At 60.9% G+C, this 115,343-nt stretch carries 83 protein-coding genes, 22 pseudogenes and 1 other annotated feature; of the genes and pseudogenes, 65 read left to right on the top strand and 40 right to left on the bottom strand.

Features of this window, described 5'->3' with window-relative positions:
* Positions 1-132: 132 nt before the first annotated feature.
* Together ACKWRH_RS46370 and ACKWRH_RS46375 are read right to left on the bottom strand one after the other, a co-directional pair.
* Positions 133-309: a hypothetical protein gene (locus tag ACKWRH_RS46370; RefSeq protein ID WP_247973613.1), complete on the bottom strand. Its 177-nt coding sequence runs from the start codon at positions 307-309 to the stop codon at positions 133-135.
* A gap of 656 nt (positions 310-965) precedes the next feature.
* On the bottom strand, positions 966-1,697 hold the full coding sequence (locus tag ACKWRH_RS46375; RefSeq protein ID WP_445222686.1) for an autoinducer binding domain-containing protein: 732 nt from the start codon (positions 1,695-1,697) through the stop codon (positions 966-968).
* A gap of 203 nt (positions 1,698-1,900) precedes the next feature.
* Between ACKWRH_RS46375 and ACKWRH_RS46380 the strand changes: the two genes are divergently transcribed.
* The 15 genes from ACKWRH_RS46380 to ACKWRH_RS46450 all read left to right on the top strand — a co-directional run bounded on the left by ACKWRH_RS46380 (position 1,901) and on the right by ACKWRH_RS46450 (position 15,702).
* Positions 1,901-2,536: an acyl-homoserine-lactone synthase gene (locus ACKWRH_RS46380; RefSeq protein ID WP_445222687.1), complete on the top strand. Its 636-nt coding sequence runs from the start codon at positions 1,901-1,903 to the stop codon at positions 2,534-2,536.
* Complete coding sequence (locus tag ACKWRH_RS46385; RefSeq protein ID WP_445222688.1) at positions 2,505-3,158, top strand: type IV secretion protein; 654 nt, start codon at positions 2,505-2,507, stop codon at positions 3,156-3,158. The genes ACKWRH_RS46380 and ACKWRH_RS46385 overlap by 32 nt, the downstream gene beginning before the upstream one ends.
* 76 nt (positions 3,159-3,234) lie before the next feature.
* Positions 3,235-3,531, top strand: coding sequence for a TrbC/VirB2 family protein (locus tag ACKWRH_RS46390; RefSeq protein WP_445222689.1), 297 nt, complete (start codon positions 3,235-3,237; stop codon positions 3,529-3,531).
* Entirely contained in the window at positions 3,531-3,869 is a 339-nt protein-coding gene (locus ACKWRH_RS46395) for a type IV secretion system protein VirB3 (protein ID WP_445222690.1), read from the top strand. Before ACKWRH_RS46390 ends, ACKWRH_RS46395 begins: the two co-directional genes overlap by 1 nt.
* Entirely contained in the window at positions 3,862-6,228 is a 2,367-nt protein-coding gene (locus ACKWRH_RS46400; RefSeq protein ID WP_445222691.1) for a VirB4 family type IV secretion/conjugal transfer ATPase, read from the top strand. Before ACKWRH_RS46395 ends, ACKWRH_RS46400 begins: the two co-directional genes overlap by 8 nt.
* Positions 6,225-6,947 (top strand): type IV secretion system protein, encoded by a 723-nt coding sequence (locus tag ACKWRH_RS46405; RefSeq protein ID WP_445222692.1) that lies wholly within the window; start codon positions 6,225-6,227, stop codon positions 6,945-6,947. The genes ACKWRH_RS46400 and ACKWRH_RS46405 overlap by 4 nt, the downstream gene beginning before the upstream one ends.
* Positions 6,944-7,189, top strand: a complete 246-nt coding sequence (locus tag ACKWRH_RS46410; RefSeq protein WP_445222693.1) for an EexN family lipoprotein — start codon at positions 6,944-6,946, stop codon at positions 7,187-7,189. The genes ACKWRH_RS46405 and ACKWRH_RS46410 overlap by 4 nt, the downstream gene beginning before the upstream one ends.
* An 11-nt stretch (positions 7,190-7,200) precedes the next feature.
* Positions 7,201-8,187, top strand: a complete 987-nt coding sequence (locus ACKWRH_RS46415) for a type IV secretion system protein (protein WP_445222694.1) — start codon at positions 7,201-7,203, stop codon at positions 8,185-8,187.
* 348 nt (positions 8,188-8,535) lie between these two features.
* Positions 8,536-9,207, top strand: coding sequence for a virB8 family protein (locus ACKWRH_RS46420; RefSeq protein WP_445222695.1), 672 nt, complete (start codon positions 8,536-8,538; stop codon positions 9,205-9,207).
* A complete protein-coding gene (virB9, locus tag ACKWRH_RS46425; protein WP_445222696.1) occupies positions 9,204-10,055 on the top strand; it encodes a P-type conjugative transfer protein VirB9 in 852 nt (283 codons plus the stop codon). Before ACKWRH_RS46420 ends, virB9 begins: the two co-directional genes overlap by 4 nt.
* Before the next feature lie 11 nt (positions 10,056-10,066).
* A complete protein-coding gene (virB10, locus tag ACKWRH_RS46430; protein WP_445222697.1) occupies positions 10,067-11,212 on the top strand; it encodes a type IV secretion system protein VirB10 in 1,146 nt (381 codons plus the stop codon).
* Positions 11,209-12,240, top strand: a complete 1,032-nt coding sequence (virB11, locus tag ACKWRH_RS46435; RefSeq protein WP_445222698.1) for a P-type DNA transfer ATPase VirB11 — start codon at positions 11,209-11,211, stop codon at positions 12,238-12,240. The genes virB10 and virB11 overlap by 4 nt, the downstream gene beginning before the upstream one ends.
* Entirely contained in the window at positions 12,206-14,152 is a 1,947-nt protein-coding gene (locus tag ACKWRH_RS46440) for a type IV secretory system conjugative DNA transfer family protein (RefSeq protein ID WP_445222699.1), read from the top strand. Before virB11 ends, ACKWRH_RS46440 begins: the two co-directional genes overlap by 35 nt.
* Positions 14,136-15,302 carry an LPD7 domain-containing protein gene (locus ACKWRH_RS46445; protein ID WP_445222700.1) on the top strand — a complete coding sequence of 389 codons (1,167 nt, stop codon included), beginning with the start codon at positions 14,136-14,138 and terminating at the stop codon, positions 15,300-15,302. The genes ACKWRH_RS46440 and ACKWRH_RS46445 overlap by 17 nt, the downstream gene beginning before the upstream one ends.
* Before the next feature lie 157 nt (positions 15,303-15,459).
* Positions 15,460-15,702: a hypothetical protein gene (locus ACKWRH_RS46450; protein WP_445222701.1), complete on the top strand. Its 243-nt coding sequence runs from the start codon at positions 15,460-15,462 to the stop codon at positions 15,700-15,702.
* Between the two features lie 487 nt (positions 15,703-16,189).
* Here ACKWRH_RS46450 and ACKWRH_RS46455 read toward each other — a convergent pair.
* Positions 16,190-17,432 (bottom strand): annotated as a pseudogene (locus tag ACKWRH_RS46455) (IS5 family transposase).
* A gap of 246 nt (positions 17,433-17,678) precedes the next feature.
* Between ACKWRH_RS46455 and ACKWRH_RS46460 the strand changes: the two are divergent.
* The 4 genes from ACKWRH_RS46460 to ACKWRH_RS46475 all read left to right on the top strand — a co-directional run bounded on the left by ACKWRH_RS46460 (position 17,679) and on the right by ACKWRH_RS46475 (position 23,966).
* Positions 17,679-18,704, top strand: coding sequence for an IS110 family transposase (locus ACKWRH_RS46460; RefSeq protein WP_445222702.1), 1,026 nt, complete (start codon positions 17,679-17,681; stop codon positions 18,702-18,704).
* Positions 18,705-19,488: 784 nt separating this feature from the next.
* The gene (locus ACKWRH_RS46465; RefSeq protein ID WP_445222703.1) at positions 19,489-19,791 is read left to right on the top strand and encodes a hypothetical protein; all 303 of its coding nucleotides are present in this window, start codon (positions 19,489-19,491) and stop codon (positions 19,789-19,791) included.
* An 825-nt stretch (positions 19,792-20,616) separates the two neighbouring features.
* Positions 20,617-21,780 (top strand): HlyD family secretion protein, encoded by a 1,164-nt coding sequence (locus tag ACKWRH_RS46470; protein WP_445222704.1) that lies wholly within the window; start codon positions 20,617-20,619, stop codon positions 21,778-21,780.
* A 29-nt stretch (positions 21,781-21,809) separates the two neighbouring features.
* Positions 21,810-23,966 (top strand): peptidase domain-containing ABC transporter, encoded by a 2,157-nt coding sequence (locus ACKWRH_RS46475; protein ID WP_445222705.1) that lies wholly within the window; start codon positions 21,810-21,812, stop codon positions 23,964-23,966.
* A 295-nt stretch (positions 23,967-24,261) separates the two neighbouring features.
* On the opposite strand, the pseudogene ACKWRH_RS46480 reads toward ACKWRH_RS46475, so the two are convergent.
* The 5 genes and pseudogenes from ACKWRH_RS46480 to ACKWRH_RS46500 all read right to left on the bottom strand — a co-directional run.
* A pseudogene (locus ACKWRH_RS46480) lies at positions 24,262-24,729 on the bottom strand (transposase); the annotation flags it as partial.
* A gap of 64 nt (positions 24,730-24,793) precedes the next feature.
* Positions 24,794-26,323 carry a group II intron reverse transcriptase/maturase gene (gene ltrA, locus ACKWRH_RS46485; protein ID WP_445222706.1) on the bottom strand — a complete coding sequence of 510 codons (1,530 nt, stop codon included), beginning with the start codon at positions 26,321-26,323 and terminating at the stop codon, positions 24,794-24,796.
* A 658-nt stretch (positions 26,324-26,981) separates the two neighbouring features.
* A pseudogene (locus ACKWRH_RS46490) lies at positions 26,982-27,658 on the bottom strand (IS3 family transposase); the annotation flags it as partial.
* 178 nt (positions 27,659-27,836) lie between these two features.
* Complete coding sequence (locus tag ACKWRH_RS46495; protein ID WP_445222707.1) at positions 27,837-28,142, bottom strand: IS3 family transposase; 306 nt, start codon at positions 28,140-28,142, stop codon at positions 27,837-27,839.
* Positions 28,142-28,282, bottom strand: a complete 141-nt coding sequence (locus tag ACKWRH_RS46500) for a hypothetical protein (RefSeq protein ID WP_445222708.1) — start codon at positions 28,280-28,282, stop codon at positions 28,142-28,144. The genes ACKWRH_RS46495 and ACKWRH_RS46500 overlap by 1 nt, the downstream gene beginning before the upstream one ends.
* Before the next feature lie 41 nt (positions 28,283-28,323).
* On the opposite strand from ACKWRH_RS46500, the gene ACKWRH_RS46505 reads away from it, so the two are divergent.
* On the top strand, positions 28,324-28,644 hold the full coding sequence (locus ACKWRH_RS46505) for a hypothetical protein (RefSeq protein WP_445222709.1): 321 nt from the start codon (positions 28,324-28,326) through the stop codon (positions 28,642-28,644).
* Here the strand turns inward: ACKWRH_RS46505 and ACKWRH_RS46510 are convergent.
* Positions 28,628-28,954: pseudogene (locus ACKWRH_RS46510) on the bottom strand (DDE-type integrase/transposase/recombinase); the annotation flags it as partial. The gene ACKWRH_RS46505 and the pseudogene ACKWRH_RS46510 sit on opposite strands and share 17 nt — an antisense overlap.
* Positions 28,955-29,426: 472 nt before the next feature.
* On the opposite strand from ACKWRH_RS46510, the gene ACKWRH_RS46515 reads away from it, so the two are divergent.
* The 3 genes from ACKWRH_RS46515 (at position 29,427) to ACKWRH_RS46525 (ending at position 52,362) form a co-directional block, all read left to right on the top strand.
* Positions 29,427-36,308 carry an amino acid adenylation domain-containing protein gene (locus ACKWRH_RS46515; protein ID WP_445222710.1) on the top strand — a complete coding sequence of 2,294 codons (6,882 nt, stop codon included), beginning with the start codon at positions 29,427-29,429 and terminating at the stop codon, positions 36,306-36,308.
* Between the two features lie 2 nt (positions 36,309-36,310).
* Positions 36,311-50,266: an amino acid adenylation domain-containing protein gene (locus tag ACKWRH_RS46520; protein ID WP_445222711.1), complete on the top strand. Its 13,956-nt coding sequence runs from the start codon at positions 36,311-36,313 to the stop codon at positions 50,264-50,266.
* 293 nt (positions 50,267-50,559) lie between these two features.
* Complete coding sequence (locus ACKWRH_RS46525; RefSeq protein ID WP_445222712.1) at positions 50,560-52,362, top strand: ABC transporter ATP-binding protein; 1,803 nt, start codon at positions 50,560-50,562, stop codon at positions 52,360-52,362.
* Between the two features lie 472 nt (positions 52,363-52,834).
* Here ACKWRH_RS46525 and ACKWRH_RS46530 read toward each other — a convergent pair whose 3' ends face one another.
* The 4 genes from ACKWRH_RS46530 to tnpA (ACKWRH_RS46545) form a co-directional block, all read right to left on the bottom strand.
* Positions 52,835-53,074, bottom strand: a complete 240-nt coding sequence (locus ACKWRH_RS46530; protein WP_445216769.1) for a hypothetical protein — start codon at positions 53,072-53,074, stop codon at positions 52,835-52,837.
* Complete coding sequence (gene tnpC, locus ACKWRH_RS46535) at positions 53,071-54,720, bottom strand: IS66 family transposase (protein ID WP_445216770.1); 1,650 nt, start codon at positions 54,718-54,720, stop codon at positions 53,071-53,073. The genes ACKWRH_RS46530 and tnpC (ACKWRH_RS46535) overlap by 4 nt, the downstream gene beginning before the upstream one ends.
* Before the next feature lie 69 nt (positions 54,721-54,789).
* Complete coding sequence (tnpB, locus tag ACKWRH_RS46540; RefSeq protein ID WP_445216771.1) at positions 54,790-55,137, bottom strand: IS66 family insertion sequence element accessory protein TnpB; 348 nt, start codon at positions 55,135-55,137, stop codon at positions 54,790-54,792.
* Positions 55,134-55,529 carry an IS66-like element accessory protein TnpA gene (tnpA, locus tag ACKWRH_RS46545; RefSeq protein ID WP_445216772.1) on the bottom strand — a complete coding sequence of 132 codons (396 nt, stop codon included), beginning with the start codon at positions 55,527-55,529 and terminating at the stop codon, positions 55,134-55,136. Before tnpA (ACKWRH_RS46545) ends, tnpB (ACKWRH_RS46540) begins: the two co-directional genes overlap by 4 nt.
* Positions 55,530-55,650: 121 nt before the next feature.
* On the opposite strand from tnpA (ACKWRH_RS46545), the gene istA reads away from it, so the two are divergent.
* From istA to ACKWRH_RS46560, 3 genes and pseudogenes are all read left to right on the top strand, one after another.
* Entirely contained in the window at positions 55,651-57,177 is a 1,527-nt protein-coding gene (gene istA, locus ACKWRH_RS46550; RefSeq protein ID WP_445222713.1) for an IS21 family transposase, read from the top strand.
* Between the two features lie 13 nt (positions 57,178-57,190).
* Positions 57,191-57,928 (top strand): IS21-like element helper ATPase IstB, encoded by a 738-nt coding sequence (gene istB, locus ACKWRH_RS46555; protein WP_445222714.1) that lies wholly within the window; start codon positions 57,191-57,193, stop codon positions 57,926-57,928.
* 119 nt (positions 57,929-58,047) lie between these two features.
* Positions 58,048-58,416, top strand: a pseudogene (locus ACKWRH_RS46560) (helix-turn-helix domain-containing protein); the annotation flags it as partial.
* Between the two features lie 149 nt (positions 58,417-58,565).
* Here ACKWRH_RS46560 and ACKWRH_RS46565 read toward each other — a convergent pair.
* The 3 genes from ACKWRH_RS46565 to ACKWRH_RS46575 form a co-directional block, all read right to left on the bottom strand.
* The gene (locus ACKWRH_RS46565; RefSeq protein ID WP_445222715.1) at positions 58,566-60,080 is read right to left on the bottom strand and encodes an ISNCY family transposase; all 1,515 of its coding nucleotides are present in this window, start codon (positions 60,078-60,080) and stop codon (positions 58,566-58,568) included.
* A gap of 424 nt (positions 60,081-60,504) precedes the next feature.
* Entirely contained in the window at positions 60,505-61,248 is a 744-nt protein-coding gene (locus tag ACKWRH_RS46570) for an ISNCY family transposase (protein ID WP_445222716.1), read from the bottom strand.
* Positions 61,249-61,306: 58 nt separating this feature from the next.
* The gene (locus tag ACKWRH_RS46575; RefSeq protein WP_445222717.1) at positions 61,307-62,149 is read right to left on the bottom strand and encodes an IS5 family transposase; all 843 of its coding nucleotides are present in this window, start codon (positions 62,147-62,149) and stop codon (positions 61,307-61,309) included.
* Between the two features lie 350 nt (positions 62,150-62,499).
* Here ACKWRH_RS46575 and ACKWRH_RS46580 point away from each other — a divergent pair, with 350 nt between their 5' ends.
* The 11 genes and pseudogenes from ACKWRH_RS46580 (at position 62,500) to ACKWRH_RS46630 (ending at position 71,934) form a co-directional block, all read left to right on the top strand.
* Positions 62,500-62,856, top strand: a complete 357-nt coding sequence (locus ACKWRH_RS46580; protein WP_445222718.1) for a DUF4238 domain-containing protein — start codon at positions 62,500-62,502, stop codon at positions 62,854-62,856.
* The gene (locus ACKWRH_RS46585; RefSeq protein ID WP_445222719.1) at positions 62,849-63,055 is read left to right on the top strand and encodes a hypothetical protein; all 207 of its coding nucleotides are present in this window, start codon (positions 62,849-62,851) and stop codon (positions 63,053-63,055) included. The genes ACKWRH_RS46580 and ACKWRH_RS46585 overlap by 8 nt, the downstream gene beginning before the upstream one ends.
* Positions 63,056-63,552: 497 nt before the next feature.
* A pseudogene (locus ACKWRH_RS46590) lies at positions 63,553-63,708 on the top strand (molybdopterin cofactor-binding domain-containing protein); the annotation flags it as partial.
* A gap of 169 nt (positions 63,709-63,877) precedes the next feature.
* Positions 63,878-64,669, top strand: a complete 792-nt coding sequence (gene amoC, locus ACKWRH_RS46595) for a bacterial ammonia monooxygenase, subunit AmoC (RefSeq protein WP_445222720.1) — start codon at positions 63,878-63,880, stop codon at positions 64,667-64,669.
* Between the two features lie 125 nt (positions 64,670-64,794).
* Entirely contained in the window at positions 64,795-65,652 is an 858-nt protein-coding gene (gene amoA, locus ACKWRH_RS46600) for a bacterial ammonia monooxygenase, subunit AmoA (RefSeq protein WP_445222721.1), read from the top strand.
* A gap of 27 nt (positions 65,653-65,679) precedes the next feature.
* Complete coding sequence (gene amoB, locus ACKWRH_RS46605) at positions 65,680-67,002, top strand: bacterial ammonia monooxygenase, subunit AmoB (RefSeq protein WP_445222722.1); 1,323 nt, start codon at positions 65,680-65,682, stop codon at positions 67,000-67,002.
* A gap of 95 nt (positions 67,003-67,097) precedes the next feature.
* On the top strand, positions 67,098-67,565 hold the full coding sequence (locus ACKWRH_RS46610) for a hypothetical protein (RefSeq protein ID WP_445222723.1): 468 nt from the start codon (positions 67,098-67,100) through the stop codon (positions 67,563-67,565).
* A gap of 44 nt (positions 67,566-67,609) precedes the next feature.
* Positions 67,610-68,140 (top strand): copper resistance CopC family protein, encoded by a 531-nt coding sequence (locus ACKWRH_RS46615; RefSeq protein WP_445222724.1) that lies wholly within the window; start codon positions 67,610-67,612, stop codon positions 68,138-68,140.
* 9 nt (positions 68,141-68,149) lie between these two features.
* Positions 68,150-70,141 carry a c-type cytochrome gene (locus ACKWRH_RS46620; protein WP_445222725.1) on the top strand — a complete coding sequence of 664 codons (1,992 nt, stop codon included), beginning with the start codon at positions 68,150-68,152 and terminating at the stop codon, positions 70,139-70,141.
* Positions 70,142-70,184: 43 nt separating this feature from the next.
* On the top strand, positions 70,185-70,697 hold the full coding sequence (locus ACKWRH_RS46625) for a hypothetical protein (protein WP_445222726.1): 513 nt from the start codon (positions 70,185-70,187) through the stop codon (positions 70,695-70,697).
* A gap of 137 nt (positions 70,698-70,834) precedes the next feature.
* A protein-coding gene (locus ACKWRH_RS46630; protein ID WP_439372663.1) for an IS3 family transposase occupies positions 70,835-71,934 on the top strand; the annotation gives its coding sequence in 2 pieces (ribosomal slippage) (positions 70,835-71,087 and positions 71,087-71,934; 1,101 coding nt in all).
* 105 nt (positions 71,935-72,039) lie between these two features.
* Here the strand turns inward: ACKWRH_RS46630 and ACKWRH_RS46635 are convergent.
* The 6 genes and pseudogenes from ACKWRH_RS46635 to ACKWRH_RS46660 all read right to left on the bottom strand — a co-directional run.
* Positions 72,040-73,289, bottom strand: a pseudogene (locus ACKWRH_RS46635) (ISL3 family transposase); the annotation flags it as partial.
* Positions 73,290-73,788: 499 nt separating this feature from the next.
* Positions 73,789-74,829, bottom strand: coding sequence for a D-alanine--D-alanine ligase family protein (locus ACKWRH_RS46640; protein WP_445222727.1), 1,041 nt, complete (start codon positions 74,827-74,829; stop codon positions 73,789-73,791).
* A gap of 28 nt (positions 74,830-74,857) precedes the next feature.
* Entirely contained in the window at positions 74,858-75,664 is an 807-nt protein-coding gene (locus tag ACKWRH_RS46645; protein WP_445222728.1) for a 7TM domain-containing protein, read from the bottom strand.
* The gene (locus ACKWRH_RS46650; protein WP_445222729.1) at positions 75,661-77,187 is read right to left on the bottom strand and encodes a gamma-glutamyltransferase family protein; all 1,527 of its coding nucleotides are present in this window, start codon (positions 77,185-77,187) and stop codon (positions 75,661-75,663) included. The genes ACKWRH_RS46645 and ACKWRH_RS46650 overlap by 4 nt, the downstream gene beginning before the upstream one ends.
* Before the next feature lie 90 nt (positions 77,188-77,277).
* Positions 77,278-78,411 carry a KamA family radical SAM protein gene (locus ACKWRH_RS46655; RefSeq protein WP_445222730.1) on the bottom strand — a complete coding sequence of 378 codons (1,134 nt, stop codon included), beginning with the start codon at positions 78,409-78,411 and terminating at the stop codon, positions 77,278-77,280.
* 421 nt (positions 78,412-78,832) lie between these two features.
* A pseudogene (locus ACKWRH_RS46660) lies at positions 78,833-79,075 on the bottom strand (IS256 family transposase); the annotation flags it as partial.
* A 212-nt stretch (positions 79,076-79,287) separates the two neighbouring features.
* Here ACKWRH_RS46660 and ACKWRH_RS46665 point away from each other — a divergent pair.
* Both ACKWRH_RS46665 and ACKWRH_RS46670 read left to right on the top strand, forming a co-directional pair.
* Positions 79,288-79,960 (top strand): annotated as a pseudogene (locus ACKWRH_RS46665) (IS3 family transposase); the annotation flags it as partial.
* Positions 79,572-79,688: a sequence feature (AL1L pseudoknot), on the top strand. It overlaps the preceding pseudogene by 117 nt.
* A 174-nt stretch (positions 79,961-80,134) precedes the next feature.
* A complete protein-coding gene (locus tag ACKWRH_RS46670; protein WP_445222731.1) occupies positions 80,135-80,419 on the top strand; it encodes a DUF3892 domain-containing protein in 285 nt (94 codons plus the stop codon).
* Between the two features lie 29 nt (positions 80,420-80,448).
* Here the strand turns inward: ACKWRH_RS46670 and ACKWRH_RS46675 are convergent.
* Positions 80,449-80,764 (bottom strand): annotated as a pseudogene (locus tag ACKWRH_RS46675) (IS256 family transposase); the annotation flags it as partial.
* A 38-nt stretch (positions 80,765-80,802) separates the two neighbouring features.
* Here ACKWRH_RS46675 and ACKWRH_RS46680 point away from each other — a divergent pair.
* Positions 80,803-81,138: pseudogene (locus ACKWRH_RS46680) on the top strand (molybdopterin cofactor-binding domain-containing protein); the annotation flags it as partial.
* Positions 81,139-81,154: 16 nt separating this feature from the next.
* A pseudogene (locus ACKWRH_RS46685) lies at positions 81,155-81,409 on the top strand (FAD binding domain-containing protein); the annotation flags it as partial.
* A gap of 60 nt (positions 81,410-81,469) precedes the next feature.
* Here ACKWRH_RS46685 and ACKWRH_RS46690 read toward each other — a convergent pair.
* Positions 81,470-82,419, bottom strand: a pseudogene (locus ACKWRH_RS46690) (IS3 family transposase); the annotation flags it as partial.
* 1,654 nt (positions 82,420-84,073) lie between these two features.
* Here ACKWRH_RS46690 and ACKWRH_RS46695 point away from each other — a divergent pair.
* On the top strand, positions 84,074-84,685 hold the full coding sequence (locus ACKWRH_RS46695) for a hypothetical protein (protein ID WP_445222732.1): 612 nt from the start codon (positions 84,074-84,076) through the stop codon (positions 84,683-84,685).
* Between the two features lie 54 nt (positions 84,686-84,739).
* Here ACKWRH_RS46695 and ACKWRH_RS46700 read toward each other — a convergent pair whose 3' ends face one another.
* From ACKWRH_RS46700 to ACKWRH_RS46710, 3 genes and pseudogenes are all read right to left on the bottom strand, one after another.
* Positions 84,740-85,339, bottom strand: coding sequence for a transposase (locus ACKWRH_RS46700; RefSeq protein WP_445222733.1), 600 nt, complete (start codon positions 85,337-85,339; stop codon positions 84,740-84,742).
* Positions 85,340-85,366: 27 nt separating this feature from the next.
* Positions 85,367-85,770, bottom strand: a pseudogene (locus ACKWRH_RS46705) (transposase); the annotation flags it as partial.
* 427 nt (positions 85,771-86,197) lie between these two features.
* A complete protein-coding gene (locus ACKWRH_RS46710; RefSeq protein ID WP_445222892.1) occupies positions 86,198-86,956 on the bottom strand; it encodes a cysteine protease StiP domain-containing protein in 759 nt (252 codons plus the stop codon).
* 593 nt (positions 86,957-87,549) lie between these two features.
* Between ACKWRH_RS46710 and ACKWRH_RS46715 the strand changes: the two are divergent.
* Positions 87,550-87,781: pseudogene (locus tag ACKWRH_RS46715) on the top strand (IS256 family transposase); the annotation flags it as partial.
* 61 nt (positions 87,782-87,842) lie between these two features.
* On the opposite strand, the gene ACKWRH_RS46720 reads toward ACKWRH_RS46715, so the two are convergent.
* Positions 87,843-88,478 carry a NodA family N-acyltransferase gene (locus tag ACKWRH_RS46720; protein WP_445222734.1) on the bottom strand — a complete coding sequence of 212 codons (636 nt, stop codon included), beginning with the start codon at positions 88,476-88,478 and terminating at the stop codon, positions 87,843-87,845.
* A gap of 674 nt (positions 88,479-89,152) precedes the next feature.
* Between ACKWRH_RS46720 and ACKWRH_RS46725 the strand changes: the two genes are divergently transcribed.
* The 6 genes from ACKWRH_RS46725 (at position 89,153) to ACKWRH_RS46750 (ending at position 92,701) form a co-directional block, all read left to right on the top strand.
* On the top strand, positions 89,153-89,461 hold the full coding sequence (locus ACKWRH_RS46725; RefSeq protein ID WP_445222735.1) for a hypothetical protein: 309 nt from the start codon (positions 89,153-89,155) through the stop codon (positions 89,459-89,461).
* 83 nt (positions 89,462-89,544) lie between these two features.
* Positions 89,545-90,321 (top strand): helix-turn-helix domain-containing protein, encoded by a 777-nt coding sequence (locus ACKWRH_RS46730; protein WP_445222736.1) that lies wholly within the window; start codon positions 89,545-89,547, stop codon positions 90,319-90,321.
* The gene (locus ACKWRH_RS46735) at positions 90,305-90,970 is read left to right on the top strand and encodes a nucleotidyl transferase AbiEii/AbiGii toxin family protein (RefSeq protein WP_445222737.1); all 666 of its coding nucleotides are present in this window, start codon (positions 90,305-90,307) and stop codon (positions 90,968-90,970) included. The genes ACKWRH_RS46730 and ACKWRH_RS46735 overlap by 17 nt, the downstream gene beginning before the upstream one ends.
* Before the next feature lie 36 nt (positions 90,971-91,006).
* The gene (locus ACKWRH_RS46740) at positions 91,007-91,186 is read left to right on the top strand and encodes a hypothetical protein (RefSeq protein ID WP_445222738.1); all 180 of its coding nucleotides are present in this window, start codon (positions 91,007-91,009) and stop codon (positions 91,184-91,186) included.
* A 32-nt stretch (positions 91,187-91,218) separates the two neighbouring features.
* Positions 91,219-91,488, top strand: a complete 270-nt coding sequence (locus tag ACKWRH_RS46745) for a hypothetical protein (protein WP_445222739.1) — start codon at positions 91,219-91,221, stop codon at positions 91,486-91,488.
* 103 nt (positions 91,489-91,591) lie between these two features.
* Positions 91,592-92,701: an IS110 family transposase gene (locus ACKWRH_RS46750; RefSeq protein ID WP_445222740.1), complete on the top strand. Its 1,110-nt coding sequence runs from the start codon at positions 91,592-91,594 to the stop codon at positions 92,699-92,701.
* A 288-nt stretch (positions 92,702-92,989) separates the two neighbouring features.
* Here ACKWRH_RS46750 and ACKWRH_RS46755 read toward each other — a convergent pair.
* Positions 92,990-93,148, bottom strand: a pseudogene (locus tag ACKWRH_RS46755) (transposase domain-containing protein); the annotation flags it as partial.
* A gap of 57 nt (positions 93,149-93,205) precedes the next feature.
* Here ACKWRH_RS46755 and ACKWRH_RS46760 point away from each other — a divergent pair.
* Positions 93,206-94,219: an IS110 family transposase gene (locus ACKWRH_RS46760; RefSeq protein WP_445222741.1), complete on the top strand. Its 1,014-nt coding sequence runs from the start codon at positions 93,206-93,208 to the stop codon at positions 94,217-94,219.
* Between the two features lie 271 nt (positions 94,220-94,490).
* Here ACKWRH_RS46760 and tnpC (ACKWRH_RS46765) read toward each other — a convergent pair.
* The 4 genes and pseudogenes from tnpC (ACKWRH_RS46765) to ACKWRH_RS46780 form a co-directional block, all read right to left on the bottom strand.
* Positions 94,491-95,884, bottom strand: a pseudogene (tnpC, locus tag ACKWRH_RS46765) (IS66 family transposase); the annotation flags it as partial.
* 69 nt (positions 95,885-95,953) lie between these two features.
* Positions 95,954-96,310: an IS66 family insertion sequence element accessory protein TnpB gene (tnpB, locus tag ACKWRH_RS46770; RefSeq protein WP_445222742.1), complete on the bottom strand. Its 357-nt coding sequence runs from the start codon at positions 96,308-96,310 to the stop codon at positions 95,954-95,956.
* Entirely contained in the window at positions 96,307-96,753 is a 447-nt protein-coding gene (gene tnpA / locus ACKWRH_RS46775) for an IS66-like element accessory protein TnpA (RefSeq protein WP_445222743.1), read from the bottom strand. The genes tnpB (ACKWRH_RS46770) and tnpA (ACKWRH_RS46775) overlap by 4 nt, the downstream gene beginning before the upstream one ends.
* An 80-nt stretch (positions 96,754-96,833) precedes the next feature.
* A pseudogene (locus ACKWRH_RS46780) lies at positions 96,834-97,085 on the bottom strand (IS110 family transposase); the annotation flags it as partial.
* Between ACKWRH_RS46780 and ACKWRH_RS46785 the strand changes: the two are divergent.
* Positions 97,075-97,293: pseudogene (locus tag ACKWRH_RS46785) on the top strand (IS256 family transposase); the annotation flags it as partial. The pseudogenes ACKWRH_RS46780 and ACKWRH_RS46785 overlap by 11 nt on opposite strands.
* Here the strand turns inward: ACKWRH_RS46785 and ACKWRH_RS46790 are convergent.
* The 5 genes from ACKWRH_RS46790 to ACKWRH_RS46810 are packed head-to-tail and all read right to left on the bottom strand — an operon-like array spanning position 97,269 to position 101,031.
* On the bottom strand, positions 97,269-97,517 hold the full coding sequence (locus tag ACKWRH_RS46790; RefSeq protein WP_445222744.1) for an HpcH/HpaI aldolase/citrate lyase family protein: 249 nt from the start codon (positions 97,515-97,517) through the stop codon (positions 97,269-97,271). The pseudogene ACKWRH_RS46785 and the gene ACKWRH_RS46790 overlap by 25 nt on opposite strands.
* The gene (locus ACKWRH_RS46795; RefSeq protein ID WP_445222745.1) at positions 97,514-98,608 is read right to left on the bottom strand and encodes a cysteine protease StiP domain-containing protein; all 1,095 of its coding nucleotides are present in this window, start codon (positions 98,606-98,608) and stop codon (positions 97,514-97,516) included. The genes ACKWRH_RS46790 and ACKWRH_RS46795 overlap by 4 nt, the downstream gene beginning before the upstream one ends.
* Positions 98,598-99,347, bottom strand: coding sequence for a hypothetical protein (locus ACKWRH_RS46800; protein ID WP_445222746.1), 750 nt, complete (start codon positions 99,345-99,347; stop codon positions 98,598-98,600). Before ACKWRH_RS46800 ends, ACKWRH_RS46795 begins: the two co-directional genes overlap by 11 nt.
* On the bottom strand, positions 99,344-100,402 hold the full coding sequence (locus tag ACKWRH_RS46805) for a phosphoribosyltransferase domain-containing protein (protein ID WP_445222747.1): 1,059 nt from the start codon (positions 100,400-100,402) through the stop codon (positions 99,344-99,346). Before ACKWRH_RS46805 ends, ACKWRH_RS46800 begins: the two co-directional genes overlap by 4 nt.
* Positions 100,291-101,031: a site-specific integrase gene (locus ACKWRH_RS46810; RefSeq protein WP_445222748.1), complete on the bottom strand. Its 741-nt coding sequence runs from the start codon at positions 101,029-101,031 to the stop codon at positions 100,291-100,293. Before ACKWRH_RS46810 ends, ACKWRH_RS46805 begins: the two co-directional genes overlap by 112 nt.
* 123 nt (positions 101,032-101,154) lie before the next feature.
* Between ACKWRH_RS46810 and ACKWRH_RS46815 the strand changes: the two are divergent.
* Both ACKWRH_RS46815 and ACKWRH_RS46820 read left to right on the top strand, forming a co-directional pair.
* Positions 101,155-101,298: pseudogene (locus ACKWRH_RS46815) on the top strand (transposase domain-containing protein); the annotation flags it as partial.
* A 614-nt stretch (positions 101,299-101,912) separates the two neighbouring features.
* Entirely contained in the window at positions 101,913-102,248 is a 336-nt protein-coding gene (locus ACKWRH_RS46820; RefSeq protein WP_445222749.1) for a hypothetical protein, read from the top strand.
* A 171-nt stretch (positions 102,249-102,419) separates the two neighbouring features.
* Here ACKWRH_RS46820 and ACKWRH_RS46825 read toward each other — a convergent pair whose 3' ends face one another.
* Together ACKWRH_RS46825 and ACKWRH_RS46830 are read right to left on the bottom strand one after the other, a co-directional pair.
* Positions 102,420-102,671 (bottom strand): hypothetical protein, encoded by a 252-nt coding sequence (locus ACKWRH_RS46825; RefSeq protein WP_445222750.1) that lies wholly within the window; start codon positions 102,669-102,671, stop codon positions 102,420-102,422.
* A gap of 592 nt (positions 102,672-103,263) precedes the next feature.
* On the bottom strand, positions 103,264-103,755 hold the full coding sequence (locus tag ACKWRH_RS46830; RefSeq protein WP_445222751.1) for a papain-like cysteine protease family protein: 492 nt from the start codon (positions 103,753-103,755) through the stop codon (positions 103,264-103,266).
* Positions 103,756-104,152: 397 nt separating this feature from the next.
* Between ACKWRH_RS46830 and ACKWRH_RS46835 the strand changes: the two genes are divergently transcribed.
* The 12 genes and pseudogenes from ACKWRH_RS46835 (at position 104,153) to tssG (ending at position 115,324) form a co-directional block, all read left to right on the top strand.
* On the top strand, positions 104,153-104,995 hold the full coding sequence (locus ACKWRH_RS46835) for an IS5 family transposase (protein WP_445222752.1): 843 nt from the start codon (positions 104,153-104,155) through the stop codon (positions 104,993-104,995).
* Positions 104,996-105,207: 212 nt separating this feature from the next.
* Positions 105,208-106,036, top strand: a pseudogene (locus tag ACKWRH_RS46840) (outer membrane protein).
* Between the two features lie 417 nt (positions 106,037-106,453).
* Positions 106,454-106,819: a globin domain-containing protein gene (locus ACKWRH_RS46845; protein WP_445222753.1), complete on the top strand. Its 366-nt coding sequence runs from the start codon at positions 106,454-106,456 to the stop codon at positions 106,817-106,819.
* A gap of 193 nt (positions 106,820-107,012) precedes the next feature.
* Positions 107,013-107,102: a hypothetical protein gene (locus ACKWRH_RS46850; RefSeq protein ID WP_445222893.1), complete on the top strand. Its 90-nt coding sequence runs from the start codon at positions 107,013-107,015 to the stop codon at positions 107,100-107,102.
* Positions 107,103-107,314: 212 nt separating this feature from the next.
* Positions 107,315-107,454 (top strand): annotated as a pseudogene (locus ACKWRH_RS46855) (transposase domain-containing protein); the annotation flags it as partial.
* Positions 107,455-107,517: 63 nt separating this feature from the next.
* Entirely contained in the window at positions 107,518-107,703 is a 186-nt protein-coding gene (locus ACKWRH_RS46860) for a hypothetical protein (RefSeq protein WP_445222895.1), read from the top strand.
* 853 nt (positions 107,704-108,556) lie between these two features.
* Positions 108,557-110,158 (top strand): type VI secretion system protein TssA, encoded by a 1,602-nt coding sequence (gene tssA, locus ACKWRH_RS46865; protein WP_445222754.1) that lies wholly within the window; start codon positions 108,557-108,559, stop codon positions 110,156-110,158.
* Positions 110,159-110,192: 34 nt separating this feature from the next.
* Positions 110,193-110,684: a type VI secretion system contractile sheath small subunit gene (tssB, locus tag ACKWRH_RS46870; protein WP_445222755.1), complete on the top strand. Its 492-nt coding sequence runs from the start codon at positions 110,193-110,195 to the stop codon at positions 110,682-110,684.
* A gap of 20 nt (positions 110,685-110,704) precedes the next feature.
* On the top strand, positions 110,705-112,189 hold the full coding sequence (tssC, locus tag ACKWRH_RS46875; protein WP_445222894.1) for a type VI secretion system contractile sheath large subunit: 1,485 nt from the start codon (positions 110,705-110,707) through the stop codon (positions 112,187-112,189).
* 15 nt (positions 112,190-112,204) lie between these two features.
* On the top strand, positions 112,205-112,621 hold the full coding sequence (gene tssE / locus ACKWRH_RS46880) for a type VI secretion system baseplate subunit TssE (RefSeq protein WP_445222756.1): 417 nt from the start codon (positions 112,205-112,207) through the stop codon (positions 112,619-112,621).
* A 4-nt stretch (positions 112,622-112,625) separates the two neighbouring features.
* Positions 112,626-114,377 (top strand): type VI secretion system baseplate subunit TssF, encoded by a 1,752-nt coding sequence (tssF, locus tag ACKWRH_RS46885; RefSeq protein ID WP_445222757.1) that lies wholly within the window; start codon positions 112,626-112,628, stop codon positions 114,375-114,377.
* Entirely contained in the window at positions 114,341-115,324 is a 984-nt protein-coding gene (gene tssG, locus ACKWRH_RS46890) for a type VI secretion system baseplate subunit TssG (RefSeq protein WP_445222758.1), read from the top strand. Before tssF ends, tssG begins: the two co-directional genes overlap by 37 nt.
* The last annotated feature ends 19 nt before the right edge of the window (positions 115,325-115,343 follow it).

Genomic DNA, 115,343 nt, shown 5'->3' on the forward strand with positions numbered 1-115,343 from the left:
GAACATCGACGACCGGCCGCAAAGCCTGCCGAATGCAAGGGCGCGCTGACCAACCGTCAGTCGCCGCGTCATCGGGCGCGGCGAAGCCTCTCTTGCAGCCGGCAAGGCGCCAGCGGCAGCCGGTTACCCGGCTCAATGAGCCGGGCACCAGGGGTCGTATTCATGAACGATGGCGTCTTGATCGCCGTCGTACTCGCTGGAGACCATCACGCCGAATTCGCTATCGGCCTGGAAGAGAATGACCGGCACCATGAGCGTGCGGGCCAGATCGAAGGCGTGGTTCTGAGCGAGAGTAAGATTGTGCGACATTGAAGGCTCCCGTCTTGCGGCGGGACCATCCCCGCTCGACAGGCGCCGACGTGTTCGGGGGCGGCTGCGGTCACCTCGAGAGGCGAAGCCGAAGAGGTCGCACGCTTGCGTAGCGAACCCCTTGCGGGTTGATCGTGGAAGGCCGCACCAGAACCAAGGAAAGCCCATTCGAGAGCGGAGTTGGTGCTTCACCGGAAGCATGGACTGCCAAAACGCACATATCCCGCGCATAACCAAGCTCAGGCTGCTTTGCGAATTGTCCCATTTGATGCACTCAAGGTCGTCGGCATCGCGCATGCATGGATAAAATCCCGGTCCGCGTACGCGTGAAGGTGCTTCCGATCGGATCAGCAGGTGTCGTTCGGGGATCGGGCCGTTTGCGTCAGGGATGGCAGCCCGCAAGGGGGAAGACCCGCTTGCGGGGCTTCAGCGCAGCCAACAGCCCGGCCCGCAGGGCGACCCCAGTTTCCTGCTCGAAGACTCTGCGAAGACATGGGTACGATGAACTGCGAGCAGCGATCCGTTCTTGGCTGAACAACCGCAAATGATGCGCGCCGAACTCATTTGATGAGGCCGCTGTAGCTCCTCGGCATGCTCACATGGGTTGATCGCCGATCTTGAACCATGCTTGCCGGCCCAGATGGCCGTTCCAGGAATTATGGGAGCAATCCCTGCCGAAACGCGAGAGCCACAGCGTGGGGAAGGGTCAGCGCGGCAAGATTTCCCCTGGCATTGTCCAGATGATACTTCACCCCATGAATCGAAACTCCGAGAAGCTCCGCAATATCCTGCATCGTCTTGCCGTCAGAGATCCACGCGAGACACTGCCGCTCGCGCTGGGTCAGGGGACTTTCCTGCTGACGGTCCGGGGGCGTGCGTCCGATCCTAGCGGCGTTCACATGCGCATGATAGGTGAGACCCACCCTTTCCAGCATGTCTTGCGAGGTTTCGACGAACCGATCGAGTCCAAGGCTGCGGTCGTCTGCCGCCAGCGTAAACGCCGCGAATTGGTTTTGGCTCGAGGGAATGCGAACGGTCAGTCCGGTCCTGATCTTGAAGCTGAGAGCATCGTCAAACAGACGGCGTTCTTTCGCCGATTTTGCGCTTCGCGCGTCACGTCCATCCCACAGGAACATCCGGCTTGTGTTTCGCGGTTCCTGAAGAACGGGATCGATGTTGTCGTATCCTTCACGAAAATAGTGGCTGGTCCAACTCTTCGGATAGGATGAGATCAGTTTGGGGCCATTCGCGCGTTGGCCAAAGTAGGCGAACCAGCGGAAACCCAATGCATGCGCGGTTCGTTCCGCGACGCGTCGAAAATCGTCTTCCGTATGAGCAGAGTGAAGACAATCAACAAATTCATTGAACGCTCTTTTAACTTCTTTCATGCGTCACTTCACTACTTCCTAGCCTCCAGATGCGCGAGCACTTCCACGATTCGCGCTCTACGTGCAGGCCGTGTATTGCGACGTTGCGGCAGCTTTGCGGCAAGAACGATTCCAAAACACCCTGCCAGAACTGACAGCGCAACGCCGTGACCGCGCCTGCTTTCTTGATCTCGAAGCTGTGATTCGTAAGCAAGAGGTTAAGAATGAAGGTCATTGTGCGCACGCGTACAGCGCTCCTGCACGACTCTGAACTCACAATGGGAATGCACCGTCTGCGAGGACGCGTGTTCAAGGAGCGGCTCGACTGGGACGTCTCTGTCAAGGGCGGATTGGAGATCGATCAGTACGACGCACTCAAGCCGACTTATCTCTTGGTGATCGAGCGGTGCGAGGTTGTCGGTTGTGTGCGTCTGCTGCCCACCACGGGACGCAACATGCTGGCGGACACGTTTCCAGTGTTGCTGGATGGCCACGCGGGGCCCAGAGCAGCCAGGATCTGGGAGAGCTCGCGGTTTTGCGTTGATACCAAAAACGTCGCGGCAATAGCTGAGAACGGCTTGCGGGAAGCGACGTTCCTCCTTTTTGCGGCCATGATCGAATGGGGCCAGCAATGCGACGTGCAGGCCATCGCAACCGTCACTGATCTGCGCATGGAGCGCATCCTGCGCCGAGCAGGGTGGCATCTCGATCGCCTCGGCACACCCCGTCAAATCGGAGCCACCACGGCCGTCGCGGGGCTGCTGCCAGTCACCGATGACGCCCTCGGAGCGATCCGGGCAGCCGGCAAGATTTCGAAGCCGGCAATTGATGTTCCGTCAAACGCGGCGCTCGCGGCATAGCGCCGAGCGCCTCAAGCTCCCTGACAAAAGCGAAAGGCTTTCTGCAATGGATCCAGCTGCATTCGCAGCTCTGGTCGAACAGTGCGCCCCGACGCCGGACCTGGTGCGGCCGCTGACGGCGATTGTGCGGCAGGCGAGCTCGTTCGAGCCGCTGCTCATCACGGTTCAGGCACGCAAACCGGTTCCGATTCAGGCAAGTGACCGTGACGAAGCGATTCAGCTCGCGACTGAGGCCATCGCCACCGGCCAGCCGGTCCGGACCGGTCTCTCTCAGCTTGACGCCGAGGAAACCAAGCAAGCCGGGTTGACGGCGACCACGACTTTCGACGCTTGCAAGCACATCGCAGGCCTTGGCAGATTGTTCGAGGTCCGATTGCAAGCAGCGAACGCAAACGGCTTGGGCCGCGATCAGGCCATTGCCAGCGTTGTCGCGAGCTTCGCGACCAAACCTCCCGGCGCGACGCCCGAGCCCCGTACCCGGCCGATGGCCCCTCGCGAGGTCGACATTTCCACCGGCAACACGCCGCCAATCAACACGCCAGTTCCATCCGTCAGGGAACGTCCGAACTGGGACGTGTATCGCTCGGGCGTTGGCACGTCAGCCTTTGTCTATGAACGATGAGGACCTCTTTTGTTTTGTCTCAACTCAACACCGCGGTCCGGGCTGGTCCGGCTGCACTGCCCATCGGAGCCGTGTCATGACTTCTCCTCTTAAACACTCCGCTGCCCTTCTTTGCATGGGAGCCGTCCTCAGCATCGCCTTGGTTGAACCCGCTCTGGCGCAGACCGCGAACATCGAGGGCGTGTTGCAGAACATCGTCAACATGTTGACCGGTAACGTCGCCCGCCTGCTAGCGACGCTGGCGGTCATCATCGTCGGCATCGCCTGGATGTTCGGCTATCTCGATCTGCGCAAGGCCGCCTATGTCGTGCTCGGCGTCGCCATCACGTTCGGCGCCTCCGAGGTGGTCTCGACGTTGACCGGAGGTAAGTGATGGTCGAGGCCGGGCGTCTCACGGAGGACACCTTGTTCCTCGCCTGCACGCGTCCGGCCATGATTGCCGGCGTCACCATGGAAGCCATGGCGCTCAACGTGATGTTTTCCTGCATCCTGTTCCTGGTGGCCGGAAGCATCATCTACGGTCTGGTCGCGATTCCGATCCATGGTCTTTGCCGCATCATCTGCCGGCACGACCCCAACATGTTCCGGATTCTGCTCGCCTGGATCGAAACCCGCGGACGCACGCGCAACGCGTCATTCTGGGGCGGATCGTCCTGCACGCCGCTCAAACTCGTTCGGCGATATCGAACACGAGACCTTGGTTATGCGTAACGCAGCGCTGAAAACCCGGGAGATCGCCCCCGATGTCTACCTGCCGTTCGGCCGGCACGTCACCGACACGGTCATCAGTCTTACAACGCGCGCCCTGCTCACCGTAATCCGGCTCGACGGCGCCTCGTTCGAGACCGCCGAGACGACGGATCTGAACGACCTGCACGCCAAGTTGAACCTTACTCTGCGCAATGTTGCGGATCCGCGGCTGGCGCTCTGGACCCATCTGGTGCGACGCCGGACATCGGACTATCCGGACGGTGGGTTCCGATCGACATTTGCCGCGTCCCTCGACGCGCAATATCGCGACCGGCTTCGCAAGGCCGCGCTATTTCGCAACGATCTCTATCTGACGTTGGTTTGGCATCCCGGTCGCGCCCCCGCTGACGCGGCGGCCGCGTTCATCAAACGGCTTGGCCGGAGCGCTGCGGCTGCCCTCGAGGTCGACAGCGACGGCTTGAAGCGGCTCAACGATTCCAGGCGCGATATCGTCGCGGCATTGGAGCGTTACGGCGCCCATGCCCTCGGATTGATTCAGCGCAACGGCATCACCTTCTCAGAGCCGATGGAGTTGCTTCACGGCATCGCCTCGGGCGAGTGGATGCCAATGCCATTGCCGCAAGGGCCGGTCGGCCCCGCACTCTACTCAAACCGCGTCATCTTCGGCCGTGAAGCCATCGAAATCCGCAGCGCGGGTGGATCGCGCTTTGCTGGCATGTTTGGACTCAAGGAATATCCGGCGTCCACCAAGCCTGGCCTGTTGAACGCGCTGCTTTCCGCGCCTTTCGAGGCTGTCCTCACGCAATCCTTCGCGTTTATGTCGAAGGTCGACGCCAAGACGGTCCTGACGCGCAAGCAGAACCAGTTGGTGTCGGCCCAGGATCCGGCCGCCTCGCAGGTCGATGAGCTCTCAGACGCGCTCGACGATCTCGAATCCAACAGGTTCGCGCTTGGAGACCATCATCTGTCGCTGCTGATCTACGCCGAGACGCCGTCGCAGCTGCAGGATCACATGAGCTTGGCGCGGCGAGCACTGGCCGATGCGGGTGCCGTGGTGGCGCGCGAGGATCTCGGCCTAGAGGCGGCCTATTGGGCCCAGCTTCCCGGACTGTTCAAGTACCGAGCACGAACGGGGGCGATCACCTCGCGCAATTTCGCGGCATTCTCCCCGTTCCACACTTATCCCACCGGAAGGCCAGCCGGCAACCATTGGGGACCTGCGGTTGCGATGCTCAAGACCGCATCCGGCTCGCCGTTCTATTTCTCCTTTCATCACGGCGACCTCGGCAACACCTTCATTTGCGGCCCCTCCGGGTCCGGCAAGACCGTCGTGCAGAACTTCCTGCTATCGCAGGCCGAGCGGCTCGGCGCCACTTACGTCTTCTTTGACAAGGACCGCGGCGCGGAGATTTTCGTCCGTGCCGCCGGGGGGACCTATCTGACGCTCCACAATGGACTTGGGACCGGCTGCGCGCCGCTCAAGGCGCTGGAGCTGACACCAGCCAATCTTTCCTTCCTGGGCACTCTTATCCGGAAGCTCGTTACGCCAGAAGACCGCGCGCTGACCGTATCCGAGGAGGAGCGGATTGATTCCGGGTTGCGAGCGCTTGGTCACCTGCGGCAGGCGGAGCGCTCGTTCGGAGCGCTGCGGGCTTTTCTCGGCCAGCAGGATCGCGAAGGAATCGGCGCCCGATTGGAGCGATGGTGCCGGGGGGCTCCTTTCGGCTGGGTGCTGGATGGCGAGCAGGATGCCATTGGGCTGGAGGCCCGATTCATCGGCTTCGACATGACCGATCTGCTGGATCATCCGGCCGTTCGCACGCCGCTCATGATGTATCTGTTCCATCGCGTGGAGCGCCTGATCGACGGCCGGCGCCTGATCATCGACATTGACGAGTTCTGGAAGGCGCTTGGCGATGAGGCATTTCGGGATCTCGCCAACAACAAGCTGAAAACCATCCGCAAGCAGAACGGCGTCATCGTGTTCGGCACGCAGTCGCCACGCGACGCGCTCGCTTCCCCGATCGCCCACACCATTGTCGAGCAATGCCCCACGCAAATCTTCCTGCCAAATGCGCGGGGAACGCGCTCCGACTATGTCGACGGATTCCATCTCACCGACACGGAATTCCGCCTGATCAAGGAGGAGCTCGCGCCCGAAAGCCGACGGTTTCTCGTCAAGCAGGGCCACAACTCGGTGGTGGCGGAGCTTGATCTCAGCGGTTTCGACGATGCGCTCGTTGTGCTGTCCGGACGAACCGAAACGGTCGAACTGCTCGATCGCGTTCGAGCCGAGGTCGGCGATGATCCGGCCCAATGGCTGCCAGTATTTCACGCCGAACGGAGGACAATCCGATGATGGTTCAGCGTATCCCGACGATCCTCACATCCGTCTCAATCTTGACCCTCCTGATGGCATCACCTGCAGGAGCTGAGATTGTGTTCGATCCTAGCGTCTTTGCACGGCAATTCGAGCAACTGACGGAACTGAAGAAGCAGGTCGATACCCTGACGTCCCAGCTCAAGGTGGCGCAGGATCAATTGAACCAAGCCAAGCAGCTCTACGACAGCTTCAACAAGCGAACCAACGCCAACGACATTGGCGCGCTCTTGAACACGCAGCAGTTCCGGAAAGTTCTGCCCCAACAGTTCTCTGACATCGAACGTCTTGTCGCGGGGCAGGGTGGCGGCAACTTCGCCGACGCGATGAACCATTATCTTTCGCAGAACCGCGCCTATGCAGGCAACAGCGGCAATTCGTATTACCAGAACGAGCTCGACCGGATCGCGCGGCAGACCGGCGCCAAGCACTCCATGGGCCAGGCGGTCTACGACACCGCCTCTCAGCGTATCGATGCACTCGAAGAACTGAGAACCCGCATCAGCTCGGCAACCGATGTGAAGGAGACCCTCGACCTGTCGGCGCGGCTGCAAGCCGAACAGGCGTTGCTGCAAAACGACGTGCTTCGGATGCAGGGTCTCGCAATGATCCAGCAGGCCCGCACGGACATGGATGGCCAGCGGGAGCGCGAGAAGCAGCGCCAATTGGTCGATGAAATGAAGGCAGCCCTACAATGACGATGAAGGCATCCATTCTGGTGATCACTGTCGCCATCACCCTAACTGGTTGCAACGAGGCCGACAGGGTCGAGCAGACGAAGACCGTCGGCTGGTTTCTCGATCATCGGGACGATTTGGCGGTGGCCATCAAGGCGTGCCGCGACAATCCCGGAGAATTGGGAATGGCGCCGAACTGCATCAACTCGAATGAGGCTCGCAACAAGATCACCATCCAAGAGATGAAAGACGCCCTGAAGTAAGGATCGCCACGATGGCCGTAAACGTCTTTGATAGTTTTCTAAAGGAATTCGAGCAGCCGATCACGACATTCGTGTCGACTTCGGCATCGAATCTTGCCTCCTACATTGATGGTCCCCTCCGCACCGCCGTGATGCTCTATGTCATCCTCTACGGTTTTGCGGTGATGCGGGGCGCAATCTCCGAGCCAATCATGGAGTTTGCCTGGCGGGCAATGCGGGTCGTGGTCGTGGTGTTGCTCGCGACCAATTCAAGCACGTTCCAACAGTACGTCACCGGGCTGTTCTTTGATTCGTTGCCAAGGGAGATCGGCAATGCCTTGACGGGCTCAGGACTGAACACGAATTCCGGAGCTCCATTCGATCAGCTTCTGTCCAAAGGAATTGACGTCGCCAACCGGATTTACGAACAAGCCGGTCTGACTAACATCGCGCCCGCACTAATTGCGGCCATTCTCCTGGTCTTTGTGGCGGTTGGGTCCTTCTTGCAGTTTGCCATCCTGCTCTATGCCAAAGTTGGTCTGGGCGTCGTCATCGCACTCGGCCCGATCTTCATTGCGCTTGGACTGTTTGAGGCCACGCGGCCGTTTACGGAAGCCTGGCTTCGGCAGGTCGCGAACTTTGTGATCCTCCTGGTCCTGGTGGTCGCTCTGGTCGGATTGATGTTGACCACCGTTACCGGCTTCATCGACAGGTTCGCGGCAAACGCCGGCACCGCTGGCGAGATGGTGGTGGCCGCGGTCGCGATCAGCGCGGTGCTCGGTCTGTCCGGTTACATCGCGCTTCAACTGCCGATCATCGCAGGTGGCCTCGCCGGGGGCGGCGCGTCGCTCGCGAGCCGACTGGTCACAAGCCCCATGATTGCGAACGCCACGGCCGCCGCCGGCGGCGCCTATGCCGGTGCTCGCTGGTCAGCCGGCCGCGGTCTGGCCGCACTAAAAGCGAGCCGGCAGGGCGGCAGTATGCGGCGCCCCCGATCGCAGGGGACCACAGCCGCGTAAGCAGTATTCGTCGGCAAAAGACGAGAAAGACAGATAGGGGCATCAGAACGATGTGGCGTCGACTATTCATCATCTGCGTCATCGCATTTCAGCTTGGCGGCTGCGCGATCTGGTCGAAGGCGCCGCCGTCATGTGACGGTCTGGCTCGCCGACCGCTCAATCGTTCGTTATGGGATTGGGAGACCGGGACGCCGCTGGCCACGCCAGAATCGCCAATTCCGCCATCCGCACCGGCTCCTGTCATCCGCAAAGGCGAGGCCAGCCCGGTAGCACCCTCCACGCAACTCGCTGCATCAGGCCCGGCCAACATTGCAGCCTCTTACCGCTCCTGCGGCAAGGAGGCGTGAGATGGTCCGGCACGATGACCTGAAAACCTATTTCGACAATGCGCGGCGGTGGGAACAGGATCTGTTGCTATCGGCGCATCGCTCGCGGCGAACAGCATGGGTGATTGCCGCGCTTGCCTGCGCGTTGGCCGTCGCCTCGGTTGGCGCGGTCGCAGCACTAGCGCCGCTAAAGACGGTCGAGCCGTTCGTCATCCGGGTCGATAATGCCACCGGCATTGTGGACACCGTCTCCGCCCTCAATTCGTCGCCGGCGCGCTATGATGAAGCCGTCACCAAGTACTTTCTTGGGCGCTACGTTCGCGCGCGCGAAGGTTACAGCTTTCCCGAGGCCGAAACAAACTTTCGGACGATCTCGCTACTCTCGGGGCAGGGCGAACAGGCCCGTTTCGCGGCCTGGTATCGCGGCTCCAATCCCGAAAGCCCGCAAGTCGTTCAAGGCCGTTTCGGGGTCGCCACCGTGCGGATCAAGGCGATCTCGCTCCTGGCCGACAATGTCGCGTCCGTGCGCTTCATGAAAGAGAGCCGCAAGGGAGAGGAGACGCGCGTGACCCATTGGGTCTCCACCCTGACGTTTTCCTATGCCAATGCGCCGATGTCCTCCGCCGACCGTCTGATCAACCCCCTCGGCTTTCTGGTCTCGGAATATCGCGCCGATCCGGAGGTCGTGCCATGAGGTCTTTCGCTCTCTTGATGACCTTCGCGCTGGGGTTTGCGGGGCCGGTTCTGGCGTTGCAACAGCCGTCACCGGGTCAACACGATGCCCGTGTGCGCACGGTGACCTACGATCCCGCCAATGTCGTCCGGGTCAACGGCATGATCCGGGCATCCACCCAGGTGTTGTTTGCCGATGATGAAGAGGTTGCGCATGTCGCGATTGGCGATGCAGTCGCATGGGAGGTTGCACCGGCGGGTTCGATCCTGTTCCTTAAGCCGCGCGAAAAGCATCCGCCAACCAATCTGCAGGTTGTCACCACGCGCCCAGACGGCCGCAAGCGCTCGTATCAGTTCGAGTTGTCGATCGCCGACACGACGCTTGCAGACAGCTACTTCGTCGTCCGCTTCGCCTATCCCGGCGACGAGATCGAACGCCGGCGTGCGGAGGCGGCCGCCCGCGGCGCCGAGCGCGAAGGCGCACTGATCGACCAGACCTTCGACCTGCATCATGCCTATGGCGCGCGTAACTGGCGGTTTTCGGCGCAGGGCTCGATCGACCTCGAGCCGGAAGCCGTTTTTGACGACGGCAAGGAGACCACGTTCCGCTTCGCGGGCAACCGCGAAATCCCCGCGATCTACCTGATCAACTCCGACGGCTCGGAAAGCCTGGTGCCCAAGGACGTCCGCGGCGAGCTCGTGGTCCTTCACGCGACGGCCCGGGAGTTTCGGCTGCGCAAAGGCGACAACGTGCTCTGCATTTTCAACGAAGCGTTCGATGCGGTGGGGATTAACCCGGGTACCAATACCACCAGCCCGTCGATCGAGCGCCGGGCGAAGAGATCATCACCAACCAGAAGGCCACGATAGGCAAGCGCGACATGACCGAACATGACGATGAGACGATCGCCGGCGACCGTGGCATTACGCCTGCGGGCGGAGGGGACAATCATCGCGCGGCGATGCTCAAACGCGGCTTCGGCGCGCTGGCGCTCACCGCATTTGCCGCTCTGATCATTTGGGGCACTTGGAAGGGCGATAAGCCGGTCAGCGATTCCGCCCGCAAGCTGGTGATCCGCCAGGCGGCGGCGTTCGAGCCTATCCCGGAAGCGCCAGCCACACCTGTTACCACGGCCTCGGTTGGAGCCGCCCCGGTCGCAGCCACGCCAGCGGCCCCCGCACCCGCTTCCGACCAGCTTCTGGAGAGCGCCCGGCGCGCACCGGTGCTGGCCTATAACCGACCGAGTTCCGCGGGACGCGCGGCCCACGACAGCGTGACCGGAAGCGTCGTCACCGCCCCCTATGGGTTTGGACGGAGCGAGCTGCGCAACGACCTTGCCGACAAGCTGAAGCCCACGCCGATCGAGGGCGTGCGCGCGGCGCGGCTTCCCAACCGCAATCTGCTGGTCACCCAGGGCACCTCGATCCCCTGCGTCCTGGAGACGGCGATGTCCTCGGACGTGGCCGGGTTCGTCTCCTGCGTCGTCGTGCGCGACGTGATGTCGGACTCCGGCAACGTGGTGCTGATGGAAAAGGGCACGCAAGTGGTCGGCGAATATCGCGGCAACGTACGGCGCGGCTCAAAACGCCTATTCGTACTGTGGACCCGCGCTAAGACGCCGACCGGCGTCATTGCGGCATTGGCCTCGCCGGCCACCGATGCGCTGGGGCGCGCCGGGTTCGACGGCGACATCGACACCCACTTCTTTGAACGGTTCGGCTCGGCGCTGTTGCTGTCGATCGTCAGCGATGCCTCTTCGATCGGACGTCAGCAACTGCAGGACAGCTCCATCCAGATCAACAACACCACCGGCGCGACCAACACCGCCACCGGTATCGCCGTCGAGCAGTCCATTAACATTCCGCCGACCCTCAACAAGAACCAGGGCGAATTGGTCAATATCTTTGTCGCCCGCGACGTCGATTTCTCCTCGGTCTATCAACTGCGGCGGGTCGAGACCCGCACGCAGATCTTGGACCGCACCATCCCCGGGAGCCTCGCAGCCCCGGCCATGGTGACAAAGTGAGCGCCGTACACTCCATCGAACGCGATGGCAGCCGGCTCGTGCTGGCGCGCTATCTAGAGCCGTTGGCTCCATTTCTGGCAGACAAATCCCTGACCGAAATCGTGGTCAACCGTCCCGGCGAGGTTTTCGTGGAAGGTCCCGGCGGCTGGACCCGGCACGAAGCGCCAGCTCTGACGCATGCCTATCTTTCACACCTTGCGACTGCCGCCGCCGGCCACACCCGTCAGGACATCGGTCCGGAGCACCCAGTGGTGTCGACCACTCTGATCGGCGAGGAGCGCTGCCAGATCGTGGTGCCGCCGGCGGTGCCAGCCGGCATGGTCAGTCTTACGATCCGCAAGCCGTCGGCTTTGACGATGACACTGGACGCCTTCGAGCGGGCAAAACTGTTCGATGAGGTCCGTGTCGCCGATGACGAACTCACTGCCGACGAGCATCGGCTTCTGGCCCTGAAAGAAGCCGGCGCCTGGCGCGACTTCCTCGAGCTCGCCGTCTCAACGCGCCGCAATATCATCATTTCCGGGGCGACTGGTTCGGGAAAGACGACGCTATCCAAGGCGTTGATCGCGGCGATCCCGGCACAAGAGCGGCTTATCACCATAGAGGACACGGCTGAGCTTGTCATCCCTCATCAGAATTGCGTGCGGCTGCTCTACGCCAAGGACGGGCAGGGTGTCGCCAAAATTGGACCGCGCGAACTTCTGGAGTCCTGCCTGCGGATGCGGCCGGATCGCATTCTGCTGCAGGAGCTGCGCGACGGGACGGCATTCTTCTATCTGAGGAATGTGAACTCCGGCCATCCAGGATCGATCACGACGGTTCATGCCGACAGCGCCCGGCTCGCTTTCGAGCAGCTGACGTTGTTGGTCAAGGAAAGCGCGGAAGGCCGCGACCTGCATCGCGATGACATCCGCGCGCTGCTGCTGCTTCTCGTCGACGTCGTCATCCAGATGCAGAAGCGGGACGGCCGCTACCGCATTTCGGAGATATATTATGACCCCGTTCGCAAACGCGACCACCTCAGTTAGGGCGGCGCAGGCGATCACGGTCGCGCTCGCGGCTTCCGCGCTGTTCCTATTCATCGCCTCAAACGTGCTGCTGCTCGGGCTCGGGCTTCACGATGGCGGCCTGCACTGGTCGGAGATCGCCACGGGCTGGCCCCGTTACGGCGCCGACCCACGTTTCGACCGCTGGCTCACCCTGTCGACCCTCACCGGCGTGGTTGCGGTCTTTGGCCTGCTCGGCGCCATCTTCCGGCACCGTCCCCTCCCGCTTCACGGCAGCGCGCGTTTCGCGTCCGAGCGCGAAATCAAGGCCGCTGGCCTGCGATCCAAGGAAGGCGTGCTGCTCGGCCGCAAGGACGGCGCGCTGCTCTGTTTCGGCGGAACGGAGCACGTCCTGGTCTACGCTCCGACCCGTGCCGGCAAGGGCGTCGGCTATGTCATTCCAAACCTGCTCAATTGGCCGGATTCGGTCGTCGTTCTGGATGTGAAGAAAGAAAACTGGGATCGTTCGGCGGGATTTCGGGCGACCCACGGGCAGGAGATCTATCTGTTCGACCCACTCGACGAGAATGGTCGCACCGCGCGCTACAATCCCCTGGGCTATGTGCGCAGCGATCCCGCCGACCTCTACGACGATCTGCAGCGCATCTCCGTCATGTTGTTTCCGGCCGAAAGTCGCGGCGATCCCTTCTGGTTCGAGGCCGCACGGTCGGCCTTTGTCGCGATCGGCGGCTATGTCGCGGAAACGCCGGGCTTGCCGTTGACGATCGGTGAGATCCTGCACCAGCTGTCTGCGGCGCCCGACCTCAAGGCACATTTTGAGAAACTCATCGCCGTTCGCAAGTCCGGCCCGTCGCCACTGTCGCGACACTGCATCACGGCGTTGAACGACTTCCTCGCGGCCTCCGAAAACACCATGAACTCGGTGCGCAAGACCGTCACGGCGAGGCTCGGTCTCTGGCTCAACCCTCGCATCGATGCCGCCACCTCGACCAATGATTTCGATCTGCGGCAGCTGCGGCAAAGACCGATGTCGATCTATCTCGGCGTGACCCCTGACAATCTCGACCGCATGGCGCCGCTTCTGAACTTGTTCTTTCAGCAGGTGGTCGATCTCAATACCCGCGAGCTGCCGGAACAAAATCCCAAACTCAATCGCAAGGTGCTGCTGCTGCTCGATGAATTTCCGGCGCTGGGCAATGTCAACGTACTCGCGAAATCGGTGGCGTTCATCGCCGGTTACGGCATCCGCCTGCTCACCGTGGTCCAGAGTCCGGCCCAGCTACGCGGAATCTATGGAATCGACGCGGCCCGCAATTTCATGACCAACCATGCCGTCGAGGTGGTGTTCGCGCCGAAAGAACAGGACGTAGCAAATGAGCTTTCCGAACGCATCGGCTATGACACCGTGAAAGCGCGTAGCCGCAGCGGACCGAAAGGACTCGCGATGCGCTCGACCAGCGAGACGATTTCTGAACATCGCCGCGCCCTGATGCTACCGCAGGAGCTCAAACTGCTCCCAAAATCCAAGGCCTTCATCCTCGGCACCGGCATTCCGCCTGTTATCGCTGACAAGATCCTCTACTACGAAGACAAGGCATTCGTCTCACGTCTGCTACCGGCGCCTGTCCCGAAGCTACCGAGGGGCCGCTCGACCGCGCTGATTGACGCCGAAATCAAGGAGCTTCGCTCCGAGGTCGCCGAGCTTCGCGCGGTTTTCCGGTCTCGCCCGATGACCGACGAGGAGGTGGCCGATCCCTCCACAATTCCCGCCGACGCCTCCTTCGATTTTCGGGATGTAGACGTCGACCTCGAAGGACTCTCTGAGGACGAGATGAAAGCCTGGACCCTGAACTACATCGATGCCCAGGCCATCCCGCCAGCGCGGCGGGCCGGCCGGAAGCAGAAGGGTGAGCAGCATGAACGACGGGCATGACGCGAGCGAGGATTTCAGCCTGGAGCGGCGACGTCGCACGGGGCGCGCTTCCGCCCGAGACAAGGGGGACGACGAGTCCGTAGCAACAGCCCCCAACAAGCCTTCATCTGCGGAGGTCACCGATAGTGCGTTTCCGGAGCGCATCCATCGGAAATATTACGTGGTGGCCAGTGAACCCCAAAAGGATGGATCCGACCGCGAAGCCCGGCTCTATGCCGATGAGCGGAAAGAGTACCTCGCGTTCAAGGCCACTGACGATCGCCTGGTCACCCGCATAGCTGCCGCAGAAGTGATCCGGGACATGGTCAGCGTGGCACAATATCGCCACTGGGAGGCACTTCACGTCCGTGGTTCTGTCGAGTTCCGACGCGAGGCCTGGCTCGAGGCTAGCGCGCGCGGGATGGATGTCAAAGGCTATCAGCCAAGCGAGCCTGATCGCCAGGCGCTCGCTGACCGGCGAGTCGCATGGGATCGAGCCCAGGCCCGGGCCAACGATGCAGAGGCTCGCTCCGCCTCCGACAGGCCGCTGCAGGCGGATAGGCTCGATTACGACAAGGGCGTTTCTGGACGTCTTATGGAGGTCGGTCATGGCCCCTACCGCAACCGCGCCGACGCCGAGCCCTCAACCTATGTAGCCATTGAACTGGATGATGGCCGGCAACATCAGGTGTGGGGCGTCGGGCTTGAAACGGACGTCGCAAATAGCGGCGGCAGGCCTGGCGACCGCATCTCTTTGCGCAGGGATGGCGTCGAATCCGTCATGAGGGCAATCAAATCCATAGACGCCGCCACAGGACTCGCTAGCATTGAACGGCGGCAGATGTGGCGCAACAGGTGGAGTGTGACGGTGGAGGCACGCCGTGCAGACCGACCGGCGGCCGCGCATGATTCCGACCTGCTCGCGGCCCAATCCCAGATTGCCGTCATCAACAAGCTTGTCGAACGCGCTCTGCCGAACGATGAGAATGCTCGCCAGAACATTATGGCTTTCGCCAGGGAGCGCATCGCCCAGCATCTTGAGAAGGAGCATTCGTTTTCGCGTGCAACAGTCATGGAACCGGTTCGAGATCGTCATCCATCGGAACGAGATAAGGAGATCCGAATAGCTCAGACTGGTGAACGCGCGACAGTGCGTGAGCGTCAGCGCTGAATGCACGAGGTCCATCAATGGGCCGCATTGGGCTTTTGGGAAAGTAACCCCGCCCGAAGACAATCCAAAAATCAGCGTGTTTCTGATTTACCATGCTGGCTGGATTGGACGCCAGCATGGATAGGCAAGCCTTATTCTCTGGATCTCCGTGCGTGTCGTGGCCGCCATCGAGCGCGGGATGTCGCGCAATCGTGCCGCCAAGCAGTTTGGGGTGGCGATCAGTACTGCCATCGGCTGGATGCAGCGGGTCGAGGAGAGCGGCAGCGTTGAGCCTGGCCAGATGGGCGGTCACAAGCCGAAGGCGGTTTCGGGAGACCACGCAATCTGGCTGTCGCAGCGGATCAGGGACGGCGATTTCACCATACGCAGTCTCTTGCCGAGCTCGCCGGTCGCGACCTGAAGATCGACTATCGGTGTGGGACTTCGTGCATGCCGAGAAGCTCAGCTTCAAAAAAAGCGTGGCGGCTGACGAACGCGATCGCCCCGAGGTAGCTCGCCGACGAGCCCAATGGGCAAAGTACCAAGGTCGCGTCGCCGGCTCGCTCGTTTTGCTGAGCAAGACCTTGCGAACCTGGTGAACGGTTTCAGCAAGCGGCAAGATGCAGACACACGCTCTGATCGAGAGGACGTTGATCTGGAGCGATTCGGCCCGAAGGGCGGTCAACTACAAGAATTTGCAGCTTACGGAAGCCGCTATTCGGCTTAGGATTCGATCTGTATCGCGGTGACGGGCTCTTTGCGGCCGCATCGGAGCGGCTCCAATCATCGAAAGTCTCGCGTGATGCCAAGCTTCGTTTTCAGTTCCAAATTGAAGGACGCCCAGCCAGATCCACACAAGGCATGCGCGCTTTATGACGCGGGGGGGCGGGCCTGTAATTTGTCGTCCGTTAATAAGCCGAATTGAGCGGTGCCGGACAGGCTCGCGTGCGGCAGAGCTGGATCAGGAGCAGGCACCAAAGTTCTCTGAGCCAGGCGAGGATACGGCGGAAGTTGTGGCCGACGGCGGAGAGGATGACGTTAACCGCATCGCCGGGGCGGCCTTTGAGGTAGCATCGGCCGAGGTGACCATCGGTTCTTCAGGTGTCCGATAATGGGCTCGATGGCGGAGCGGCGGCGTAGCTCGCGCTTGATGATACCGAAGACGCCGCGCTACAGCGCTTCTGGCCGGAGATGCAGACGCGACGAGGATTTTGCGCGTCGTGGCCGCGGTACCCCTTGTCGACATAGGCCCGCTCGATCGCACAGCCGGTGAGTGTCTCGGTGCGGTCGATGACGTCCCGCAAGGTGTGACCATCGTACGGGTTATCGGGTAGCGCCCTGGCGTGCAGCACGAACAGGCCGCCAGGAGCACGGCGGTTGTTGGTGACGATGGAGGCTTTGACACCGAACTCGTAGGGCGCGGCGGCCTTGCCCTTGCCGATGCACTCGACCTCTGGAGCATGGAAGGAATAAGCTTCCAGCCGCGCTGGTGCTGCTGCTGCGAGCGGATCTGCGAGGCCCGGCCGAGCGGGAGGGCGAAGGCGTTCGGGAGCACGGCCTGACCTTCGATCTTGCGGCGGATATCGCGGATGATCCGGCCCAGCCGGCTGCGCAGGATGCGCAACTGCCGCCGATGCCGCTTGAATTGCTTGGCGTGGGCGTAGCGTCCCGCCATCATCGCCCCGGTCTTGGCAATGCGAAGATAGGACTGCCGCAGCTTGACCCCGTGCTTCCTCGCCAGGCGGTTAAGCCCCTTGATTGCCGCGTGCAGCAGCTTGGCATCGGTCGGGAAGGTGATGGCCTTCGGCTGCACGGTGGTATCGACCGTGACCCGCTTGAGGTCCTGGCTGCGCAACGCGCCGGCCGAGAACTCTTCGCCGGTGAAGTACTGAAAATACGGGTCGTGGACCCAACGCTCGCACCCCCCTCATCGGACAGGCCGTAAATGTGCTTGAGCAGCCCGATCATGAAGCGGGTCGCGATGCCCGGCCGACCGTTCTCGCTGTAGAGCGGCGCGATCTCGCCGTCGATCCAGTCCCAGTCGACCTTGCCGGCGAGCTGAACCAGCTCGTGCTTCATGTTGATGATCTGGTCCAGCCTGGCCCGGAACAGATCGCCCGATCCCGTCGCTTTGGGCTTCTTCGGTCGCATCGCCACCTCCGATGCGAGGACGGAATCATGACTGGCGATTCGATGGAATCCTCAAAACGAAATTGCAGGGTTCCGATGCCCGAAGCATCAAAACCCTGCAATCGCAAAACAGCCGATCCGCCAGATTACGATTCCAGATCAGTCACTTGGTCGCTCTTAACATGGCGTAATCGCGGCTGACGACTTCTTGAGGACACGAGGGGCGGTAGGATCGGCCTCAGCAGATTATCGAAAGGGAGCAGCTCCATGAAGCAGTACGTTGGTTTGGACATCTCTATGGAAGAGACCAGCATTTGCGTTTTGGACCAGAGCGGCGACGTGTCATTCGAAGGTTGCGTGTCCACCGATCCGGAGGCGATCGCTCAACTCTTGCGGCGGCATGCCGGCAATGCTGAGCGGATCGTTTTCGAAACGGGCGCGCTTTCCAATTGGCTCTGGCACCAACTCAGAGCGCTGGGCTTTCCGGTGATTTGCCTTGATGCACGTCATGCCAACGCAGCGTTATCGATGCGCATCAACAAGTCGGACCAGAACGATGCCAAGGGGCTAGCCGAAATGGCGCGCATGGGGTGGTACCGAGAAGCTGCCGTGAAGGGGGCAGAGAGCTGGAAAACCCGCTCAATGCTGGCGGCTCGAACCAAGCTGGTGAATCTGCGGCGAGATATTGACAACCAAATGCGAGGTCTGTGCAAGGGGGTGGGAATAGTGCTCGGCAAGGCCGGCTCGACCAACCTGGCTCGCAAAGTCGACGCCGTGCTTGCTGATGCGCCGGATCTACAAGAGATTTTCGCACCGCTGCTCCTTGCCCAGTCCTGTTTGACCGAGCAAATTGAGAAGTTCGATCGACAACTCCTGGCCATGGCAAAAAGCGACCAAACTGTTCGGCGAATGATGACCGTTCCCGGTATCGGTCCCCTGACTGCCCTGTCCTTCGTCGTTACCATCGACGACCCCACTCGCTTCAGACATTCCGCCGACGTGGGCGCCTATTTAGGCCTGACACCAAGACGTTATCAATCCGGTGAGATCGATCGCACTGGCCGCATCTCCAAGCGTGGCAACCACCAGGTTCGAACTTATTTGTTCGAGGCCGCGAACGTCCTGCTGACCGTCGTCCGGCGAGGTTCTGCGCTCAAGCGCTGGGGCAGCAAGCTGGCCAAACGCATCGGCACAAAAAAGGCCAAGGTTGCTCTCGCTCGCAAAATGGCTGTCATCCTCCATGCCATCTGGACCGATGGCACCGAGTTCCAGGCAGAGATGCGCGCCGCATGAACCAGCCTTAACCAACCGAGATCCGCCTCGGCGGAAAATGCGTCCCTGCCGGGACGAAGGTGTTGGCAATCTCGAAGTCGCCCCTGCGGGCGGTAACGCACCGCGCTCTTAACATCGAGATGCCACACTTCTTGAACGCCATCATGCGGCGCTCACTGCATAGAGACGACCGCGGAAAGAACCATGAACCCGGCAGGGGATCATTTTTGTCGATCGGGGTTGACACCCTGCCCGATCGCGCCGTACCCCAGTTCACTGCGCGGCCGGAGGCTCGAGCCCGCAAGCCAGGCATTGGTCAAATTTCACGGACGATTGGCTGCGAGGCTCGATTCCGAGATTGCCTTGGCACCAGTGGAGCAAAACCTGCTGGACTTCCTCAATGGTATCAGGCTGTCGCCATCGATGATGGCGCAGGCCTGTCGGCAGAATGCGACCATGCGCGCGCCCCTCGGCCTGGACACGGTGGGGCGTGCCCCCACCGCCGCGCTGTCGTTCGCGCTTTATTGCAACGCGCTGCTGAGTATATGCGCCCCAAAGGCAGACCAGATGAATACCAACCCACCCGTTCAGCTCACCGCGAATTTCTCCATTTCCACTCGCGACCAGTCGCCGCACCCGGCGCAGGGGCTATTTTCGCACAAGCGCGTTAGCATTGCTGGCCGGCAGCGAAAACGCTCGCTTGGCTGCTCAGCGATTTTGTCACCAATGAACTGCCGCACCGCATTGCGGAGATTAGATGCAGTGAACAACCAAATGACGCGGTCAGGACCCTTGGCCGCCCGCGTTGAAGGCCGGGGATTGGGCGAAGGCGCTTTCGGCCGTCGAAGAGGCTGTCGCCGTGATGCCGGACGACCTCCATTTCCGCATGCTCCATGCGGATCTGTTGCTTCATAAACTGCGCGACTTGCAGTCCGGCTTGCCGGCCCTGCGGCAATTTGTTCGGGACGCGATCGACAAAAACTCCGAGCTTTGGATGGAAGGGGCGCTGCGCCAACTCTTGAGTTCGGCGAATGATAACTCCCACTTCTCGCCTGCCGAGCGCCTTGGGATGAGCAAGGATGTTGTCCGAACTGCTCGGTCCTTATAGCACGACAACCGGTGAGCAACCAGGCCGTGCGAGATATGTCGTTTTGGCGTTATCTTTGTCGATTTGTCGCGTTCGCAACACGATCATTCAGAGTTTGCTACCACGCGCTCAGCCAAGTCACTGAACAAAATAAAAGAGCGGCTTTTGGAATTCCCCTGTGCAACTGGCACGAACATTGAAGACGTCATTCGTGACGGCAGCGGCCGCTGACCGTCCTCACGGAAAAGGAGTCAAGAAATGAAAAGCGACATGTCCGATTATGATGTAACTGAACTGACTCTCGAAGAAGCATGTTCAACTTCGGGAGGCGACAAATGTATCATTTTTAAGCCGTCGCCGGGTGGCGGTATCACCATTGAGCCAATCCCCTGCCCCCCGCCGGGGACAGAGGGTTGATGTAAACTGACTACGAGCCTGCCAGAGACGCGATCGTAACTCGCGTTCGCTGGCAGGCTTATTCTTATGCCCTCGTAGAGGCCAGATTCGCGCGAAAGCCGATCTTGCTCGCGACCAAAAGATGACTAATCTCGATCGGCGGCGGAGGCCGAAGCCCGCCAATCGGCATCGCTGATGGTGCTTACCATCTGGAAAGAGGGGAGCCATGAAGCCTGAGATGTGGCTGAATTAACAGTTGAAGAAGCATCTGAACCTTCCGGAGGGAGTAGTTCTCGCAACTGCACTCGCGGCTATGGCTGCGTGGCAGCTGTCATCCGCCGCACTTGCATCTGAAGCGAGTTAGATGCGCAACCGCCTGACGTCGCATGGTGCAGACTGGCGGTTTCGCTACCAAATTAACGATCGCAAACCTTGTGACATAATCGAACAATGACCAATATCTTACTTCCTCCTGAAATTGTGAGCTATACGGCCGAGAGCATCCTCTCCCGGCAATCAGGACGATCTTTTCTCATTTACAAGATCATTGTGCTTTCTGTGGTCGCCGCATTGGTGGCGTTGCCACTCATTACCGTAACGGTCTCTGTTCAAAGCGCCGGCACCATTCGTCCCACCATCGAGAAAACTCCCCTGATCGCGCCCGTCTCAGGGCGCATTTCGCGTATCCTTGCCGTTGAGAACGATGTGGTTGCCCTGGGGCAAGAGATCCTCACCCTCGATGCCGCGGTGGTTGAGGAGAAGCTCAGAGCAGTTACAGGCGAAATTCGCGCCAAGGGCGATCTAGCCCGTGACCTCGAGACCCTAATCTCCTCCGGAACAGAAGCCAAGGACCCGATCCAGCTGCTGACCGAGTCCGCCACGGCCGAGCGGCTGCATTTTCTGAACCTGCTGCGGGAGAATGAATATGCCCGCAGTAACGCCGCGGCAGAACTCGAGCGCGCCAAGCGGCTGCTCTCCGTTGCTGCAGCGCCCGCAAAGGCGGTCGACGAACGGGCTTTCGCTCTCCAGAGCATTGAGGTCAAAGGCGAGATCCTCGCCCGTCGCAAAGCCGCCGAGTGGAACCAACAGCTCTTCGACACGAACCTGCGCTTGAAGGAACTCACTGCCAGCTTGCATCAGCTCGAGAACGAACGAGATCTGACCCGGATTCGAGCTCCCGTGTCCGGTGCTCTAGAGCAATTCTCCGGCCTCACCCCTGGTGGCTACGTCCAGGCGGGGCAAACTGTCGCTCGCGTCTCGCCGGATGGCGAACTGGTGGCGGAGATCTACGTCTCCCCCAACGACATTGGCTTCGTGCGAACCGGCCAGTCAGTGCGGCTCCAGGTGGATGCCTTCAACTACAATCAATGGGGCGTTCTAGAGGCGACAGTGCTCAACGTGGCCCAGGACTTCACCCTCCACGATAAAAACCCGATCTTTAAGGTCCGCTGCGCGCTCTCTGCCAGTCATCTCACGCTCAAGAACGGGGTCATCGGTCAGTTGAAAAAAGGCATGACCGTGCGAGCCCGCTTCCTCGTGGCCGACCGCAGCCTCCTCCAACTCTTCTACAATGAGGTCGACGATTGGCTCAATCCGCTCCTTGCAGGCGGTTAATTCTTCCTCTTCAGAAACAGTGAGCGTCAATGTCGAGTAACGTCATCAAGTACAAACAGCGCGACGCCACGGATTGCGGAGCCGCCAGTCTTGCTTCCGTCGCAGCTTTCTATGGCTACAAGCTGCCATTGTCACGCATCCGCCAGTATGCGTCGACCGGCCGCTCCGGCACCACGGTGTCGGGCCTCATGCAAGCGGCTCAACAGTTAGGTTTCATCGCCAAAGGGGTGAAGGGTGGGTTCGACAGCCTTTACAAGATTCCCAAGCCCGCCATCGCGCATTTAGTCGTTAAGGAGGTCCTACACCACTTCGTCGTCATACAGGCGATCGACCGCCGGTCGATCATCGTCATGGACCCGGCCTATGGCGAAATCCGCAAGTTGTCGCACCAAGAATTTAAGATGCAATGGACTGGCGTCTTAGTGCTTTTGGTTCCGGCAGACATATTCCAGCGCCGCGACGAGACCACCTCGTCCTTCGTCCGCTTCGCCCGTCTGCTTGCGCCACATAGGGAGCTGATGGCGCAGGCTCTCATCGGGTCACTGGTGACGACGATCCTTGGCCTCTCGACGGCTATCTACGTCCAGAAGATCGTCGATCATGTGATCGCAGCGGGCAACCACAACCTACTCAACCTGATGAGTGTCGCCATGTTGCTGATCCTGCTGCCGCAGACTCTGATCAATCTCCTCAGAAATCGGCTTCTCCTGCAAACGGGACAGAAGATCGATGTCTGCTTGATCCTCGGCTATTACAATCACGTCCTGGGCCTGCCCCAGAAGTTTTTCGACAGCATGCGTATAGGTGAAATCGTCTCCCGTATGAACGACGCAATGAGGATCAGAAGCTTCCTGAACGAAGTCTCGATCACCATGGTGGTTAACGTGCTCGTGATACTGTTCTCGTTCGGGCTGATGTTCGTCTACTCGTGGAAGATCGCCTTGGTCGTGGCGACCTCTATCCCACTATACTTATTGGTCTATTGGACCATCAATTGGCTGAATAGGAAGCGCCAGCGCACCATTATGGAAAATGCCGCCGATCTGGAAGCGCAATTGGTTGAATCACTAGGAGCGGTCTCCACGATCAAGACATTCGGTATAGAGAGCCTGGCCAATCTTAAGATGGAGACCCGCTTCATCAAGATGCTACACTCCGTCTATAGCGCCGGCCTTATCTCGGTCTTCGGAGACAATGCCTCAACCCTCCTCTCAAGCCTATTCACCGTCGTGCTTATGTGGTTCGGTACGACGCTTGTCCTCGATCAGAGCGTCACGCCCGGCGAACTACTGTCCTGCTATACGCTGCTTGGCTATATTACCCGGCCGGTTGCCAGCCTGATCCAAACCAATCGGATCGCTCAGGATGCGTTTATCGCCGCGGATCGCCTGTTCGAGATCTTCGACCTGGAGCCGGCAAGCGGTGGCAGCATCGATGCCACCAAGTCCGAACTTGGCGATATCTGCCTGGAGAACGTCACGTTTCGGCATGGCGCGCAGCCTGAGCTTTTCCAGGATCTCAGCATCACCTTCCGCCGAGGCGAGATGACGGCCGTGGTGGGGAAAAGCGGCTCCGGCAAGAGCTCCCTTGCAGCGCTGGTGCAGAATCTCTATCCGCTTGAGCGTGGATGTATCCGGATCGGCCCGCATGACCTCCAGGACCTCTCGACTGAATCCCTGCGTAAAGTTGTCGCTGCGGTACCGCAGTCGGTCGACGTGTTCTCCGGCTCGGTGATCGATAACATCGCCCTTGGTGAGTCCGAGCCGGACATCGAGAAGATCGTGAAGATCTGCGATCAAATAGGGCTGCGGTCGGTGGTCGACCGCTGGCCCGGTGGCTTCCAGGCCTATCTGGGCGAGAACGGCGTACGCCTGTCCGGCGGCGAGAAGCAGCGTCTAGCCCTGGCTCGCGCCCTGTACCGGGACCCGGAAATCCTGATCCTCGACGAGGCGACCTCCTCTCTCGATTCGGTCGCCGAGGCGCTTGTCGTAGGGGCGGTTGAGGAATTGCGTCGGGCCGGTAAGATCATCATCGCGATCTCTCATCGACTGAGCACCATTTGCGAGGCCGACAAGATCGTGGTCTTGGACAATGGACGGGTTGTTGCGGAAGGAAGGCATCCTGATCTGCTGGCAGCTGAAGGTGCTTACGCTCGATTGTGGCGGGCACAACTTGGAACCAGCTAATATTTCTACTGTCATTGCTGTGTGCATCCGAGCAACACTGCATTGAAGTCCCGGTCCCCGTCTTCGATGGCCTTCAAGATCTGATGCTGAGGAGCTAGTAATAGCGCGCGTTCTCCGGGTCGCGCTCATTCTTCGCCGTGTTCAGCCACGCGTCCAAAGTGGTGGTCGTGGTTCGAACGCACGACGATGGTTTGCAACGAAGACCGATGGCCCTCAGTCATGAAGTCGGTCGTGAGAGCTGGTCCCGGTTGTCTGAACAGATTTTCCGCGTCGATAAGTGGAGCCTCTGCCAAGATTAGGCTGCCAAGCGGAGTGGCAGCGGGTTGAAGTAGGCTTGATCGGGGGTGACGCCGTCAAGGCTCGAATGCGGGCGCCGACCGTTGTAGAAGTCGAGGTATCGGCCGATCGACGCGAGGGCCTCGCTGACGCTGTCATAGGCCCGCAGATACACCTCCTCGTATTTGACGCTGCGCCATAGCCGTTCGACAAACACGTTGTCCCGCCAGGCTCCCTTGCCGTCCATGCTGATCGCAATGCCGTTGTCGGCGAGCGCGCCGGTAAAAGCCTGTCCGGTGAACTGCGAGCCCTGATCCGTGTTGAAGACGTCCGGCTTGCCGTGACGAGCCAGGGCATCCTGAAGCGTCTCGACACAGAACGCCGCCTCCATGGTGATCGATACGCGCCACGACAGCACGCGGCGGCTGAACCAGTCGAGCACAACCGCCAAATAGACGAAGCCGCGCGCCATCGGGAGTGGAGTAAGAAGCGCGAGCGCGCTTCTCCTCCCCGAACCGTACGTGCACCTTTCAGCGCATACGGCTCTCTGTTCAAGCTTGGCCCATGGCCATAGCAACATCCTGATAGTGCGAGGTGACAGTGCTGCGGGCTTCTTTTCGGAAGATGTAGGGATTTTCCTCCGGATTGCGCCATCGGAACTGCGCCTTCGGACTTGAGACAAGCCGGTAAAGTGCTTTTCCGTGGGGCCCGCCGCGTTCATTTCGACCAAACACGAGCCAGGTTTTCGCCTTGCCCGGTTCCGGGGGTCGGTACCATTTCCGCATCAAAGGTTTGATGCGAGACCGGTATTTGTGCCCCAGCCAGTGCGCCATTTTCCAGAATACGACATGGTCGATGCGCCGGAATACGTGCGCGGTGAAGTCGGTGAACTTATAGAACGCTGCCCATCCCGCCAGTTGACGGTTCAGGCCAGCGATCATGTCGACCGTGCTGACACTATGATTGCCGGAAAGGGCTTCAGTGAGCCTGCGAACAAACCCCTTCGCCTTTTCCTTGGGTATCGTTGTGACGACGGACATGCGCCCGTGCGACCCTCGCTTGCGAATGATCCTGTGCCCCAGAAAGACGAAGCCGTCATTGACGTGAGTGATATGGGTTTTCTCCATATTCAGCGTCAACTTCAGCTTGCCTTCCAGAAAGGCGCGGCATTCTTCGCGGATTTCCTCTGCTTGAGCTTTGGTCCCTTTTACGATGACGACAAAGTCGTCAGCGTATCGGCAATAAGCAACCGCCGGCTTCCATTGCCGGTTCTCTCGAACCGTGATCGGGCGGCCAAGCTTGATGCCGAAGTTCCATGCCCAGCGGTCCTTGCGAGCCTTGTCGCTCAGGTATTTCGCTTCCAGCCACGCATCAAACTCGTGGAGCATGATGTTGGACAAGAGCGGTGACAGCACGCCACCTTGCGGAACACCCTCGCTGGAGGCTGTAAACAGGTCACGGTCAATGTGACCTGCCTTCAGGAACCGCCAGAGAAGATCAACAAACCGCCCGTCCTGCACTCGTCGCCGCACACATCTGATAAGCAGCCGGTGATGGACCGTGTCGAAGTAGCTTGCCAGATCACCTTCGATGATCCAGCGGCCCCTCGTCATGTCGGCTCCATCCTGGAGCTGTATCTTCACGGTGCGGACGGCATGGTGCACGCTCCGTTCAGGCCGGAAGCCATAGGATAGGCGATGGAAGTCGCTTTCCCAGATTGGCTCCATGGCCATGAGCATGGCTCGTTGGACGATGCGATCCGTCAGAGTCGGAATGCCCAGTGGGCGTAGCTTGCCGTTGGTTTTCGGGATATAGATTCGCTTCACCGGCTGGGGGCGATAACTCTCCTCCAGCAGGCTTTTCCGCAGGTCATCCAGATGCTGATCCAATCTGACCTGCAGTCGTTGCTTATCTATTCCGTCGATGCCCGGTGTTCGTGCGCCACTTGACGCCAGAACAATCCGAGCGGCCTCGGCAAGCCATTCCCGGTTGGCAATCAGCCGAAGGAGGCGATCGAACCTTCGGTTCGGATCGCTCCCGGCCCATGTCGCGAGCTTGTGCTGCATTTCACTGATTATCAAAGGTCTTCACCTCATTGGGTCAGGTAGTTTGCACTCCAAGCAGTTTGAACTGTTCCCCTTCGCCATGTGGCAGGCTTTCCCTGCCGCGGACTACTACGGAAACTCCGCCAGCATGGTGGACGTCAGGGTCAACTCCCTTGCGACACAAAGCATCGTGGGTATTCCATCATGCCTTCCCTCGTTCATATGCTGGACGTCATCGTATTGGTGAGGCTGCCGGTCGCAGTCTTTTCCCTTGCTTTCCGCAAGTCGATGCCGATGCCATGGTCTGGCTGCGTTCTCCCCATGACCCCTCGCGAGCGTCCTTACATCTGGGCTCGCGTTCGGATGCCGGCCGTCATATCTGTCCGGCGACATCATCAGCATTCCACCTGTTAAGCCGTGTAGGCGGAGGCGACATTTCAGCCCTCAGATGCGGGTGAACCGGTTCGTGTTCCTCAACCTTCCAATACTTCAGCCTCGGGGACCATCTCGGCTTAACGGCTTCGCCTCAATCCCCTTTACCTGCGGGCTACGTCACCCTGCCAGTTGACGACAGGTCACCGCCGCTTGGGCTCGTGTCCCCTCACAGCAGGGGACAAGTCATTTTTTTTTCTTCCTCCTTTCGCTTTTGCATTCCAGTCATACGCGCTTCCCCAAATGTGGGGCGAGGCGCACTGTAGGTGATGTCCATCGCCCACACCTGGTTCGGCCGCGTGATCTCCATCCCGCGCAGCAGGTACGGGTAGATCTTGTGGCCCGGCTCGGGCTTTGTCGTCCGTGGACGGCGATAGAGCGCTTCTATCCCCATCCGCCGCATCAGCGTCTTCACATGCCGACGGCCGATCTTGCACCCCTCGGCAGCCAGCAGCCCTCGCAACATGCGAGAGCCGGCAAAAGGGAACTCCAGATGCAGCCGGTCGAGGCGCTGCATGATCGCAAGGTCGGCGTCCGGCACCGGCCGCGGCAGGTAGTACACGCTGCCGCGGCTGATGTTCAAAGCCTCCGCCTGCCTGGTGATCGGCAGCTCGTGCTCACGGTCGATCATCGCTTTGCGCTCAGCAATCCCGCCTTGGTGAGCGCTCCTTCTAAAAAATCGTTCTCCAGCGTCAGTTCGCCGATCTTGGCGTGCAGCGACTTCACGTCGACGGCTGCTTGCTCCGCTCCAGAGCCGCCGCCAGGACCGAACGCATCGGCGGCCTTGCTTTCAAGCTGAGCCTTCCACGTCGTGATCTGATTGGGGTGGACGTCGAACTGCTCGGCAAGCTGAGCCAACGTTCGATCGCCCTTCACGGCGGCGAGCGCCACCTTCGCCTTGAAGGCGGGTGTGTGGTTCCGGCACGTTCTTCTGCTCATTGTCGCTCCTGATTTGCAGGCACAGCGTGCCCGCTGTCAGGCAGAAACTCCACTTATCGCCCTGTGCAGAATTCCGGGGCCGGCTCTTACGTCACCCTGCCAGTTGACAGCAGGTCACCGCCGCTTGGGCTCATACTTCCCCACAGCAGGAAGCAGGCTCATCACATTTCCTGCTTTCTCAATGCATTCCAAACATACGCTTCCCCGATTCCTCGGGGCGAGGCGCACGATACGTGATGTCGGCCGCCCATACCTGGTTTGGCCGGTCGATCGTCAAGTTGCGCAACAGATAGGGATAGATCTTGTGGCCCGGCGCTGGCCTCGTCGTGTTCGGCCTTGGTCCCAGCGCCGCGATGCCCATCTTGCGCATCAACCGCTGCACGCGCCTACGATTGACCTGAAGCCCTTCAACCTTCAGCATCGCCGTCATTCGCCGCGAGCCCAGGAACGGCCAGGCGGTGAACAGCTCGTCGATCCGCCGCATCAGGGCAAGGTGCTGTCGTTGGCCGGCCGTGGCGGCCGGTAGACCCCAGAGCGCGCGATGCCAAGCAACATGCATTGCCGGCGGATCGACAGCGCCATGTCGGCGCGATCGAGCATTCCTCGACGGTCCGGCGTGCTCATCTTCCGGACCTCCGCGCTAAAAAATCGCGCTCGACTGTCAGTTGTCCAATCTTGGCGTGCAGCTTTTCGATCTCGCCTTCGCGCGCGTCCTCGCTTTCCCGCCCGACACCCGCGTCAAAGGCCCGGGGCGCCTGGTCCCGCAGTTGCTTCTTCCAGGCATAGATCTGGTTCGAGTGAACCTCATAGCGCTGGCCAGATCGGCCACCGTCGCCTGCTCCCGCACCGTTTCCAGCGCGATCTTTGCCTTCAGTCCCGCGTCGATCTTGCGTCTCGTCTTCGTCCTCATCATGCGCTCCGTCTATCAAACGGAGCAACGTGGCGCCAAAATCGGGGTCCATTTCAGGGCTGACGGGACGATTTGAACGCGTCATGATCCGATCCCGTCGCCAGGCCGGCTGACGAGAATTCTCGGACCCGATTGTTGAGAGATTTGTGCTGCGGACGTGAAAGGCTATCTCCGCCCCTGCACACCGTACGAACGGAGCTTGTCGCTGATCATCATCACGCGCGGCGACGTGTCGGTGGATTTCAAGAGCTTCTGCATGAGCCACTGCGCAGCGCGCGAATCTCGTCGGCGCTTGATCACGGCGTCGAGAAGGAGGCCATTCTGGTCGACAGCGCGCCAGAACCAACGTTGTTCGCCGGAATCGAGATAAAGACTTCGTCGAGATGTCATTTGTGCCTGCGAACGGAGCTGGCGAATCCAATCGGAGTGGATAACGTAAGTGTGTTGGATGTCCGACAACGTCGGATGAGTGAAATAGCGGTGTTAGGTCTAGCATATTGACAGAGAACGATTTCTCCTTTGGCACGATACATGCTCGGTCTCCTCTATAAAGGCGCATTGACTGAGGAGAAGTCGTCCGATGATCTCGCTCACCCGAAACTCTGAGTTGGCTGAGGTGGCAGCTGCGATTTTGCCGGAGACGATATCTGGAGGCGTAGGGCCTGCCCGTGACATCGGGAAGATCTGGGCTGCGCGCAAGAGTTTTAGCACCGCTAATACCCTCATATTGCGCAAGCGACTGTGGGCGCGGTTATCCTGAGCAAATTCCAGCCAGTGTGGCTGATTTGAGTCGCTGCGTGGCGCGACGCCCATGGTGGGAATGCCCAGCTTGATGGATGGACTGCAAGAGCGGTGAAGATGACATATCGGGCATCAGACGATCAGGATAGGCTACCTGAGGCGCGATCAATTTCCTCTACCGTCGTTGTCGGCAGTGGTACGCTCGCTATCAGATGCGCGCAGCTGGCAATTGAGACGGGCCACGTCATTGGTGCAGTGTTGTGTACCGACGGCGTATTCCGCGATTGGGCTGCTCGCTCGAACATCCCGTCTGTAGCAAGCGTTGAAGAGCTCTCTTCCTTTTTGAAGGCCGCGCCGGTAGATGTGATTTTCTCAGTTGCCAATCCGTTCATATTGCCAGTGGATGTGTTGGGGCGGGTTCGTCGAGGTGCTTTCAATTACCACGACGGTCCATTGCCACGATATGCGGGAACGCGCGCGACGTCCTGGGCGCTGCTGGCGCAGGAGGCCGAATACGCCATCACATGGCACCGGATCGATGATGGCGTTGATACGGGAGACATCGTGGTTCAGCGCCACGTGCTGATTGCGCCCAACGATACGGCACTGACCCTGAACCTCAAATGTTATGAAGTCGCGATAGAAGGCTTCCGCGAGCTTTTAACTGGCTTAGCGAAGGGAGAGCTTACTAGCTATCCGCAGGCACTGGGGAGCCGGAGCTACTTTCCGAGGCGACGACGCCCAGATGCGGCAGGCTGTCTGCGATGGGATCGCCCCGCGCAAGATCTGTCAGCGATGACACGTGCCTTAAACTTTGGGCCATATCATCCCAATTCATTGGGGCTGTCCAAGGCTTTCGTGGGCGATGAGGTTGTCATAGTCAGCCGGTTGGAGGTGCTGCCTCAACGCTCGGGCCTCCCGGCAGGTTCTCTGCTTGAAGTCCACTCCAGCCACTGGCGGGTGGCGACGGGTACGGAGGATGTCAATGTTTGCTTTGGCAGCTCCGATGGTCAGGTGCTGGACGCGCAAGCCCTCGCCAGGCACTCCAATCTGGATGAAGGTGATCGCCTTCCTACTTTGAGCGAAGATGAGGCGCGGAGCATAACTGCGAGCCATGAATTGCTGGCGCATTCAGAGGAGTTTTGGGTACAGCGGCTAGAGCAGCTCAGAATATTGCAGCTTCCTTTCCTGTCGTTGTCCGTGGCCGAGGCGCCGCCCAGATGGCGGTCGAGTTCGTGGTTCATTGCAAGAGCTTTGGCTAAGTTGTCGCCACATGAGCGCACGGAATACTTGGTAACGGCATGTCTGATCTATCTCGCCCGCATCACAGGCGAAACAGAGCTTCAACTGGGCTGGACGCCTGCATCGGATGGATCGCTAGCTGGCTCCAAAGCGATGGAGGTGTTGATCTCCTCTGTCGTGCCGATGGAAGTTACCATTGAGCTTGCTCATGATTTTGAAAACGTTCGCAAAACCGTAGCGGCCGAGCTCGCTCAGCTGAGGGAGCACGGTAGCTTTGCCCGGGATCTTATCGCGCGCTGCCCGGCATTGCGGGGTGTGGAGGCGCTGCAGTCGAAGCAGCCCTGGCCGATTGGCATCACAATCACCACAGGCAGCGGTTCTGTCGCTGGCGATCTGAAGACGAGCCAACGTGCTGGGGCAGTCCTATGCGGCGATTTGCTGACGTTTGAGGTTTCCGCTCTAGATGGGAGCCTGCGATGGCATTTTGATGCAAGTCGGCTAGAGCCGAAGCAGATCGACCGTATGACGCAGCATTTGCAAACTTTGATATATGGTGTGACGGCCGATGCCGGGCAGCCGGTCGGCCGCGTCGACATCCTGCCGGCCGACGAACGCAGCTATTTGCTGGAGGAGTTGAACCGGACGGCGGCGCCGTATCCGTCAGACAAGTGCATCCACGAGCTGTTCGAGCAACAGGTCCGGCGCGCACCCGAAGCGGTCGCTCTCGTCTATGAGGACGAGCGCTTGAGCTATGGCGAGCTCAATGCGCAGGCCAACCGGCTGGCGCATCATCTGATCGGGCTGGGGGTGAGGCCGGATCAGCCGGTGGCGATCTGCCTTGCGCGCAGCCCGGCGATGGTGGTGGGGCTCTTGGCGATCCTGAAGGCGGGCGGCGCGTATCTGCCGCTGGATCCGGCCTATCCGTCTCAGCGGCTGCGCCAGGTGCTGGGCGATGCCGCGCCGCAGCTGCTGCTTTGTGATGCGGCCGGCCGCGCCGCGCTCGGCACCGAGGCGCTGGCCGATGTGACGGCGCTCGATCTGGATGCGGCCACCCCGCCCTGGGCCGCGCTGGCTGTCTCTGATCCCGAGCCGCGCGCCCTCGGCCTCACATCGCGCCATCTCGCCTACATCATCTACACCTCTGGCTCAACCGGTACCCCCAAGGGGGCAAAGAATGAGCATCGGGGTATTATCAATCGCCTGGTCTGGATGCAGAAAGCCTACGCTCTCAATGCGAATGATGTCGTCTTGCAGAAGACGCCATTTGGCTTCGATGTCTCGGCTTGGGAATTCTTCTGGACGTTGCTTGAAGGGGCGACCCTGGTGCTGGCACCTCCGTCTGCACACAAAGATCCAGATGCGCTTGTAAACCTTATAATCAGCCAGCGTATTACCACTGCACACTTTGTACCATCCATGCTGGTCAGCTTCATGGACACGAAGGGTGTTGATCGCTGTAGCTCGCTGCAGCGTCTCCTGTGCAGTGGCGAGGCGCTTCCTGCCTCCGTTGTGCACAAGGTTCGGCGCGTATTGCCTTGGACTGGTCTGCACAATCTATATGGCCCTACGGAAGCTGCTATCGACGTTACAGCCTGGAGCTGTCCGGCTGATTTTGATGGGTCAGTTGTCCCGATTGGCCGTCCGATTGCCAACACGCGTGTGTATCTGCTGGACGGCCATGGCGCGCCTGTGCCGTTGGGTGCGGTGGGTGAGCTTTACATCGGCGGAGCGGGGGTTGCGCGTGGCTATCTGAACCGGCCGGAGCTAACGGCAGAGCGGTTCATCGCCAGTCCCTTTGTGGACGGCGATCGGCTGTACAGGACCGGCGACCTGGCGCGCTATTTGCCGGACGGCAATCTGGAGTTCCTGGGCCGCAATGACGACCAGGTGAAGATCCGCGGCTTTCGCATCGAGCCGGGCGAGATCGCGGCACGGCTTTGCGAGCACGCCTTGGTGCGCGATGCGGTGGTGTTGGCGCGCCAGGACCGGTCCGGCGACAAGCACCTTGTCGCCTATGTGGTGGGCGCACCCGAGGCTGGCTCGGACGAGGCCGGTGGAGGCGGGCTGGCTGGCGCCTTGCGGGCGCACTTAAGTGCGCAGCTGCCGGACTACATGGTGCCGTCGGCGTTCGTGCGGCTATCGGGGCTGCCGCTGACGGTGAACGGCAAGCTCGACCGCAAGGCGCTTCCGGCGCCGGCTGACGATGCCTATGCGCGGGCGGCCTATGAGGCGCCGCGCGGCGCGACCGAGACGGCGCTGGCAGAGATCTGGGCGGAGCTTCTCGGGGTGGAGCGGGTCGGACGCCACGACAACTTCTTCGAGCTCGGCGGCCACTCGCTCCTGGCGGTGCAGCTCTTGAGCCGGCTGTCGCAGGCTGTTGGCGTCGCACTGCCGCTGACGGAGCTGTTTGCCAGACCGGTGCTGGCGGAGCTGGCGGCAAGCATCGTCGAGGTGTTGAGCCGCTCCGGTTCGCAAGAGCTGCCGGCGATTGCGGCCGTGTCGCGTCATGAGCCGCTGGTGCTGTCGTTTGCGCAGCAGCGGCTGTGGTTTTTGGCGCAGTTGGACGAGGGCAGCACGAACTACCACATTCCGCGGGCCTGGCGGCTGCGTGGGGCGCTCGACCGCAGCGCCTGGCAGCGCAGCCTTGATCGTTTGTTTGCCCGGCACGAGGCGCTGCGCAGTATCTTTGTCGCACCGGAGGGCAAGCCCCGGGTTGAGGTTCTGCCGGCGGATGCGGGGCTGCCGGTGCTCGAGCACGATCTGCGGGGCCGGCCGGATGCTGAGGCGGCGCTTCTGAAGTTGTGCCATGAAGAGGCAGGCACGCCGTTCGATCTTGCGCGCGGGCCGCTGATCCGCGGGCGTCTGATCCGGATGTCGGATGAGGAACACGTCGTCCTGCTGACCCAGCATCACATCATCTCGGACGGCTGGTCGCTGGGCGTGCTGGTGCGTGAACTCAGTCAGCTTTACCGGGCGTTTGAGGCTGGACAGGACGATCCCTTGCCGCCGCTGGCAATCCAGTACCCTGATTATGCCGCCTGGCAACGGCAGTGGCTGTCGGGGGAACGACTGCAGAAGCAGGCGCAGTATTGGCGCGACACCCTGTCGGGTGCTCCGGCCCGTCTTGCGCTGCCGACGGACCGTCCGCGGCCGGCCCAGCAGTCGTTTGCCGGGGCCAGTATTCCTGTTGTCATCGATGCGGATCTGACGCGGGACTTGAAGCGGCTGAGCCGGCAGCATGGCACGACGTTGTTCATGACGGTGCTGGCGGGCTGGGCGGCGGTGCTGTCGCGTCTGTCGGGGCAGCATGACGTTGTGATCGGCGTGCCGAGCGCCAATCGCGGCCGGCGCGAGATTGAAGGGTTGATCGGCTTCTTCGTCAACACCCTGGCGCTTCGGCTGGACCTGTCGGGCGAGCCGAGCGTGTTGCAGCTTCTGGAACGGACGCGGCGCACGGCACTGGCTGCGCAGGAGCATCAGGACCTGCCGTTCGAGCAGGTCGTCGAGATCGTCAAGCCGCCCCGGCATCTCGATCACACGCCGTTGTTCCAGGTGATGTTGGCCTGGCAGAACACCGCCGTCAGGTCGTTCGACCTTGCCGGGCTGAGCGTGGAGGCTGCCAGGGAAGGGCTCGATCAGGTCAAGTTCGATCTGGAGCTGAGCCTTGGCGAGTGTGATGAGGTCATAACCGGAAGGTTTGATTATGCCACGGCGCTGTTCGATCAGGCGACGATCGAGCGGCAGCGTGGTTATCTGCTGGCGCTACTGCGGGCGATGGTTGCCGATGCCGGGCAGCCGGTCGGCCGCATCGACATCCTGCCGGCCGACGAACGCAGCTATTTGCTGGAGGAGTTGAACCGGACGGCGGCGCCGTATCCGTCAGACAAGTGCATCCACGAGCTGTTCGAGCAACAGGTCCGGCGCGCACCCGAAGCGGTCGCTCTCGTCTATGAGGACGAGCGCTTGAGCTATGGCGAGCTCAATGCGCAGGCCAACCGGCTGGCGCATCATCTGATCGGGCTGGGGGTGAGGCCGGATCAGCCGGTGGCGATCTGCCTTGCGCGCAGCCCGGCGATGGTGGTGGGGCTCTTGGCGATCCTGAAGGCGGGCGGCGCGTATCTGCCGCTGGATCCGGCCTATCCGTCTCAGCGGCTGCGCCAAGTGCTGGGCGATGCCGCGCCGCAGCTGCTGCTTTGTGATGCGGCCGGCCGCGCCGCGCTCGGCACCGAGGCGCTGGCCGATGTGACGGCGCTCGATCTGGATGCGGCCACCCCGCCCTGGGCCGCGCTGGCTGTCTCTGATCCCGAGCCGCGCGCCCTCGGCCTCACATCGCGCCATCTCGCCTACATCATCTACACCTCTGGCTCAACCGGTACCCCCAAAGGCGTCATGGTCGAGCATCGCGGACTGGTGAACTATTTGCATTGGTCGGATCGCCGCCATTGCGAACGAGCTGGGAACGGCTCGCTGATGCTGCTGTCGTTGAGCTTTGACGGCGGCATTACGACCTTGTTTGGGCCTTTGCTGGCCGGTACCAAGCTCCGCATTCCAAACCAGACTGTCCCAATAGATGGGCTTGCTGCTGTCGAGGATGGCCAGACCTATGATCTGATCAAGCTGACGCCTTCGCATCTAAGCTTGCTGAACAAACGGCTCGAAGCCAACAAAGGATCGGCACCCACAAGAGTGCTCATGGTTGGGGGCGAGGCCTTAATTCCGGCAGACATGCAGTTTTGGCAAGAGCGTTTTCCGAGCGTGCGTCTGATCAATCATTTTGGTCCGACGGAAGCAACGGTTGGATGTGCCACATTCGAGATATCCAAATCCGTCGAGGGGCTGGCATCGATCCCGATTGGCCGTCCGATTGCCAACACGCGTGTGTATCTGCTGGACGGCCATGGCGCGCCTGTGCCGTTGGGTGCGGTGGGTGAGCTTTACATCGGCGGAGCGGGGGTTGCGCGTGGCTATCTGAACCGGCCGGAGCTAACGGCAGAGCGGTTCATCGCCAGTCCCTTTGTGGACGGCGATCGGCTGTACAGGACCGGCGACCTGGCGCGCTATTTGCCGGACGGCAATCTGGAGTTCCTGGGCCGCAATGACGACCAGGTGAAGATCCGCGGCTTTCGCATCGAGCCGGGCGAGATCGCGGCACGGCTTTGCGAGCACGCCTTGGTGCGCGATGCGGTGGTGTTGGCGCGCCAGGACCGGTCCGGCGACAAGCACCTTGTCGCCTATGTGGTGGGCGCACCCGAGGCTGGCTCGGACGAGGCCGGTGGAGGCGGGCTGGCTGGCGCCTTGCGGGCGCACTTAAGTGCGCAGCTGCCGGACTACATGGTGCCGTCGGCGTTCGTGCGGCTATCGGGGCTGCCGCTGACGGTGAACGGCAAGCTCGACCGCAAGGCGCTTCCGGCGCCGGCTGACGATGCCTATGCGCGGGCGGCCTATGAGGCGCCGCGCGGCGCGACCGAGACGGCGCTGGCAGAGATCTGGGCGGAGCTTCTCGGGGTGGAGCGGGTCGGACGCCACGACAACTTCTTCGAGCTCGGCGGCCACTCGCTCCTGGCGGTGCAGCTCTTGAGCCGGCTGTCGCAGGCTGTTGGCGTCGCACTGCCGCTGACGGAGCTGTTTGCCAGACCGGTGCTGGCGGAGCTGGCTCGCGCAACTTCGATCAGTTTGATCGAACAAGAGTTTGATCATCAAGCACTTCTGAAGCTGCTCTCTCTGGACTCTGACGAAGCCGCTCTTTCTGGAGTCTAAAAATGACAGATTTGATCCGATCCGGGTTGCAAAAACTCGACGCAGAAAGCCTAACTGAGCTTTTTTCACTTGCCAAAAAGAGAAGCCGGACTGGCAGTCGAGAAACTACGTTGCTGCCAAACGTCGGACGCGAAAGCGTCCTAGTACCATCGTTTGCGCAGCAGCGGCTGTGGTTTTTGGCGCAGTTGGACGAGGGCAGCACGAACTACCACATTCCGCGGGCCTGGCGGCTGCGTGGGGCGCTCGACCGCAGCGCCTGGCAGCGCAGCCTTGATCGTTTGTTTGCCCGGCACGAGGCGCTGCGCAGTATCTTTGTCGCACCGGAGGGCAAGCCCCGGGTTGAGGTTCTGCCGGCGGATGCGGGGCTGCCGGTGCTCGAGCACGATCTGCGGGGCCGGCCGGATGCTGAGGCGGCGCTTCTGAAGTTGTGCCATGAAGAGGCAGGCACGCCGTTCGATCTTGCGCGCGGGCCGCTGATCCGCGGGCGTCTGATCCGGATGTCGGATGAGGAACACGTCGTCCTGCTGACCCAGCATCACATCATCTCGGACGGCTGGTCGCTGGGCGTGCTGGTGCGTGAACTCAGTCAGCTTTACCGGGCGTTTGAGGCTGGACAGGACGATCCCTTGCCGCCGCTGGCAATCCAGTACCCTGATTATGCCGCCTGGCAACGGCAGTGGCTGTCGGGGGAACGACTGCAGAAGCAGGCGCAGTATTGGCGCGACACCCTGTCGGGTGCTCCGGCCCGTCTTGCGCTGCCGACGGACCGTCCGCGGCCGGCCCAGCAGTCGTTTGCCGGGGCCAGTATTCCTGTTGTCATCGATGCGGATCTGACGCGGGACTTGAAGCGGCTGAGCCGGCAGCATGGCACGACGTTGTTCATGACGGTGCTGGCGGGCTGGGCGGCGGTGCTGTCGCGTCTGTCGGGGCAGCATGACGTTGTGATCGGCGTGCCGAGCGCCAATCGCGGCCGGCGCGAGATTGAAGGGTTGATCGGCTTCTTCGTCAACACCCTGGCGCTTCGGCTGGACCTGTCGGGCGAGCCGAGCGTGTTGCAGCTTCTGGAACGGACGCGGCGCACGGCACTGGCTGCGCAGGAGCATCAGGACCTGCCGTTCGAGCAGGTCGTCGAGATCGTCAAGCCGCCCCGGCATCTCGATCACACGCCGTTGTTCCAGGTGATGTTGGCCTGGCAGAACACCGCCGTCAGGTCGTTCGACCTTGCCGGGCTGAGCGTGGAGGCTGCCAGGGAAGGGCTCGATCAGGTCAAGTTCGATCTGGAGCTGAGCCTTGGCGAGTGTGATGAGGTCATAACCGGAAGGTTTGATTATGCCACGGCGCTGTTCGATCAGGCGACGATCGAGCGGCAGCGTGGTTATCTGCTGGCGCTACTGCGGGCGATGGTTGCCGATGCCGGGCAGCCGGTCGGCCGCATCGACATCCTGCCGGCCGACGAACGCAGCTATTTGCTGGAGGAGTTGAACCGGACGGCGGCGCCGTATCCGTCAGACAAGTGCATCCACGAGCTGTTCGAGCAACAGGTCCGGCGCGCACCCGAAGCGGTCGCTCTCGTCTATGAGGACGAGCGCTTGAGCTATGGCGAGCTCAATGCGCAGGCCAACCGGCTGGCGCATCATCTGATCGGGCTGGGGGTGAGGCCGGATCAGCCGGTGGCGATCTGCCTTGCGCGCAGCCCGGCGATGGTGGTGGGGCTCTTGGCGATCCTGAAGGCGGGCGGCGCGTATCTGCCGCTGGATCCGGCCTATCCGTCTCAGCGGCTGCGCCAAGTGCTGGGCGATGCCGCGCCGCAGCTGCTGCTTTGTGATGCGGCCGGCCGCGCCGCGCTCGGCACCGAGGCGCTGGCCGATGTGACGGCGCTCGATCTGGATGCGGCCACCCCGCCCTGGGCCGCGCTGGCTGTCTCTGATCCCGAGCCGCGCGCCCTCGGCCTCACATCGCGCCATCTCGCCTACATCATCTACACCTCTGGCTCAACCGGTACCCCCAAAGGCGTCATGGTCGAGCATCAAAGCGCCGTGAACCTGCTGCATTGGAGCAGCGGCGTATTTGCGGAGTCAGAGATTAGCCGCACACTGTTTTCGACCTCGATCAGTTTTGATCTGTCTGTCTATGAGTGCTTCGTACCGCTGTCGCAAGGGGGCGCCCTGTATCTTGTCGAGGATGCACTGGCGCTGGCGCAGACGTCCTTGGATGTTTCCTTGATCAACACCGTCCCCTCGGCGATCGCCGCCCTTGTCGACCAAAAAGCCGTGCCGGCTTCGACAAGCGTCATCAATTTGGCCGGTGAGCCGCTGACGGCAGGTCTGATCGAGAGGGTCTTCGAGGGCAGTGGCGTAGAGAAGGTCTGTAACCTGTACGCTCCATCGGAAACGACGACTTATTCGACCTGGATTTGCATGCCCAGGAGAGAGGCGGTCGTTGAAACGATTGGCCGTCCGATTGCCAACACGCGTGTGTATCTGCTGGACGGCCATGGCGCGCCTGTGCCGTTGGGTGCGGTGGGTGAGCTTTACATCGGCGGAGCGGGGGTTGCGCGTGGCTATCTGAACCGGCCGGAGCTAACGGCAGAGCGGTTCATCGCCAGTCCCTTTGTGGACGGCGATCGGCTGTACAGGACCGGCGACCTGGCGCGCTATTTGCCGGACGGCAATCTGGAGTTCCTGGGCCGCAATGACGACCAGGTGAAGATCCGCGGCTTTCGCATCGAGCCGGGCGAGATCGCGGCACGGCTTTGCGAGCACGCCTTGGTGCGCGATGCGGTGGTGTTGGCGCGCCAGGACCGGTCCGGCGACAAGCACCTTGTCGCCTATGTGGTGGGCGCACCCGAGGCTGGCTCGGACGAGGCCGGTGGAGGCGGGCTGGCTGGCGCCTTGCGGGCGCACTTAAGTGCGCAGCTGCCGGACTACATGGTGCCGTCGGCGTTCGTGCGGCTATCGGGGCTGCCGCTGACGGTGAACGGCAAGCTCGACCGCAAGGCGCTTCCGGCGCCGGCTGACGATGCCTATGCGCGGGCGGCCTATGAGGCGCCGCGCGGCGCGACCGAGACGGCGCTGGCAGAGATCTGGGCGGAGCTTCTCGGGGTGGAGCGGGTCGGACGCCACGACAACTTCTTCGAGCTCGGCGGCCACTCGCTCCTGGCGGTGCAGCTCTTGAGCCGGCTGTCGCAGGCTGTTGGCGTCGCACTGCCGCTGACGGAGCTGTTTGCCAGACCGGTGCTGGCGGAGCTGGCGGCAAGCATCGTCGAGGTGTTGAGCCGCTCCGGTTCGCAAGAGCTGCCGGCGATTGCGGCCGTGTCGCGTCATGAGCCGCTGGTGCTGTCGTTTGCGCAGCAGCGGCTGTGGTTTTTGGCGCAGTTGGACGAGGGCAGCACGAACTACCACATTCCGCGGGCCTGGCGGCTGCGTGGGGCGCTCGACCGCAGCGCCTGGCAGCGCAGCCTTGATCGTTTGTTTGCCCGGCACGAGGCGCTGCGCAGTATCTTTGTCGCACCGGAGGGCAAGCCCCGGGTTGAGGTTCTGCCGGCGGATGCGGGGCTGCCGGTGCTCGAGCACGATCTGCGGGGCCGGCCGGATGCTGAGGCGGCGCTTCTGAAGTTGTGCCATGAAGAGGCAGGCACGCCGTTCGATCTTGCGCGCGGGCCGCTGATCCGCGGGCGTCTGATCCGGATGTCGGATGAGGAACACGTCGTCCTGCTGACCCAGCATCACATCATCTCGGACGGCTGGTCGCTGGGCGTGCTGGTGCGTGAACTCAGTCAGCTTTACCGGGCGTTTGAGGCTGGACAGGACGATCCCTTGCCGCCGCTGGCAATCCAGTACCCTGATTATGCCGCCTGGCAACGGCAGTGGCTGTCGGGGGAACGACTGCAGAAGCAGGCGCAGTATTGGCGCGACACCCTGTCGGGTGCTCCGGCCCGTCTTGCGCTGCCGACGGACCGTCCGCGGCCGGCCCAGCAGTCGTTTGCCGGGGCCAGTATTCCTGTTGTCATCGATGCGGATCTGACGCGGGACTTGAAGCGGCTGAGCCGGCAGCATGGCACGACGTTGTTCATGACGGTGCTGGCGGGCTGGGCGGCGGTGCTGTCGCGTCTGTCGGGGCAGCATGACGTTGTGATCGGCGTGCCGAGCGCCAATCGCGGCCGGCGCGAGATTGAAGGGTTGATCGGCTTCTTCGTCAACACCCTGGCGCTTCGGCTGGACCTGTCGGGCGAGCCGAGCGTGTTGCAGCTTCTGGAACGGACGCGGCGCACGGCACTGGCTGCGCAGGAGCATCAGGACCTGCCGTTCGAGCAGGTCGTCGAGATCGTCAAGCCGCCCCGGCATCTCGATCACACGCCGTTGTTCCAGGTGATGTTGGCCTGGCAGAACACCGCCGTCAGGTCGTTCGACCTTGCCGGGCTGAGCGTGGAGGCTGCCAGGGAAGGGCTCGATCAGGTCAAGTTCGATCTGGAGCTGAGCCTTGGCGAGTGTGATGAGGTCATAACCGGAAGGTTTGATTATGCCACGGCGCTGTTCGATCAGGCGACGATCGAGCGGCAGCGTGGTTATCTGCTGGCGCTACTGCGGGCGATGGTTGCCGATGCCGGGCAGCCGGTCGGCCGCATCGACATCCTGCCGGCCGACGAACGCAGCTATTTGCTGGAGGAGTTGAACCGGACGGCGGCGCCGTATCCGTCAGACAAGTGCATCCACGAGCTGTTCGAGCAACAGGTCCGGCGCGCACCCGAAGCGGTCGCTCTCGTCTATGAGGACGAGCGCTTGAGCTATGGCGAGCTCAATGCGCAGGCCAACCGGCTGGCGCATCATCTGATCGGGCTGGGGGTGAGGCCGGATCAGCCGGTGGCGATCTGCCTTGCGCGCAGCCCGGCGATGGTGGTGGGGCTCTTGGCGATCCTGAAGGCGGGCGGCGCGTATCTGCCGCTGGATCCGGCCTATCCGTCTCAGCGGCTGCGCCAAGTGCTGGGCGATGCCGCGCCGCAGCTGCTGCTTTGTGATGCGGCCGGCCGCGCCGCGCTCGGCACCGAGGCGCTGGCCGATGTGACGGCGCTCGATCTGGATGCGGCCACCCCGCCCTGGGCCGCGCTGGCTGTCTCTGATCCCGAGCCGCGCGCCCTCGGCCTCACATCGCGCCATCTCGCCTACATCATCTACACCTCTGGCTCAACCGGTACCCCCAAAGGCGTCATGGTCGAGCATCGCGGACTGGTGAATCATACGACCTGGCAGGTCGACCAATTCCAATTCACTGTCCACGACATCTTCTTGCAGCGAACCTCCTTCGCTTTTGATGCTGCCGGATGGGAGCTATGGACAGCTTTGTCGACTGGCGCACGTGTGATCCTTCTTCCTCTCGACCGGCAATTAGACACTCGAACCATTTTAGATCTTTTGCACAAGTATGCAGTCACAGTTCTGCAAGTGGTTCCGTCGCTCCTTTCAGCATTGCTTACGGGCGCTGACGTTGAGCAGCAGCGAATCGCTTCTTTACGCTACCTCTTCTGTGGTGGAGAGCTCCTCAGAAAAGAGTTAGCCAACAGATGGCTGCAATTGGGGGCAAAGGCACTTGTCAATCTCTATGGCCCTACCGAGTCAACAATTGACGCGGCGGCCTGGCTTTGTCGCGCTAAGTTTGACGGGGAAGTTGTCCCGATTGGCCGTCCGATTGCCAACACGCGTGTGTATCTGCTGGACGGCCATGGCGCGCCTGTGCCGTTGGGTGCGGTGGGTGAGCTTTACATCGGCGGAGCGGGGGTTGCGCGTGGCTATCTGAACCGGCCGGAGCTAACGGCAGAGCGGTTCATCGCCAGTCCCTTTGTGGACGGCGATCGGCTGTACAGGACCGGCGACCTGGCGCGCTATTTGCCGGACGGCAATCTGGAGTTCCTGGGCCGCAATGACGACCAGGTGAAGATCCGCGGCTTTCGCATCGAGCCGGGCGAGATCGCGGCACGGCTTTGCGAGCACGCCTTGGTGCGCGATGCGGTGGTGTTGGCGCGCCAGGACCGGTCCGGCGACAAGCACCTTGTCGCCTATGTGGTGGGCGCACCCGAGGCTGGCTCGGACGAGGCCGGTGGAGGCGGGCTGGCTGGCGCCTTGCGGGCGCACTTAAGTGCGCAGCTGCCGGACTACATGGTGCCGTCGGCGTTCGTGCGGCTATCGGGGCTGCCGCTGACGGTGAACGGCAAGCTCGACCGCAAGGCGCTTCCGGCGCCGGCTGACGATGCCTATGCGCGGGCGGCCTATGAGGCGCCGCGCGGCGCGACCGAGACGGCGCTGGCAGAGATCTGGGCGGAGCTTCTCGGGGTGGAGCGGGTCGGACGCCACGACAACTTCTTCGAGCTCGGCGGCCACTCGCTCCTGGCGGTGCAGCTCTTGAGCCGGCTGCGGCGGCTGTCGCTCGGGGTGGAGGTGCGCACCCTGTTCGCCACGCCGGTGCTGGCCGATCTTGCCGCAAGCCTTGGCCGTCCTCATGAGGTGGCGGTGCCTGCCAACCTGATCAGCGAGCAGAGTACGGCGATCACGCCGCAGATGCTGCCGCTGATCGAGGTTACGCAGGGCGAGATCGACCGAATCGTCGCCACGGTGCCGGGTGGCGTCCGCAACATCCAGGACATTTATGCGCTGTCGCCGCTGCAGGACGGCATCCTGTTCCATCATCTGCTGGCCAGCCGGGGCGATCCCTATCTGCTGGTGTCGCAGATGGCGTTTGCCGACCGTAGCCTGTTGGAGCGCTATCTTGGTGCAGTTCAGCAAGTGGTGGACCGGCACGACATCCTGCGCACGGCCTTTGTCTGGGAGGGACTGGCGAGCCCGGCCCAGGTGGTGTGGCGTCGTGCGCCGCTGGAGGTGAGCGAGGTCGAGCTGGATGGCTGTGATGGTTCCGGCGCCGATGAGCTCCGGCGCCGGTTTGATCCGCGCCGGCACCGCATCGATCTTGGCCGGGCACCCTTGTTGCGGTTTGTGACCGCGCGCGATCCCGGCAGCGGACGCTGGCTGCTGCTGGAGCTGCAGCATCATTTGATTGGGGATCACACGACGCTGGAGGTGATGCACGCCGAGGTGCGGGCCATGCTGGCAGGGCGGGCCTATGAGCTGGCCGCGCCGCTGCCGTTCCGTAATTTGGTGGCGCAGGCGCGTCTTGCTGTTGATGCCAAGGCGCATGAAGAGTTCTTCCGAGGGCTGCTGGCCGACATCGACGAGCCGACCATGCCGTTCGGGCTAAGCGAGGTCTACGGCGACGGCGGCGGCGTCGGCGAGGCGCATCGGATGCTGCCGCAGGCGCTCAACGCGCGGCTGCGCGAACAGGCGCGGCGGCTCGGGGTAAGCCTGGCCAGCCTGTGCCATCTGGCCTGGGGGCAGGTGGTGGCGCGCAGCAGCGGCCGAGAGCAGGTGGTGTTCGGCACGGTGCTGTTCGGCCGGATGTATGCGGGTGCGGGCGCCGACCGCACCATGGGTCTGTTCATCAACACCCTGCCTGTGCGGCTTGCCCTGGACGAGACCGGGGTTGCGGCGAGCGTGCGCAGCACCCACGCGCAGCTTTCCGACCTGCTGGCGCACGAGCATGCCTCGCTGGCGCTGGCGCAACGCTGCAGCGGCGTTGCGGCGCCGGCGCCGCTGTTCAGTGCGCTGTTGAACTACCGCCATAACAGGCCGGCAGCCACGTCCGGCGCCGAAACGGATGATGTCCTGTCGGGCGTGGAATGGCTCGGCGGCGAGGAGCGTACCAATTATCCCGTGATCCTGTCTGTCGAGGATTATGGCGAAGCGCTCGGGCTGACAGCGCAGGTGGCGGAGCCTGTCTCTGCGGATCGGGTCTGCGGCTACATGCAACGGGCGCTGGAGCAACTGGCGGAGGCGCTGGAGCATGCCCCCAACACGCCGGTGCGCGAACTCGACATCCTGCCGGCCGACGAACGCAGCTATTTGCTGGAGGAGTTGAACCGGACGGCGGCGCCGTATCCGTCAGACAAGTGCATCCACGAGCTGTTCGAGCAACAGGTCCGGCGCGCACCCGAAGCGGTCGCTCTCGTCTATGAGGACGAGCGCTTGAGCTATGGCGAGCTCAATGCGCAGGCCAACCGGCTGGCGCATCATCTGATCGGGCTGGGGGTGAGGCCGGATCAGCCGGTGGCGATCTGCCTTGCGCGCAGCCCGGCGATGGTGGTGGGGCTCTTGGCGATCCTGAAGGCGGGCGGCGCGTATCTGCCGCTGGATCCGGCCTATCCGTCTCAGCGGCTGCGCCAGGTGCTGGGCGATGCCGCGCCGCAGCTGCTGCTTTGTGATGCGGCCGGCCGCGCCGCGCTCGGCACCGAGGCGCTGGCCGATGTGACGGCGCTCGATCTGGATGCGGCCACCCCGCCCTGGGCCGCGCTGGCTGTCTCTGATCCCGAGCCGCGCGCCCTCGGCCTCACATCGCGCCATCTCGCCTACATCATCTACACCTCTGGCTCAACCGGTACCCCCAAAGGCGTCATGGTCGAGCATGCTCAGATTGCTCGTCTATTCGAGGCGACCCAGGACTGGTATCGCTTCGCCGAACACGACGTATGGTGCCTGTTCCATTCCATCTCGTTCGACTTCTCGGTGTGGGAATTGTGGGGTGCACTGCGCTATGGCGGACGTTTGATTCTCGTTCCGAGTCATGCCGCCCGTTCTGCTCCCGAGCTCCATGAGCTAGTCAGCAAGTCTGGCGTCACGGTTCTCAACCAGACCCCGTCGGCTTTCAAAGCTTTCATCGAAGTAGAAGGTAAGAATGGAGCTGAAAATCGCCTTCGCTATGTAATTTTTGGTGGAGAGGCTCTGGACCCGTCCATTCTAAAGCCGTGGTATGCAAAGCATTCAGACAGTATTGCGCAATTGATCAACATGTACGGCATCACGGAAGCTACCGTGCATGTAACTTATCGACGACTTAATCAATCTGACACCTCCAATTCGTCCAATCTGATCGGAGAGCCCATCCCCGATCTTCGGTTGTACTTGTTGGATCAGTTCGGCCAGCCTGTGCCGTTGGGTGCGGTGGGTGAGCTTTACATCGGCGGAGCGGGGGTTGCGCGTGGCTATCTGAACCGGCCGGAGCTAACGGCAGAGCGGTTCATCGCCAGTCCCTTTGTGGACGGCGATCGGCTGTACAGGACCGGCGACCTGGCGCGCTATTTGCCGGACGGCAATCTGGAGTTCCTGGGCCGCAATGACGACCAGGTGAAGATCCGCGGCTTTCGCATCGAGCCGGGCGAGATCGCGGCACGGCTTTGCGAGCACGCCTTGGTGCGCGATGCGGTGGTGTTGGCGCGCCAGGACCGGTCCGGCGACAAGCACCTTGTCGCCTATGTGGTGGGCGCACCCGAGGCTGGCTCGGACGAGGCCGGTGGAGGCGGGCTGGCTGGCGCCTTGCGGGCGCACTTAAGTGCGCAGCTGCCGGACTACATGGTGCCGTCGGCGTTCGTGCGGCTATCGGGGCTGCCGCTGACGGTGAACGGCAAGCTCGACCGCAAGGCGCTTCCGGCGCCGGCTGACGATGCCTATGCGCGGGCGGCCTATGAGGCGCCGCGCGGCGCGACCGAGACGGCGCTGGCAGAGATCTGGGCGGAGCTTCTCGGGGTGGAGCGGGTCGGACGCCACGACAACTTCTTCGAGCTCGGCGGCCACTCGCTCCTGGCGGTGCAGCTCTTGAGCCGGCTGCGGCGGCTGTCGCTCGGGGTGGAGGTGCGCACCCTGTTCGCCACGCCGGTGCTGGCCGATCTTGCCGCAAGCCTTGGCCGTCCTCATGAGGTGGCGGTGCCTGCCAACCTGATCAGCGAGCAGAGTACGGCGATCACGCCGCAGATGCTGCCGCTGATCGAGGTTACGCAGGGCGAGATCGACCGAATCGTCGCCACGGTGCCGGGTGGCGTCCGCAACATCCAGGACATTTATGCGCTGTCGCCGCTGCAGGACGGCATCCTGTTCCATCATCTGCTGGCCAGCCGGGGCGATCCCTATCTGCTGGTGTCGCAGATGGCGTTTGCCGACCGTAGCCTGTTGGAGCGCTATCTTGGTGCAGTTCAGCAAGTGGTGGACCGGCACGACATCCTGCGCACGGCCTTTGTCTGGGAGGGACTGGCGAGCCCGGCCCAGGTGGTGTGGCGTCGTGCGCCGCTGGAGGTGAGCGAGGTCGAGCTGGATGGCTGTGATGGTTCCGGCGCCGATGAGCTCCGGCGCCGGTTTGATCCGCGCCGGCACCGCATCGATCTTGGCCGGGCACCCTTGTTGCGGTTTGTGACCGCGCGCGATCCCGGCAGCGGACGCTGGCTGCTGCTGGAGCTGCAGCATCATTTGATTGGGGATCACACGACGCTGGAGGTGATGCACGCCGAGGTGCGGGCCATGCTGGCAGGGCGGGCCTATGAGCTGGCCGCGCCGCTGCCGTTCCGTAATTTGGTGGCGCAGGCGCGTCTTGCTGTTGATGCCAAGGCGCATGAAGAGTTCTTCCGAGGGCTGCTGGCCGACATCGACGAGCCGACCATGCCGTTCGGGCTAAGCGAGGTCTACGGCGACGGCGGCGGCGTCGGCGAGGCGCATCGGATGCTGCCGCAGGCGCTCAACGCGCGGCTGCGCGAACAGGCGCGGCGGCTCGGGGTAAGCCTGGCCAGCCTGTGCCATCTGGCCTGGGGGCAGGTGGTGGCGCGCAGCAGCGGCCGAGAGCAGGTGGTGTTCGGCACGGTGCTGTTCGGCCGGATGTATGCGGGTGCGGGCGCCGACCGCACCATGGGTCTGTTCATCAACACCCTGCCTGTGCGGCTTGCCCTGGACGAGACCGGGGTTGCGGCGAGCGTGCGCAGCACCCACGCGCAGCTTTCCGACCTGCTGGCGCACGAGCATGCCTCGCTGGCGCTGGCGCAACGCTGCAGCGGCGTTGCGGCGCCGGCGCCGCTGTTCAGTGCGCTGTTGAACTACCGCCATAACAGGCCGGCAGCCACGTCCGGCGCCGAAACGGATGATGTCCTGTCGGGCGTGGAATGGCTCGGCGGCGAGGAGCGTACCAATTATCCCGTGATCCTGTCTGTCGAGGATTATGGCGAAGCGCTCGGGCTGACAGCGCAGGTGGCGGAGCCTGTCTCTGCGGATCGGGTCTGCGGCTACATGCAACGGGCGCTGGAGCAACTGGCGGAGGCGCTGGAGCATGCCCCCAACACGCCGGTGCGCGAACTCGACATCCTGCCGGCCGACGAACGCAGCTATTTGCTGGAGGAGTTGAACCGGACGGCGGCGCCGTATCCGTCAGACAAGTGCATCCACGAGCTGTTCGAGCAACAGGTCCGGCGCGCACCCGAAGCGGTCGCTCTCGTCTATGAGGACGAGCGCTTGAGCTATGGCGAGCTCAATGCGCAGGCCAACCGGCTGGCGCATCATCTGATCGGGCTGGGGGTGAGGCCGGATCAGCCGGTGGCGATCTGCCTTGCGCGCAGCCCGGCGATGGTGGTGGGGCTCTTGGCGATCCTGAAGGCGGGCGGCGCGTATCTGCCGCTGGATCCGGCCTATCCGTCTCAGCGGCTGCGCCAGGTGCTGGGCGATGCCGCGCCGCAGCTGCTGCTTTGTGATGCGGCCGGCCGCGCCGCGCTCGGCACCGAGGCGCTGGCCGATGTGACGGCGCTCGATCTGGATGCGGCCACCCCGCCCTGGGCCGCGCTGGCTGTCTCTGATCCCGAGCCGCGCGCCCTCGGCCTCACATCGCGCCATCTCGCCTACATCATCTACACCTCTGGCTCAACCGGTACCCCCAAAGGCGTCATGGTCGAGCATGCAAACGTATTGAACTTCCTATATGCTCTTTCGGACATATTGAGCATCACGGAACAGGATGTATTCCTAGCCACTACGTCCATCTCATTTGATATCGCAGGGCTGGAGCTATTTCTTCCATCGTGCACGGGAGCCACAATCGTCCTAGCCAGCCGTAAAGCTGTTACGGATGTTACGGCGTTGCATCACCTTCTGGATCAGCGCAAAATTTCTATGATGCAGGCCACGCCAGCAACGTGGAGTTTGCTGTTGGATGCCGGTTGGCAAGGAAAACCGGGCTTAAATGTATTGTGCGGCGGTGAAGCGCTGCCTGCGAGTCAGTCGTCGCGGCTTAGGAGAGGGGTGACGTCTCTAAGAAATCTCTACGGTCCGACCGAAACAACGATCTGGTCGTCCAGTTTTGTTATTGACGCGAGGCTCGATGTTTCTCATCACAACGTCCCGATTGGCCGTCCGATTGCCAACACGCGTGTGTATCTGCTGGACGGCCATGGCGCGCCTGTGCCGTTGGGTGCGGTGGGTGAGCTTTACATCGGCGGAGCGGGGGTTGCGCGTGGCTATCTGAACCGGCCGGAGCTAACGGCAGAGCGGTTCATCGCCAGTCCCTTTGTGGACGGCGATCGGCTGTACAGGACCGGCGACCTGGCGCGCTATTTGCCGGACGGCAATCTGGAGTTCCTGGGCCGCAATGACGACCAGGTGAAGATCCGCGGCTTTCGCATCGAGCCGGGCGAGATCGCGGCACGGCTTTGCGAGCACGCCTTGGTGCGCGATGCGGTGGTGTTGGCGCGCCAGGACCGGTCCGGCGACAAGCACCTTGTCGCCTATGTGGTGGGCGCACCCGAGGCTGGCTCGGACGAGGCCGGTGGAGGCGGGCTGGCTGGCGCCTTGCGGGCGCACTTAAGTGCGCAGCTGCCGGACTACATGGTGCCGTCGGCGTTCGTGCGGCTATCGGGGCTGCCGCTGACGGTGAACGGCAAGCTCGACCGCAAGGCGCTTCCGGCGCCGGCTGACGATGCCTATGCGCGGGCGGCCTATGAGGCGCCGCGCGGCGCGACCGAGACGGCGCTGGCAGAGATCTGGGCGGAGCTTCTCGGGGTGGAGCGGGTCGGACGCCACGACAACTTCTTCGAGCTCGGCGGCCACTCGCTCCTGGCGGTGCAGCTGCTCAGTCGAGCGCTTAATCTTGGAATGAAGTTTAATGCCGCCGATCTCTTCCAGGCTCCTGCCCTGAAGCACCTTGCATCGAGGATTGAGTTGGACCCGCAACGTCATACAGCTGGAGTACTACCCGTTCGGCCGACGGGAACGCAACCGCCACTCTTCTTTGTTCCGACAGGTTACGGAGATTATTCGTATGTCCTCACTTTGGCAAAAGAAATGGATGTGAACTGCCCGATCTATGCTTTGCCATGGCCATCTTTCAATGAACTTCGTCAACCAACTCTCGATGCGATCGCCGCGGAGGTAATCGTCGCGATTAGAAAGATCCAGCCGCAGGGTCCGTATCGCTTCGCTGGTTACTCCTCAGGGGCAATCTTGGCTTATGCGATTGCCAAACACCTGCTAAGTCGCGGGGAAGCTGTCTCGTTTATGGCGTTCATCGATGTCACGCTACCTGCAAATCCATCGAGTAGGTCCGATGCCCAAGTAGCATTGGATATGATATTCGAGCCCCTCGAGTCTTTAGATGATGAGCGGTTCAAATTGCTGGAGAAAACTTCTGAAAAAAGTTCGGTTGCTGAGTTGTTTGAAAAGGCGCAGCAAATTGGGGCCATAGCTTCAGATCGCGATCTCTATGACAAAGCCTTGAGGTATGTCTATTTTCACAGGGCACTACGATCCTATCGAGCTCCGACCCTGCCAATTGAGATCCATCAGTTTTATGCAGCTGATGCTTTCCCAAATCGTCGTGTGCGGGGCAAGAACTCAATCGATCCAGAGGCAAGCTCGATCATGCGCGGCTGGGACCGCGTTTTGAGTGGGGCAGCCATTCATGCAGTTTCAATTCCAGGCAATCACGTAACGATGATGAGCAGCCCAGAAAACCGCGATGTTTTGGCACACATGTTATCAAGAGCCTTGAATGATTCGCCAGCAAACACGCCGAACTGCACCTCGTTTTTACCGGACACCCGCGTTAGTCAGAGGAGCTAGGTCTGGCCTAGGCATACGCCTATGTCTGAGATGTTTTCGAAGGTGGAAGTCAACGCTGGCGTTGGCGTACTTGCGTCGGTTTACGATGGCCCGCACCGAACTTTTATCCAGCCGGTTAGAGTGTCGGAGATTGGTACGCCAAGTAACGCGGGCGGAGCAACGGAGATCGGCGGAGCTGGTCGATCCCGTGGCGATTTCGCAATCGGTGCGAAGAACGAACCAACATATGGTCACGTCGTTGCGCGGAGTTTCCATTTCAGCTTTCTTGGGACCGATCGCATGGATGCGAGATCATGAGCCGTTTCCATATTGGCCCGCCGGTCGACGGTTTTCTCAACGTTCTCGCCTTCACCGGCCGCCACTGGAGCTGGCAGCCGGCCCGGGTCGCGATCATCATGATCTCGATGTTCGCCTGCACGTTGGCTGACGTGCTGACGCCGCTCTATACGGGCCGGCTGGTCGACGCAGTTGCGGACGGAGCTGCAACGCAGGGCGCCGCATGGCATGCCGCGCTTGCCGCCTTCTCTATGCTGATTGGCCTCGCACTTGGCGCCATCGTTATGCGTCACGTTGCCTTCACCTGCATCATCGAACTGACGCTGAAGATGTTGTGCGACATCTCGAGCGAAGCATTCGATCGGGTCCAGCGCTTTTCGACCGACTGGCATGCCAACAGTTTCGCCGGCTCGACGGTACGCCAGATCACGCGCGGCATGGGCGCGCTCGACCTATTGAACAGCACGATCCTTATCGCGTTGTTCCCCTCGCTCATCATGCTCATCGGTTCGGCCGTGCTGCTCGGCTGGCACTGGCCGATGATGGGCCTGATCACTGCCTGCGGCTCTCTCGCCTATGTCGGATTGACGATCACGCTAACACTCGAATATATCGCGCCGCCGGCGAGCCTTGCGAACAGCTGGGATAGCAGGCTTGGCGGCGCGCTCGCCGACGCGATCAGTTGCAACCCGGTGGTCAAAGGCTTCGCAGCCGAACAACGGGAAAACGAGCGCCTCGCGAAGGTCGTCGCCAAGTGGCGACGTCGGATGCGTCGGACCTGGGTGCATGGAGCGATCAGCGGCTCTGCGCAAGGCGCAACACTGCTCGCGCTCCGGGCGACGGTGATCTGCTATGCCCTGCTTCTGTGCTCGCGCCACCAGGCAACCGCGGGCGATATCGCCCTCGTGCTTACCTCTTTCTTTGTGCTGCAGGGCTACCTGCGCGACGTAGGCATGCACGTCCGCAACGTGCAACGCTCAGTGAATGATATGGAGGAGTTGGTCTATATCCAGAGTCAGCCGCTCGACATCGCTGATTGTCCGGAGGCTAAGCAGATCCGGATCATGAAGGGCCGCATCGATTTTAAGAACGTCTGTTTCCATTATGGAAACGATGGATTGCCGCTCTTTAGGGACTTCTCAGTGTCGATAAAGGCTGGCGAACGGGTCGGTCTGGTCGGCCCCTCCGGCTCCGGCAAGACCACCTTTGTGAAGCTCATCCAGCGGCTTTACGATCTGAAAGGCGGTCGAATCCAGATCGACGATCAAGACATTTCGAAGGTCACGCAGGCTTCGCTGCGCTCTCAGATTGCGATTGTGCAGCAGGAATGCCTCTTGTTCCATCGGACTCTAGCCGAAAACATAGCTTACGGCCAGCCCGGTGCCAGCCAGGCCGAGATTGAGGAGGCGGCACAACTCGCCAGCGTGCATGAATTCATCACGCGCCTGCCAAAGGGTTATGGTACACTGGTCGGCGAGCGTGGCGTAAAACTTTCCGGCGGCGAGCGCCAGCGGGTGGCGATCGCGCGTGCCTTCCTCGCGGACGCGCCGATCTTAATTCTGGACGAGGCAACCTCGAGCCTTGATACGGAGTCGGAAGTGCTGATCCAGAACGCGATGGAACGGCTGATGGTCGGGCGCACCACGCTGATCATCGCGCACCGGCTATCGACGGTGCGCGCGCTCGATCGGCTACTCGTCTTCGAACGCGGCCGCATCATCGAGGAGGGCGATCACGCCGCGCTGATTCGTCTAAACAGCGGCATCTACCGCCGTCTTTTCGAGCGGCAGCGCGGGAGCGTGGCGAAGGGGCTGGTTTGAAGTGGACCCTATGCTGAGGACCACCGGGTCCGGTTTCTTAAGTGGAACTGCCACCGTTCGTTCTTCTCGATAATTTTACGCTACTCTTGCCTGCTGCTGTTGTGGCTGTGGACAACGCGCAGCGTTGTCCAAGCTTCTCGCTTGCGAGAAGCGTCATATCCACAGCCTCTTCGCCGAATGCGCCGGTGACACCAGTCCGCCAGACCGCCATCGGCGCGCGGTTTTCCCGTGTACCGGACCAAGCGCCGCTTCGTGGAAGGCAATCTGGAACGGGCGCTGAGTGCAAATTCCGAGGCATGCCGCCCCCCGATTCCGAAATGATGTCGTCCCCTCGTTCCGAGAATTAGCCGCCCCCCTGATTCCGAGATTAATCCGCCCCCGTGAGGAGGGGTTGGGCCGGGTGCTCTGCCGGCAGAAGGTCCTTCTTTGGGTTGCCGAGGAAAGGAGTATCCATTCGGCGTAGGCCGCAGGGTTACCGCCGGAGCAGTCCAGGGTTCTCTTTGTAGAACCTGATCAGCTCGATGAGGTTTTCGATTCCGAAGTCGGTGAACGCCTGGACGCCGTCTTCTCCGACGCCATAGACCCAGATGACGCCGTCCTCGATCTCCATTTCGTTGGCGATGTCCCACAACCAGTCTTCGTCTTCGCCGAGGTCTTTCGCGACCTGGGTGATGGTGGTGGCGTGATGGACCTTGTTGACATGGCTGGTCATGCCGCTCGAGCGGAGATCGCTGATGCTGGCGTCCATTTCCAGGGCAGAAGTTCGTCCAGCCGATGAGCCGGATGGGCGGCGATCCGGGCGAGGATATCCGTAAGCCACGCCTGCGGGTCGATGCCGTTCATTTTCGCCGTGACGATGAGGCTGTACATAGCTGTGGCGCGCCGCCCTCCGCGATCAGATCCGCAGAACAGCCAGGACTTCCGTCCAAGAGCGATGCCTCGCAAGCCCCGTTCGGCGGCATTGTTGGAGAGACACACGCGTCCATCTTCCAGGAACAGCGTGAAGCTCGCCCATCGCTTCAGGATGTAGTTGAACGCCTTGGCCAGGTCGTGACCGCGAGACAGTTTGGCGAGCTTTTCGCGCATGTAGACCTCAAGGTCCTCGACCAGAGGCCGGCTCAGCGTCTGTCGCACCTCCAGACGCCCTTCGGGGCTCCTGCCATTGATGGAGCGTTCGATCTCGAACAGCGCATCGATCCGCCGCACGACCTCGATCGCGATCGGAGAGAGCGGGATTTCCTTCTTTCCGGCGCCCTTGCGCCGCGCATTCTCTTCGATGTCGGCCATGGCAAAGAATGGGCGCCTTCCATGCGACCAGCAGGCAGCTTCCCGGATCGGTCCGGGTTGGCGCCCCGCCAGATAGAGCTGGTTGTACCCGTCATAGGCGTCGGCCTGCAGGATGCCGGCATACTGGGCCAGATGCATCTGGGGATGCTCGCCCTTGCGGTCGTGCGAGTGGTAGAACATCGCTGCCGGTGGGCCCGCGCCCCCAAACGGCCGGTCGTCCCGAACGTAGATCCAGCACCGTCCCGTGTCGGTCTTGCCCTTGGCCAGCACCGGCACGGTCGTATCATCGGCATGAAGGCGCTCGGCCGCCATGACATGGGCTTCCACCAGGCGCAGCAGGGGATCCAGCGACGCACAGACCGCCCCAACGGCATCCGCCATGGTCGACAGTGCGATCGGCACGCCTTCGAGAGCATAGCGCTCGGCCTGGCGGTTTAGCGGCTGATGCTGGCCGAACTTCTCGAACATGATCATGGCCAGGAGGCTCGGGCCAGCCCATCCCCGAGCGATGGCATGGTACGGCGCCGGCGCCTGGCTGATCTTCTCGCAGTCGCGGCAGGAGAACTTCTCCCGGACCGTCTCGATCACCTTCCACTGGCGCGGCACTACTTCCAGCGTGCGCGTCACGTCCTCGCCGAGCTTGCGAAGGCGATTGCTGCCGCAGCATTCACAAGCCGTAGGTCCTTCGATCACCACCCGCTCCCGGGGAAGGTGCTCAGGGAAGGTCTGGCGCTCAGCGCGCTTGCGCGTAAATCCGCGCACCGTCGTCGTCTTCGCCAAGGCTCGTTCCGCCGCAAGCTCGTCCTCGGTGGCGTCGGCTTCCAGCTCTTCGAACGTCAGCGCCAACTGCTCGATCAGCCGCGCCGAACGTTCCGACCGTTGCCCGTAGATCTGATGCTTCAGCTTGGCGATCTGCAACTGCTGCTGGGCGATCAGCGCTTCGTCTTCCGACGCTTTCGCGCGGGCGACCGCGAGCTCGGCAGCGATCTCCAAACCCTTCGCACGCTCGACCGCCAGCGCCTCCTTCAGGGCGGCAACATCATCCGGAACAGCGTCGCGGTCGGCATCCATGCGACGCAGTGAATCACAGATTGGACGCGATGGGACTCCCCAAAATGGCAGCAACCGTAGTTTCTTCGCTCAGCCCGCACTCTGCGGTCGCCAACTCAGTTGCGGATTCCGCCAGTCGATGCCCTCGAGCATATAGGCCATCTGCGCCGCTGAGATCGATACCGCGCTGGCCGACGCCGACGGCCAGATGAACTTGCCACGATCCAGACGCTTGGCGTAGAGCGACATGCCCAGCCCATCGTGCCAAAGAATCTTGACGAGGTCACCGCGACGGCCCCGGAAGATGTAGAGATCGCCGGCATAAGGATCGCGCTTTAAGCTCTCCTGAACCGTAAGAGCCAGGCTTTGCATGCCGCGACGCATGTCGGTGTGGCCAGTGGCGATCCAAACCCTGATGCCGCTCGGAATCGGGATCATCGTCGTCGCAGGAGCTCAAGAACCCGCTGCAGCGCCTCGCTGTCGACGTCCCGGTCAACGCGCACACGACAGCCACCGCCAAGCTCGATCTCGATGATTCCAGCCCTTGCACGATGCGCAGGCGGTGAAGACACCGGTTGTGGCGCGTCGCTCGAGACCGGAACCGCCACCGGTGTGATCTCGACGGGAACGAGAGCTGGCCCGGAATCTCCGCCCAGTCGGCCCTGGCGCGCCTGTCGACGCCAAGTGAACAGCAGGCCGTGAGCCACCCCGTGCCGTCGCGCGACGCCGCAGACCGTCTCGCCAGCCTGCAAGGTCTCTTCGACAAGGCGAACCTTCTCGTCGTAACTCCATCGCCGCCGACGCTCGGCGCCCAACACATTGACCTGCATTCGCCACGTGACCTTAAAGCTAGATTTAAGGTCAAATCCTCGGGCCGCCTCTCAAATTACACAAGGCGGCCGCCGCCGGAGGGATACGGAAAGGACCGAGATGGCGGCGGAGAGACTGAGCATGCGGCGCGTCCGCGAGATTGTGAAATATCGGTTTGCCGAGGGGCTTGGCCACAAGGCGGTCTCGTATCGGGTGGGAGCGGCGCCCTCGACGGTACGGGAGACGCTACGGCGGGCTGAGGTAGCCGGACTTTCCTGGCCGCTAGACGACGCTATCACCGACGCGGTTCTGGAGGCTTTGCTTTACAAGGCGGCTGGCACGAAGACGGGCCATCGGCGGGCGGCGGAGCCAGACTGGGCAGAAGTCCACCGGGAGTTGAAGCGCAAGCACGTAACGCTGCAGATCCTCTGGGACGAATATATCGAGCGCCATCCAGACGGCTACCGATATAGCCGGTTCTGCGATCTTTACCGGGGCTGGGCGGCTAATTTGCCGGTGACGATGCGGCAAAACCATGCGGCCGGAGAGAAGCTGTTCGTCGACTATGCCGGCGACACGGTCGCGGTGGTGATTGATCGGCGAACCGGCAAGACGCGGGCCGCCCACATCTTTGTCGTCGTGTTGGGCGCCTCGAGTTTGTCCTTTGCCGAAGCGCGCTGGGGCGAGACGCTGGCGGACTGGTTGGAATGCCATGTCCATGCGCTGGAAGCCTTCGGCGGCGCGCCCTCGCTGTTGGTGCCAGACAACGCCAAGGTGGCGGTGATCAAGGCCTGCCTCTACGATCCACAGGTCAACCGCAGCTACGCCGAGATGGCGGCGTATTACGGCAGTTCGGTGCTGCCAACTCGGCCGCGGCGGCCTCGCGACAAAGCCAAGGTCGAAGCGGCGGTGCGCATTGTCGAACGCTGGCTTCTGGGTCGGCTGCGCCACCGTGTCTTTTACAGCCTGGCCGAGGTCAATGCGTCGATCGTCGCGCTTCTAACCGATTTGAATGATCGTCGGGTGCTGCGCCGGGTCGGCTGCACCCGGCGGCAGTTGTTTGAGGAGATCGACCGGCCGGCGCTTAAGCCCCTGCCGGCCGAGCGCTATGTCTACGCTGAATGGCGGATCCGCCGGGCTGGCCTCGACTATCATGTCGAGATCGACCGTCATTATTACTCGGTTCCTTGGCGCTTCGCGCGCGAGCAGGTCGAAGCTCGGATCACGGCTAACACGATCGAGCTGTTCCGCAAGGGCGAGCGGATCGCTGTCCATCGGCGCTCCAGCGGCAATGGAAAGCACAGCACCGTGGCCGAACACATGCCGTCGGCGCATCGGCGCTTCGCCGACTGGACCATCGAGCGGATCAAGCGGGAAGCGTCGGCCATCGGCTCCGATACGGCGCTGCTCGTCGAGAAGATCTTGGCCGAGCGGCCACATCCCGAGCAGGGCTTCCGCGCTTGTCTGGGCATTATCCGCCTGGCCAAGGGCTTTGGCCGAGAAAGAGTCGATGCTGCCTGCGGCCGCGCACTCGAGATCGGCGCACGAACCTACGGCTCGGTACGCTCCATCCTGGACAACCGTCTCGACCAGGCGCCGGCGTCACGCGCGACGTCGGCCAAGCCGATCGAGCATCCAAACATCCGCGGTCCCCGCTACTACCATTGACAGGAGAACAAGCATGCTTACCCATCCCACTCTCGATCGCCTCAACGCCATGGGCCTGACCGGCATGGCCAAAGCGTGTAATGAACTGATCGCCAATAGCGAGGCCGAACAGCTCAACCATGCTGAATGGCTGGGCTTGCTGATCGATCGGGAATGGAGCTCCCGCCACGACCGTAAGCTCGCCGCCCGCCTGCGCTTTGCAAAATTGCGTCATCAGGCCGCCCCCGAGGATGTCGACTATCGCAGTGAGCGCGGCCTCGACCGAGCTCTGTTCCTCAAGCTCATCGCCGGCGATTGGATCGACGCTCACGACAATCTAGCCATCTGTGGGCTATCCGGCGTCGGCAAAAGTTGGTTGGCCTGCGCGCTTGGCCATAAGGCCTGCCGTGACGATCGCTCCGTGCTGTATCAACGTGTGCCGAGGTTGTTTGCCAATCTGGCGCTCGCCCGCGGCGATGGCCGCCAGGCACGACTGCAGCGCAAGCTCGGCAGTGTCCAGCTCCTAATACTCGACGATTGGGGTCTGGAGCCGCTCGACGATCCGGCTCGTCACGACCTCCTTGAAATACTCGAAGACCGATACGGTCGCCGCTCCACCATTGTTACCAGCCAACTCCCCATCTCAACCTGGCACGAGGTGATCGGCAATCCGACCTACGCCGACGCGATCCTCGACCGACTGGTGCACAACGCCCACCGCATCGATCTTGCCGGCGAAAGCTTGCGCCGAAAGCAAACCAAGAAAGCTTGACACCTCATGCGAACGAAATAACAAAAGTACGCCAGCAGAGCCTCGACCCCGGGGGCGAGATCATCTCGGAATCCGGGGGCGCGATCAAATCGGACTAAAGGGGCGGCTTCGTCGGAATCAGCACGCTGAGCGAGGAGCCGCGCCCCGGGGCGGAACGCAAGCTCACGGGCAAGGAAGAAGCCTTGCTGGTGGCGACCGCCTGTGCGGCCCCTCCAAAGGGCCGTGCCCGCTGGACGCTCGATCTGCTGGCGGGTGCACTCGTCAAGCTCACCGAACACCAAAGCCTGTCGCGCGAGACGGTCCGGCGACGTCTGGCGGAGAATGACCTCAAGCCCTGGCGCAAGGACATGTGGTGCATTCCGCAGGTCGATGGCGAATATGTCGCCCGAATGGAGGACGTGCTCGATCTATATGCCGAGGCACCCGATCCGAGCACGCCGTTGGTGTGCTTCGACGAAAGCCCCGTGCAGTGTCGCGCGGCGATCAGGATGGAAGACGTATTGCCTCACATATCGATGCTCCCGAGTGCGATCGGTTGCCTCATTTATTTGCTCCCGGCTTGGGTTGAGGAGGAGGCCGGGTGCGGAGATGGTCGGGGTTTCGGAGCGCCCGGCCTCCTCCGCTGGCACCTGGCACATCATTGGGTTGTTGTGCCCTCGTGCCCCAGCAGCGCTTTCTCCGCAGGAACGAACAATAACGCGTTCGCTTGCTCGCTGCGCCAGCATTTAAGGCGACGTTGAAGCGTTCGAAGAAGCTTGTTCGGATAGGCTCCAGGATATTCCACCTGCAAGCGGGAGAGCAGTTCGCTACCAGTCCGCCAGGGCTCGACCTCAAACCATTTTCGCAAATCTGGCGTTGCCCTGATGAGCGGGTCGGGACGGCGCCGGCCTCTCTTCGCTTTCACGATTGGCCGATCCGTCGGTCGCATAGCTCCGTCTTTCCAGGCGGTTCTTAGGCTTGCCAGGAAGAGATCGATCGATTGCGATGCCGCAGCAGGATGGGCGATTGGCTGGGTATCCGCGAGCGCCGCGATGCGTTCCTGCGCGCCGCGGATGTCGCGCAACAACGCGACCGGGTCGAGAGCGGCATAGACTTCTTGGAGATGGTGGCGAACCGCGTCGGGCGTGCGGGCGTCGGCGGCCAAGCGCTGGTGTGGCGTTGCCGGCGCGCTGTATGTCTTGCGCACACGAGCACCGTCGCGCTGCTTGGTCATCAGTTTGAATGAGGGTTGGAAGAAGTTCACGAACAGCCGCGCCGATCGATAGAGTTCAGCCAGCAGCTTGGCCGCTTCCAGGCCCTCGAGCCGACGATAGCCGACCATCCTACGCACGACGGCGCCGTTCTTCTGCTCGACGAACGCCTGGTCGTTCTTCCGGTAGGGCCGGCAACGCGTGAAGACGATGTTGGCCGCATCGCAGTAGGCTTTCAGCGTCTCATTCATGAACACCGTATCATTGTCCGTATCGAGGCCGACCAGCGCAAAGGGCAATTGTTTGCGCAATTCTGTCAACACCGTGCTCAACAGCGTTTGTTCGCGCACGATCAGAGGAGCGCACTCCGTCCAGCCGGTAGCAATGTCAGTGAGCACCAGGGTCTGGATGAAGCTGCCGCGCGCCGATGGACCGCTATGCGCAACAAGGTCAGCCTCGACGAACCCCGGCGCCGGATCGTTCCAATCTGCCGACGTCCGTATTGGAATACTGCGACGCAACGAGTGCGTCGCGTGCCGTCGGCGCCTGCGACCTAATCCTTCTCGGACCCGCGCCAACGCGCGGTCGATCGTCGCAGCGCTCATTGCCAAAAGTTTGTCGCGGATCTCGGAGGCAAGGTCGAGGTGGCCGTGCCGTTCCATCGCCTCCATCAGCGCAGGCATTAACGCCTTCAGCCGCTTCCCGCAGATCCGGTCTGACGCCTCCCAAAGGAGCACGAGCGCGTTGTGTTCTGCCTCATTATAGACCCGGCGTCGCGCCCTCCGACCTGGACCTGCGTCTTCCTGACCTCGAAGACGCCGCATCGCATGCTTGCGATGGAATCCGGAGATGTCGACGAACTCGTCCAATATCCGCGACTTCTTCGCGCGATCCGACGTCCGATAGCGCGCGCCTGCCGCCGCCGTCAGTTCCTTCCGCGTCGCCATGGTTAGCCGCCCCACCTTCGCCCCCGCTCGTTCCCGATCCAAGGGAGCAATTTACGTGAGGCAACGGCTTAGCATCCGGTAACAATTAAGGTGAGGCAATGCGGGCCGAGCCGGATGTGGCGCGATAGATAGCGGCGAACGGCCGACGCTGGTGGCGCAACAGCGGCAAACTCCTCAATGCCGTGCTGACCCTCGACTGGTCCAGTCGGCTCGGACTGCCCTGACTCTCATGACCTCAGCTTCTCGAACCGCCCGGTGCGGACCCGCATGCCGGGTGGTGTAGCAGGGGAGCGACTTTACAAAGGTCGTCCCCTATGCCGATTTGTGAATGCCCGTGGGCGCCTGTCAGCTTTCGGTAAGCTAGCCTGGATACGGAGCCGTTGTGGTTAACGGTATGTGGCAGGGACAGCGCAATGGCGCCAGGATGGTCAGCGCCGAGTCACGTGCCGCTAGCTTCAATGGTAGTGCGGGCGAGGCAGGGACAGCGTCTGATCGAACGCAACCGAACAGCGTCGAGTCTCGCCCGCACTGCCTGCGATCTGGGGTCGATAACAAGCTTATCCGAGTAGAATGCGATCGGCTTGCCGTAGCGCTGCAAATAGGCGCGCGTCGCAGCAAAATAATCAAAGGTCGATTCCGTCTCTGCAAAGCGCAGATGCATCAAACGGCTGGTCGCATCATCGATAAAGACGAGCAGGGTGCGTTGTGGGCCGCGATCCTCGAACCACCAGTGTTCAGAGCCGTCGATCTGAATCAACTCGCCCACACAGTCGCGACGATGCCGCGGCTGGTAGACCCGTTTGAGCCGTTGCCGGCGATCCTGCCAGAGCCCGTCAGCCAGCATCCAGCGCCGTACGGTCTCAACACCAAAATGCAACCCATGTCGCTCCGAAAGCTTCTCGGCCGCCAACGTCGGGCCGAAGTCCCCGTAATTGGCCTTGATCAGCGCCATCGCTTCGGTCCGGACAACCGCCGGATACGCCCGATTGCTCGGCTTACCGCGCTTCTTGGAAATCAGCGCTGCAGGCCCGCCAGCGTGATACGCCTTGAGCAATCGGAACACCTGTCGCGTCGTCACGCCCATGAGCTGCGCCGCTTCGCTCGGTCGTATCCGCTCGGCCAGCAAATCCTTCAGCACGTGAACCCGGTCGATCTCCGCTCGGCTCATCGACAGCACCGTCATCACACCAAAACTCCCAAGCCCTCATGGCCGGGGAAAGTGACATCTCTAAGAGCCTGACTCAAAATTGCATTGCTGTATTTATCGCTGCGATGCGCCTTGTCATGAGTTGGACAGAGGCGAGGAAGAGCCAGGCAGTTGCGCTTTCGATGGTTCGCTCGAAGTCCTTGGCCAATCTGCGGTTGCGGCCGAGCCAGGCGAAGGTTCGTTCGACCGCCCAGCGGCGCGGAAGCACCTCGAAGCCCTGTGCGGCATCGGAGCGCTTGATGATCTCGACAGTCCACCGGCCGATCTTTTCCAGCACCGCCTTGAGCTTTTCGCCGGCATAGCCGCCATCGGCGAAGATATGGCGCAGCCAGGGGAAGCGGTAGCGAATGCTGCACAGGACATCTGGCGCGCCGTCGCGATCCTGGACGTCGGCAGCGTGAACGATCGCTCCGACCAGGAGCCCTTGGGTGTCGGTGACGATGTGGCGCTTTCGACCCTTGATCTTCTTTCCCGCGTCGTAGCCGCGAGGGCCGCCACTTTCCGTGGTCTTGACCGATTGGCTGTCGATCACGCCGGCCGTCGGCGAGGCCTCCCGGCCGATCGCCTCGCGCGCCAGCATCAGGAGTGCGTGGTTGATCGATTGCCACAATCCGTTGTCGCGCCACTGGTAGAAATAGTACTGCACCGTGGTCATTGGTGGAAACAGAGTGGGCGGCAGCATGCGCCACGGCAATCCGCCGCGCAGCAGATAGAGCACTGCCTCGACGATGTCGCGATAGCTCCATTTCGGGCGCCGCCCGCGCTTGGCCCGCACAGGAAGCAACCTCTCCAGCACGCCCCATTCCGCATCCGTCAAGTCGCTTGGCAAACGCAGCTCCTCTCGGGCAAACTGTGCCCGGGTGATATCAGTCCACATTCTCGATCCCCTTGATGCTTCGCAACACCGATGGAATCAGAACTCGCTGATATCACTCAACTTATTGTTCGGTCGGACACTGAGGGTCGCGCAGGCCTTGCCGGAAAAGCTCCACAGCCTCCGGCGTTATATCGAAGCGGCGCCGACGGGCGGCTGCGCGGCGCTGTCTAACTGGCATGCGGTGACCCGAACTCGATCTCAGCCCAGCTCGGCCCTCTAGCGAACATTCAACAGCGCCGGTAGGTTTGTCACCTTGGCTGGTCGTCCGAATATTTGGATGTCGCGGGTTGCGTTTACACAAACAAGCCAAGTCTGGGAAACAATATGGCCACTGGCGGGGGAACGCTTGCATGGGAAAAACTCGAAATCGGCCAATAAAGCAGCAGTACGTGCCACAGTGCTACCTGCGCCAGTTCGCCAATAAGCATGGGAAGGCTCACCACGTATCGGTCTTCGACCGCAAGAAGGCCCAGAGCTACAAGAACAACACCCAGGATGTGGCATGCCAGAACTACTTCAATCGCATCCAGCTCGACGGCATGGATCCGGATGCGCTCGAGGCAGCCATGTCGGAGTTCGAGACCAAGTTGGCCGATGCCTTGGCCGGTATCAATGAGTTGCGCAACCTAGCTAGAGAACGAAGACGATCGCGCGCACCTCCTCACGCTCATCGGGCTCACGGCCTTACGAAATCCAGATATGCGTAAGAACATCCGCGATATCGCAAACGACGTCGGCAGGATGAACATTGCCGCGCGCCTCCAGAACGAACTGACATACAACGCGAGCGTCCAGGAAGCCAAGGCTCAAGGTGCCTTGCCGGACGACTACAACGTCACCTGTGACGAAATGAAAGCGGCTTTTGAGATGGCTGCTTCAAGATCGTCCTCGACAACAACGCGCTGATTAGCACAGCGAACCCGCTGCGCGTCTCGATTGCCTGTACCACCTTCCGCGGGATGCACGATCGTCTTGACGCTCCCCGAGCGAATGCAGGCGTAATCACCCCAGGCAGCCCGTCGATACCACAAGCCAAGCATCGGCGGGGAGGCGCATGGGCTGGTCATTGCGTTTGCCAGCATAGGATAGTTGGACACACCGCAGGGGCTTGAAGCTTACGCAGCGTCAAGTTGTATATTGCCAACCTTCGTGATGTCTAAGGGAGCAAAACGGCCGGGAATGGTAACCAGCGCTGGTGATGGACGACGAGACGCACCGCATATGATGCTCAGCTGCGCCACCGAGTTCGGTCCGCTGATCGTCTTCTATGCTGTGAATGCGAAATTCCAGTTGATGGCGGAGGCTCAATTCTCAAGAGTGGGAGCAAGGAGTATCGCGGAGAAAGACTGCACCGCACCTACCTGGATTGGTGGCCGCCGAATCCAACCGTTGGTCTATGCTGGTCCTTCGTGGCGGCCGACGACTTCGGCCGCCACATCAACCCGATGATCGTCGAGGGCCAGGTCCAGGGCGGCCTTGCCGGCGGCATCGGGCAGGCCCTGCGCGAGCAGGCGGTCGAAAGCCCCAAAAGTCGTCGAATTACCGGTCGGTCTCGAGATCAATTACCGGTCGATCTCGAAATCAACATGTATGCGTGCGCCGTTCGCAAGGAGGTAACCAGAAAGCTGGGAGCTTGAAGACAGATCCTATCCTTGCGGTCAACGATCGGAGTGAGCACTACCCTCGTACCCACCACCACACCTTAGGCAATCTCAAGGAGGAGACAAGATGTCGATCACGATGACTCATAGCGCCAAGTCTGCCGCTGAGGACCGTACTCAGCCGTTAGGGAATTTCAAACTTGCAGCAGGAGTCACTCTGGCGGTGCTAGCGCTGATGGTATTCTGGCGCATCTTTCAGCAGGTCTATGCTTGGAGTGCCGGCCTGGATTCGACTGAGCCCGCGTTCGATGCCGCCTGGATGACGTTGCTGAAGGTTGAGCTTAGCGTCATCCCTTTGCTCTGGGTGGTGACCTGGGCGTATCTATGGTTCACGCGAGACCGCAATCTTGGCGCGCTCAAACCGCGGGAAGAGCTCCGGCGCTACTTCAATCTGGTCCTGTTCATCTTCGTCTATGCCTTTTGCGTCTGGTTCGCTACCAGCTTCTTTGCCGAGCAGGACGCCTCATGGCATCAGGTTGTGGTCCGGGATACAAGCTTCACGCCGAGTCACATCGTGCTGTTCTACGGCACCATGCCACTCTACGTGCTGTTTGGCGTGGGATCATTTCTGTACGCGATGACGAGGCTGCCGAAGTTCGCAACGCAGATCTCAATTCCATTCGTGCTCGCGGTTGTAGGTCCGTTTCTAATATTGCCGAACTTGGGCTACAACGAGTGGGGCCATGCCTTCTTCCTGATGGAAGAGGTGTTCTCCTATCCCTTGCACTGGGGTTTTGTCGTGATGGGCTGGAGTGTGCTGGCCTTGGGTGGGCTCCTGATCCAGATCGCGATGCACATGCTTGAAGTGATCGGGCGGCTTTCTCAAGAGGACGAAGTTTCGGTCGCCACCCAGCGCTGAAACCGCTTATGAACCATTAATCGCTGAAAGCCCGGCATGTGCAAAGCATGCCGTCTTGTAATCATGTCGGGCGTCGGTTTCCAGGAAGGTCGATCTCAACTCGGTAAAAGAATTAGGAGGAAGCCATGCAAGGAGGAACGTCTGTGAGACTGTATGGGCTCGAATGGCCTAAAGAATCAGCAAGAATCTCAAGAGTGTTTGACCTTCTCGTCGCCGCCATCCTTTTTCTGGCCGTCTCCGGCGCATTCCACCTGCATTACATGCTGACCGCAGGGGACTGGGATATGTGGATCGATTGGAAAGACAGACAGTGGTGGGTCACCCTGACTCCAATTATGGCCATAACATTCCCTGCAGCTTTGCAGTATGTGTTTTGGACGAAATTTAGACTTCCAATCGCCGCTACATTTGCGGTCGTTTGTCTCCTGTTCGGTCAGTGGATAAATCGATACTTCGGTTTCCACCTGTGGTCGTACTTTCCGATGAGCGAGGTCATTCCAGCGCTGCTGATACCTGGCGCACTAGTCCTCGATGTCGCTCTTTTGCTGACCGGGAATTTTTTGTTCACGGCGATGTCCGGCGCCTTTGCATTCGCACTGCTTTTCTACCCGACTAACTGGTTTTGGCTGGCGCCATATCGGCTACCCGTAGAAGTGATGGGGCAGCTTGTTTCCGTGGGCGATTACATCAGCTATGCCTTCACCCGCACTGCCCTGCCTGAGTATATCCGGCTGATAGAGCGGGGCACGCTTCGAACTTTTGGTGGCCACTCAGCCATTATCGCGTCCTTTTTCTCGGCGTTCGTATCCATACTGATGTATTTGGCGTGGTGGCATATCGGAATGCTCCTCGCTCGCGTGGTAACGACGCCAAACACCCTGAAAAACTTCATGGGGCTCACCGATAAGGATGAGCCAGCTGAGACAGCCCAAAAAGCCATGGACGGTACCAGCCTGCAAGGGCGCTTCGTCGCAGCCGAATGATCCTGCTGGGACTGTGGAGGACTCCAAATGAGAACATTCTGTTTCCGCAAAAGCTCATGCGTGCGTGTAGTCCTATCGGCAGCGGCGGCGATCATGCAGATCGGAATACTGACCTTCGTCCCAGATGCTGCTCTGGCGCATGGTGAGCGCAATCAGGAGCCGTTTCTGCGGATGCGAACGGCTCATTTTTACGATGTGAAGTGGAGCACGAACGAAATTCCCGTGAACGGTGAAATCGTTGTCACCGGCAAGTTCCGACTCTTCCCGATCTGGCCAGTCAACCTACCCCTTCCCGAAGCGGCCTTTCTGGGAAACGGGACGCCGGGCCCGGTGCTAGCCCGAACCGAGAGCTACATTAATGGCGTCCCAGCAATTCAGTCCACCAAACTGGAGTTGAACCGGGACTATGAATTCAAAACAGTGCTCAAAGGACGAGTGCCAGGCCACCATCACGTCCATCCGATGATCAACGTGATGGGAGCCGGGCCGCTGCTCGGACCGGGAAACTGGCTGACGGTGACGGGGAACGAAAGCGACTTCAAGCTTTCAATCAAAACTCTCAGTGGCGAGACTATCGACAATCTCGAAACCTGGGGCCTTGGCAGGGTGTTCTTCTGGCATGGCTTGTGGGTTGCGATCGCCATCGTGTGGCTTGTCTGGTGGTTGCGCCGGCCGCTCCTGCTGCCTCGTTTTCGCGCGTTGACGGAAAAAGGCGGCGATCGATCTCAGCTCGTTACCAGCACCGATCGCCTATTCGGGGCCGGTTTGCTCGTGGCGACGATTCTCATCGTATTCTTCGGCTTTCAGGCGACCGACATCGCTTATCCAAGGACCGTGCCGCTGCAGGGGTCCCGCGCAACCGTCGAGCCCCTACCGGAAGTGCCTGAGCAGGTCAAAGTTGTGGTCAACAAGTCAAACTATGACGTCCCTGGCCGCTCGCTTCGTATGAACGTGACACTGACGAACAATGGGAGCTCGTCAGCACAGCTTGGCGAGTTCTTAACTTCCAATCAGCGCTTCATCAACCATGAGGTTAGCCAGGCGATGGCGACGGTGGATCCGAATTACCCCAAGGAATTGCTTCCTCCGAATGGGCTTAAGGTGAGCGACAGCCGACCGCTCAAGCCGGGTGAAACGAAGACAGTCGATATCGAAGCGGCCGACGCGGCATGGGAGACGGAGCGCTTGAGTAGCCTGATCAACGATCCGGACAACACGTTGGGAGGACTGTTGTTCTTCTATGACGAGCACGGCAAGCGGACAATCTCAAACGTCAGCGGCCCCATGGTCCCTGTATTCACCGATCCCGACAACCGCACGGCTGAGACTCCGAAAGGAGGTGCGGGTTGAACATCGTAAAAGCCGCAGTGCTTGGAATTCCACCTTTGCTCCTCATCCTAGACTGCGGTGGGGCGCGGCCAGCGATTGCACACGGGGGAGTATCGATGGAGAAAGACGTGTGCAAGCTTCGCGCCGGGCCCTATATGATGCATTTTACCGGATACCAGCCGGCCAAGCAGGGGAATCAGGAATTTTGCGAGGACATTCCGGAAATCGGCCGCACGGTCATCGTCTTGGATGCCGTCGGCGATGTGCTACGTGATCTGCCCATCGAGGTGCGGTTGTTGCGAGACGCCGGCAACGACGTAGACGGCGAGGCTGTCCTTCGAATCCCGCCAAAAAAATATCCGACAGGCTCACTATCGTTTCAGTACACGTTCCCCGAATCCGGGCGCTTTGTGGGCCTCGTGACAGTCGGCGACGGACCGAAATACGTATCGAGCTTTCCGTTTTCGGTTGGTTACGGCAACGGGATTTGGGTCCGATATAGGGACAGTTTCGCAATCGTTCTAGGAACGCTGGCAGCCGGGGCCGCCCTGTTTTGGTACTCCACGTTGCGCAAGGAAAGCTAGGCTAGCATTTTGCCGGCCGCTGTCCGGCAATAAGGGTCACACTCATGTCTCACGAAAAACACGGAAACAAGAGCGATTGCATCCGAGTAGCGACGGGGCGGCCATCACTTGATCATGCTGGCACGCCAAACTTGACTGCCGGCACCGGCAGGGCGCGAACTAGGCTGATTCAAGGGACGGTAAAAGAACTCTCGCCCGCAAGCAGGCGTCTGGTATCAGCGCTTGGCATCACGTTGCTGTGCGTTGGCCTCGTGTGCCTGCCCACGGCTGCCTCTGCACATGCCGCTCTCGTGAAGTCAGATCCCGCGAGCCGGGCAGTGTTAGCTCATTCGCCGCAGCAGATCGAACTGTGCTTCAACGAACGCATAGAGCTCAAGTTTTCGAAAGTGGAGCTCAAGAACGCCAACGGTCAGTCGCTAACGCTCGGAGATTTGAAAGCAGGCAATGATCCGAAGTGCATGGTAACGGCAGTATCTGACATGAGACCGGGCAGCTATTCGGTTCATTACCGCGTGCTCTCGCAAGACGGGCATGTGGTGGACTACGGCTATCAGTTCACCGTCGAGGAACGTTAGGCATGCGGAATGACGGTATTGTTTCCAGCTCTGTGCAAGGCCATCGCTGACATTGCGCTTGCATGGGTCATAGGCGGAGTACTCTTTCTGTTGCTGGCAGGACCGTCTTCCGATCCGTTCCTTGCCGCTTGGCAAAGACGAGTGCAGGTGAGCTTTCTCTGGGCAGCCGGCATTCACCTCTTCGCTACCGCTGGGTTATTTATCGCTCAGGTCGCGATTGTGACAGATATGGCACTACTGGAGATAGTAGCGGCTGGCCAGACGCTGGAAAGCTTCGGATTTGACACACATCACGGTCGGGTCACGCTTGCAAGGTTAGCGCTCTCTCTTCTTTGGCTGCTGCCCACAGCGATCCTAATTCGCGGCTGGTCGAGGGAGCAGCAACGTTCAGCTTCAACCGTGACAGCCGGGACAGCAGCACTGATCGCGCTGATTGGCCCACTTGCTGGACACGCCGCCGGGGAAGACGACAGCCGTTGGCTCGTTCCGACCTATCAACTTCACGTGCTCGCGGTTTCTGCTTGGCTTGGAGCCTTACCGGCTTGGATCTGGCTGGTGGCTTCGGTCGCTGTCACCCCCACGGAGACTCGGCGCGTCTATGTCGCAGCGACGCTGCGACGTTTCTCCCAACTAGCAATCGGTTTCGTGGTCGTCGTCGTCGCATCAGGTTTGGTGCTCGCGTTTAGCTCCGCTAGTTCGGCTGGCGAGTGGCTTGGCACGACCTACGGTCAACTAATTATAACGAAGCTTGCTCTACTTGCATGCATCCTGTTGGTGGCCAATCGGATTCGCACGCGCTTCCTACCCGTCATGGAAACCGTAGGAGCAAAACCCGCGGCTTTTCTTGCAGGAGCTGGATGGGCAGCAACTGAATTCTTTTGCGGTGTTCTGATCGTCGGCTGCGCAGCCGCGCTCTCTTCAGTCATACCAGCACGACATGATCAGCCCATCTGGTGGCTGCCGTTTCGCTTTTCGATCGAAGCCACGTGGCCGGCGTGGCCGACGCCCGTTATCGCGGCGGGCGCCTTCTCACTAGCACTATTGTCACTCTTCTGGGGCCTGCTCGTTTGTTTGAGAAAGCCGCAAAAGGTAAAAGCAGTCGCGGCAGGCGCCGCCGCCGTTATTTCGGTCGCAGGCGGTCTGTCGCAGATATCCGTGCAAGCCTATCCCGATACTTACCGCCGCCCGTCGGTTGCCTATTCGACGATATCAATAACCAATGGAAAGCGTCTATTTGCCCAGAATTGTGCGGATTGCCACGGCAGCGGAGGGCTTGGCGATGGTCCGGCGGCATCGACCCTTCCCAAGCCGCCCGCGAATTTGAGCGAACCGCATACTGCGCTGCACACGGCCGGCGACATGTTTTGGTGGCTTAGCCATGGAATTCCAAAAAGCGGCATGCCCGGATTTGCTGATGTATTGGACGAACAGGCCCGCTGGGATGTGATCAACTTCCTGCGGACGTTTTCAGAGGGATTTCAGGCGCGCCTCCTGTCGCCTGAAATCGTACCCGATCATCCGTGGCTGGGGGCTCCAAATTTTTTCTTAGAGGACGAAAATGGGGCGGAGAGGGAGCTGAAGGACTTCCGTGAGCAAAGCAATGTGCTGCTCGTGTTTCCCGAAAAGTCCGACGCAATGCGCGTTAAACAGCTACGCCTTGAGCAGAAAAGATTCCGGAAAGAACGATTGTGGGCGATTATCGTGTCGCCGGACGCAAAGCTGGCGGCGGGCGTCCCGAATGTCCGGCATGGAGCACAAGAGGTTAGAGAAAGTTACGATCTGCTCTCCCGGAGCACTACAAATCGTGGAGATCCCAAGCGTTTGGAAATGGGAAGACATTCCATGGAATTCCTAATCGACAGGTTCGGATACATCCGTGCGCGCTGGTTGCAGGAGGAGGACGAATGTGGTTGGGAAAATTCCGACGAGCTGATCTCGCGGGTCCGAGTTCTCAATAGAGAGTCCAAAATTCTCCCGCCACCCGCTCAACATGTGCACTGAATTAGTGGAAATCTTTCAGGGCTCGCAAACCAAGGAGGAAAGCATGCAAATATCATCCCGTCCCAACCGGTTTGGCGATCGATTCGAACAGTTCATTTGGTGCATGATTCTTGTGGCTGGCGCTCTGGTCGCGGCTCCAGCCCACGCACAACACCATGAGCCGGGCATGCACCATATGCACGGGTCTGACGGTGCGCCTGTTGCGAGATCGGGAAATACCGGCGAGCTGCCCGCATTGAAGATCCTCCTGCCGCAATCGGGTAATACCATCGGCGAGCGTGTTGCTTTCGTTTTCCAAGCCGACGATAACATAGCGGAAATGGCCATGAGCTCTGCCAATCCGAGCGTTCATCTGCATGTTGCGATGGACGAAACCGAGCTCATGCCAATGGCAGACCAGCTGATCCAGCTTGGTGATGGCCGCTATCTTTATGTTTTCGATCTCCCTGCCAAGCCTGGTCGGCACACAATAAGACTCTATTGGGCGGATCCGCAGCATCACACAATCTCCGAGACGGTACAGACCCTCAACGTGGTTGTGAAGGAATCAAAATGAGCAAACCGTCAATCATTGGGGGCTTAGGTGTGAGCCATTATCAGGAAAGTCATGCGAATGTGACCTGCTCCCGCCAAATGAGGCCAGTCTGAACTGGAATTTTCCAATTAAGATCCCACCGGGACGAGGAGAGTTCCATGAAGGCATCGAAGTTTTCGGAAGCGCAGATCGCGTTCGTTTTGAAGCAGGCGGAAGATGGGGCGGCGGTGGCGGAGGTCTGCCGCAAGGCCGGGATCAGTCAGGCGACGTATTTCAATTGGAAGAAGAAGTATGCGGGGCTGATGCCCTCCGAGATGAAGCGACTGCGCCAGCTTGAGGAGGAGAATGCCAAGCTGAAGCGGATTGTCGCCGACCTGTCCTTGGACAAGGCCATGCTGCAGGACGTGCTCTCAAAAAAGCTCTGAGGCCTGGCCGCAAGCGGGAGCTTGTCGACAAGGTGCGGAGTGACTGGAAGGTGTCGATCAGGCGGGCCTGTTCGACCCTTCGTATCGATCGCGCACTTTACGTCTACAAGTCGAAGCGCGGTGACCAGGCCGCCCTCAAAAATCGGATCAAGGACATCTGCGAGACGCGGGTGAGATACGGCTACCGCCGCGTCCATGTCCTGCTGCAACGTGACGGTTGGGCAGTCAACGTCAAACGTGTCTATCGCCTTTACAGGGAGTTGCGCCTGCAATTGCGCAACAAAACGCCGAAGCGTCGTGTGAAGGCCAAGCTACGCGAGGATAGGATGGAAGCAGGTCAAATCAATGAGACCTGGGCGATGGACTTCGTTCATGACCAGCTCGCCACCGGTCGCAAGATTCGTGTGCTTACCATTGTCGATATCTTCAGTCGCTTCTCTCCAGCCGTCGATCCGCGCTTCAGCTATCGAGGCGAGGATGTCGTGCTGACTTTGGAACGCGTGTGCAAAACCGTCGGCTACCCCAAGACCATTCGCGTCGACCAGGGGTCGGAGTTCGTCTCCCGCGATCTCGACATCTGGGCTTACCAGAAGAATGTCGTTCTCGACTTCTCCAGGCCGGGCAAGCCGACGGACAACAGCTTCATCGAATCCTTCAACGGCAAGTTCAGAAACGAATGCCTGAACACGCACTGGTTCCTCGGTCTTGACGACGCTCGGCAGAAAATGGAGGATTGGCGTAGAGACTACAACGAAGTCCGCCCACACAGCGCGATTGGCAACAAGGCGCCGATATCGCTGTTGAATGGCTCATCGGCGCCCCCGCCGGCATGAGCCGAACCCGGAAAATTCCAGCTCCAGCTGGCCTAGTTTTGGGGAGCGTTTCAAATGGCCAAAGGATTCTTCCCATGCCTGGATGATCTTTGGGGCTCAGGCCACGGCGATAGTGACCGTATCTGCTTTGCTAAGATTGTCGCGCGCCGTGGTCATCAATCGTGAGATTGTTCTCGCGGATGGAACTTTTTGCAGTTGTTGATTGGTCGCCTTTTCGGCCCGTCGTCGCCGTGTCGTCCGCTCACTGACTACACGCAATGAGCCTTGGAAGCCTTGTCCTTGCAAACGACGCCAGAGCTCTGCGCCATTACGGCAGCCCTCGCTCCATTGCGCATCCAGAAAGGGCAAGTGGGCATCGAGCGTGCTTTGCCGTGTCCGGAAGACATCCGTACTCTCGCCGCGACTGACTTGGCGAACGAGTTTACGGCTTTGTCCTGTTCGACGGACGATCTCCTTGAGTGGCACTGCGTCTCTGACGAGCGCCATGATGGCGGCATTCGTCTGCTTGCGCCGGAGATAACCTTCATACTGCAGCCTTTCTGCGCAAGTGAGCAGTTTTGGATTGATCGTCGTCGCACCGATTGCGACGCGGATCACCCGCATGGAACGGCGTACTGCGTTGAGGAAGGCCGCGCTTGCGTTCTCCATCAGGTGCCAACGGTCGGCGACCTGGACGGCGTCAGGCAGCGCCTTTGCCACGGCCTCACCGTAGCCGCCGCCACGGTCGCGCGATACGACCCTGTTCTCCGGATGGTCGGTAAGCCAAGCCCGCACCGTTGCAATCTCGCGATCTGGAAGCAGGGTTACGATCCGCCGCCTCTCCAGATCGCACACGATTGTTCCGTAGCGATGGTTCTTGCGAAAAGCCCAGTCGTCAATGCCGGCGACGATCAGAGGCTCCGTTCGCGGGCGGGTTCGTCGCCTAACAACCCGTAGCAGAGTATCGTTGCTCACCGGCAGCATCAGTCGCTTGGCGAAGCTCGCTGCCGGCCTGCCGCCGAGTGCCAGCCCAAGATGGTGGACGATGCATTCCAGCCGTGCCGTCCGGCGCGACCGGGTCGGCAGAACGTCGTCCCCGAACCGTTCAGCGAAAATCCGCCGCCGACAATGAGGTACCTCGCAACGAACCGTCGCGTGATCACGCGGAGGCGTACTTGCTTGCCTGCACATGGCAAATCCGCGACTTGTCTCTCATATCGGCTATGGATTCGGCGCGATCTAGTCCCGCACAACGGGCACTCGACCATGCCGCCTTCGGATCGGACGGATAAAAAAATCGAGTCAGATGAATCACTTACGCTCTCGACAACCAACCTACTCGGCACAAGCGACGAAATTCGAATGCCGGCTCGCATGGCGCTGATTCCCCCTTGGAGAATCGCAAGCTCGGCAGAAAAATCATCAGATGTGAGTCAGCCCCAATATTGCAGGCCGAATGACACGCCAGAGATCAGCTATGATGCTGAAGCTCCTCCGTTGCCAGCGCCGCCGGTGGCTCTCGACTACAGACCACGACTGCTTCACGTTCCGCCGCTCTGGAAGCCTGCGTCATCGGCGACGATCTTGAAATGAATGCCGAGCCTGGGCTCGAGGACGCAACCATGCTGCACGGCGAGTTCGCGCTCGCCTCAAGCTGGCGCTTGTCGTTCATGCAGTCGCCCCTCCGAGGGCTCCCTTTTGGCTGCCCGACAGCGCTCTTCTCGTGCCCAGAGCTCAACCTCTGGCTGGCTGCTCGATGAACATGGCATCGAGCCCGCATGTGACCGTGTTTGGCAAATTGGCGCGCGAGGGCGGCACGCACCTTCGCAAGAGCGGGCGCACACGCTTCTCGGGTTCTTTCGCACTAAGATATCCCTATGCTGTGGCCTTCCACCCAGGTTGCCGCGCAGGAACGGGCACCGCTTTGTCGGATAATGCATGACGTGCCAGCGCGACATCGACGATGCGATTGGCTAGCGCCGGAAAGCCCAAGCCCGCCGCGCGGGCGGCGAGCACATACGAAGCGCCCTGCCCGAGCGCGGCCATGGAATTGATTTCCAGCACAAACGGCTGTCCGGCGCGGTCCACGCGGATATCAACGCGGGCATAATCGCGGCAGAAGCACGCGCGGAACGTCGCGACTGAAATGTCGCGTAGCCGCTTTGCGAGATCCTCGTCCACGAGGGCCGGACATATTTTCTCGGGTTCGGCCGCAGCGCGATGCGCCTTGTCCTCCCAGGTGATCAGGCGAATGGGCCGGTCGGCGAAATCATGCTCTACCAACGGCAGGGTCTCGATCCCTTCGTTGCCGAGCAATGCGACGCAGATTTCGCGGCCGTCGATGTACTCTTCGACCAGCGCGTCCTGATCGTATTGCGCAACGATCGCGTCCACGGAAGGCTTCAGCAGAGCCGGCTCGTGCACGAGCTGCAGACCAAAGCTCGTCGATTCGTGACGCGGCTTCACCACCACCGGAAACTGCAGCTCGCGGATCACCTCGGTGCCGTCCCGCATGACTTGGAAATTCGGCGTCGGGACGCCGGCAGCACGGATGAGCTCCTTGGTGATCACCTTGTCCAGGGCGAGCGCGTGGCCGAGCGGGCTCGACCCGGTGTACGGAACGCCTCCCATCTCAAGCATGGCCGGAACATGCGTGTAGCGGCACTCTCCCTGAATTCCGTAAGCCATGTTAAATACGATGCCTGACGGCCGCCCCTGGCGATCCGGCGGCATGAACCGCTCCAGCGTGGCGAGCAGGGTTTTGTCACCTTCGCAAAGGAGGGTTTCATGCCCTCCGTCGCGCAGGGCCGCCATCACGCTTTCGACGGCGTTGCGCCCGTATTTCTCGGGACATACCTGTCCGAACCGGTTGATCACTCCCAAACAATCGCTGTTCCAAACGACAGCTATGCGCATGTCAGACTCCAATTGATATTCCAAGTCATCACTTGCTCCGACCACCGCGGGGCGGCATCCGCTTCTCAACCAGGGGTCCTCGAACGAACGGGTTCATGCCTTCGAACAAGCGAACGTCAAGATACCTGTTGATCAGCAGAATGCTGCCGGCAAGCGCCAGCACCATTTCGGGGAATCGGAGAAAGAAGTTGAACGTGCCCGGCAGCTTGATCAAGCTCACGATCAGGACGGCCGCGATCACCGCCATCAGCATCCGCCAGAGGGCCTCTGCCAAACCGTCCTGGTCGAGCACCTTAGCGAAGCTCTCGCAGGTCAGGCACAGCGCGATGACAGGAAACAGGGAAATCTCACGCAGCCATGCGATATTCCACCAACTTCCGATGATCAAGGGGACGAACAGACACGCCGCGGCGAGACTCAACAGCACGCCGAGGCGCGAGTAGTTGTGATTGGTCGTGAGCAGCCGGCGAAGCGCGACCATGACCACAAGCACCACTAGAACGAACGCGAGGCTGATCGGGATACCCAGGATATCGAACCCCATCGCCAGAAGGATGGGGCGAAAGAAGCTGAGGACCCTCACGCCGAGCGTTAGCCGGAAAACCGCGACGATCACGGCGCCCAGCGCTACCAGCAGCACATTTTCGGCCGCGGCGTGAAAATGTGCAGGCACGTCGGCAAGCGAGAAAAAGCCTGTCGTCACGGCGGCGGTCGGGAAGACCGGAATCTTGGCGAGCGCGATCCCGACCGGAAGCGCGAACAAGAAGACCAAGAGCCAATCGGTCGTAGCTATCGCGCCCGTCGACTCGGGCGGGGTGGTCGATTTTTCGATCACTGGAACGTTCCCGCCGTTCCGTCACGCCGGGGGTCGGCCGCCCCCGTCACGCCGCCGTCCGGGGAGAACTGCAGCGCGTGCACGGCCGCCATGGCGTAGCTGTGGCGTGACCGGATGACGGGTTCGCGTCCGCTCGCCAGGAGGCTACTCAGCAAGGCGTCGTCCGCGGCCGGCCGCTCGATCCAGACCTTGCCGCCCACGAGCCCGTGCACGCGCGGCGCATCGACGGCCGAAACGATGTCACGGCCGTGATCGATGACTTCGCTCGTGACCTGGAGAATGGCCGAGATTATGCGGCGGCTGCCGGCCGCGCCCAATGCAAGCAATGGCGTTGCGGCGGGGCCGCCCAACACCAGCGTCGGCGCAATGTTCGAGCGGGGCCGGCACCGCGGCGCGAGCGCATGAGCATGCGGTGTGCGCGGACAGGTGCAGAGATAATTGTTGTAGACAAAGCCGAGCGTGCGGTGGGCGACCTTCGCGCCGAATACCGATTGGATCGACTGAGTCAGGCTGACGATCATGCCGTGCCGGTCGCACACCACCAGATGGGTTGTATCACCGGGCTCTTCGGCGCAATCGGCCGTGAAGGCGAGCTTTCGCGAGCCAGCAATCGCGGCCGCAACCCGCCTTGCATGATCCTGACTCAGCGGGTCGCGCAAAGTTAGCGCGGGCTGCTGCGAGCTCATGTGCTCGCGTTCGCGGAACGCGGCCGACACGGCAAGGGCGAGCGCCTTGCGCCATCCGCTTTCCGATCTCGCAAAGCCGTGCTCCGCGAGCTCTTTCAACAGGTTGAATGCCATGAGGAGCTGCGGGCCGCCGTTCGGCGCCGGAGCACTGACAATCCGGCAGCCGGCGTACTCGACCGATAGCGGATCTGTCTCGACCGGCGGAGCGCAGGCTGAGAGGTCGGCCGCAGTGATGAGCCCGCCGCACGTCGCCATGTCCGTCGTGATCCGGCGGGCAATGGAGCCCTGGTAGAAATCCTCGATGCCGCGACGCACGAGCTCGCGGAGCGTGACCGCCAATGCGGGCTGGCGGAACGTCGAGCCGACGGGCGGCGGCCGGCCGTCCGCCAGGAACAACTCCGCCGCCGCGCCGGCGCGCAGACATTGGGCCACCCATCGGCACTGCCGATGCTGCAGCTGCGTGATGGGATAGCCATCTTCCGCGATCCCGATCGCCGGCGCCAACACCTGGGCGCGACTGAGCACGCCATATTGGCGCTGCGCCCAGTCGAGAGTGGCGGGAGCCGACGGAACCGTGCAGGCGCGATGACCGCGGCGCTGCTGGACCGCCGTGATCGTCTCGAGCGATGCCGCCGCGGGTGCGCGCGACTGTCCGTCGATGATCCGGATTGATCCGTCGGTACGGCGCACGAGCATTGACGTCTGTCCACCCAGCCCGGACGCGCTCGGTTCGCAGACGGACAACGCCCACGCGGCGGCGACCGCCGCGTCCATGGCGTTGCCGCCCGCACGCAATGTGGCAAGCCCGGCTTGGGTGGCGAGCGGAAAGGCCGTCACCACCGCTGCCAGGCTTGCCGGCTTGCGTCCCTCCGCGGGCGCAACGCCGTTGCGCTCTCGATCTGCGATAAGCATCGCGAGCGCTCCGGGTCAGGCTTCCGGCAAATTGTCGAGCCAGTAAGCGTCCTCAACATACGGCCGGGAGAAGATCTTGCCGATCTTGTCCGGATATTTGTTCTGGTGGTAGCGCATGTACACGCGGCCATCTTCGCCGAGGTCGAGAATTTCGATCTTCCCGGTATAATGCGACATGATGTACTTGAACGTTTTCTGGATCCCGCTCAGCCGCTGATTGGCCCCTTTGGCGATCTCGATGCCGCGGGCGAGCGGCACCTGAAAGTGCGACGCACCTTTCACTGGTCGCCCCTGGAACAGATAGTACGGCTGCACGCCGATCTCATGGCACTTGGCGAAGGTGTCGGCAATGATAGCGGGGTCGTCATTCACGTCCGCGAGCAGCACCGTCTGATTGAGGAGCTGGACGCCATGCGCGCGCAGCCCGCGGATGCAATGCTCAGCTTCGGACGAGATTTCGCCTATGTGATCGAAGTGGGCGACGATGATCGGCGTCGTGCCCGCCTCGTGCATGCGCCGGAACAGAGCAGCGAGGGTCGGATCCTCCAGCCGCTTGGGAGAGAAGGCCACCGTCTTGGTCCCGAAGCGGATGGAGGTCACATGCGGAATCGGCAGCAGGTGGTCGACGATCATTTCGAGCTTGGTGGTGCTTAGAATGAACGGATCGCCGCCCGAGAGCAACACATTGTTCATCTCTGGATGGGCACCGATGTAGCGAGCCACTTCAGCGAAATCCGGGGCGATCTCGTCGGAATCCCTGCCGACAATACGCTTGCGGAAGCAGTAACGGCAATATGATGCACAGCGATCGGTGACGAGCAGCAGTCCTGTCTGCGGGTATTTGTGTTGCAAGCCGGGCACAACGGTGTTGTCGCGCTCGCCGCTCGTGTCAAGGCTTCCGGGACTTTCGAGCTCCTTGAGCGAAGGCTCGACTATGTGTTTCAGCTGCTCGTAGTATCGGCTCTTTTGAATGTGCTCGCGATAGAACTTCGTGACGTGATATTGCGTGATGTCATTCGCCTGCAACTCTTCTTCTGGGACGAAGCGCGCACCTTCGATGAAGTTCACGAGCGAAGCATCGGAGGGAACCTTCTTTTCTGACTGCACCCGTGCCTCGGATACAAGACCCTCCCGCACTGACTCAAGCATCAAGATACTCCCATCCTCTTATTAGACGGAGTCTAAGCGTTAGCCCCCGGCGCAGTGGATACTGCGATCACGTCGAGTGTCACTCGACGTTGTAGTAATGTCGGAGAATCGCGTTTATTCCCCGACATCCGACAATTCGTGACAAGCAATTGGCATGCCAATGGTGCGGTCCTGCAGAAATGGTTTAGTTTACGCGTTTCAAAGCCATCTTCGTACCGCAGGAGATGTTGTAGTCTCATCATTGTGTCGTGTCACGATTGGGTCATGAGATTGGGGGGATGCCCCCATTGATGGGTCATTTCACCCGCGACTTGCGGCTGCGAAATTGCATAAGGTTGAGCGCGAGAGCGAGGCACTCAAGCGGCTCTTGATGTGCCGCGACGCACGAGCTATCGCCGAATTTTGGTGACGGCCGGGCCGGTCAGGCGGCGGCGGTTGCGGGCTGACGGTCGATCTGTTTGGCGATGACCTCGCCCCCGTCGTTGAATGTCACACCGAGAACGAGTTGTGGCAACTGGTTGTGACCATCGAGACGGCGCCAGCTTTTCTGGCCTCCTTCGACCAGTTTGAAGACCATCGCGAGGGCTGTCCTGTTCGACAGGCAGCCCTTTGAGCGGATCGTGCGGTGGGGCACGGTAGCGAAGTTGCTTTCGATGGGCTTGGTAACCGGTACGAGAGTTTCTCGGTGCCGATGTTCCGCTGCGATATTTCAAGATCGTAGCGTATGGTGCGACCATCGGGACATAGGCACCAGAAGTACGAAGGTGCGGGCAGGCCGATGCATACGATGAGCCGCGAACTCGAGTTAGTAACTGGCCGCAGGCAATGAACCGCCCCGGGATTGCCGGAGGCTCCAACTCTTGAGAAGGTGGAGCCATGACAAGCAAGACGACGAACAAGTTTTCCCCCGAGGTCCGGGCCCGCGCGGTTCGGATGGTTCTGGATCACGCCAGCGAGCATCCCGCGCGCTGGGCGGCGGTGACCTCGATTGCGGCCAAGATCGGGTGCACGCCGCAGACGCTGCATGACTGGGTCAAGAAGGCCGAGGTCGACAGTGGGCAGCGGGCCGGCGTTCCGACCGACATGGCCGAGAAGCTGAAGGCCCTGGAACGGGAGAACCGCGAGCTTCGGCAGGCCAATGAGATCCTGCGCAAGGCAAGCGCCTATTTTGCGACGGCGGAGCTCGACCGCCGGTCCAAGCCATGATCGCCTTCATCGACGATCATCGTGGGGCGCATGGGGTCGAGCCGATCTGCAAGGTGTTGCCGATCGCCCCCTCGACCTACCATGCCCATGTGGCCAAACGGCGCGATCCCGCCAAGCTGTCGGCGCGCGCAAGGTCTGGCGGCAGCTCAAGCGCGAAGGCTTCGATGTTGCCCGTTGCACAGTGTCGCGCCTGATGCTGGACATGGGTCTGCAAGGGGTGATCCGCGGCAAATCCGTCAAGACCACGATCAGCGATAAAGCCGCGCCATGCCCGCTGGATCACGTCAACCGCCAGTTCAAGGCGCCGAGGCCGAACGTCCTCTGGCTCTCCGACTTCACCTATTCGCGACCGGGAGCGGCTTCGCCTTGGGAGCAAAGAGTATCGCGGAGAAGCACTGCACCGCACCTACCTGGATTGGTGGCAGCCGAATCCAGCCATTGGTCTATGCTGGTCCTTCAGGACTTGCAGATTTACCTTCAGGACTTGCAGATTTAGGAGAGATTAGGAGAGACGAGAATGGCTAAACGCGCACGCATTCGCTACGTCAACAAGACGGACAGAAAAAACCCTAACGAAAGAATCACACATGTTGGGGGAGCTAACCCCGACGGGACGCCGTGGAAGCGATCCATCGATCAGGCTATCAAAGATATCGAGAGCGACGAATGGGAGTTCTATGTCGAAGAAAACGGCCGCAGGGTTGATGTGGTGTGGGCCACGCACGATGGGCACAAGTACATCAAGACGGCGGCGGACGACATTCAACCCAACAATCTTCTTCTGCTCGCTAACTGTCCGTGATCTTCAGTAACAGAGGCATCTACAGCGAGCTATGTTTGACTTTGGGTGACGAGCCCGATCAGGCGGCGTAGTTCGGGCATAGAGGTGACCTCGATGCCGTCAGTGAATCTGACACCTGCGATGACCCTCGGCGGGTGATTTGCGCCGTTGAGCCGACGTCAAGTCTTCGATGCGGCACCGATCAATTTGAAGACCATCAGTCTAGCGGTGTTCGGTGAGAGCGCTCCCTTGCTATGCACCGTTCGGTGCCGTGCACCGTGGCGAATACGCTTTCGATCGGGTTCGAGGTGCGCAAATGACCCCAATACTCGCCGGGAAGTCTAAGAACGACAGCAGCGCGTCACGGATCCTTCCGCCGGCACGCTGAGCGAGATCATCGCTGCCCGATGATCGTCGAGGGCCAGGTCCATGGCGGCCTTGCCCAGGGCATCGGGCAGGCCCTGCTCGAGCATGCGGTCTATGACTCGAACGGCCAGCCGGTGACGGCCTCCTTCATGGATTACACCATGCCGCGCGCCGATGACCTGCCGTCGTTCAAGCTCAGCCACACCACGCCGCTGTGCCCGGGCAATCCGCTCGGCATCAAGGGCTGCGGCGAGGCCGGCGCGATCGGCGCCTCGGCGGCCGTGATCAACGCGATCACGGATGCGATCGGCAAGAACAACCTGGAAATGCCCGCGACCCCGGACCGGGTGTGGCGCACGATCCACTCGGCTTAAAGAGGGAGCAACGAAGATGTACCAGACCACTTATCATCGCGCCTCGTCGGTCGACGAAGCGGCGAGCCTGTTCGCCAAGGGCAAGGAGTCGAAGTATCTCGCCGGCGGCCACACGCTGCTGCCGGTCATGAAGCAACGGCTCGCAAGCCCCTCCGACGTCATCGACCTAGCCAAGATCAAGAAATTGATCGGTATCGAGGTCTCTGGCGACACCGTGACGGTGAAGGCCGCAACCCCGCATTACGATGTCGCGAGCAGCGATGCCGTGAAGAAGGCGATCCCCGCGCTTAGCCATCTGGCGTCCCTGATCGGCGATCCCGCCGTGCGTCATCTCGACAAACACGTTGTCCCGCCAGGCTCCCTTGCCGTCCATGCTGATCGCAATGCCGTTGTCGGCGAGCGCGCCGGTAAAAGCCTGTCCGGTGAACTGCGAGCCCTGATCCGTGTTGAAGACGTCCGGCTTGCCGTGACGAGCCAGGGCATCCTGAAGCGTCTCGACACAGAACGCCGCCTCCATGGTGATCGATACGCGCCACGACAGCACGCGGCGGCTGAACCAGTCGAGCACAACCGCCAAATAGACGAAGCCGCGCGCCATCGGGATGTAGGTGATGTCCATCGCCCACACCTGGTTCGGCCGCGTGATCTCCATCCCGCGCAGCAGGTACGGGTAGATCTTGTGGCCCGGCTCGGGCTTTGTCGTCCGTGGACGGCGATAGAGCGCTTCTATCCCCATCCGCCGCATCAGCGTCTTCACATGCCGACGGCCGATCTTGCACCCCTCGGCAGCCAGCAGCCCTCGCAACATGCGAGAGCCGGCAAAAGGGAACTCCAGATGCAGCCGGTCGAGGCGCTGCATGATCGCAAGGTCGGCGTCCGGCACCGGCCGCGGCAGGTAGTACACGCTGCCGCGGCTGATGTTCAAAGCCTCCGCCTGCCTGGTGATCGGCAGCTCGTGCTCACGGTCGATCATCGCTTTGCGCTCAGCAATCCCGCCTTGGTGAGCGCTCCTTCTAAAAAATCGTTCTCCAGCGTCAGTTCGCCGATCTTGGCGTGCAGCGACTTCACGTCGACGGCTGCTTGCTCCGCTCCAGAGCCGCCGCCAGGACCGAACGCATCGGCGGCCTTGCTTTCAAGCTGAGCCTTCCACGTCGTGATCTGATTGGGGTGGACGTCGAACTGCTCGGCAAGCTGAGCCAACGTTCGATCGCCCTTCACGGCGGCGAGCGCCACCTTCGCCTTGAAGGCGGGTGTGTGGTTCCGGCGCGTTCTTCTGCTCATTGTCGCTCCTGATTTGCAGGCACAGCGTGCCCGCTGTCAGGCAGAAACTCCACTTATCGCCCTGTGCAGAATTCCGGGGCCGGCTCTGTTATCCCGACGACGCGGACCTGATCAAGCGGTTCGTGGCAGCAGTCCGAGGGGACGGAAGGGTTCCCGAAAGGACCATCGACAACAATGCAGGGGTTCTTAGGGGGGTTGCTCGTTGGCTCCGAGCAGCGAACAGGGGGCCGATGGCTTCTCGGCTTTTAAGCGATTCAGGCTCACTGGCCGATGACATCCTGGACTACAGGGCAGGCGGTGGAGACCCCAATGATGTTCTCAAGTCGGCACAGTCTCATCTCCGGAGGCTCGGGCCTGGAGGCGAGCTAGAAGCAGTCGGCGCCGGGCCTCGCCTGATGGGACGCCGTACAACGAATCCTTATCCCGACGACGCCGCCATCATCGACGCCGCGGCCAACGAAGCCCTGGACAAGCTTGGATCCGACTCGACTTACCAAGAGAGGCAACGTGTCTCGATCAGAGCTAGCCAGCAACGTGTGTTTAGTGATTGGCTCCAAAGGGAGAAAAGAGGGAGCATAGTGAGCCGAATCAACGGCAGTGATCAGCAGCAACGGTCGTTGATAGCAGATCACAAGGACTACAAGGACCTCAAAGCAGGAGTGATAGTGAGTCTCGCTAACCTTCGGCAGTACCTAGGCGCCGGGCCCCACTCGCGCCTTACGCCCTATCCCGACGACGCCGCCATCATCGAAGGCCTGCTCAAGGAAGCCCTGCGCAACCTTGGACCCGACGTGACTTTCCAACAGAGACAGGGTGTCAGGACTACGGCTAGCCACCAACGCAGGTTTAGTGATTGGCTCCGAACGAGGGGTAGGGGGAGCATAGTGAGCCGCATCAACGGCAATGATACCCAGAAGTGGTCGTTGAAAATAGATCTCAAGGACTTCATCGAAGCCATAGGAGGAAATAAAGTCCGCAGCGTGAACCTCAAGAAGCTTGGACAGTACCTACAAGTCGTTGAGGCGAACAAAGCGCTGGGTGTGACCTCCCCCGAGCAGGCGGGTTGGGGGCAGGGTTCGGCTGGATCGAGCTCAACGTGGTCGCCGCGAGTGCCGTCCGACTTTGACCTGAGTGAGTGGCCAACGCCGGAAGGCCCGTCAGGACAGCCGGCTGGCAGGAAACTGCCGGGTCACCCTCCGCGTTTTCGTTGCCGTCGACGCAGTCGGATCTCAATCTCCCCGAGCAGCCAACGTTGTCTTCACGGGCTCCGTCGTCAGACACCTTCGATAGTCTTGAGCCTCTGGTTGAGTTCTCATCCGCTTCGGACGAGGCGCGTGAGGATGTTCAGTCCGCGACGATACCTCGCCCTGTCGGACCGCCATTCTTCGTTGGGCCATCTGGTGCGCCTCACGAGTTGCAGGAGATCGGATATCTCGTCGGCGACGGCTGGCGGCACGGCTCCCAGCCAGTCTTGGACTTACTGATCGACGTGCTGGACAACCAGGGGATCTTGCCGACCCGGGTCAGCGGACCAAGGCAAGTCTCTATCCACGGTGAGACCTACTCGGTCATATTGGGGCCGAGAGGGCGCCGGGATGCTCAGTTCGTCCATCATCCTGGGCCATCTTCGGCTTCCGGCGCTCAGACTGGCGTCTTGGACCCGACCGCCTCGTCCCGCGACCGCAGCGGTCGCGTGCTCGGCGACGGAGACTGGCTGGGCGACGAGCACATCCAGAGGGATTACGAGCTCCTGATGGCGGAGTTGCAGGGAAATAATCCGAATCTCGCCGCCCGGACTCGGCTCGTAGATCCACTCACAGCCCACTATCATCTGCGCTTGGGTGGCGATAACGACATGCTCCGCGCACTTCAGCGTACCGTTTGTGATGGGTATGGTAACGATACAGCCGACTTCCTGTTCCTGCCAGTGAACGATGCCAGCGCTACGGATCTTGATCGCCGCGGTACCCACTGGTCGCTGCTGCTGGTCGATCGACGCGACCGGGAAAGACCGGTCGCCTATCACTACGACTCCGGCCGGGGACGTAACAACGGGTTTGCCGCAATGCTTGCACAGCGGCTAGGCGCCGGCCTGCAGCTAGCCCACATGGCCCCGCAACGGAACGGCTATGATTGCGGTGTCTTTGTCCTGGACGGCACGCGGGCGCTGGTCAGACGATTGGCAGGAAGACGGCAGCCAGACTTCCAGAATCTTGGCAACCTCGTCGCCAGTCGGCGGGCATTGCAAGAACGGCTGAGAGGCTGATTGTGAACCGGGCCTTTAATTGGTCGTTCGTGAAGAACGTTTCTGAGCGGTTTTTTACGCAAGGTGTGGTTGCGAGAGGCGGCGACAGAGTATCCATAGCAAGACGCGTAAAAGTTCCGCGAACCAGTGGCGGAGCAGGCTGAAGTTGTAGCCGGCGGCGGCGAGAACGGCATTGATGCGGTCGCCGTCGCGGCCCTTGAGATGGTTGCGGCGCATTCGGTGGTCGTCCTTGAGATGGCCGATCACAGGCTCGACGGCGGCCCGACGCTGCATCTCGCGACGGATCGCTTTGGTGACGCCGCGAACCTGGCCGCTGATCCAGACCTTGAACCGGTCGGGATAGTTGTGGCCGCGGTAGCCCTTGTCGCCGTGGATGCGGCGCGCTGCAACACCTGTGAGCTTTTCGAGGTCGGCGATGACGGGACCGAGCGTGTGGCCGCCATAGGGATTGCCGTGCAGGGCTTTGGCATGCAGCACGAACTGCCCGCCTTTGGGCGCGGTGGCGGGCGTGGCAATCGAGACTTTGCAGCCAAACTCGTAGGGTGCCCTGGCCTTGCCTGCGTCGTAGGGCCGACGATAGGACAAAACCGTGAGCCTGTAACCGCTGATCACCATCCGTGGAACGCACACGACACCGCGGAAGGCCGGTCGCACAGGCCCACCGCAACTGCTCCAGCGCGTGGTCTGGAAGCCGACTTCGGCAGGAATGCCCACCTTGCGCCGCCGATCGCAATCCTCGGTCCATTCCTTCGGAAGATAGAGGCGGTAGGCGACAGGCAGGCTGGCGTGGTGGTTGGCAATCGATAGCGACACCGCCACCTGGCAATTATCCTGCTTGCCGAGTTGCCCGCAATATTGCCGTGCACTCCAACCGGATGTCGCCCCTGCTTGGGAAATCCGGTGTCGTCGATGATCCAGGCTTCGATTGGACCCTGGCGTTCAATCGCCGGCAGGACCATGTCGCGCACCTTGCCCAGCACCTTCTCATCCGACCAGGCGCCGCTGCCGACGAAATGCAGCAGCGATTGATGCTGGGCGGCCGTCCGTTCCGGAGCCGTCACCGCCGCCATCGGCTCCACACTCTGAAAATCTACCAGGACCCGATCAGTCCTGGCGGATCCAGGCCGATGGACCGACCAGAACCCTGGCTAAATGCCGTTTCAGAGAGAATGGTCTCGTCGTCTTGAGCCCCGCCTGCGGCGCGGCAATCAGGATGGAAGTGGAGCGTCAGTCAGGATGAGAGCTTCGCCGGGCTCGGCAAACGAGCCGCGTCATGCAGTCGGGCTTGAATCTGGATACCGATACGTTGGTGTGAGAGCGAGAGAGAGAATGCTAATGCGTTGTGATTAACCACCTTGACACGAACCATCCCATGTGAGGTTCTGGCAGGCTCGACACCCGCCCTCGATACGCCGCCTATCTCAGTCCGTCATCACCCACTTTCGGCCATAGCTCCCGAGACTGAGGACTCACACTTGTCTTCTCAGCACTACGGATGACGGCCACCGCCCGCTAGTGCGAACGATCGCCCAGCGGTTCCACCCGAAGGCCGTGCTCGTCGGCGAGCTGGAGCAGATGCGCAACATCGGAATCGCCCAGGTCGCGCACCAGCAGCCGGTCCGGCATACGCCGCAGCAGGGCGCGGGTCGCCTCCGCGATGCCCGGCTTGATCCTGTTGCGGTCGCGCGTTCCGGACGGCTCCAAGATCACGTCGATCAGCACTTCACACGTTCTGTTCAGCAATTTGCGCCGTCCGGTATGGCCGGTGATCGGCTGGGGCGATGCTGCGGCGGCCAGTGGCGCGATCGTGTCGACGAAAGCGGGCGATTGGTCGGCTTCCCGATGTTGCGGGTATGTGATGCAGGCGTGGAAATCCTCCGGACCGACCACCTCGGCGTTCAGGATCGAGCGGCTTACCAGCCCGGAGACAATGCCGTTGAGCAGGCCAGAGGCGATCAGATAGTCATCGTCGCTGGCAGCAATGTCCGCCTGCCCGGCCGGATCGGCGATGACCGCCAGCTCCGGCGTGAACCCGAAAGGCCGGTCGGCCAGCGACGTGCGGAGTTCGCCGACGATCGCGCCCTTGCCCGTCCAACCATCGATGAAAATGGAGTCGGCAGGGTCGTGCCTAGCCGCAATATACGCAAGCGCAACGCGATCGATACCCCGGTCACGGATGATGCTGATCGAATAGTGGCTAGACGCCCGTCCGCTGTGGACGCATCGGCCTGCATCTGCTTGAGTGTGACCTCGAACTCGCCGGCGTGGGATGCCGCCATCTTGCCTGCCGCCTCACGGAACTTGTCAGCGGCCTCGCGCCAGGCCCTTGCCTGCGCCCCCGCTATGTTCTTGGACGTGGACTGCTCCTGTTCGATCTGCTTGCCAGCGTTTTCGAAGCAGGCCTTCATCTGCGTCTCGAAGCTGTTCCAGTGCCTTTCAAGATCCATCTTGGTGTGCGCCCAAGCCGCTTCGCCAGCTTGCGCCGTGATCTCCGCCTGGAATTTGTCGCGGCATTTCCTCAGATCAGCGACAAATCTGGTCGGCCTTGATCTTGGAATCGGCCTTGGCCTTGCCGGCTTTGATCTCGAACGAACCTAGTGCGGCATCCACCTCGTTGATCCGCTCCTTAGCCCAGTTGACTAACCGATGCTGAATGATCTCTGAGCTTGACGTTGCTCGTGTTGACCAGCGCCAATTGCTTCGTCTTAAGCAGCTGCAGCGCAGTGAGCCTGCGCATCGGCATGTTCGATGAGGCGTTCTACTTCGGGGCGTGGTTGGGGTCACTCCTCTCCTCTCACTTCGTCTATACGGTGACACTCCGACTGGGCTGAAAGTTGACGCTGGTGGAAACTGCTAGCCGACCGAGACATTCGAGTCCCATCGAAAGCATTCGAGACGGTCCGGCACAGAACGGTGCGCACGAAAGGTTCGTTATCGTCAACGACTGCCAAGTTGATGGTGTTCAAGCTACTCTGCGCTGCATCAAGGACCTGGCGGCGGCTGAAAGGCAAGATGAGTTGCCAAAGATCATCGCAGGTGTCAGTTTCCGAAAACGGCATCGAGGTCATCCAAGTGCCGGCAAACCACGCCGCCTGATCGCCTCGTCACCCAAAATCTCGAATAGCTGTCAGCGTTTCGGACAGACAGGTTAGCTGCGTCACAGTTCTGGTCCGTTCCGATCAATCAGCGTACCGGCCGGCCATTCGCCCAACGGCCGTGAAACTGGCAAAACCAAGACGAGTACGTCCTCATCAACCCGAGTGGGCGGCAAGTTGAGATATACATCCGGATGGGTGGACCTCAGGCGGACTCCTATCAGGATACTCGCCACGGCCTGCCGGCCGAGCAATCTTGTGATATGTTTCTGGAGCGCCGGTCGGATTGAGCCGAAACCGAACGGAACGTCGAGTTCCCGCAGTGCCGGGTACATGGCGCGAATGGAATGGCTGATACCAAGTCCCTCAAGATCTGGGCGCACCCCGTACAATCCGAGTTCAGCCACCAGTAGATCGCTCTTTCCAACCTTTATGAAGCGGCGCAGTGCGCCGATGTGAGCCGCGATACCACGATCGTCGTAGGCGATTGCACGGAGCTCAGGCCTCGCACCGGCCCAACTGCGAGCGCCATCAAATCGCGCTGCATTGAATGCTCCGGTCGGCCCGTAAGTCTTTCGGAGGAAGTCGGAGAGTTCGCTATGGTCGGCAAGCGTCAACTCATTCTCCCAGCGCAGCCTCCACTGCACTCGCGGTCGCGTCGCTCCTTCCGCTGCAGGTTCGGGCGCCTTGGTACTCAATTTCGCCTTCTACACATGTCCGGCGTTCATCGACTGCACACGCCAGGCGCTTGCGACCTCTGGCGACGCTTAACGGTTCCAATTCTACAGTGTTAAGTAGCCAACACAGGAAAGGTTCGGAAGCTATACTAAGGTTTTCCGTACAGGCAGCCGCGGCACCGATCGCCTCTGAGATGCACTCTGCGGCAGCCGCGGAAACTTTGGGGCCCGGCCGATCCTGGGCATATCGAAGTCGGCCCAATCCGCCAGGCGATGGCGAAGATCCTTCTCGAACTCTTCGACCGAACCGTATCGCGAGGGGTTTTTCTTTTCGGCGTCGAGTCCTTCGCCACAGGAAGCGGTCAAGCGAGATTCCGTTAACGGCGACCGCTCCGGCCTTTCCAGGATTCAATGCGGCAAGCCCGTGAGTGATGGACAAGGACTCGTCCAGTGTCTTGAGGTTCTCGAGCGGAAATTCCGCGAAATGGCGGACGAACTTGCTGAAACGATCTCCGGCTCAACCAGCAGAGCTGCACGGGCTGTCATCACACGCGCGCGATAGCCGGCTTCCATTTTCCGGGAGCCGACCGGGAGGGTACGCCGCTCCCCAATTCGGTCTGCTCCCCGGCTCGCCCCAGTTCTAAGGCGACCAATGCAATGAATAGCCGGTATTATGTATTGCATAGAATTGGTCAATGCCCACAGCTGACTTGTTGACCCGTATCGAAGCCAGAATGCGCGAGACAGGAGCAACCCAGTCGACCGTGGCGCAGGCGTGCGAGTTGTCGCAACCTCACCTCAGCAAGGTATTGAATCGAAAGATAAAACTTGCGAAGAAGACGGCGGCAAGACTGGAACTATGGCTTACCGCGCCCAGCGAGGCGCTAACTCAGAACTTACTGGCCCTTGAGACGATCGCGACAAAATTGGAGAGACTCGTCCCAAAACGAAGAATGCAATTTATGCAATTGTTAGCGGCGGTTGATGATTTGCTAAATTCGTAAATGCGTAGAGCGCACGATTTACAGCTTGTTAAGAAGCCTTTCAGATATTACACTTACTTCACATATTACAGATGGAGGCCGATTTGGCCGAAGATCTGACCCGGCTGAAGATTGAAAGTAGCGAACGTGACGAAGCGCGAAAGGGAGCTAAATTTCTCGACCGCGCCGCGATGCTCGAGAACGCCGGTCTCTTCGTCACCCAGGCTGATGGTGAGATAGTCGCAGCAGAAATGCCGCCGTCTCTGCTCCATGCCATGAAAAGCATTCTCACGGCACTGGCTGAAACAGGTGAGGTTTTCCTTCTCAAGTCTGATCCCGAGATCTCTCCCGAGAAGGCGGCCGAAATTCTCGGCATCTCTCGGCCGCTGGTTTACCAACGGATGGACTCAGGCAAGCTTCCTTTCCGGCTGGTCGGACGGCATCGACGGGTTCTCGTCAACGATGTCATGACACTGAAGCGCCTCGAGGATCGCCGTCGCGGCTTGGCGGATGCGTATGAGCTCGATACGGAAAAACCGACAGGTCCTGCGACAAACGCTGAAAATAACAGCCTGCCCTCTTCCAGCCGCGCATTCGGATCAAGTGATATCGATCAACTCGTTCTCGGTACCATGAACGCTCCGTATCGCCGAATGATGAGTTCGACCGACCTCGTGGCTCGTATCACCTCGAGAGATTGGCGAAATTGGATTGCACATGTCGCAACGTTCTTCACGGAAGTACGCCCCGAGCTTGTTCTGGAATTTGCACAACGCCACGCCATTCCAATTCAAGACTTGGCGGCTTCCTATGAATCGATGAAGTCAACGACCGGCGAAAGCAATCCAGCATTGGAGAAGGCACTTGAGCGGCTGGCGTAAACTTCTTGGCCGAACGCTAGACGGGCTTTCGGAGCTCAAACAACAGGGGCAGCCGGTCCCCGATTGGGTCCTGGGTGGTGGCACAGCCCTGATGATCTACACCAACCACCGGCTGAGCCGGGACATCGATGCGTTCATCGATGATCCTCAATACCTTGCCTTGTTGTCTCCCGACACCACAGAAGTGTGGAATTGCACCGATTGGGACAAGGCCGCGCACTATCTCAAGCTCAGATATCCCGAGGGAGAGATCGACTTCATCGTCAGCGGGACTCTCTCGGATCTTGATCCGATCGAGAAAGAAATTGATCTGACGTCAATTCGAGCGGGATGGAAGCCGACAATTATGGTCGAGCCGCCGGCTGAGATCGCGCTCAAGAAGATGTACCATCGTTCAAGGATGCTGAAGCCGCGTGACATCTTCGATATTGCAGTCATCAAGAAGGATTACAGCGACACCCTCTCCGCAAACCTGGGCGCAGTCGCGTCGAAGAAGAAAGACCTTCTTCAACGCGTCAATAGCATCCGCGTCGACTACCTTAAGGCTGACCTTGCCGAACTCGACATCCAGCCTGGATGGGAGCATGAGCAGGAGACTTGCCTCGACACCGTTCGGACACTCGTGGCGCAGATTCCGGAAGCTGGCTAAGTATCAAATCGTTCACGCTGGCGGGGGAGGAGATTCTTGGCAGCACCTAAAATTGCGACTGCTTCAGTGCCTCAAGATAAATCGATCAAGCAATCCGAGGACGTTCTCGCAGCAAAACACAATCAACTAAACCGCCTGGACTGCGTCGAAGATCTTGTGCTCGATGAGACCAAATTAAGCGAAGGTGACCGGCAGGCAATCGAGCACCACATTTAAGCATCCGCGCCGCTACCGCGCGGGCGCTGTGGTTGAAAGAAATATACGTCGGCCCTTCTCTTCTGGATGAATTCGTATTCAGCGCCGCCAGACAAGGGGGCCCTGGCGTCGCGGCCCGCGTGCTGACCGATCTGGCAACCGCCGGAGCGAAGACGCCCGGATTCGTCCTTTACCCCTTGACCAGCTTCGGCATGAAAATGCCCGGCCTGTTCCAATCCGATCCAGCTCTGAAAGGCTACATCGTCTTCCGGGCCGCTGGGTTCGCCGCGAGCACACAGGTCAATTCAGTCACAGTTCTGTAAGACCGTATGTCCGCCTCTGCTGATGAGGTGGCTCGCCCTACACTACGCGTCCGAGGGTTGCTCGGGGCGGACCGAGCCGATCCTCATCACAGGAGGACGAGCCGTGGCAGATTATAAGGAAGCATTCGTCGGAATCGATGTGGCCAAGCTGAGAAACGCGGTCGCGATTGCGGACGCGGGCCGGGAGGGAGAGGTTCGTTTCTTCGGTGAGGTCGATGCTTCAGCGACCAACATGCGCCGCGTCATAGGGCGGATCGCGAGCCGGTTTGGCCGTGTACATTTTTGCTACGAGGCTGGCCCGACCGGCTATGGTCTTTATCGCCTGATCCGGTCGCTCGGCCACCAATGCACGGTGGTGGCGCCATCGCTGATCCCAAGGAAGCCGGGCGATCGTGTGAAGACGAACCGCCGGGACGCCGTTTCTCTCGCGCGGCTATTACGCGCCGGCGAGCTGACGGCTGTGTGGGTTCCCGATGAAGGTCACGAAGCGATGCGCGACCTCGTTCGCGCCCGATCGGCAGCGGTTGAGACGCTACGGATCCACCGGCAGCAGGTGAGCGCCTTCATGCTCAAGCATGGCCGCACCTATCCCCGCAAAAAGGGCTGGACGATGCGCTATTTGCGTTGGCTCCAAGAACAGCAGTTCGATCAGCCCGCACATCAGATCGCGCTACAAGAAATGGTCGAAGCAGTTCGCGTCGCCAGGGACCGGGTCGACCGGCTCGAGCGCACGATCGAAGAGTTCGTCTCGGCCTGGTCTCTGGAGCCGCTTGTGCGGGCGCTTCAAACATTGCGCGGCGTCGATCTGGTCGTCGCGGTGACATTCGCGACCGAGGTTGGTGACGTGAGCCGTTTTGAGAGCCCGCGTCAACTTATGGGTTACCTCGGCCTGGTGCCAAGCGAACGATCGACGGGAGAGTCTGTCAAGCGTGGTGGTATCACCAAGGCCGGCAACGGCCGTGTTCGCCACATGTTGGTCGAAAGCGCCTGGACATATCGACACCCGCCGAAGATCGGCAAGACGAAGCTATACCGGCTCGAGCAGGTGTCGCCAGCAGTGCGAGAGATTGTTTGGAAAGCGCAGAGCCGCTTGACATCGCGCTACCGGAAGCTGGCTGCGCGCGGCAAACGAACGACGGTGGTCTGCACCGCTATCGCCCGTGAACTGGTCGGGTTCATGTGGGCGGTTGCCAGGCAAGTGCAGACAGCCTGACTGGGCGCCCTTCTTATCATCGTGCATGGGCGGAGGCGGGACCACGGCAGAGGGAATGCCCGTCAGACGCTTTGTGGCCGGCAAAAGCGCCGACGCCCGCAGTAAGATAGGAGCAGACCTTGGACGTACAATCGGGAATGCGGTAGCCAATCCGCGCATCAGAGCTTGATCACCGACGTCCTTCGGTTCCGCCTCCACCTATGCACGACCATCTCTATGAACAGCCGATCGACGATCGGACGATGCTCTGCGTTCTAATCCTTGACAGCGGACATCAGAGCGTTGTTTTCAGGCCACGTCCTGGAGCACCTGGGCAACGGGATAGGCCCAAGGCAGCAGGTCGTCGATTTGGCTGTTCGGATGACCGTTGACGATCTTTGTGATGACGTCGGCGAGATAGACGTGCGGTTCGATGCTTGTCAGCTTGATGAGGTGGATGGCTCCCGCCTCCGGCGCCATAGTCTAGAAGCGGTCGCGGTGATCGCCGTAAAGGAGATGCCATCCATGAACGAGGTAACGACGGTCGGGCTCGATTTGGCAAAGCGTGTTTTTCAGGTTCATGGGGCGGATGCAAAGGGCCGCCCTGTTCTCCAGAAGAAGCTTCGCCGTGAGGAGGTTCTGAGCTTTTTCGCCAAGTTGCCGCCTTGTGTTGTCGGCATGGAAGCATGTGCATCATCGCATTACTGGGCACGCGAGATTCGCGCTCTTGGCCATGACACCAAGATGATTCCGGCTTCGTACGTGAAGCCCTATGTCGCGCGGCAAAAGAACGACGCTGCGGACGCCGCTGCGATCTGCGAAGCGGTGACGCGACCGGCGGTTCGCTCCGCTCCCCTGAAGTCATTGGCGCAACAGGCGGCGCGGGTGGCACATCGCACGCATGAACTCCTTTCGCGGCAGCGTGTTTCGCTGATCAACGCAATTCGGAGCCATATGGCGGAGTTCGGTGTAATCGCAGCGGCAGGCCCTCAGCACGTCGGTTCTCTCATCAAGAGGATATCCGATCCGGCGACACTGATCCCCGATACGGTACGAGCACCGTTGAATATCCTGGCTGACCAGCTCGTCGCCTTAATTGCTCAGATCAATGCTCTCGAAGCTCAAATGCGAAGGCATTGCCGTGCGGAACCCGAAGCTGCCAGGTTGCTCAGCGTTCCGGGCGTCGGCCCAATCACCGTCAGCGCGATATTAGCTGGAGTGCCGGATATCCGCGGTTTCCGATCAGGCCGCGACTTCGCGGCATGGCTTGGCCTTGTGCCACGTCAGAACTCGAGCGGTGGCAAAGAACGGTTGGGCCGCATCACCAAGATGGGCGATCGCACTATCCGCCGGCTCCTCGTCATTGGCGCCATGTCCACGATACGCTGGTCGCGGGGTAAGCAGAACTTCGCTCAAAGTTGGCTGGGGCGCATTATCGCTCGCAAGCCGATCAAACTCGCTGCCGTCGCCTTGGCCAACAAAATGGCAAGGATCATCTGGGCAGTGATGACGCGAGAGGAGACCTACCGCACGGCATAAGTATCGGCCACCAGGACCAGCCGGGTTCTGGCGGTCGTGGTGCATCGGCGCTGAATGGGAAGATGACGCGACAGTGATAGACGAGATCGGGACACCCAGTAGACCTGTAGGCGCCTTAAGCGCGTCAGTTTGTTATGGACCCGATCCGCGGATCTCATCTGGGCCGGCGGCCAAACGTGCCGCCTCTTACGTAGGCCGGACACATGCAAGCCGCCAACTTTTCGCGCATTGCTCAAACAAAACCCTTGCACCACGGGAGCCATCCACACATGCAGGTCTCGATCAGCGAGGCGATGACGGCCCAGTGCTCACCGCCGCCATCGGAGCTGCGAAGAGTGCATTTTTGCGGTTTAGCGCGATCGGCCGGATCGCGCGTTCGACGACGTTGGAGTCGATCTCGATACGGCCGTCGTCGAGGAAGCGGGTCAGGCCCTCCCAGCGCGAGAGTGCATAGCGGATTGCCTCAGCGAGTTTTGTCTTCTGACTGATCAGAGTGAGCTTGGCGCGCAGCCAGGGCTCGAGCTCATCGATGACCGGCCGGCTCCTCAGCAGCCTGGCCTCGCGCCTTTCCTCTGCGCTGCGGCCACGGATATCGCTCTCGATGGCATAGAGGCCGGCGATGCGTTCGAGCGCTTCGCTGGCGATCGGCGCCGGGCCGGCCGCGGCGAGTTCGTAGAAGCGTCGGCGCACATGGGCCCAACAGAATGCGAGTCGCACGTCGCCGCGCTCGGCGAGCACGCGATAGCCGGCGTAGCCATCGACCTGAAGGATGCCCGCAAAGCCTGTGAGATGGGCGATCGGTCGCTCCGCCTTGCGATCGGGGGCGTAGACATACGCCACGCCGGGCGGGTCGGTGCCACCCCAAGGGCGATCGTCGCGCGCATAGGCCCACAGCTGGCCGGTCTTGGTCTTCCCGCGTCCTGGATCGAGCACGGGCGCCGTCGTCTCGTCAGCGAACAGCTTGGCCGAGGCCTTGAGCCTGGCGAGCAGACGTTCGTGTACCGGCCGCAGCAGGAAGGCGGCGTGGCCGACCCAGTCGGCCAAGGTCGAGCGATCAAGCATGATGCCCTGCCGCGCATAGATCTGAGCCTGCCGATACAGCGGCAGATGATCGGCGTATTTGGCGACGAGAACCTGCGCCACCGTCGCCTCAGTCGGCAACCCACCCTCAATCAGCCGCGCCAGCGCTGCCGCTTGCACAACTCCGCTCTCGCAGGCTCGACAGGCATATTTGGGTCGACGCACAACAAGCACGCGGAACTGGGCCGGGACGATGTCGAGTCGTTCGCTGACATCTTCGCCAATCCTATGCAGTGCGTTGCGGCAGCCTGGGCAGACATGATCGTCGATGTCGACCATCATCTCGATGCGCGGCAGATGCTCCGGCAGCGATCCACGATTGATGCGACGCTTGGCGGCATGGCTTGCGCGCTCGGCTGGTGCCGCCGCTTCGTTCTCGGCTTCGCCGCTCGCTACAGTCTGCTCGACTTCTTCGAGGCCGAACAGCAATTGATCTTCCGGCAGCGTCTCGGCCCGTCGGCCAAAGCGGTGACGCTGCAACTCCTTGATGATTTGCTCCAGCCGTTCGGTGCGCGCACGTTCCGCCAGCAGCATCGCCTTGAGCGTGCCGGGGTCGTCGGGAAGCGCGTCCATCGTCGCCGTCATGATGCGAGTACATCATGCGCCGCAGCGCCCTGCGAGCATTTCGATCGGACTGATTCACTCTGCCGCAGATCAGCCCGGCTGTACCGGCGCCGGGGTCTCGCGCGCGGCGTGAACCCGCCGCCAATCGAGCCCTTCCAACAATGCCGAGAACTCCGCAGCCGACAGCCGCATCACGCCATCTTGCACGTTTGGCCAGCGGAACTTGCCATCCTCGAGCCGTTTGGCGAACAGGCACACTCCCGTGCCGTCCCAATAGATCAGCTTCACGCGGTCGGCCCGCTTCGCCCGGAAGACATAGACGGCGCCCGAGAACGGATCAGACTTCATCGTCTCGCGAACCAATGCCGCCAGACCCTCGGCGCCCTTGCGGAAGTCCACCGGCTTTGTCGCCATCATCACCCGCACCGTACCGGTCGGACCGATCACGTGCCGGCCTTCAGCGCCCGGATGACCACCGCGACCGTCTTGGCGTCAGCGCCACGGCCGACCCGGACGCTGACGCCTTCGATCTCAACCTCGATGATTCCTGAGGTCCTATCCACCGGGCGTGTCCGCTGGCGCTGTCGCCGGCGAACTGCGCCTTCCGGCAATGCCGATTCCACGACCGCAGGCACGAACTGCGGCATCTCGGTAGCGGCGTCCGCTCCAGCAGGCCGCCGCGCCTGGCGGCGCCATGTGAACAATTGCTGCGGCGCAAGCCCGTGCCGGCGTGCAACTTCCGAAACCACCGCGCCCGGAACAAGCGTCTCTTCAATCATCCGGGCCTTGTCGTCTGCCGAGAACCACCGGCGACGGCCCGTTCCCGCGATAATCTCAAGCCGGCGCGCCGTCGTTGCCTCCGGCTTAAGCGTATGGTCAAGCGTAGACACAACACGATCTCCGATTCAGAGATCGTCACACTCGCCGATCGTAAACGTCAGGAAAAGGTGCGGTCAAAACACCGCTTACCGTGCAGGATCGAATGCACCTCGTTCTTCAGCCGCGTACGGTGCTGCACGACTTGGTAGCGGCGCGCCACCAGCCAGCGCTTGCGTTCGGTCTCCGCGTCAGGCGTCCAGATCTGCGGTAGGTATCCCGCCGCCTGCAGACTGGCGAGCGTGCCAGCATCGATGTTATCGGTCTTAACGTGAGCCTGGGCGATCGCCTTCACCCGCAACGGATTGGCCATAATCACCCGCGCCACGAATGGCGCCACCGTGCGCCACCGCACGATCCGATCGAAGGGTTGCCTGTTCAACAGGACGGCGCTCGCGATGGCCTTAAAACTTCTTGAGGCGGCGCAGAAAAACTGGCGTCGTCTCGATGGGCACAACCAGTTGCCAAAACTCGTCATCGGTGTGACATTCAACGATGGGATCGAGATCATCGCCAAACCGATTGACCGTCAGCCCACAACCGCCGCCGCCTGACCGGCCTGGCCGTCACCACAATTTGGCGATAGCTCGGAACGAAGGAATGAAAGCCGGGTGAGTGCGACCGGCAGGTCCCGTTCGAGCACGGCATCCTCAAGACACAGCACGACGGACCGGAGACCAGGTACGCGCTTGGGGCCGAGCAACGCATCGGCCAGATCCTCGCGGGTGCAGGGCATACACAAGGTGGCGCCAAGGGCGAGGGCGGAAACCCCGCTCATGCGTCGTCGCCCAGGCTACGGATAATTGCGACCGCGCGATACTGCGATTCCCCGCCCAGCATGTCGACTGGAATGGCATGCGCGGCGGCAAGATAGAGCAAGTGCGCCACATCGGCATCCTCGAAATCACGAACCAGCAGCCGTTCCGGCGCCCGCCGCAGCAGGGCGCGCGTCGCTTCGGCTATGCCGGGCTTGATCCGGTTGCGGTCACGCGTTCCGCTTTCCGCCAGCAACTGCCGTATCATCGCATCGCATTCCTGTTTCAGCGACGCTCGGCGGGAGCCGTGCCCGTCTACCCGTTGCGGTATCGCCCCAGCGGCCAACGGCGTGATCGTGTCCACGAACGCACGTGAGAGATCAGCACCGGCATATTGCGGGTAGGTGACACAGGCGTGGAAATCGCCCGGCCCCACCAACGCGGCGTTGAGGATCGAGCGACTGACCAGGCCCGAAACGATGCCGTTCAGCAAGCCCGAGGCGATCAGATAATCATTCGCCGTCGCGGCGATGTCTGCCTGTCCTGCAGGGTCAGCGATCACGGCTAAGTTCGGTGTGAAGCCGAATGGCGCATTGGCCAGGGCCGCGCGAAGTTCGCCGGCCATCGCGCCCTTGCCCGTCCAGCCATCGACAAACACCGCGTCGCGCGGATCGTGCCGTCCGGCGATATGGGCGAGCGCGACGCGGTCGACACCCCGATCGCGGATAATGCTGATTGAATAATGGGCTGCGCGATGGCCGTGCGCCCGCAAGGTCCGTGCGAGCAAGACGCCGATCGGCGTCCCCGCACGCGCCAGCGAGATGATTACCAGCTCGCGCCCCGGCCGGCGTGCGGCGAGCTGCGCAGCGAGGGTGGCGACATCCTGCGCCAGGCGGGCACCGTTCCGCGCAAGCGCGGCGTGATAGAGGGATAGATAGCTGTCGTCCGGCACCCTCTCCGGCGCTATCATCTCCGAATAGTGGTGGCGGCCGGACTGGATCGCCGCTTCCTTTTCGGCGACGGAAGTCGGGGCCATTACCACTGGCTTGAGCAGGAAGGTGACGTCGGCCGGGTCGTAGCTGCCCGAGAACGTGGGCGCGACCTCAGTCCGCATGGAACATGCCGCCGGCCAGCTGCGAACGGGTGGGCATCATGGCGAAATCGCAAAGGCCCATGAAGGGCGCATCGGTGCGGCTGTCGCCGATGCCGATCACCGGCGCATCAGGGAAGCGTGCGCGGAGGCCGGGTAGGATATATGCCACCGCATGGGCCTTGCCGAGATAGGGTGGCATCAGCGCCACGTTGTTGCCGTTGCGGTGGTCCGTCCAGCCCTTGGGCAAGGACGGCACGGCAGCGTCGACCACCGCAAAAAGTGCCGCGGCATTTGCATCTTCATGCTTGGCCACGGTGTAGAGCGGCAGCGCATCCTCGACCAGCACACGGGCGTTGACCGCGATGCCGCGGTCGCGCGCCCTGCGCCTGATCGCCTCCGCCAGGCCAGCAAGCTGCGACGCGAAGGGCGCGGCGCGGTCGGCGATCGTCGCAGCCCAGTCCATGTCGACCTGACCGCTGTCATCCAGCACGACGCCGCCATGCGCGCACACCGCTGCGCGGAATGGAATGCGCGCCCGCCACAATGCGTCCAGGCTGCGGGCGGTGACGGGGACGAGATGCGTCGTATCGGCCAGCCATTCCAGGAACTGCATCTGCCGCGGGGTCGCATAGCTCAGCGGCGATCCGTCGCGCGCGAAGCCCAGCGGCGTCAAGCGGTCGGCCGGCAAATCGGGCGGGCATTTGCGCAACGTCTGGAACAGCGTGTCGTCTAGATCGACCAGGGCGATGGCACGCGTCATGCCGTCCAGCCGATCAGTTCGGCACGGAGAGCGGCAATCAGCCCGGGGTCGATTGTCGCCGCGCCGGTCTCATGCGCGATCCAGTTCGCGCGTCCATCAGCCCGGTCGGCATTGTAGAGGTAATTGGGCACGCCCGTTCCATAATTGTCGGCAAAGCGGAGCTTGGTCGCCATCGCGGCACCGGGGAATGCGGGGCTTCGGCTGGTCGCCTGCACGACGACATCATGCCCTTCTTCTGCGAGGCGTTCCGCCAGCAGGAAGGGGGGATAGGTGAACTCGCCGGTTCCGATGATCCGCAGTGGGCCGAGGATCTCGGGCACAGCGGTATCGGGCTCGGGCACCACGGGCCGGTCGAGTCCCAGCCGACCGAAATTGCGATGCGTCGCCATGCGCCCGAGTGAAGCGGCAGCGGTATCGAACGCGCTGTTGAGCACCGTCGTCGCCTCCTGCGTCCACTCCATGCGTCCGCGCAGCAGCGACGCGATGCACGTGGGACGCGGCATGCGTGCTTGCCACGCCTTGCCGGCCGACCAGTCGGTCAGCGTCGCTACCGCCATCGCTTCGATCAGTGGCCAAGCAGTGGCGAGCGCCTGCGCGAGGTTGCAAAGGGTAGTTCCTGTCGAGATCTCGTCGTCGACCAATACCACTGATCGCGGCTCCGGAAGCGCCGGCCTGTAGATCAGATGCGCGGAGGCATGGCTGTGCGGTTCTTCGAAGCGGCACAGCAACGGATGATCCAGTTGCTGTCGCGTCGAATGCAGGAAGTGGATGTCGACCCGGCCCGTTGCGAGGCGAAATTCCTCGTGCACCGTCTGGGCAAGGCACACGGCGGTCTCGGCCAGGCCGACGACGAGCACCGGCCCCGGCAGATCGTCAGGAAGCCGCGCCGCGAGATCGCGGGCGCTCTGCCGCATCATCTGCGGCGTGGCGGGCAAATAGCGCCCTAGGACGCGGGATACGACCAGGAATCCCCGCCGCGGATTTTCGCGCGCCGCAAACGCGCAAAGGCTTTCCAGCGGCCAGGCCGCCTTGTCCACGGCGACGATGGAACGCAATCCGCCAACGGGCGTACGTTCAGTCCCCGATGGTGGAGGTAACGGAGAAAGGCACGCAACGACCAGCACATCGCCTTGCCTGTTCCCGGACTCCAATCCTGGGCGTGGCGCTCAACGTAGCGGATCACGTCCTCTTGGCTGATCTTGCACAGGGCGCCGGCGCCGCCGGAGCACACTTCGTGCAGGAACCTGCGGATGACTGGGAGATGGCGGATGATGGACCTCGGGGCCAAGCCGCGCTCTGATCGCAGGTAGGCATCGAACTCCTTGAAGATCCGTTCGTGCGGGGTGAGAGACGGTAGCACCAACGGCGCGATCGCGCCTTCCTCGCGCAGCACCGACAGCCATCGCTTGAGCGCGGCCCGGTCACCGGGTTGGATAGACTGCCTCCTGCCTCGATGTCGGAGGTACCGCTCAACGACCTGCTCATCGAGATCGACCAACTTGTAGCGACGGCTCGCGATCCAACTCAGGAGCCCGCCAACCACGTTGAGGCAACGCCACGTGCCGTGCCGAACGAGCCTCTCTTCGACGAGACGAGCGGCGTAGCGCTCGACGAACTGTCCGTGCGGCCCGCGTCTGAGACGCCGGTACAGCCGGCTTCTGCCCAAGTACTCTTCAACTTCCATCTTCCTGTTCTCCGCTGTTGAAAGCGGAGGCACAGAACGAACTATGCCGAACCGGCCAAACGCCGGTCAGCGAGAACTCTTGGGAAAACGACCCAACTCGGCATAGTTCGGCGGGCGGCATAAACCTGCAAGATGAACGACGTTGATCCGCAAGCCTGGCTCGCTGACGTGCTGGCCAGGCTTCCGGATTACCCTGTCAACAGAGTCGCCGACCTGCTCCCGTGGATTTGGAAGGCGGACCGAAAGTCCAAAGCGGCTGCCGCCTGAGCGCTACGGCAGACCGGCGCGCCTGGCCGGGGTGCTGGCCGGATGCGTACTGTCGTTGAGGAGCGGCTTGATTGGACGGAGTTTATCTTAAGCGACTTGGAGTTCGGCATCAATGATCTCCAACATCTACGATCTCCTGTCGTTGTACCATGCAAGCTGTGGGGGCCGTCGGGTTGCGTCCGGCTACTGTCCACAATAGGTCACGACAGTGATGGTTGACACCTTCCCCATTCTGCGTGTCGACAAACAAGCGACGCTAGGAAGTGTCCTTCGCTGGTGCCAGGCCCTTCATAGAGGTTGGAGAACACTCACATCGAGCACGCTGAACCTGTTCGCGGCGGTATTCGAAGCCATGCAAGGAATCCGTGCGAAGTCAATGCTTGCAGTCACTGACGCGTGCCGGTTGCGCGCGGGAACTCGTCAGATCCACAGCCGATTGTTTGAACGACGGCACTTGCCGGGTCACGCGGCACATCCACCTCAAGGAGCATCCAAGGTACCTTCGCTCGCAGCTGTCGGAGCGCACCACCATCGGACGACCGTTGGTGACAATGCTTACTTCTCGGCGACTGACCGAAGGAATCCTCAAGTTAGAGGACTACTAGGAGATCGACATGAAACCTTCGCAGGCCGTTTCGCCGACTGGACATCCCGACGTCGCTGCGCAGGAGCTTGAACTATCGCTTGAAGCGAGCCGCTCTTGCCGCTTTGGAGTCGAACAGCTTGAGGATGTCACTTCAGTGTCTTTCACGCGATGGATCAAGACTCATCTGAACGACCATCGTATCCTCGTCGTTATGACGCCAACCGTTTATCGCCTTTACTCGCAACAGCTCAGCGCTTGTTGGTCGGTGCTAGACGTCGAGCCACGTGTGTTCGTGCTGGCATGCGAAGAAACAACGAAATCTATTGATCTCATTTGGTGGCGCCTGCTCCGGCTCGGTCGATGACCCAGGCCACCATATAGCCCTTGGCCTGCTCGGCGTGCACGTGCCGAAGGGCCTCAGAGTAGGTTAGTAAGGGCTCCTGCGCCGGGTAGACTGCGCGGTTGGCCGGGGTGACGAAGTGGTGGCAACACACGCGATAGTCTTTAGCCTCGAACATTAGAACCTCCTCTCGTCTCAAGTTGCGCGGCCATACGCTCGCGCTTTCAAGTACTGGCCTACCACAGAGAATGCGACCTTTAGAAGACCACGCGCTTCTTCAGCACCCTCGATAAGGTTGGCTCGGCCTGCCAGGCGCAGATCGGCGATGTCTACATCGCGCGCTTGATTTTCAAATGCAGCTGCACCGGCAAAGAAGTGCCGGGAGTCATTCCATAAACTCACCATGTCCGACTTCGATTTCCCGTTCATCCGCAACTGCTCTGTCAAGCCTCAACCTTCTTGAACATCGCGACTCTAAGCCGTATGTTCGACAGTTTCAAACATGATGCCGATAAAGTACCTCGCGAAAAACGGTCCTGTGGGCGTTCTTAAACCTTGTTGTACAATCGAAAGCGTCGTCACTCCGCCATCGGCTATATCAGCCCGATCGAGATGGAGCTAAAAGCAGCTTAACCCTGTCCATTTTTTCGGGGGAAGATCATTCCTGTTCCTAGAGCCTCTTGAAGAGGCTGAGCGCTCCAAGACGGAGTCGAAAATTGGGTGCCTGCCCAAGGGACGAGAGTGGATTCTGAAACGCGAACTGCTTGACCTTCCCGCGCCGCACTTACAGTCCCAACGTGCGATCGATCTTTGCCCGTCATATTCCATCCGATACAATCGAGAATGCGCAGTCAATCTCGATAGACCAGGCTAGCTGACGATTGGCTGACGAGGGGCGTTTTCCTGGATGCACAAGAAACTATCGCCCTGGTTCAATCCTATGAATGCTTCCGTGTTGCCAGAGTTTGCCAAGCAGAAATGACCGCGTCAGGTGTCGGCTGGGCTAGGTCCTGTGCGAAGGGGACTTGCGGCGGAGCGTTCACAGCCAATCGCGATTCTTGACGAAAAGCTCGTCGAGCTCAAGATCAAAGAAGTCAATTTCTGCACGCTCTGGGGTTGAAGGATCACTGAAGTGTAGCGTATATCCGCTCACGCCGGTCAGTACCGCTACATGCATATCCCCCGATCCCAGAGTTACCGCAGCCCAGATCGGCCCTCGCCTCAGCAGCGTCTCGGCGATAAAATCGCGCGTAAATCCGCCATGTGGCTCTACGAGCCTCTCCAATCCTTCGATCGAAGCCAAATAATGAAAACAGTTTCGGTCGAGGCCTGCGTCGGCGCGCCAAAGCGTGGGCAAGCCCAGGCGGGGCCCCGGGCGAAAGTAATACGACACCATGCAAGCGGAAGCATACCAACAAGCCCAACTCCCCCACGGCCGCATAATTCCGTGGTGATCTCGTCGCATGATCGGTTGACCATCATAGCCATGCTCTTGGCCGACAAGCGGAACCCTCAATTGTATGTTTAGCATTGCACAGCTCCAGAAGTTTAAGGCGAGCCGGGCAAATAGCGCGCCGAGGGCCCGCGAACAACTACGAGAAAAAATAGTCTCTTCGCTGGTAGTGATGGGGCGGGCGGACCCGAGCGAGCGTCGCAACACAGCGAAGATCTCGGCCTGCTTTTACGGCAACACAATTATGAAAAGCCAATTCGCGTAACTGCTAAAACTAAGCGCAGTCGCCTGCCGACAACAGGTAAAGGCGTCCAGATCGGCGAGCGGTGGCATGAAGCCGAGCCTGCTGCAGTCGACGCATGGATCGAGAAGAGCGGCGAGAGGATCCTCGCTAAGTGTCCGACCGAAAAATAAGTTGAGTGATATCAGCGAGTTCTGATTCCATTGGTGTTGCGAAGCATCAAAGGGATCGAGAATGTGGACTGATATCACCCGGGCACAGTTTGCCCGAGAGGAGCTGCGTTTGCCAAGCGACTTGACGGATGCGGAATGGGTCGTGCTGGAGGGGTTGCTTCCTGTGCGGGCCAAGCGCGGGCGGCGCCCGAAATGGAGCTATCGCGACATCGTCGAGGCAGTGCTCTATCTGCTGCGCGGCGGGTTGCCGTGGCGCATGCTGCCGCCCACTCTGTTTCCACCAATGACCACGGTGCAGTACTATTTCTACCAATGGCGCGACAGCGGATTGTGGCAATCGATCAACCACGCACTCCTGATGCTGGCGCGCGAGGCGATCGGCCGGGAGGCCTCGGCGACGGCCGGCGTGATCGACAGCCAATCGGTCAAGACCACGGAAAGTGGCGGCCCTCGCGGCTACGACGCGGGAAAGAAGATCAAGGGTCGAAAGCGCCACATCGTCACCGACACCCAAGGGCTCCTGGTCGGAGCGATCGTTCACGCTGCCGACGTCCAGGATCGCGACGGCGCGCCAGATGTCCTGTGCAGCATTCGCTACCGCTTCCCCTGGCTGCGCCATATCTTCGCCGATGGCGGCTATGCCGGCGAAAAGCTCAAGGCGGTGCTGGAAAAGATCGGCCGGTGGACTGTCGAGATCATCAAGCGCTCCGATGCCGCACAGGGCTTCGAGGTGCTTCCGCGCCGCTGGGTGGTCGAACGAACCTTCGCCTGGCTCGGCCGCAACCGCAGATTGGCCAAGGACTTCGAGCGAACCATCGAAAGCGCAACTGCATGGCTCTTCCTCGCCTCCGTCCAACTCATGACAAGGCGCATCGCAGCCATAAAAACAGAAATGCAATTTTGAGTCAGGCTCTTAGCATAGCGCTCATCATGCAACGTGTTGGTACAAGAAGGTTTGCGTCAAGGATCTCGATAGTCGGAGACCGCCACGCTCAAACGTAATCGCGTGCGCTCACTAAAAGCCACGTGGGTTGCTCAGGTCCTCGTCAACTACCAACCCTGGGAATTGATGGAGAAGATGTCACATGGCAATCTTCATCCAAACAGGGAAAGTCGATACGAAGCTGCTGGGGTTGGGGTTTAGAGAATGAGAAAAAGTCCTGCTGGGTAGCCCTCGTCGCGCTGGCCGCTCCTGCCTCTGCAGCTGATCTTGCCGCGCGGCCCTACGTCAAAGTGCCCTCAGCGGTCATTCCGACGGCCATTCCAATGTATGATTGGAGCGGCTTCTACGTCGGCATCAATGGCGGCGGCGGCTCCGCGCATCAATGCTGGGACGTGGTCAACACCGGCGGCGTGGTCGTCGCTCCGCCCGTCGGAATGGTGTGCCATGATGCGGCGGGAGGCATGGTCGGCGGTCAAATCGGCTATCGCTGGCAAATAGCGAACTCCGTGTTCGGCTTGGAGGCGCAGAGCAACCGGTCTGATTTCAAGGGTTCCAATGGCAATCTCGCTTTCGCAGGCGTCCAGGACGAATCCAAGCTTGATGCATTCGGCCTGTTCACGGGCCAAGTCGGCTATGCCTGGAATAACGTGCTGCTCTATGTGAAAGGTGGGGCAGCGGTCGTCCGCGACAAATACCGGGTCTTCGATTCTGCGTCTGGGCTGAACATCGACAACGGCAGCGAAACTCGTTGGGGCGGCACGGTAGGGCGGGCCTTGAATTTGGCTTCGCTCCGAACTGGTCCATCGGTATTGAGTACGATCACCCGTCATGGGGCATCGGGACGTGGACTTCTTTTTTTCACCCGGATTCGTGGGTGGTCCGCCGGGCGCCTTTGCAGGGACTGCCAGTATCGGTCAGACTGCCCGTATCGGTCAGGACGTCGATATCGGTTTGGTCCGCGTGAACTACCGCTGGGGTGGCGCGGTCGCCGCGATATACTGATCATCGCCAGAACAGAAACGTTCCATCGCACTGGAAGCTAGACATCCTTGGCGCGTTGCTCCTCTCTCAAGCTCGCAATCATTGATATAGGTCATTTTCAGGAACGACGTAAGGATGTAGGCGCCACGAGCGAAAATGAGGTTCCACATGGCATTCATCTCGCTTCGACATCCCGGAAAACGCCCTTCGCTGTGGCTCTGGGTTAGTCCACCTCGAGCGGCATGAAAGCGCGTCGATGCGCACAAAGTCCAGTATCTTTAGGCACTGCTGGAACTGCGACCACGACTTTGGCACCCTCATCACTTCTGATGAGAAAGCGCTATCATTCACCGAGAACGCAACGTAATTCTTTACGAGCCTGCTCGTCTGACCAATGACGCCCGATCAGGTCGACCTCATAAGGAATCGTTCGACGCGATGTGGCCGATCCGTCGCGACATCGCTGACCTGTGTTACATCCGGTTCCTCGAACTAGATCCCGATGCAAGAGAACTGTTCGCCGGAGACATCGAGTGGCAGCGGATGAAGGTCCTGGATATGATCACGGCGCTGGTCGCCTCACTCGACGAGAGATCGATGTTCCAATCGCTGATCATGCTTTCAGGTCATAAGCACGCCAGTCTTGGCGTTCAGACATTGCACTATGTCGCAATGGGCGAGGCCTTGATGTGGAGCCTTGACCGCAAGTTGGGCACCTCTTTCACCCCGGAGTTGCGGGAATCTTGGCGAACACTTTACGCCAGGGCCCAAACCGAGATGCTACGGTCAGCCGCGAAAACATAGAGCGTCACGCAAGTTTCACTGCGGTGCCGAGAGGCTGCAGTTGCGGTGCTCTCAGGCCATCGCGTTCGTTAGAGAATGCTGCCTATTGTGTGGCTTGAGGACGCTAATGGATGGTGAAAACAGTTTTGCGATTAGCCCGGCGGACTGCAGCGTGACGTGGCCATCCTTTCCGATAGCGTAGCTCGGCGACGCCATATTGGACCGCATCATTCACAACGCTCACCGCATCGCGCTCAAAGGCGACAGCCTGCGTCGTAGGGCCGACGATAGGATAAAACCGTGACACCACGCGCCCGATCGCCCGTCTTGACCAAGGAGACCATTTCCAGCACACAGAAACCCGTCAGTCGTGTTCGCCTCCGCGCGTGACCGCCATCGTCTGGTTCTCCGCTGTTGAAAGCGGAGGCACAGAACGAACTATGCCGAACCGGCCAAACGCCGGTCAGCGAGCAATCTGGGGAAAACGACCCGACTCGGCATAGTTCGGCGGTCGGCATAAACGGCCAAATGAATGGCGTCGATCCGCAGGCCTGGCTCACGGATATCCTCGCATCGCCGCCCACCCAGCTCATCGGCTGGATAAGCTTCTGCCCTGGAATTGGACGCCGGCATCAGCGTTCTCCGCTCGAGCGGCATGGCCACGCACGTCAACAAGGTTCATCACCTCACCATCATCACCCAGGTCGCAAAGAGCCTCGGTGAAGACGAAGACTGGCTGCGCGAAATTGCCATCGAAATGGAGATCAGACGGCCTGCCCTGGGTCTATGGCGTCGGCGAAGATGGTGTTCAGGCCTTCACCGACTTTGGCATTGCAAGCCTGATCGAGCTCGTCAGGTTCTACAAAGAAAACCCCAAGCTGCTCACGCGCTGGCAACGGGAATGATCCAACCACCCTGCGGCGTGCGCCGGATGCGTACCATGCTCCTCGTTTGCACTGAGGAGAACATCCTGCCTCAGCCTCGCGCGTGCGATTAGGCCATGTGGTTGATGTTGCATGCCGAAATCCTTGCAGGTCTCGTTCGACCTGCCGACGTTCCTACACCGAAAGTGACATGCCTCTGTCACATAGATCAATTGCCAGCGTTGGTAGTTGACCGAAGCGCAAAATTGTTATGTCGCAGGCAAATTGATGCGGGGACGTCGCGGCTCCTGCCCTGACAATTATGAGGCGTGCGATCGTTGGTGGGTAGAAAGACACTCGTTCGACCGTGTCAATCTTCCCACAGGGTCTGTCGTCGCTGCATCAATGCTGAATCGTGGCAGTCTTCGCAATGTTTAGGCCCCGCGCGGTGCGCCCCAGGTTCATCGCGGTCGAATTAAGGCTACAGGGCTGCCTCCGTCAACCGGGACACGACGGACTCCAAGTTGCACAGTAGTTGCCGTGAATCAGTGACTCAATAGTATACCAGAAGCATGGAATCCTGTGCGGAGCTCAACAACCGCTCTGGGCAACTACCTGCGAGGCGAGATCAAGCGTCTCTGATGCCGACTGTCGAAGTTGCGACAGGCTGTCGGGGCAGACACGTCAGCTTGAGCAAATATTCTTACAAATCAAGCCCCTCGCAATTGGCACAAGCCTTGAACGATGGATGTCATCCAGCATCATCTCCTTAACGAGTTTGACTGATGGCTTACAATATTGGCGCCTCTCAGTTCACTAAATGCGGCGGGTCTGAATTCGACCGCTCCAACGTCGCTATGCGCCTCAATGCGCGCCCGCGCACGAGTGTTTCACCATGATCAAACACACGGGCATCGCGGTTCGTGTCGCCGCCGATGCGCGCGCGCTCTACGGCGCCGTACCTGTGCCGGGCGCCGTGCCTGCCGGTGCCGACGTCCGTGATGCGGCCGACTTTGAGCAGCTCGAAGCCGAGGTGCGGCGTATGGATGCCGACGGGCCAGCCGCGGTTGATTGGCGGAGAGTCAGTAAGCTGTCGCTTCATATTCTGGCGAACCAATCGAAAGACATTCTGATCGCCTGTTGGGCTGTCTATGGTCTCTTTCGCATCGAGGGATATCAGGGTCTTGCCGTGGGACTAGCAATCTTGCGCGGCATGATGGACGTACATTGGGATGGGCTCTATCCCCCGATCAACCGGGAGCGTGCACGGGTTGGAGCGGTCGATTGGCTCGTTGGTCGCGTTGGGCCGGCTGTGGCCGAAACTGCGGCGACCGAAGCCGATTATCCGATGGTGCTTGCCGCCTATGAAGCGCTTGATGATCTGGATCGCCAGTTCGGCGAGAAATTGGTCAACGAGCACGTTGCCTTAGGCGAGCTGTTCAGGGCGCTGAAGCCGCGTTACGAGGACGCCAAACGCGCAGCCGCCGAGGATGCCGATCGTAACACTGAGGAGGTCTGTGCTGCCGAAGAGGCCGCGCAAGCGGAGGGCGGGCCGCCGGCCGAGGCAGCTCAACAGGAGATACCAAATCTAACGGTGCCGGTTGGCGTTGATGGCGACTGGGCCGTCTTCACCGAGCGTTTGCCAGATATCCTCCAGCGGGTAGCGGCCGCCATGCGTGTTGCCTCGCCGGCAAACCCGAAGGCCTATCTGCTCAATCGCGTCGGCTCGTGGATGCGTTTTGACGCGCTCCCGCCCGATTCGGGGGGCCGCACCGAGGTATTTCCGCCCGCCGACAGCATCGTCGCGTTAGAAGCAAAGGTGATGGCCGGTCAGCACGCCGATGTCGTGAATTTGGCCGAAGAGATCGCCTGGACGGGACCGTTCTGGCTCGACGCTCACCGGCATGCAGCCGAGGCGCTGGAGCAATTGGGGACGTCATTTGACACGGCGGCCACGGTGGTCCGCGGAGCGGTGACCATGCTGGTGACACGCTATCCGCGGATCTTGGAGTGTCATTTCAACAACGGCAGGCCGTTTGCAGATGACGAAACGCGTGCCTGGGCCGCCGTGGTGATAGACGCGACGACGAGCCCTGATCTCGCGGAGGAGGCAGTCGCTGACGCATACAAGCTTATCGCCGGCGGGCAGCCGCAGGCGGCGCTTGAGAGGTTATCGCGTGCGCTGGATGGCGCGATCGGTGAACGTGCGCGTTTCATCGGCCAGCTTGCGCAGGCACGTTTCTGCATCGAGACCGGATTCGTCACGACGGCCATCCCCCTGCTCGAGCACATCGAAGGGGTTGTCGCGAAGCGCGACCTGGAAAGCTGGGAGCCGGCGCTTGCGCTTGAGGCTGCCGAACTGCGCTTCCGCACAATGACCCATTCAGAGTCGCAACAGATGATCGACGAGCCTCGGCGTCGTCTCGCGCTGGAGCAGATCCGAACTCGGGCAGCACGGATCGACATCGCGCGGGCGAGCCGCCTCGGTCGCGGCTGAGTTCGTCAAAGCCAAAGGGTTAGTGGGAGCTCGTATGACACAGGAAAGCTCGGTCGCTCCGAAGGAGCGCGTCAACATTCGCTTCAAGCCGACAACCGGCAACCTTAAGGAGGATGTCGAGCTGCCGCTCAAGCTGATGGTTTTGGGCGATTTCACCGGACGGGTCGATGACTGTCCCATTGAGGACCGAGAACTCGTCGATATCAACAAGGACAACTTTGGCGAGGTCGTCAAAGGTAAGAAACTGAGCCTTGACATCTTGGCTGAGAACAAGCTCGACGAATCGCCTGAGACCGGCAAGCTGTCAATAACGCTGAAGTTTGAGAGCCTGAAGGATTTCGAGCCCGAGCGTGTCGCACAACAAATCTCCGAAGTTCGAGCGCTGACCGAATTGCGGGGAGCCCTGATTGCTATGAAAGGCCCGCTTGGCAATATGCCGAACTTCCGTAAAGCCATCCAGAACTTGCTCGAAGACGACGGCCTTAGGCCGCGGCTATTTGGCGAGCTTACCAGCAAGTCGGAGTAAGTGGCATGAGCGAGGCTGCTATGGCCGATGCGAGCGCGCAGCAAACCACCGAAGTCACCACTACGACCACTCAGCTTTCGCTGCTTGATCAGGTTCTCGTCGAGACCAAAGTCACCCCACGCGACGAGGGATACCACCTCGCCCGCCGGGGCGTCGCGGCTTTCCTTGCCGAGCTCATCAAACCGGGGCGGGCCGATGGGAAGATCAATAACGCGCTCATCGATCAGATGATCGCGGAGATCGATCGCAAGATCTCGGCTCAGCTCGACGCCGTGCTGCATACCGCCGAGTTCCAAAAGCTTGAGGCAGCTTGGCGCGGCCTCAAGTTCGTGATCGATCGAACCGATTTCCGTCAGAACATTAAGATAGAACTCCTTAGCGTCAGCAAGGACGAATTGCTAACGGACTTCGAAGACAGCCCGGAAATCGTCAAGTCCGGTCTGTATAAGCTCGTCTACACAGCCGAGTTTGGCCAGTTTGGCGGTCAGCCCGTTGCAGCCATGATATCGGCCTATGAATTTGGCAGTTCGAGCCAAGACGTCAAGCTTATGCGGTACATGAGCGCGGTAGGCGCCATATCGCATTCGCCAGTCATCGCCTCGGCCGGGCCTGAAATGTTCGGCGTCGAAAGACATGAGGAGATCGCCAATCTCAAGGACCTGCAATCGATTTTCGAGGGGCCGAAATATGCTAAGTGGAATTCGTTCCGCGAAAGCGAGGACGCTCGCTATTTCGGCTTAACGCTACCGCGGTTTCTGCTGCGCTTGCCTTATGGAGCGGAGACGGTTCCAGTAAAACGTTTCAATTATCAGGAAGCTTCGGATGGCGAGACCGAAAACTATCTGTGGGGCAACGGCGCCTTTGCTTTCGCAACCCGCCTGACCGAAAGCTTCGCCAAGTACCGCTGGTGTCCAAACATTATCGGCCCACAGTCCGGTGGGGCGGTGGAGGACCTCAATCTGCACACCTTTGAATCGATGGGGCAGTTGCAAAGTAAAGTACCTACGGAGGTCCTCATCTCGGACCGGCGCGAGTTCGAGCTTGCCGAACAGGGCTTCATTGCCTTGACCATGCGCAAGGGCTCGGACAACGCCGCTTTCTTCTCGGCCAATTCCGTGCAGAAACCGAAGTATTTCGGCAATACTCAGGAAGGGAAGGCAGCCGAGCTCAACTACAAGCTTGGTACCCAGCTGCCCTATATGTTCATAATCAACCGGTTCGCACACTATATCAAGGTGCTGCAGCGTGAAAACATCGGCTCGTGGAAGAGCAGGGAAGAGCTACAAAGTGAGCTCAACAACTGGATCCGCCAGTATGTTTCCGATCAGCAGAATCCGTCGGCAGATGTCCGCTCGCGCCGTCCCTTGCGTAAGGCGGAGATCGTCGTTGAAGATGTCGAAGGTGAGCCGGGCTGGTATCGCGTCGGCATATCTGTCGTCCCACACTTGAAGTATATGGGCGCAGATTTTGCTTTGACGCTAAAGGGCAGGCTCGACAAGCAATAAACGCGTAGGCAGGCGATGTTCGACCGTAGCCTTATAGAGCGCTTGGAGGAAACGGCAGCGACCATGGTCGCATCGCAGACTCCATTTTCGTTCGACCGCCTCCGAGTGAGTATTCTGGAAAATCTGCGTCGGTTCTTGAACTCACGCCAGGGCTGCTGCGAGACGCGACCCGACTACGGCTTGCCAGATCTAAACGACGGGATCGGCCAGGGAGCTGACGCGGTTCGCGCGGTCGCTCGCATGCTCAAGCAGGAGATCGAGGCGTTCGAACCTCGATTGAAAAATGTTTCGATCCGCTTTCATGCCGATCCCGACAAGCCGTTACAGCTGACGTTCCACGTAACCGCAATGGTGAACGATAACGACCAGGTCGAGCACGTCTCGTTCGATACGATCTTGAGCGACGACAGGCGCATCCTCTTGAGAGGCTGAAGCGGTGGCCATCAACCCGTATTACGAAGATGAACTGTCCTACTTGCGCGAGCTTGGCCGCGACTTTGCCAAGACTAGTCCCGAGCTCGCTCCCTTTCTCGGGCGTGAAGCGACCGATCCGGACGTAGAGCGGCTCTTGGAAGGCCTCGCCTTTCTCGTGGCGCGGCTACGTCAGAAGCTCGACGACGAGTTCCCCGAACTCGTCCACGACCTGTTGCGGATGGTATGGCCACAGTATCTCCAACCCCTGCCACCCATCACGACGCTGGCGTTTGCCGTGAAGCCATCGGCGAGCGCCGTGAGCGTGAGCGTTCCTGCTGGCACAAGCATCCGCTCGCGTCCGATCGAGGGAACCAGTTGCGCGTTTGTCACCTGTTATCCAATTGACGTGCTGCCGCTGGAGATCAATGACGTTGAGATCGAGAACCGGACGAGCTCGGCTCGCCTTACCCTGGCTATCAAGGCAACCGGTCGGCAAAACCTGTCATGTGTTCGGAAAGGCCGGCTCCGGTTCTTCTTTTCGACTGAGCGCGAGCCGCAAGTAGGTCGTTATCTATTGACCTGGCTGTGCCGTCACGTCACGGCAGCGACGGTCACCCTGGGAGATCAACAGGTCGTTACCACAATTGGACCAAATCGGATCGCGCCAGTCGGTTTTGGCGATGACGAGGCGGTTTTGCCTTGGCCATCGAACGGGTTCTCAGGATTCCGGATCATTCAAGAATATCTGACTTACCCCTCGAAGTTCCTCTATGTCGAATTGTCCGGTCTCGATTCGATCGAGACCAAGAGGGAGAGCGAGTGCAAGCTCAGCATCGAGTTTCATCGTCCGTTCCCCGCGCAATTGCGCTTAAGCAAGGATCAGATTCGCTTGAATTGCACGCCGGCCATCAATGTCTTCGCTCACGAGGCGTCGCCGATCCGCCTGGAGCAAAGGAAAACGGAATACCGTGTGCTTTCGTCGGGGGGAACGAACTTCAGCATCCGTTCTGTCGATAGCGTGACCGGCCACATGCAAGGACACCCCGAACGCATCGAGTTCGAGCCATTCGATCTGTTGCGCCACGATCTGCCCGGCGCCGGTCGCAGCCGAGCTTACTTTCGCCAGCGCATTCGCCCCGCAGTGATCGGCCGGGGCATTGATCACTATGTGAGTTTCGTTGATCGGCTCGACATCACCCAACATCCGCCTATCGATGTCGCCTCGCTTCGATTGACCTGTTCCAACGGCCCCATCGCCGAGCGGCTGCCGGTTGGTTCGGTGGATCAGCCTTCCTCTGACACGCCTCGCTCGGTCACCTTCTCCAACATTACCGGGGTCGTTGCAGAGGTGCCGCCACCGATCAATGACGGCCTGCTGCGGCGCTTGACGGCCAATCTGGCCCGCAATTACGGCTCCATGGTCAATATCGATACGCTGCGAACCGTTATTTCCAGTTACGATTTCCGTGCGGTGTACGATCTTCAGGCGCGCCGTCGCCTGGAGCTGTTGCTCGAGGGGCTCGACAGGTTTGTGACCACCGATACGGACCATGTGGTGCGCGGCGCCCCGATGCGGATGCGCAACATCGAACTCTGCGTGGCTGACAGCAAGATCGGCAGTGAAGGCGAATTGTTCCTGTTCGGCTCGGTACTCGATACCTTCCTCGCGACCTTCGCCGGTATCAACATGCTGCACCGGTTTTCGGTCCGCGGCACGGAGAGCAACGCGCACTACACATGGCCAGCGAGAAGCGGAACGATCACGCCGTTCTGACTGCGCCTGACGATGTCAAGGAGCTTGCGGCTTACGGATTGTTCTCGCTCGCAGCCCTCCTTGAACGGCGCTTCAGCGATGCTCCTCCAATCGGATCAACCGACGATCCTGCGCGTGAGGCGGTGCGCTTCCGCGCGGCGCCGATGCTCGGCTTTCCCGCCGATGAGATCGAGGAGATCAGGCAAGTCGAGGCCAGCGAGCGGCTGGAAGTGTTTGTCAATTGCCTGGGGCTGCACGGCCCATCGTCGCCCCTGCCCCCCTTGTTCACCGAAAGGGTAATTCACGGGGATGGCGCTGGAGCGCTCGGCCACTTTTTTGACTTTTTCAATCACCGTCTGATTAGCCTGCTGCTGCGAATTTGGAAGTATTATCGCCACCATTTGCGGTTCGAGGAGGGAGCAACAGATGCGATATCGGTGCTGATTGGTGCGCTTTTTGGGCTCATGCCCGCGGAAAACACCGCTGATGAACGGGAATGGCGGGCTCGGCTGCTGCCTCATGTAGGTCAGCTTGCCTTGTTCAGCCGATCGGCACCGCTCGTAGCCGGCCTCATTTCCAACCATCTGGACATTCCGGCCCGGGTTGAAGAATTCATTTGGCGCGAAATCGAGATTCCGCCAGACGCGCAGTGGCGTCTGGGTAGCCCAGCTGCTCAGTTCGGCTTTGATACTCTTGTCGGCGAAATGATGCCGGACATGATGGGCAAATTTCGGTTATGCCTCGGTCCGCTCAACCAGCAGCGGTTTTTGTCGCTGCTGCCCGCTCGCGCGGCCCACGCCACCCTTTGCCGTCTTATGAGTGCGATCTTGCGCGAGCCGCTGGCCTGGGACCTCAAGCTAGAACTGGCACCCGGAGAGATGCCGGAATGGGTTCTCGGCGAGGGAGAATTGGGCTGGACGACGTTGATCGACCCTCTCGAGGCGACAGAGAGCTCAGTTCTGTTGTGATTGTCATCGCAAGTTCATT

The organism is Bradyrhizobium sp. Pa8 (genome assembly GCF_052588265.1).

What these genes read in the sequence shown, in the direction of transcription:
- ACKWRH_RS46795 (WP_445222745.1), bottom strand. Translation starts at nt 98,608, where the DNA reads ATGCGGACTGAGGTCGCGCCCACGTTCTCGGGCAGCTACGACCCGGCC.
- ACKWRH_RS46670 (WP_445222731.1), top strand. Translation starts at nt 80,135, where the DNA reads ATGGCTAAACGCGCACGCATTCGCTACGTCAACAAGACGGACAGAAAA.
- istA (WP_445222713.1), top strand. Translation starts at nt 55,651, where the DNA reads ATGCGGCGCGTCCGCGAGATTGTGAAATATCGGTTTGCCGAGGGGCTT.
- ACKWRH_RS46385 (WP_445222688.1), top strand. Translation starts at nt 2,505, where the DNA reads ATGTTCCGTCAAACGCGGCGCTCGCGGCATAGCGCCGAGCGCCTCAAG.
- ACKWRH_RS46375 (WP_445222686.1), bottom strand. Translation starts at nt 1,697, where the DNA reads ATGAAAGAAGTTAAAAGAGCGTTCAATGAATTTGTTGATTGTCTTCAC.
- tssA (WP_445222754.1), top strand. Translation starts at nt 108,557, where the DNA reads ATGATCAAACACACGGGCATCGCGGTTCGTGTCGCCGCCGATGCGCGC.
- ACKWRH_RS46585 (WP_445222719.1), top strand. Translation starts at nt 62,849, where the DNA reads ATGCGTAAGAACATCCGCGATATCGCAAACGACGTCGGCAGGATGAAC.
- ACKWRH_RS46835 (WP_445222752.1), top strand. Translation starts at nt 104,153, where the DNA reads ATGTGGACTGATATCACCCGGGCACAGTTTGCCCGAGAGGAGCTGCGT.
- tssG (WP_445222758.1), top strand. Translation starts at nt 114,341, where the DNA reads ATGGCCAGCGAGAAGCGGAACGATCACGCCGTTCTGACTGCGCCTGAC.
- tssB (WP_445222755.1), top strand. Translation starts at nt 110,193, where the DNA reads ATGACACAGGAAAGCTCGGTCGCTCCGAAGGAGCGCGTCAACATTCGC.
- istB (WP_445222714.1), top strand. Translation starts at nt 57,191, where the DNA reads ATGCTTACCCATCCCACTCTCGATCGCCTCAACGCCATGGGCCTGACC.
- virB9 (WP_445222696.1), top strand. Translation starts at nt 9,204, where the DNA reads ATGAGGTCTTTCGCTCTCTTGATGACCTTCGCGCTGGGGTTTGCGGGG.
- ACKWRH_RS46725 (WP_445222735.1), top strand. Translation starts at nt 89,153, where the DNA reads ATGCCCACAGCTGACTTGTTGACCCGTATCGAAGCCAGAATGCGCGAG.
- ACKWRH_RS46760 (WP_445222741.1), top strand. Translation starts at nt 93,206, where the DNA reads ATGAACGAGGTAACGACGGTCGGGCTCGATTTGGCAAAGCGTGTTTTT.
- tssC (WP_445222894.1), top strand. Translation starts at nt 110,705, where the DNA reads ATGGCCGATGCGAGCGCGCAGCAAACCACCGAAGTCACCACTACGACC.
- ACKWRH_RS46470 (WP_445222704.1), top strand. Translation starts at nt 20,617, where the DNA reads ATGACCAATATCTTACTTCCTCCTGAAATTGTGAGCTATACGGCCGAG.
- ACKWRH_RS46570 (WP_445222716.1), bottom strand. Translation starts at nt 61,248, where the DNA reads ATGACGGTGCTGTCGATGAGCCGAGCGGAGATCGACCGGGTTCACGTG.
- ACKWRH_RS46370 (WP_247973613.1), bottom strand. Translation starts at nt 309, where the DNA reads ATGTCGCACAATCTTACTCTCGCTCAGAACCACGCCTTCGATCTGGCC.
- tssE (WP_445222756.1), top strand. Translation starts at nt 112,205, where the DNA reads ATGTTCGACCGTAGCCTTATAGAGCGCTTGGAGGAAACGGCAGCGACC.
- ACKWRH_RS46845 (WP_445222753.1), top strand. Translation starts at nt 106,454, where the DNA reads ATGTGGCCGATCCGTCGCGACATCGCTGACCTGTGTTACATCCGGTTC.
- ACKWRH_RS46420 (WP_445222695.1), top strand. Translation starts at nt 8,536, where the DNA reads ATGGTCCGGCACGATGACCTGAAAACCTATTTCGACAATGCGCGGCGG.
- ACKWRH_RS46515 (WP_445222710.1), top strand. Translation starts at nt 29,427, where the DNA reads ATGACATATCGGGCATCAGACGATCAGGATAGGCTACCTGAGGCGCGA.
- ACKWRH_RS46830 (WP_445222751.1), bottom strand. Translation starts at nt 103,755, where the DNA reads ATGCTAAACATACAATTGAGGGTTCCGCTTGTCGGCCAAGAGCATGGC.
- ACKWRH_RS46640 (WP_445222727.1), bottom strand. Translation starts at nt 74,829, where the DNA reads ATGCGCATAGCTGTCGTTTGGAACAGCGATTGTTTGGGAGTGATCAAC.
- amoA (WP_445222721.1), top strand. Translation starts at nt 64,795, where the DNA reads ATGCAAGGAGGAACGTCTGTGAGACTGTATGGGCTCGAATGGCCTAAA.
- ACKWRH_RS46625 (WP_445222726.1), top strand. Translation starts at nt 70,185, where the DNA reads ATGCAAATATCATCCCGTCCCAACCGGTTTGGCGATCGATTCGAACAG.
- ACKWRH_RS46500 (WP_445222708.1), bottom strand. Translation starts at nt 28,282, where the DNA reads ATGAGCACGCCGGACCGTCGAGGAATGCTCGATCGCGCCGACATGGCG.
- amoC (WP_445222720.1), top strand. Translation starts at nt 63,878, where the DNA reads ATGTCGATCACGATGACTCATAGCGCCAAGTCTGCCGCTGAGGACCGT.
- ACKWRH_RS46380 (WP_445222687.1), top strand. Translation starts at nt 1,901, where the DNA reads ATGAAGGTCATTGTGCGCACGCGTACAGCGCTCCTGCACGACTCTGAA.
- ACKWRH_RS46415 (WP_445222694.1), top strand. Translation starts at nt 7,201, where the DNA reads ATGGCCGTAAACGTCTTTGATAGTTTTCTAAAGGAATTCGAGCAGCCG.
- ACKWRH_RS46495 (WP_445222707.1), bottom strand. Translation starts at nt 28,142, where the DNA reads ATGCGGCGGATCGACGAGCTGTTCACCGCCTGGCCGTTCCTGGGCTCG.
- ACKWRH_RS46615 (WP_445222724.1), top strand. Translation starts at nt 67,610, where the DNA reads ATGTCTCACGAAAAACACGGAAACAAGAGCGATTGCATCCGAGTAGCG.
- ACKWRH_RS46405 (WP_445222692.1), top strand. Translation starts at nt 6,225, where the DNA reads ATGATGGTTCAGCGTATCCCGACGATCCTCACATCCGTCTCAATCTTG.
- virB10 (WP_445222697.1), top strand. Translation starts at nt 10,067, where the DNA reads ATGACCGAACATGACGATGAGACGATCGCCGGCGACCGTGGCATTACG.
- ACKWRH_RS46530 (WP_445216769.1), bottom strand. Translation starts at nt 53,074, where the DNA reads ATGACCAGCCATGTCAACAAGGTCCATCACGCCACCACCATCACCCAG.
- ACKWRH_RS46440 (WP_445222699.1), top strand. Translation starts at nt 12,206, where the DNA reads ATGACCCCGTTCGCAAACGCGACCACCTCAGTTAGGGCGGCGCAGGCG.
- tnpA (WP_445216772.1), bottom strand. Translation starts at nt 55,529, where the DNA reads ATGCAGGTCAATGTGTTGGGCGCCGAGCGTCGGCGGCGATGGAGTTAC.
- ACKWRH_RS46810 (WP_445222748.1), bottom strand. Translation starts at nt 101,031, where the DNA reads ATGGAAGTTGAAGAGTACTTGGGCAGAAGCCGGCTGTACCGGCGTCTC.
- ACKWRH_RS46390 (WP_445222689.1), top strand. Translation starts at nt 3,235, where the DNA reads ATGACTTCTCCTCTTAAACACTCCGCTGCCCTTCTTTGCATGGGAGCC.
- ACKWRH_RS46800 (WP_445222746.1), bottom strand. Translation starts at nt 99,347, where the DNA reads ATGACGCGTGCCATCGCCCTGGTCGATCTAGACGACACGCTGTTCCAG.
- ACKWRH_RS46520 (WP_445222711.1), top strand. Translation starts at nt 36,311, where the DNA reads ATGACAGATTTGATCCGATCCGGGTTGCAAAAACTCGACGCAGAAAGC.
- tnpC (WP_445216770.1), bottom strand. Translation starts at nt 54,720, where the DNA reads ATGGATGCCGACCGCGACGCTGTTCCGGATGATGTTGCCGCCCTGAAG.
- ACKWRH_RS46525 (WP_445222712.1), top strand. Translation starts at nt 50,560, where the DNA reads ATGAGCCGTTTCCATATTGGCCCGCCGGTCGACGGTTTTCTCAACGTT.
- ACKWRH_RS46395 (WP_445222690.1), top strand. Translation starts at nt 3,531, where the DNA reads ATGGTCGAGGCCGGGCGTCTCACGGAGGACACCTTGTTCCTCGCCTGC.
- ACKWRH_RS46445 (WP_445222700.1), top strand. Translation starts at nt 14,136, where the DNA reads ATGAACGACGGGCATGACGCGAGCGAGGATTTCAGCCTGGAGCGGCGA.
- ACKWRH_RS46790 (WP_445222744.1), bottom strand. Translation starts at nt 97,517, where the DNA reads ATGAGCGGGGTTTCCGCCCTCGCCCTTGGCGCCACCTTGTGTATGCCC.
- ACKWRH_RS46655 (WP_445222730.1), bottom strand. Translation starts at nt 78,411, where the DNA reads ATGCTTGAGTCAGTGCGGGAGGGTCTTGTATCCGAGGCACGGGTGCAG.
- ACKWRH_RS46400 (WP_445222691.1), top strand. Translation starts at nt 3,862, where the DNA reads ATGCGTAACGCAGCGCTGAAAACCCGGGAGATCGCCCCCGATGTCTAC.
- amoB (WP_445222722.1), top strand. Translation starts at nt 65,680, where the DNA reads ATGAGAACATTCTGTTTCCGCAAAAGCTCATGCGTGCGTGTAGTCCTA.
- ACKWRH_RS46475 (WP_445222705.1), top strand. Translation starts at nt 21,810, where the DNA reads ATGTCGAGTAACGTCATCAAGTACAAACAGCGCGACGCCACGGATTGC.
- tnpB (WP_445216771.1), bottom strand. Translation starts at nt 55,137, where the DNA reads ATGATCCCGATTCCGAGCGGCATCAGGGTTTGGATCGCCACTGGCCAC.
- ACKWRH_RS46410 (WP_445222693.1), top strand. Translation starts at nt 6,944, where the DNA reads ATGACGATGAAGGCATCCATTCTGGTGATCACTGTCGCCATCACCCTA.
- ACKWRH_RS46580 (WP_445222718.1), top strand. Translation starts at nt 62,500, where the DNA reads ATGGGAAAAACTCGAAATCGGCCAATAAAGCAGCAGTACGTGCCACAG.
- ACKWRH_RS46575 (WP_445222717.1), bottom strand. Translation starts at nt 62,149, where the DNA reads ATGTGGACTGATATCACCCGGGCACAGTTTGCCCGAGAGGAGCTGCGT.
- ACKWRH_RS46620 (WP_445222725.1), top strand. Translation starts at nt 68,150, where the DNA reads ATGACGGTATTGTTTCCAGCTCTGTGCAAGGCCATCGCTGACATTGCG.
- ACKWRH_RS46610 (WP_445222723.1), top strand. Translation starts at nt 67,098, where the DNA reads ATGGAGAAAGACGTGTGCAAGCTTCGCGCCGGGCCCTATATGATGCAT.
- ACKWRH_RS46460 (WP_445222702.1), top strand. Translation starts at nt 17,679, where the DNA reads ATGAAGCAGTACGTTGGTTTGGACATCTCTATGGAAGAGACCAGCATT.
- ACKWRH_RS46820 (WP_445222749.1), top strand. Translation starts at nt 101,913, where the DNA reads ATGAAACCTTCGCAGGCCGTTTCGCCGACTGGACATCCCGACGTCGCT.